The organism is Streptomyces sp. Je 1-369, assembly GCF_026810505.1.
Lineage (GTDB): Bacteria > Actinomycetota > Actinomycetes > Streptomycetales > Streptomycetaceae > Streptomyces.
This window is the reverse complement of sequence record NZ_CP101750.1, coordinates 7,895,966-8,008,198: the sequence shown is the minus strand read 5'-3', so window position 1 is coordinate 8,008,198 and position 112,233 is coordinate 7,895,966. Positions and strand designations below refer to the sequence as shown.

At 70.9% G+C, this 112,233-nt stretch carries 108 protein-coding genes, 1 tRNA gene, 4 pseudogenes and 1 riboswitch (2 of these 114 only partly in view); of the genes and pseudogenes, 50 read left to right on the top strand and 63 right to left on the bottom strand.

What is annotated here, in order from left to right:
- The 3 genes from NOO62_RS35545 to NOO62_RS35535 form a co-directional block, all read left to right on the top strand.
- Positions 1–37, top strand: the 3' end of a protein-coding gene (locus NOO62_RS35545; protein ID WP_268774903.1) for a sugar ABC transporter ATP-binding protein. It extends 1,478 nt beyond the left edge of the window; the window shows 37 of its 1,515 coding nt (coding positions 1,479–1,515); the start codon falls outside the window, past its left edge; it ends in the stop codon at positions 35–37.
- A 64-nt stretch (positions 38–101) separates the two neighbouring features.
- On the top strand, positions 102–1,064 hold the full coding sequence (locus NOO62_RS35540) for an ABC transporter permease (RefSeq protein WP_268774902.1): 963 nt from the start codon (positions 102–104) through the stop codon (positions 1,062–1,064).
- Complete coding sequence (locus tag NOO62_RS35535; RefSeq protein WP_268774901.1) at positions 1,061–2,089, top strand: ABC transporter permease; 1,029 nt, start codon at positions 1,061–1,063, stop codon at positions 2,087–2,089. The genes NOO62_RS35540 and NOO62_RS35535 overlap by 4 nt, the downstream gene beginning before the upstream one ends.
- Positions 2,090–2,104: 15 nt before the next feature.
- Here the strand turns inward: NOO62_RS35535 and glgC are convergent, their stop codons facing one another.
- From glgC to NOO62_RS35520, 3 genes are read right to left on the bottom strand one after another with little or no spacing between them, the layout of a single operon-like run.
- The gene (gene glgC, locus NOO62_RS35530) at positions 2,105–3,325 is read right to left on the bottom strand and encodes a glucose-1-phosphate adenylyltransferase (protein ID WP_268774900.1); all 1,221 of its coding nucleotides are present in this window, start codon (positions 3,323–3,325) and stop codon (positions 2,105–2,107) included.
- A 32-nt stretch (positions 3,326–3,357) separates the two neighbouring features.
- Entirely contained in the window at positions 3,358–4,524 is a 1,167-nt protein-coding gene (gene glgA / locus NOO62_RS35525; protein WP_268774899.1) for a glycogen synthase, read from the bottom strand.
- 47 nt (positions 4,525–4,571) lie between these two features.
- Entirely contained in the window at positions 4,572–5,354 is a 783-nt protein-coding gene (locus NOO62_RS35520) for a (2Fe-2S)-binding protein (protein WP_268774898.1), read from the bottom strand.
- A gap of 247 nt (positions 5,355–5,601) precedes the next feature.
- Here NOO62_RS35520 and NOO62_RS35515 point away from each other — a divergent pair, with 247 nt between their 5' ends.
- Complete coding sequence (locus NOO62_RS35515; protein ID WP_268774897.1) at positions 5,602–6,720, top strand: DMT family transporter; 1,119 nt, start codon at positions 5,602–5,604, stop codon at positions 6,718–6,720.
- An 88-nt stretch (positions 6,721–6,808) separates the two neighbouring features.
- On the opposite strand, the gene NOO62_RS35510 is transcribed toward NOO62_RS35515, so the two are convergent.
- From NOO62_RS35510 to panD, 4 genes are all read right to left on the bottom strand, one after another.
- Positions 6,809–8,128, bottom strand: a complete 1,320-nt coding sequence (locus NOO62_RS35510) for a transglycosylase family protein (RefSeq protein ID WP_268774896.1) — start codon at positions 8,126–8,128, stop codon at positions 6,809–6,811.
- Between the two features lie 133 nt (positions 8,129–8,261).
- Complete coding sequence (locus NOO62_RS35505) at positions 8,262–9,242, bottom strand: acetylxylan esterase (protein WP_268774895.1); 981 nt, start codon at positions 9,240–9,242, stop codon at positions 8,262–8,264.
- 638 nt (positions 9,243–9,880) lie between these two features.
- The gene (locus NOO62_RS35500) at positions 9,881–10,555 is read right to left on the bottom strand and encodes an aspartate/glutamate racemase family protein (protein ID WP_268774894.1); all 675 of its coding nucleotides are present in this window, start codon (positions 10,553–10,555) and stop codon (positions 9,881–9,883) included.
- The gene (gene panD, locus NOO62_RS35495) at positions 10,555–10,983 is read right to left on the bottom strand and encodes an aspartate 1-decarboxylase (protein WP_268774893.1); all 429 of its coding nucleotides are present in this window, start codon (positions 10,981–10,983) and stop codon (positions 10,555–10,557) included. Before panD ends, NOO62_RS35500 begins: the two co-directional genes overlap by 1 nt.
- 782 nt (positions 10,984–11,765) lie before the next feature.
- Here panD and NOO62_RS35490 point away from each other — a divergent pair.
- Positions 11,766–12,365: a hypothetical protein gene (locus NOO62_RS35490; RefSeq protein WP_268774892.1), complete on the top strand. Its 600-nt coding sequence runs from the start codon at positions 11,766–11,768 to the stop codon at positions 12,363–12,365.
- A 250-nt stretch (positions 12,366–12,615) separates the two neighbouring features.
- Here NOO62_RS35490 and NOO62_RS35485 read toward each other — a convergent pair whose 3' ends face one another.
- The 5 genes from NOO62_RS35485 to NOO62_RS35465 all read right to left on the bottom strand — a co-directional run bounded on the left by NOO62_RS35485 (position 12,616) and on the right by NOO62_RS35465 (position 16,694).
- Positions 12,616–13,482 carry an AraC family transcriptional regulator gene (locus tag NOO62_RS35485; RefSeq protein WP_268774891.1) on the bottom strand — a complete coding sequence of 289 codons (867 nt, stop codon included), beginning with the start codon at positions 13,480–13,482 and terminating at the stop codon, positions 12,616–12,618.
- A gap of 58 nt (positions 13,483–13,540) precedes the next feature.
- The gene (locus NOO62_RS35480; RefSeq protein ID WP_268774890.1) at positions 13,541–14,353 is read right to left on the bottom strand and encodes a phytanoyl-CoA dioxygenase family protein; all 813 of its coding nucleotides are present in this window, start codon (positions 14,351–14,353) and stop codon (positions 13,541–13,543) included.
- Between the two features lie 109 nt (positions 14,354–14,462).
- On the bottom strand, positions 14,463–14,597 hold the full coding sequence (locus tag NOO62_RS35475) for a hypothetical protein (protein WP_268774889.1): 135 nt from the start codon (positions 14,595–14,597) through the stop codon (positions 14,463–14,465).
- Entirely contained in the window at positions 14,567–14,812 is a 246-nt protein-coding gene (locus tag NOO62_RS35470; protein WP_268774888.1) for a hypothetical protein, read from the bottom strand. Before NOO62_RS35470 ends, NOO62_RS35475 begins: the two co-directional genes overlap by 31 nt.
- 487 nt (positions 14,813–15,299) lie before the next feature.
- A complete protein-coding gene (locus NOO62_RS35465) occupies positions 15,300–16,694 on the bottom strand; it encodes an MFS transporter (protein WP_268774887.1) in 1,395 nt (464 codons plus the stop codon).
- 705 nt (positions 16,695–17,399) lie between these two features.
- Between NOO62_RS35465 and NOO62_RS35460 the strand changes: the two genes are divergently transcribed.
- The 9 genes and pseudogenes from NOO62_RS35460 to NOO62_RS35420 all read left to right on the top strand — a co-directional run bounded on the left by NOO62_RS35460 (position 17,400) and on the right by NOO62_RS35420 (position 33,061).
- Complete coding sequence (locus tag NOO62_RS35460) at positions 17,400–18,503, top strand: DNA alkylation repair protein (protein WP_268774886.1); 1,104 nt, start codon at positions 17,400–17,402, stop codon at positions 18,501–18,503.
- A gap of 1,166 nt (positions 18,504–19,669) precedes the next feature.
- Positions 19,670–21,496, top strand: coding sequence for an endo-1,4-beta-xylanase (locus NOO62_RS35455; protein WP_268774885.1), 1,827 nt, complete (start codon positions 19,670–19,672; stop codon positions 21,494–21,496).
- A gap of 88 nt (positions 21,497–21,584) precedes the next feature.
- Positions 21,585–24,416 carry a glycoside hydrolase family 48 protein gene (locus NOO62_RS35450; RefSeq protein ID WP_268774884.1) on the top strand — a complete coding sequence of 944 codons (2,832 nt, stop codon included), beginning with the start codon at positions 21,585–21,587 and terminating at the stop codon, positions 24,414–24,416.
- A complete protein-coding gene (locus NOO62_RS35445) occupies positions 24,413–25,945 on the top strand; it encodes a GH12 family glycosyl hydrolase domain-containing protein (RefSeq protein WP_268774883.1) in 1,533 nt (510 codons plus the stop codon). Before NOO62_RS35450 ends, NOO62_RS35445 begins: the two co-directional genes overlap by 4 nt.
- A gap of 115 nt (positions 25,946–26,060) precedes the next feature.
- Positions 26,061–28,115 carry a glycoside hydrolase family 6 protein gene (locus tag NOO62_RS35440; protein ID WP_268775932.1) on the top strand — a complete coding sequence of 685 codons (2,055 nt, stop codon included), beginning with the start codon at positions 26,061–26,063 and terminating at the stop codon, positions 28,113–28,115.
- A gap of 72 nt (positions 28,116–28,187) precedes the next feature.
- Positions 28,188–28,289, top strand: a pseudogene (locus NOO62_RS35435) (substrate-binding domain-containing protein); the annotation flags it as partial.
- A 250-nt stretch (positions 28,290–28,539) separates the two neighbouring features.
- Positions 28,540–30,402, top strand: a complete 1,863-nt coding sequence (locus NOO62_RS35430) for a CASTOR/POLLUX-related putative ion channel (RefSeq protein WP_268774882.1) — start codon at positions 28,540–28,542, stop codon at positions 30,400–30,402.
- Between the two features lie 175 nt (positions 30,403–30,577).
- The gene (locus NOO62_RS35425) at positions 30,578–32,503 is read left to right on the top strand and encodes a flavin monoamine oxidase family protein (RefSeq protein ID WP_268774881.1); all 1,926 of its coding nucleotides are present in this window, start codon (positions 30,578–30,580) and stop codon (positions 32,501–32,503) included.
- A 399-nt stretch (positions 32,504–32,902) separates the two neighbouring features.
- Positions 32,903–33,061 carry a hypothetical protein gene (locus NOO62_RS35420; RefSeq protein WP_268774880.1) on the top strand — a complete coding sequence of 53 codons (159 nt, stop codon included), beginning with the start codon at positions 32,903–32,905 and terminating at the stop codon, positions 33,059–33,061.
- Positions 33,062–33,111: 50 nt separating this feature from the next.
- On the opposite strand, the gene NOO62_RS35415 is transcribed toward NOO62_RS35420, so the two are convergent.
- From NOO62_RS35415 to NOO62_RS35405, 3 genes are all read right to left on the bottom strand, one after another.
- Entirely contained in the window at positions 33,112–33,996 is an 885-nt protein-coding gene (locus NOO62_RS35415) for a glycosyltransferase family 2 protein (RefSeq protein ID WP_268774879.1), read from the bottom strand.
- A gap of 153 nt (positions 33,997–34,149) precedes the next feature.
- On the bottom strand, positions 34,150–36,081 hold the full coding sequence (locus NOO62_RS35410; RefSeq protein ID WP_268774878.1) for an SMI1/KNR4 family protein: 1,932 nt from the start codon (positions 36,079–36,081) through the stop codon (positions 34,150–34,152).
- Between the two features lie 70 nt (positions 36,082–36,151).
- Complete coding sequence (locus NOO62_RS35405) at positions 36,152–36,358, bottom strand: DUF6281 family protein (protein WP_268774877.1); 207 nt, start codon at positions 36,356–36,358, stop codon at positions 36,152–36,154.
- Positions 36,359–36,435: 77 nt separating this feature from the next.
- Between NOO62_RS35405 and NOO62_RS35400 the strand changes: the two genes are divergently transcribed.
- The gene (locus NOO62_RS35400; RefSeq protein WP_268774876.1) at positions 36,436–37,353 is read left to right on the top strand and encodes an MBL fold metallo-hydrolase; all 918 of its coding nucleotides are present in this window, start codon (positions 36,436–36,438) and stop codon (positions 37,351–37,353) included.
- A 289-nt stretch (positions 37,354–37,642) separates the two neighbouring features.
- Here NOO62_RS35400 and NOO62_RS35395 read toward each other — a convergent pair whose 3' ends face one another.
- Positions 37,643–38,554: a helix-turn-helix domain-containing protein gene (locus NOO62_RS35395; RefSeq protein WP_268774875.1), complete on the bottom strand. Its 912-nt coding sequence runs from the start codon at positions 38,552–38,554 to the stop codon at positions 37,643–37,645.
- A 187-nt stretch (positions 38,555–38,741) separates the two neighbouring features.
- Between NOO62_RS35395 and NOO62_RS35390 the strand changes: the two are divergent.
- From NOO62_RS35390 to NOO62_RS35365, 6 genes and pseudogenes are all read left to right on the top strand, one after another.
- Positions 38,742–38,930, top strand: a pseudogene (locus NOO62_RS35390) (helix-turn-helix domain-containing protein); the annotation flags it as partial.
- A gap of 387 nt (positions 38,931–39,317) precedes the next feature.
- A complete protein-coding gene (locus NOO62_RS35385) occupies positions 39,318–39,527 on the top strand; it encodes a hypothetical protein (RefSeq protein WP_268775987.1) in 210 nt (69 codons plus the stop codon).
- A gap of 52 nt (positions 39,528–39,579) precedes the next feature.
- Positions 39,580–40,284 (top strand): 3-oxoacyl-ACP reductase FabG, encoded by a 705-nt coding sequence (gene fabG / locus NOO62_RS35380; protein WP_268774874.1) that lies wholly within the window; start codon positions 39,580–39,582, stop codon positions 40,282–40,284.
- 115 nt (positions 40,285–40,399) lie between these two features.
- Positions 40,400–41,188: an SAM-dependent methyltransferase gene (locus NOO62_RS35375; protein ID WP_268775931.1), complete on the top strand. Its 789-nt coding sequence runs from the start codon at positions 40,400–40,402 to the stop codon at positions 41,186–41,188.
- A gap of 114 nt (positions 41,189–41,302) precedes the next feature.
- Entirely contained in the window at positions 41,303–42,187 is an 885-nt protein-coding gene (locus tag NOO62_RS35370) for a maleylpyruvate isomerase family mycothiol-dependent enzyme (RefSeq protein ID WP_268774873.1), read from the top strand.
- Between the two features lie 195 nt (positions 42,188–42,382).
- The gene (locus NOO62_RS35365) at positions 42,383–43,456 is read left to right on the top strand and encodes a nuclear transport factor 2 family protein (protein WP_268774872.1); all 1,074 of its coding nucleotides are present in this window, start codon (positions 42,383–42,385) and stop codon (positions 43,454–43,456) included.
- 48 nt (positions 43,457–43,504) lie between these two features.
- Here the strand turns inward: NOO62_RS35365 and NOO62_RS35360 are convergent, their stop codons facing one another.
- Positions 43,505–44,653: an RNA polymerase sigma factor gene (locus NOO62_RS35360; RefSeq protein WP_268774871.1), complete on the bottom strand. Its 1,149-nt coding sequence runs from the start codon at positions 44,651–44,653 to the stop codon at positions 43,505–43,507.
- 18 nt (positions 44,654–44,671) lie between these two features.
- Positions 44,672–45,079, bottom strand: coding sequence for a YciI family protein (locus NOO62_RS35355; RefSeq protein ID WP_268774870.1), 408 nt, complete (start codon positions 45,077–45,079; stop codon positions 44,672–44,674).
- A 435-nt stretch (positions 45,080–45,514) separates the two neighbouring features.
- Between NOO62_RS35355 and NOO62_RS35350 the strand changes: the two genes are divergently transcribed.
- The gene (locus NOO62_RS35350) at positions 45,515–45,997 is read left to right on the top strand and encodes an SPW repeat protein (RefSeq protein WP_268775930.1); all 483 of its coding nucleotides are present in this window, start codon (positions 45,515–45,517) and stop codon (positions 45,995–45,997) included.
- Positions 45,998–46,096: 99 nt separating this feature from the next.
- On the opposite strand, the gene NOO62_RS35345 is transcribed toward NOO62_RS35350, so the two are convergent.
- The 7 genes from NOO62_RS35345 to NOO62_RS35315 all read right to left on the bottom strand — a co-directional run bounded on the left by NOO62_RS35345 (position 46,097) and on the right by NOO62_RS35315 (position 53,859).
- A complete protein-coding gene (locus NOO62_RS35345; protein ID WP_268774869.1) occupies positions 46,097–47,122 on the bottom strand; it encodes a DNA topoisomerase IB in 1,026 nt (341 codons plus the stop codon).
- Between the two features lie 51 nt (positions 47,123–47,173).
- Complete coding sequence (locus NOO62_RS35340) at positions 47,174–47,530, bottom strand: DUF6479 family protein (protein WP_268774868.1); 357 nt, start codon at positions 47,528–47,530, stop codon at positions 47,174–47,176.
- Between the two features lie 57 nt (positions 47,531–47,587).
- On the bottom strand, positions 47,588–48,790 hold the full coding sequence (locus tag NOO62_RS35335) for a metallophosphoesterase (protein ID WP_268774867.1): 1,203 nt from the start codon (positions 48,788–48,790) through the stop codon (positions 47,588–47,590).
- A 108-nt stretch (positions 48,791–48,898) separates the two neighbouring features.
- Complete coding sequence (locus tag NOO62_RS35330) at positions 48,899–50,800, bottom strand: ABC transporter ATP-binding protein (RefSeq protein WP_268774866.1); 1,902 nt, start codon at positions 50,798–50,800, stop codon at positions 48,899–48,901.
- 106 nt (positions 50,801–50,906) lie between these two features.
- A complete protein-coding gene (locus NOO62_RS35325; RefSeq protein ID WP_268774865.1) occupies positions 50,907–51,764 on the bottom strand; it encodes a GNAT family N-acetyltransferase in 858 nt (285 codons plus the stop codon).
- Positions 51,765–51,836: 72 nt separating this feature from the next.
- On the bottom strand, positions 51,837–53,141 hold the full coding sequence (locus tag NOO62_RS35320; RefSeq protein WP_268774864.1) for a CynX/NimT family MFS transporter: 1,305 nt from the start codon (positions 53,139–53,141) through the stop codon (positions 51,837–51,839).
- A complete protein-coding gene (locus NOO62_RS35315) occupies positions 53,134–53,859 on the bottom strand; it encodes a FadR/GntR family transcriptional regulator (RefSeq protein ID WP_268774863.1) in 726 nt (241 codons plus the stop codon). Before NOO62_RS35315 ends, NOO62_RS35320 begins: the two co-directional genes overlap by 8 nt.
- Positions 53,860–54,109: 250 nt before the next feature.
- Here NOO62_RS35315 and NOO62_RS35310 point away from each other — a divergent pair, with 250 nt between their 5' ends.
- Entirely contained in the window at positions 54,110–55,000 is an 891-nt protein-coding gene (locus tag NOO62_RS35310; RefSeq protein WP_268774862.1) for a glycoside hydrolase family 19 protein, read from the top strand.
- An 80-nt stretch (positions 55,001–55,080) separates the two neighbouring features.
- Here the strand turns inward: NOO62_RS35310 and NOO62_RS35305 are convergent, their stop codons facing one another.
- On the bottom strand, positions 55,081–55,647 hold the full coding sequence (locus NOO62_RS35305; RefSeq protein ID WP_268774861.1) for a TetR/AcrR family transcriptional regulator: 567 nt from the start codon (positions 55,645–55,647) through the stop codon (positions 55,081–55,083).
- Between the two features lie 170 nt (positions 55,648–55,817).
- Here NOO62_RS35305 and NOO62_RS35300 point away from each other — a divergent pair, with 170 nt between their 5' ends.
- From NOO62_RS35300 to NOO62_RS35290, 3 genes are all read left to right on the top strand, one after another.
- Entirely contained in the window at positions 55,818–56,294 is a 477-nt protein-coding gene (locus NOO62_RS35300; RefSeq protein WP_268774860.1) for a nuclear transport factor 2 family protein, read from the top strand.
- A 125-nt stretch (positions 56,295–56,419) separates the two neighbouring features.
- Positions 56,420–56,836, top strand: coding sequence for a CBS domain-containing protein (locus NOO62_RS35295; RefSeq protein WP_268774859.1), 417 nt, complete (start codon positions 56,420–56,422; stop codon positions 56,834–56,836).
- A gap of 192 nt (positions 56,837–57,028) precedes the next feature.
- Positions 57,029–58,420 carry an NADP-dependent succinic semialdehyde dehydrogenase gene (locus tag NOO62_RS35290; protein ID WP_268774858.1) on the top strand — a complete coding sequence of 464 codons (1,392 nt, stop codon included), beginning with the start codon at positions 57,029–57,031 and terminating at the stop codon, positions 58,418–58,420.
- Positions 58,421–58,477: 57 nt separating this feature from the next.
- Here the strand turns inward: NOO62_RS35290 and NOO62_RS35285 are convergent, their stop codons facing one another.
- Positions 58,478–58,726, bottom strand: coding sequence for a DUF5133 domain-containing protein (locus tag NOO62_RS35285; RefSeq protein WP_268774857.1), 249 nt, complete (start codon positions 58,724–58,726; stop codon positions 58,478–58,480).
- Positions 58,727–58,862: 136 nt separating this feature from the next.
- Between NOO62_RS35285 and NOO62_RS35280 the strand changes: the two genes are divergently transcribed.
- From NOO62_RS35280 to NOO62_RS35265, 4 genes are all read left to right on the top strand, one after another.
- Positions 58,863–59,360: a DUF6328 family protein gene (locus NOO62_RS35280; protein ID WP_268774856.1), complete on the top strand. Its 498-nt coding sequence runs from the start codon at positions 58,863–58,865 to the stop codon at positions 59,358–59,360.
- Between the two features lie 213 nt (positions 59,361–59,573).
- Positions 59,574–60,290, top strand: a complete 717-nt coding sequence (locus NOO62_RS35275) for a HemK2/MTQ2 family protein methyltransferase (RefSeq protein ID WP_414930941.1) — start codon at positions 59,574–59,576, stop codon at positions 60,288–60,290.
- Positions 60,274–60,534 (top strand): CDGSH iron-sulfur domain-containing protein, encoded by a 261-nt coding sequence (locus tag NOO62_RS35270; protein WP_268774855.1) that lies wholly within the window; start codon positions 60,274–60,276, stop codon positions 60,532–60,534. Before NOO62_RS35275 ends, NOO62_RS35270 begins: the two co-directional genes overlap by 17 nt.
- Positions 60,531–61,601, top strand: a complete 1,071-nt coding sequence (locus tag NOO62_RS35265) for an iron-containing redox enzyme family protein (RefSeq protein ID WP_268774854.1) — start codon at positions 60,531–60,533, stop codon at positions 61,599–61,601. Before NOO62_RS35270 ends, NOO62_RS35265 begins: the two co-directional genes overlap by 4 nt.
- Positions 61,602–61,622: 21 nt before the next feature.
- Here the strand turns inward: NOO62_RS35265 and NOO62_RS35260 are convergent, their stop codons facing one another.
- The 4 genes from NOO62_RS35260 to NOO62_RS35245 all read right to left on the bottom strand — a co-directional run bounded on the left by NOO62_RS35260 (position 61,623) and on the right by NOO62_RS35245 (position 64,323).
- Positions 61,623–62,309, bottom strand: a complete 687-nt coding sequence (locus NOO62_RS35260) for a DUF6766 family protein (RefSeq protein ID WP_268774853.1) — start codon at positions 62,307–62,309, stop codon at positions 61,623–61,625.
- A gap of 103 nt (positions 62,310–62,412) precedes the next feature.
- Positions 62,413–62,817: a hypothetical protein gene (locus NOO62_RS35255; protein WP_268774852.1), complete on the bottom strand. Its 405-nt coding sequence runs from the start codon at positions 62,815–62,817 to the stop codon at positions 62,413–62,415.
- A 121-nt stretch (positions 62,818–62,938) separates the two neighbouring features.
- The gene (locus NOO62_RS35250; protein WP_268774851.1) at positions 62,939–63,361 is read right to left on the bottom strand and encodes a hypothetical protein; all 423 of its coding nucleotides are present in this window, start codon (positions 63,359–63,361) and stop codon (positions 62,939–62,941) included.
- On the bottom strand, positions 63,358–64,323 hold the full coding sequence (locus NOO62_RS35245) for an LLM class F420-dependent oxidoreductase (RefSeq protein ID WP_268774850.1): 966 nt from the start codon (positions 64,321–64,323) through the stop codon (positions 63,358–63,360). The genes NOO62_RS35250 and NOO62_RS35245 overlap by 4 nt, the downstream gene beginning before the upstream one ends.
- A gap of 136 nt (positions 64,324–64,459) precedes the next feature.
- On the opposite strand from NOO62_RS35245, the gene NOO62_RS35240 reads away from it, so the two are divergent.
- Both NOO62_RS35240 and NOO62_RS35235 read left to right on the top strand, forming a co-directional pair.
- Positions 64,460–65,596: a glutamate--cysteine ligase gene (locus tag NOO62_RS35240; RefSeq protein WP_268774849.1), complete on the top strand. Its 1,137-nt coding sequence runs from the start codon at positions 64,460–64,462 to the stop codon at positions 65,594–65,596.
- Positions 65,597–65,840: 244 nt separating this feature from the next.
- Positions 65,841–66,980, top strand: a complete 1,140-nt coding sequence (locus NOO62_RS35235) for an aminotransferase class V-fold PLP-dependent enzyme (protein ID WP_268774848.1) — start codon at positions 65,841–65,843, stop codon at positions 66,978–66,980.
- A 53-nt stretch (positions 66,981–67,033) separates the two neighbouring features.
- Here the strand turns inward: NOO62_RS35235 and NOO62_RS35230 are convergent, their stop codons facing one another.
- Genes NOO62_RS35230 through NOO62_RS35220 form a run of 3 tightly spaced genes read right to left on the bottom strand, consistent with a single transcriptional unit; the run spans position 67,034 to position 68,652 of the window.
- A complete protein-coding gene (locus tag NOO62_RS35230) occupies positions 67,034–67,585 on the bottom strand; it encodes a YciI family protein (RefSeq protein ID WP_268774847.1) in 552 nt (183 codons plus the stop codon).
- Positions 67,586–67,596: 11 nt separating this feature from the next.
- Positions 67,597–68,241 (bottom strand): GNAT family N-acetyltransferase, encoded by a 645-nt coding sequence (locus NOO62_RS35225; protein ID WP_268774846.1) that lies wholly within the window; start codon positions 68,239–68,241, stop codon positions 67,597–67,599.
- Positions 68,242–68,292: 51 nt separating this feature from the next.
- Positions 68,293–68,652 (bottom strand): hypothetical protein, encoded by a 360-nt coding sequence (locus NOO62_RS35220; protein ID WP_268774845.1) that lies wholly within the window; start codon positions 68,650–68,652, stop codon positions 68,293–68,295.
- 520 nt (positions 68,653–69,172) lie between these two features.
- On the opposite strand from NOO62_RS35220, the gene NOO62_RS35215 reads away from it, so the two are divergent.
- The 7 genes from NOO62_RS35215 to NOO62_RS35185 all read left to right on the top strand — a co-directional run bounded on the left by NOO62_RS35215 (position 69,173) and on the right by NOO62_RS35185 (position 75,228).
- Positions 69,173–70,543 carry an ATP-binding protein gene (locus tag NOO62_RS35215; protein WP_268774844.1) on the top strand — a complete coding sequence of 457 codons (1,371 nt, stop codon included), beginning with the start codon at positions 69,173–69,175 and terminating at the stop codon, positions 70,541–70,543.
- Positions 70,540–70,980 carry a roadblock/LC7 domain-containing protein gene (locus NOO62_RS35210; RefSeq protein WP_268774843.1) on the top strand — a complete coding sequence of 147 codons (441 nt, stop codon included), beginning with the start codon at positions 70,540–70,542 and terminating at the stop codon, positions 70,978–70,980. The genes NOO62_RS35215 and NOO62_RS35210 overlap by 4 nt, the downstream gene beginning before the upstream one ends.
- Complete coding sequence (locus NOO62_RS35205) at positions 70,977–71,333, top strand: DUF742 domain-containing protein (RefSeq protein ID WP_268774842.1); 357 nt, start codon at positions 70,977–70,979, stop codon at positions 71,331–71,333. Before NOO62_RS35210 ends, NOO62_RS35205 begins: the two co-directional genes overlap by 4 nt.
- Positions 71,311–71,922, top strand: coding sequence for a GTP-binding protein (locus NOO62_RS35200; protein ID WP_268774841.1), 612 nt, complete (start codon positions 71,311–71,313; stop codon positions 71,920–71,922). Before NOO62_RS35205 ends, NOO62_RS35200 begins: the two co-directional genes overlap by 23 nt.
- Positions 71,919–73,127, top strand: a complete 1,209-nt coding sequence (locus NOO62_RS35195) for a cytochrome P450 (RefSeq protein WP_268774840.1) — start codon at positions 71,919–71,921, stop codon at positions 73,125–73,127. The genes NOO62_RS35200 and NOO62_RS35195 overlap by 4 nt, the downstream gene beginning before the upstream one ends.
- A 13-nt stretch (positions 73,128–73,140) precedes the next feature.
- Positions 73,141–74,376, top strand: a complete 1,236-nt coding sequence (locus NOO62_RS35190) for a cytochrome P450 family protein (protein WP_268774839.1) — start codon at positions 73,141–73,143, stop codon at positions 74,374–74,376.
- Positions 74,377–74,595: 219 nt separating this feature from the next.
- Entirely contained in the window at positions 74,596–75,228 is a 633-nt protein-coding gene (locus NOO62_RS35185; RefSeq protein ID WP_268774838.1) for a hypothetical protein, read from the top strand.
- Here the strand turns inward: NOO62_RS35185 and NOO62_RS35180 are convergent.
- From NOO62_RS35180 to NOO62_RS35170, 3 genes are read right to left on the bottom strand one after another with little or no spacing between them, the layout of a single operon-like run.
- Positions 75,116–76,462 (bottom strand): MFS transporter, encoded by a 1,347-nt coding sequence (locus NOO62_RS35180; RefSeq protein ID WP_268774837.1) that lies wholly within the window; start codon positions 76,460–76,462, stop codon positions 75,116–75,118. The genes NOO62_RS35185 and NOO62_RS35180 overlap by 113 nt on opposite strands.
- Positions 76,459–78,477: a PEP/pyruvate-binding domain-containing protein gene (locus NOO62_RS35175; protein WP_268774836.1), complete on the bottom strand. Its 2,019-nt coding sequence runs from the start codon at positions 78,475–78,477 to the stop codon at positions 76,459–76,461. Before NOO62_RS35175 ends, NOO62_RS35180 begins: the two co-directional genes overlap by 4 nt.
- Positions 78,474–79,847, bottom strand: a complete 1,374-nt coding sequence (locus NOO62_RS35170) for an ATP-grasp domain-containing protein (RefSeq protein WP_268774835.1) — start codon at positions 79,845–79,847, stop codon at positions 78,474–78,476. Before NOO62_RS35170 ends, NOO62_RS35175 begins: the two co-directional genes overlap by 4 nt.
- Before the next feature lie 257 nt (positions 79,848–80,104).
- Here NOO62_RS35170 and NOO62_RS35165 point away from each other — a divergent pair, with 257 nt between their 5' ends.
- Entirely contained in the window at positions 80,105–81,175 is a 1,071-nt protein-coding gene (locus NOO62_RS35165; RefSeq protein WP_268774834.1) for a PAS domain-containing protein, read from the top strand.
- Here NOO62_RS35165 and NOO62_RS35160 read toward each other — a convergent pair.
- The gene (locus tag NOO62_RS35160) at positions 81,162–81,677 is read right to left on the bottom strand and encodes a lytic polysaccharide monooxygenase auxiliary activity family 9 protein (RefSeq protein WP_268774833.1); all 516 of its coding nucleotides are present in this window, start codon (positions 81,675–81,677) and stop codon (positions 81,162–81,164) included. The two genes, NOO62_RS35165 and NOO62_RS35160, sit on opposite strands and share 14 nt — an antisense overlap.
- A gap of 180 nt (positions 81,678–81,857) precedes the next feature.
- On the opposite strand from NOO62_RS35160, the gene NOO62_RS35155 reads away from it, so the two are divergent.
- The gene (locus NOO62_RS35155; RefSeq protein WP_268774832.1) at positions 81,858–82,229 is read left to right on the top strand and encodes a VOC family protein; all 372 of its coding nucleotides are present in this window, start codon (positions 81,858–81,860) and stop codon (positions 82,227–82,229) included.
- A 15-nt stretch (positions 82,230–82,244) separates the two neighbouring features.
- On the opposite strand, the gene NOO62_RS35150 is transcribed toward NOO62_RS35155, so the two are convergent.
- Together NOO62_RS35150 and NOO62_RS35145 are read right to left on the bottom strand one after the other, a co-directional pair.
- Positions 82,245–83,333 (bottom strand): endonuclease/exonuclease/phosphatase family protein, encoded by a 1,089-nt coding sequence (locus tag NOO62_RS35150; RefSeq protein WP_414930940.1) that lies wholly within the window; start codon positions 83,331–83,333, stop codon positions 82,245–82,247.
- 23 nt (positions 83,334–83,356) lie between these two features.
- Complete coding sequence (locus tag NOO62_RS35145) at positions 83,357–84,025, bottom strand: M15 family metallopeptidase (RefSeq protein ID WP_268774830.1); 669 nt, start codon at positions 84,023–84,025, stop codon at positions 83,357–83,359.
- Positions 84,026–84,111: 86 nt separating this feature from the next.
- Between NOO62_RS35145 and NOO62_RS35140 the strand changes: the two genes are divergently transcribed.
- The 3 genes and pseudogenes from NOO62_RS35140 to NOO62_RS35130 all read left to right on the top strand — a co-directional run.
- Entirely contained in the window at positions 84,112–84,810 is a 699-nt protein-coding gene (locus NOO62_RS35140) for a response regulator transcription factor (RefSeq protein ID WP_268774829.1), read from the top strand.
- A gap of 74 nt (positions 84,811–84,884) precedes the next feature.
- Complete coding sequence (locus tag NOO62_RS35135) at positions 84,885–85,097, top strand: hypothetical protein (protein ID WP_268775986.1); 213 nt, start codon at positions 84,885–84,887, stop codon at positions 85,095–85,097.
- Positions 85,055–85,165: pseudogene (locus NOO62_RS35130) on the top strand (methyltransferase); the annotation flags it as partial. The gene NOO62_RS35135 and the pseudogene NOO62_RS35130, both read left to right, overlap by 43 nt.
- 27 nt (positions 85,166–85,192) lie before the next feature.
- Here NOO62_RS35130 and NOO62_RS35125 read toward each other — a convergent pair.
- Together NOO62_RS35125 and NOO62_RS35120 are read right to left on the bottom strand one after the other, a co-directional pair.
- A complete protein-coding gene (locus NOO62_RS35125) occupies positions 85,193–85,741 on the bottom strand; it encodes an EF-hand domain-containing protein (protein WP_268774828.1) in 549 nt (182 codons plus the stop codon).
- A gap of 267 nt (positions 85,742–86,008) precedes the next feature.
- Positions 86,009–86,082, bottom strand: a tRNA-Pro gene (locus NOO62_RS35120).
- Positions 86,083–86,193: 111 nt separating this feature from the next.
- Between NOO62_RS35120 and NOO62_RS35115 the strand changes: the two genes are divergently transcribed.
- The 3 genes from NOO62_RS35115 (at position 86,194) to NOO62_RS35105 (ending at position 89,899) form a co-directional block, all read left to right on the top strand.
- A complete protein-coding gene (locus NOO62_RS35115; protein ID WP_268774827.1) occupies positions 86,194–86,808 on the top strand; it encodes a DUF309 domain-containing protein in 615 nt (204 codons plus the stop codon).
- Positions 86,809–86,896: 88 nt separating this feature from the next.
- Positions 86,897–88,999: an MDR family MFS transporter gene (locus NOO62_RS35110; RefSeq protein ID WP_414930939.1), complete on the top strand. Its 2,103-nt coding sequence runs from the start codon at positions 86,897–86,899 to the stop codon at positions 88,997–88,999.
- 30 nt (positions 89,000–89,029) lie between these two features.
- Complete coding sequence (locus tag NOO62_RS35105) at positions 89,030–89,899, top strand: alpha/beta fold hydrolase (RefSeq protein WP_268774826.1); 870 nt, start codon at positions 89,030–89,032, stop codon at positions 89,897–89,899.
- A 46-nt stretch (positions 89,900–89,945) separates the two neighbouring features.
- Here NOO62_RS35105 and NOO62_RS35100 read toward each other — a convergent pair whose 3' ends face one another.
- From NOO62_RS35100 to NOO62_RS35075, 7 genes and pseudogenes are all read right to left on the bottom strand, one after another.
- Complete coding sequence (locus NOO62_RS35100; RefSeq protein ID WP_268774825.1) at positions 89,946–91,466, bottom strand: long-chain-fatty-acid--CoA ligase; 1,521 nt, start codon at positions 91,464–91,466, stop codon at positions 89,946–89,948.
- 169 nt (positions 91,467–91,635) lie between these two features.
- Positions 91,636–92,823, bottom strand: coding sequence for a thiolase family protein (locus NOO62_RS35095; RefSeq protein WP_268774824.1), 1,188 nt, complete (start codon positions 92,821–92,823; stop codon positions 91,636–91,638).
- A 169-nt stretch (positions 92,824–92,992) separates the two neighbouring features.
- Positions 92,993–94,213 carry an NAD(P)/FAD-dependent oxidoreductase gene (locus NOO62_RS35090; RefSeq protein WP_268774823.1) on the bottom strand — a complete coding sequence of 407 codons (1,221 nt, stop codon included), beginning with the start codon at positions 94,211–94,213 and terminating at the stop codon, positions 92,993–92,995.
- Positions 94,210–94,476, bottom strand: a complete 267-nt coding sequence (locus NOO62_RS39360; RefSeq protein WP_414930938.1) for a hypothetical protein — start codon at positions 94,474–94,476, stop codon at positions 94,210–94,212. The genes NOO62_RS35090 and NOO62_RS39360 overlap by 4 nt, the downstream gene beginning before the upstream one ends.
- Positions 94,422–94,730 carry a hypothetical protein gene (locus NOO62_RS39355; RefSeq protein WP_414930937.1) on the bottom strand — a complete coding sequence of 103 codons (309 nt, stop codon included), beginning with the start codon at positions 94,728–94,730 and terminating at the stop codon, positions 94,422–94,424. Before NOO62_RS39355 ends, NOO62_RS39360 begins: the two co-directional genes overlap by 55 nt.
- Before the next feature lie 25 nt (positions 94,731–94,755).
- Positions 94,756–95,022 (bottom strand): annotated as a pseudogene (locus NOO62_RS39350) (hypothetical protein); the annotation flags it as partial.
- Positions 95,023–95,104: 82 nt separating this feature from the next.
- Entirely contained in the window at positions 95,105–95,563 is a 459-nt protein-coding gene (locus NOO62_RS35075; RefSeq protein WP_268774822.1) for a MarR family winged helix-turn-helix transcriptional regulator, read from the bottom strand.
- A 62-nt stretch (positions 95,564–95,625) separates the two neighbouring features.
- Here NOO62_RS35075 and NOO62_RS35070 point away from each other — a divergent pair, with 62 nt between their 5' ends.
- A complete protein-coding gene (locus tag NOO62_RS35070; protein WP_268774821.1) occupies positions 95,626–95,994 on the top strand; it encodes a VOC family protein in 369 nt (122 codons plus the stop codon).
- On the opposite strand, the gene NOO62_RS35065 is transcribed toward NOO62_RS35070, so the two are convergent.
- Both NOO62_RS35065 and NOO62_RS35060 read right to left on the bottom strand, forming a co-directional pair.
- Positions 95,972–97,522, bottom strand: a complete 1,551-nt coding sequence (locus NOO62_RS35065; protein WP_268774820.1) for an MFS transporter — start codon at positions 97,520–97,522, stop codon at positions 95,972–95,974. The two genes, NOO62_RS35070 and NOO62_RS35065, sit on opposite strands and share 23 nt — an antisense overlap.
- Positions 97,519–98,316, bottom strand: coding sequence for a GntR family transcriptional regulator (locus NOO62_RS35060; RefSeq protein ID WP_268774819.1), 798 nt, complete (start codon positions 98,314–98,316; stop codon positions 97,519–97,521). Before NOO62_RS35060 ends, NOO62_RS35065 begins: the two co-directional genes overlap by 4 nt.
- 452 nt (positions 98,317–98,768) lie before the next feature.
- On the opposite strand from NOO62_RS35060, the gene NOO62_RS35055 reads away from it, so the two are divergent.
- The gene (locus NOO62_RS35055; protein ID WP_414931036.1) at positions 98,769–100,184 is read left to right on the top strand and encodes an amidohydrolase family protein; all 1,416 of its coding nucleotides are present in this window, start codon (positions 98,769–98,771) and stop codon (positions 100,182–100,184) included.
- A gap of 78 nt (positions 100,185–100,262) precedes the next feature.
- Here NOO62_RS35055 and NOO62_RS35050 read toward each other — a convergent pair whose 3' ends face one another.
- From NOO62_RS35050 to NOO62_RS35020, 7 genes are all read right to left on the bottom strand, one after another.
- The gene (locus tag NOO62_RS35050) at positions 100,263–101,777 is read right to left on the bottom strand and encodes an FG-GAP and VCBS repeat-containing protein (RefSeq protein ID WP_268774817.1); all 1,515 of its coding nucleotides are present in this window, start codon (positions 101,775–101,777) and stop codon (positions 100,263–100,265) included.
- Positions 101,778–101,952: 175 nt separating this feature from the next.
- On the bottom strand, positions 101,953–102,261 hold the full coding sequence (locus tag NOO62_RS35045) for a DUF3253 domain-containing protein (protein WP_268774816.1): 309 nt from the start codon (positions 102,259–102,261) through the stop codon (positions 101,953–101,955).
- A gap of 27 nt (positions 102,262–102,288) precedes the next feature.
- Positions 102,289–102,843: a GNAT family N-acetyltransferase gene (locus NOO62_RS35040; protein ID WP_268774815.1), complete on the bottom strand. Its 555-nt coding sequence runs from the start codon at positions 102,841–102,843 to the stop codon at positions 102,289–102,291.
- A gap of 45 nt (positions 102,844–102,888) precedes the next feature.
- Positions 102,889–103,620 (bottom strand): SDR family NAD(P)-dependent oxidoreductase, encoded by a 732-nt coding sequence (locus NOO62_RS35035; RefSeq protein WP_268774814.1) that lies wholly within the window; start codon positions 103,618–103,620, stop codon positions 102,889–102,891.
- A gap of 99 nt (positions 103,621–103,719) precedes the next feature.
- Positions 103,720–104,013, bottom strand: a complete 294-nt coding sequence (locus NOO62_RS35030) for a hypothetical protein (protein ID WP_268774813.1) — start codon at positions 104,011–104,013, stop codon at positions 103,720–103,722.
- 44 nt (positions 104,014–104,057) lie between these two features.
- Positions 104,058–104,167: riboswitch (SAM riboswitch) on the bottom strand.
- Positions 104,168–104,189: 22 nt separating this feature from the next.
- The gene (locus NOO62_RS35025) at positions 104,190–105,548 is read right to left on the bottom strand and encodes a radical SAM protein (RefSeq protein ID WP_268774812.1); all 1,359 of its coding nucleotides are present in this window, start codon (positions 105,546–105,548) and stop codon (positions 104,190–104,192) included.
- 127 nt (positions 105,549–105,675) lie between these two features.
- Positions 105,676–106,671, bottom strand: a complete 996-nt coding sequence (locus NOO62_RS35020) for an XRE family transcriptional regulator (protein ID WP_268774811.1) — start codon at positions 106,669–106,671, stop codon at positions 105,676–105,678.
- A 290-nt stretch (positions 106,672–106,961) separates the two neighbouring features.
- Between NOO62_RS35020 and NOO62_RS35015 the strand changes: the two genes are divergently transcribed.
- Positions 106,962–107,357: a hypothetical protein gene (locus NOO62_RS35015; RefSeq protein ID WP_268774810.1), complete on the top strand. Its 396-nt coding sequence runs from the start codon at positions 106,962–106,964 to the stop codon at positions 107,355–107,357.
- On the opposite strand, the gene NOO62_RS35010 is transcribed toward NOO62_RS35015, so the two are convergent.
- The 5 genes in view from NOO62_RS35010 to NOO62_RS34990 are tightly spaced (at most 40 nt apart) and all read right to left on the bottom strand, a layout consistent with a single transcriptional unit that may run on beyond the window.
- Positions 107,326–108,363, bottom strand: a complete 1,038-nt coding sequence (locus NOO62_RS35010; RefSeq protein ID WP_268774809.1) for a Gfo/Idh/MocA family protein — start codon at positions 108,361–108,363, stop codon at positions 107,326–107,328. The two genes, NOO62_RS35015 and NOO62_RS35010, sit on opposite strands and share 32 nt — an antisense overlap.
- A complete protein-coding gene (locus tag NOO62_RS35005; RefSeq protein WP_268774808.1) occupies positions 108,360–109,424 on the bottom strand; it encodes a Gfo/Idh/MocA family protein in 1,065 nt (354 codons plus the stop codon). The genes NOO62_RS35010 and NOO62_RS35005 overlap by 4 nt, the downstream gene beginning before the upstream one ends.
- A 40-nt stretch (positions 109,425–109,464) precedes the next feature.
- Positions 109,465–110,328, bottom strand: coding sequence for a carbohydrate ABC transporter permease (locus tag NOO62_RS35000; protein WP_268774807.1), 864 nt, complete (start codon positions 110,326–110,328; stop codon positions 109,465–109,467).
- Positions 110,321–111,268, bottom strand: a complete 948-nt coding sequence (locus NOO62_RS34995; RefSeq protein ID WP_268774806.1) for a carbohydrate ABC transporter permease — start codon at positions 111,266–111,268, stop codon at positions 110,321–110,323. Before NOO62_RS34995 ends, NOO62_RS35000 begins: the two co-directional genes overlap by 8 nt.
- Positions 111,265–112,233 carry the 3' portion of an ABC transporter substrate-binding protein gene (locus NOO62_RS34990; RefSeq protein ID WP_268774805.1) on the bottom strand. 288 nt of this gene lie beyond the right edge of the window, so the window shows 969 of its 1,257 coding nt (coding positions 289–1,257); its start codon lies off the right edge, out of view; the stop codon is at positions 111,265–111,267. The genes NOO62_RS34995 and NOO62_RS34990 overlap by 4 nt, the downstream gene beginning before the upstream one ends.

Below are 112,233 nucleotides of genomic sequence, written 5' to 3'. Positions count from 1 at the left end.
CGCCATGGCGACGGACCCCGCGAAGTCCGGCGCATGACCCACCACGACCGGCGGACAGGCTCTCACAGCAGCGCACCGGCCCCGCACCCACGGAGCTCCCCATGACCGACCTCGCCCTCGGCCGCACGGCCGCCGACCGCGACCGCCTCCTGCGCCTCCTCCAGAACTACGGCGTCTACCTGGGCGTCGCCGTCCTCCTCCTCGTCAACATCGCCTTCACTCCGCACTTCCTGTCCGGCGAGAACTTCCGCACGCAGGCCGTGCAGGTCGCCCCCGTCCTCGTCGTGGCGCTCGGCATGGCCCTGGCCATCGGCAGCGAGGGCGTCGACCTCTCCGTCGGCTCGGTGATGGCGCTCTCCACCTCCCTCGTCTCGCTCTACCTCGGGTACGGGATGTGGGTCGCCCTGATCGTCGCGCTGCTCGGCGGCATGGTGGTCGGCCTGGCCAACGGGTCGCTCATCGCGTTCATCGGCGTCCAGCCCATCGTGGCGACGCTCGCCCTGATGGTCGCGGGCCGGGGCCTCGCCCTGGTCCTCCTCCCCCAGCTCAAGGACGTCCGCGACCCGACGATGGCGTCGCTCGGCTCCGGCGACCTGCTCGGCATCCCGTACCTGGTGCTCATCGCGACGGCCCTCGCACTGCTCGTCGCCTTCGTCGTGCGGCGCACCACGTTCGGCCGGCAGCTCCTCGCCATCGGCGACAGCCGCCCGGCCGCACTCCTCGCGGGCCTGCCGGTGCGCCGCGTGCTCATCACCGTGTACGTCGTCTGCGGCGCCCTCGCCGCGCTCGCCGGGGTCCTCGCGACCGCGCGCCTGAGCGCCAGCGACCCGACGTCGCTCGGCAACCTGATGGAACTCTCCGCGATCACCGCGGTGGTGGTCGGCGGCACCCCGCTGAGCGGCGGCCGCGTCCGCATCGGCGGCACCGTCGCGGGCGCGGTCCTGATCCAGCTGCTCACGGCCACGCTCATCAAGCACGACCTGCCGCCGTCATGGACGCAGATCGCCCAGGCCGTGGTGATCGTCCTCGCGGTCTGCGCGGCGCGCGAGAGGGGCAAGCGATGACCATCGACACGAAGAGTCCGGCGGATCCCGTGGACCACACCGCCCAGGAGGAACAGGCCGCGGGCCCCTCCCGCTCGGAGCGCCTGAGCGCCCTCGCGCAGCAGCACGGCGCGCTCGTCACCCTGATCGTCGCGGTGGCCGCCGCGTCGGTCGGCTTCGACACGTTCATGACGGCCGACAACATGGAGAACATGGCGGTGTCCTCCGCGTTCCTCGCGGTGGTCGCGCTCGGCATGACGTTCGTCATCGTGACCGGCGGCATCGACCTGTCGGTCGGCTCGCTGTTCGCACTCGGCGGGGTGCTCGCCGCCTGGGGCTCGCGGTACGGGACGGCCGTGGCGCTGCTGCTGCCCCTCGCGGTCTGCGGGCTCATCGGACTGGTCAACGGTCTCCTGATCGCCCGTGCGCGGCTCGCGCCGTTCATCGTGACGCTCGCGGCGATGCTGGCGGCCCGCGGCATCCTCCTGTCGGTGACGGACGAGGGGTCGAAGACGTACCTCGTCGACAAGGACTCCTTCTTCGCGACGCTCGGGCAGGGCAAGGTGCTCGGCGTCGGCGCCCCGGTCTGGATCACGGTCGCGCTGTTCGTCGCGGGCGCGGTCGTGCTGCGCCGCACCCGCTTCGGCCAGTACGTGTACGCGGTCGGCGGCAACGAGGACGCGGCGGCGCTGATGGGCGCCCCCGTGGCCCGTACGAAGATCGCCGTCTACACGGTGTCGGGGCTCTGCGCGGGACTCGCCGGGGCCCTCAACGCGGCCTGGCTGGTCTCCGGGGTGACGATCCTCGGCTCCGGCATGGAGCTGGAGGCGATCTCCGCGGTCGTCATCGGCGGCACGCTGCTCACCGGCGGCTTCGGGTTCATCAGTGGATCACTGGTCGGGGTGCTGCTCCTCAAGGTCATCCAGAACGTCATCAACCAGATCGGCTCGCTCGACTCGGCCTACCAGCAGGTGGTCAGCGGCGCGTTCCTGGCGGTCGTGGTGGTCGCGCAGACGTGGCTGGGGCGCAGGCGCCGGGTGCTGTGAACGTGGACCGGGAGTTCACATCGGTACGGTCTGGCCCTTGCCCAGGGCGATCACGCCGCCCTTGGACACCGTGTACAGCTCCTCGTCACGGTCCGGGTTGACGCCGATCGTCGCGCCCGGCGGTACGTCGACGTTCTTGTCGAGGACGGCGCCCCGCACGACCGCGCCGCGCCCGACCCGTACGTTGTCGTGCAGCACGGAGCCCTGGACGACCGCACTCTCCTCGACGGTCACGCCGGGCGAGAGGACGGAGCGGGTGACCTGGCCGCGGATGACGCAGCCGGGGCTGACGATGGACTCGCCCGCGATGCCGCCCGCGCAGAACTTGGCGGGCGGCAGGCCGTCGGAGTGGGTGTAGATGGGCCAGCGGCGGTTGTCCAGGTTGAAGACGGGGTGGTCGGAGATCAGGTCCATGTGGGCTTCGTAGTACGAGTCGAGGGTGCCGACGTCGCGCCAGTAGCCGTGGTCGCGCGGGGTCTCACCGGGGACGTGGTTGCCGTCGAAGTCGTACACCTGCGCCATGCCCCGCTCGGTGAGCAGCGGCAGGATCGAGCCGCCCATGTCGTGCGCCGACTGCTCGTCCTCGGCGTCCTGCTGGAGGGCGTCGACGAGGGTCTTGGTGGTGAAGAGGTAGTTGCCCATGGAGGCGTAGACCTCGTTGGGAGAGCCGGGTAAGCCCGGTGGGTCGGTGGGCTTCTCCAGGAAGCGCTCCACCTTCATCCCGTCCCGCGCGGGCGTGATGATGCCGAACGACGACGCGTCGGTACGCGGCACCCTGATCCCCGCCACGGTCACTGCGGCGCCGTTCTCGATGTGCTGCTTGAGCATGTGGCGCGGGTCCATGCGGTAGACGTGGTCGGCACCGAACACCGCTATGTAGTCGGGCTGTTCGTCGTGGACGAGGTTGAGGGACTGCAGGATGGCGTCGGCGCTCCCCAAGTACCAGTGCGGGCCGAGGCGCTGTTGCGCGGGCACCGGCGTCACGTAGTTGCCGAGCAGGCTCGACATGCGCCAGGTCGTCGATACGTGCCGGTCCAGCGAGTGCGACTTGTACTGCGTCAGGACGCAGATGCGCAGGATGTCCGCGTTGACGAGGTTGGAGAGCACGAAGTCGACGAGGCGGTAGGTGCCGCCGAACGTGACCGCTGGTTTGGCCCGGTCGGCGGTGAGCGGCATCAGCCGCTTCCCCTCCCCGCCGGCGAGCACGATTCCGAGCACCGAAGGTCCACCGCGCATGCGTGCCCCCTACTTGTCGGCTGTCTGTCCGGCTATCTGTCGGCGTGCAGGATCTCCTCGTACACCTCGACCGTGCGCCGGGCTACCGCGTCCCAGCCGAACTCCCTGAGGACACGGTGGCGCCCGGCCCTGCCCATGGCGCCGGACCGCTCCGGGTCGGTGGCCAGCCTGTTCATGAGCAGCCCGAGATCGTGCTCGAAGTCGTCGGGGCGGCTTTCGCGGTACGGCACGAGCAGCCCCGTCGTGCCGTCGCTCACGACTTCCGGGATGCCGCCGACCCCTGAAGCGACCACGGCGGTGCCGCACGCCATCGCCTCCAGGTTGACGATGCCGAGGGGTTCGTACACCGAAGGGCAGACGAACACCGCCGCATGCGTGAGGAGTTGGATGACCTGCGGGCGCGGCAGCATCTCCGGGATCCACTGGACGCCCGCCCGGGTCCGGCTCAGCTCCTCGAAGAGTATGCGGAACTCGCGGTCGATCTCCGGGGTGTCCGGGGCTCCGGCGCACAGGACGAGCTGCACGTCCCGGTCCAACTTCCTTGCGGCGCGCAGCAGATGGGGCACGCCCTTCTGCCGGGTGATGCGTCCGACGAACAGGACGTAGGGCCGGTCGAGGTCGATGCCGAGGCGCTCCAGGACGTCGGTGCCGGGGTCGGGCCGGTAGAGCTCGGCGTCGATGCCGTTGTGCACGAGGTGGACCTTGGCCGGGTCGATCGCCGGGTAGCAGGCGAGGATGTCCTCGCGCATCGCGCCGGACACCGCGATGACGGCGTCGGCGGCCTCGGCCGCGGTGCGCTCGGCCCAGCTGGACAGGGCGTACCCGCCGCCCAGTTGCTCGGCCTTCCAGGGGCGCAAGGGCTCCAGGGAGTGCGAGGTCATGACGTGCGGGACGTCGTGCAGCAGTTTGCCGAGGTGGCCGGCGAGGCTCGCGTACCAGGTGTGGGAGTGGAGCAGTTCGCGTCCGGCGAGCGACGCCGCCATGGAGAGGTCGACGGAGAAGGTGCGCAGCGCGTCGTTCGCTCCGTCGAGCGCGGGCCACGCCTGGTGCCGCATCAGCCCGTTGGAGGCGCCCTCCCCCCAGCAGTGCACGTCGAGGTCCGTGAGGGAGCGCAACTCCCGTGCGAGGAACTCGACATGGACGCCCGCTCCGCCGTAGACATCCGGTGGATACTCCCGGGTGAGCAGCCCCACTTTCACGTAGAACCCTCCGTCGTCCGCCCGATGTCGGCCGCGCCATCTCATGGTCACCCAGACGCGGCCCCGGGGGAAGACCGCTGCGGCGGCCGTTCGAAGCAGCAGTCCCCGCACAGTCCGCCGCCGGGGCAGCGGTAGTACAGGCAGCAGCTGCGGCGCCGGAAGGCCGGGCCGGTCAGGGTTCCGGTGCCGCGCAGGGTGCCGGTGCCGCGGAGGTCGGGGTGGTCGAAGAGTTCGCGGGCCAGTGCGAGGGCACGCTCCCCGACGTCCTGGCGCCCCGCCCGTCCGGCCCAGCCGTGCAGTTCGCGGGCCGCCCCCGCGAGCGCCGACCCGGCGTTGCCCCACAGCAGCCCGGCGGAGATCCGGTACCGGGCACGCAACGCGGCGGACAGCGGCTCCAGATGGCCGTGCTGCACGACGTCCCGTACGGTCGCCGCGTCGCCCGGCAGCGGGCGTACGTCCGTCAGCCACAGGTCGTCGGGCGAGGTGCCGTCCGCGTCCCAGTGCAGCAGCGCGGGGCCGAGGTCGGGCACCCGCCCGTACAGCGCGGCAGAGCCGAGCGCCACGGACCAGAGCCGGGCGGCGAGCCCCAGCTGGGCCACGGACACCGCGATGCGGTCCTCGGGGGCGCCGAGCCGGTCCGCCACCTTGCGGACGCGGAAACCGATCGGATCACCGGATTCCGGTGCCGCGGGCCGCTCCGTAGGCCTCGCCGCGGACCTCTCCGCGTACACCTCGGAGAACGGCGTCGCGCCGCCGCGCGGCGGGCCCGCGCGCAGAGCGAAGAATCCGCCGACGGAGCCGAGTTCTGCCAGGTTGATGAGGGTGGTCACGACAGAAGTACAGCAAGCGCGACCGCGCCGCCCGCCTCCGGGGTCCCCCTTGAGGTCACTCTCCGCGCCTAGGGGGTAACCCCTCCGGGGGAGGACACGGACAAGGTCGTACTCCATCGGTAGTAGGACGGATTGCCTGCTCAAGTACGACGACTTGGAGGCGTTCCGGCGTCATCGTTGTCATCATGGAAGCAGACCGTTCGCCAGACCGGGTCCACCGGACGCACCGCACCCCGCGGAGCACCTCATGAGTGCTTTGGCACTGTCCGTGCTGCTCTCCCTCGTCTCAGCCGTCGCGTACGCGGGCGGGGCGATCCTCCAGGAGCGCGTGGCGGCGACGACCCCCGGGCAGCGGTACGCACCGCTGCGCCGAGGTGCCTGGTGGGTCGCGATCGCACTCAACGGCCTCGGCGCCCTCCTGCACGTCGTGGCGCTGGCCTACGGCCCGCTGAGCCTGGTCCAGCCGCTGGGCGCGCTGACCATCGTCTTCGCCCTGCCCATGGCCGCCGTGTTCGTACGCCGCCGGGCCGGAGCCACCGCGTGGCGGGGCGCGCTCATGGCGACGGTGGGCCTCGCCGCGCTCCTCTCGCTCACCTCGTCGTCCGACTCCCAGACCCTCGCCGACGCGGAGCGCGTCGTGCTCGCCCTGGTCACGGGCGGCGGTGTGCTCGGCCTGATGGCGGCGGCGCACGCGGCGCACCGGCATCCGGTGATGCGCAGCGTGCTGCTCGCCTGCGCGGCGGGCGGGGCCTTCGGCATCGCCTCCGTCTTCACCAAGACGGTGGCGGTCGACCTGGACCGGAACATCGCGGTGGTCGAGCAGCTCCCCAGCCTCGCCGTGATCGCCGTGCTCGCGGCGGCCGGCGTGCTGCTCTCGCAGGCCTCGTACCGCGGTGCGGGCCTCGCCGCGCCGCTGTCGACGGTGACCGTCGTGAATCCGGTCGTCGCGGCGGCGGTCGGTCTGACCCTGTTCGGAGAATCCTTCCGCCACGGCGCCACGGGCACGGTTCTGGCGCTCGGCAGCGCGGTCGTGGCCGCGTGCGGCCTGATCCTCCTCACGACGGAGCGGATCGCGCGGGAGACGTCGACGTCCACGGTGACGGTGGCGCAGGGCGGCCCTTCGTCCGCCGAGGCGACGGGGGCGCCGTCGCGGGAGGAGCTGTCGCGGATGGAGCTGTCGCGGGAGGAACCGTCGCAGGGGGAACGATCAGCGGCGGAGGGACCGGAGCGGCGTTCCGCCTCGGACGGGCTGCCAGCGGTGCCTGCTCAGCAGCCCTCTCAGCCCTCTCAGCCTTCTCAGCCGGTGGTGGCCCACCGCAGGACGCGGCCGCGGTATCCGGGGCGGCACGAGCGCATGGTGTCCTGACGTGTAGGTGCGGGTTTTCGCAGCGCCGGCGCTCTGACGCGCCGGCGCTTCGTCGTTCCTACGGCGGTTCCGCGGACCAGCGCGCCTCTCAGATGCGCACGCCGCGGGCCCGCAGGTAGGCGAGCGGGTCGACGTCGGACCCGAAGCCGGGCCCCGTCCGCACCTCGAAGTGCAGATGCGGGCCCGTGCTGTTCCCGGTGGACCCGGAGCGGGCTATCCGCTGCCCGGCACCGACCTGCTGTCCCGCCTTCACCGAGAGCGCCGACAGGTGCCCGTACTGGCTGTACTTGCCGTCGGCGTGCCGGATGACCACCTGGTAGCCGTAGCTGCCGCCCCAGCCCGCCGAGACGACCCGGCCGGCGGCGACGGCCTTGACGGACGTGCCGGTGGGCACGGGGAAGTCGACGCCGGTGTGGTAGCCCTTGGACCAGGAGCCGCCCGCCGCGCGGTAGGGGGTGCTGGGCGAGGCTGCGACGGGGGCGGAGGCGCCGGACGAGGAGGTGCGGGGGGCGGCGTTCTTGGCCTGCGGGGACCGCTGTTTCTCGGCCTGCTTCTCGCGCTTCTTCTCAGCGGCTTGCTTCTCGGCGGCCTTTTTCTCTGCCGCTTTCCGCTCGGCGGCCTTCCGCTCGGCGGCCTTCCGCTCGGCAGCCCTCTTCTCGGGATCCGGTTTCGCGGGATCGGGCTTCGTGGGAGCGGGCTTCGTGGGAGCGGGCTTCGTGGGTGCCTTCTGCCGGCCATCGGTCCGCCCATGGACCGAAAGCCGCTGGCCTGGCGTGATCAGGTCGGGGTCGTCGCCGATGACACGCCGGTTGGCGTCGTACAGCTGCTGCCAGCCGCCCCGGACCCGGCGGTCGTCGGCGATGCCGGAGAGGGTGTCTCCGTGTATCACGGTGTACATCTCGGCCGTGCCCGCGGCGGACTGCGGGGTCACTTCGGGCTTGACGTCCTTGACGTCGCGCTTGGGCCGCTCGGGCTTGCCCGCGGCGGCCTTGCCGGGGCCACGGGCAGGAGTAACGCCGGGCGAACCGCCGCCGCGGGCGAGTCCGGCCTTCGACGAGCAGACCGGCCAGGCGCCGGGCCCCTGCGCGTCGAGGACCTTCTCGGCGACGGCGATCTGCTGGTCCTTGGAGGCGCGGTCGGCGCGCGGGGCGTAGGCCGTACCGCCGTACGCCTCCCAGGTGGACTGCTTGAACTGGAGGCCGCCGTAGTAGCCGTTGCCGGTGTTGATGCTCCAGTTGTTGCCGGACTCGCAGGCCGCGACCTTGCTCCACGTGTCGACGTCTGCGGCTCCGGCGGTACCCGCGACGGTCAGCGGGAGCGCCATGCCCGCGCTGCCCGCCGTGACGGTCAGCGACGCGCGGTTGATGCGGTTCGGCTGATACCGGCGGTGCCGGCCGCGTACGGCCATTGGATGCCCCCTCGGACACACGTCATCACGGATTGCGCACAGTGCGCTGCACAGCGGTCACACGACAAGCCCGCAAGCTAGCGGGTCGGTGTTTCCGTGACAAGAGCGTGCGAAGGAGCGGAGGTTGTGCGAATCAAACCCTCAAGTACTGCTGCAGCCACTCCAGTTGGACGCGTTGCTGGTAGGGGCCACCGCCCTCGTGATCGTTGAAGGCGTACACCTCCATGGAACGTTCCCTTCCCGCGTACGCGTTGAAGGCCGCGAAGACCGTCGAGGGCGGGCAGGTCATGTCCTGGAGGGCCGCGGAGAAGAGCGCGGGCGCGCGGCCGCGGGCGGCGAAGTGGACGCCGTCGAAGTACGACAGGGTCTGGAAGACCCGCTCCTGGCCGCCCCGGCGGGCCTTCAGATAGGCGCCGATCTCGCTGTACGGAGGGCGGTCCGTGAGGGTCGTCGCGCGCGGGAAGTCGCAGAGGAAGGGGACGTCGGGCGTGACGGCGGCGAGATCGGGCACGAGCCCGCCGACGGCGAGGGCGAGTCCGCCGCCCTGGCTGACGCCGAGCACGGCGACCCGCGTCTCGTCCACGAGCGGGTGGGACCGGGCGGCCTCGACTGCGCGTACGGCGTCGACGTACAGGCGTCGGTAGTAGTAGTCGTGCGGGTCCTCGATGCCGCGGGTCATGAAGCCGGGGTGCGCGGGCCCGCTGCCCACCGGGTCCGGGGTGTCGCCCTGCGCCCACCCGCCGCTGCCCTGCCCGCGCGTGTCCATCACGAAGTGCGCGAATCCGGCCGCGGCCCACAGCAGGTGCATATGGGGCAGCCCGCGTCCACCGCCGTACCCGATGTACTCGACGACCACGGGCAGCGGGTCGCCTCCCTCGGCCCCGGCGGGCAGGACCAGCCAGCCCTTGACGGGGTGCCCTCCGAACCCGGCGTAGGTGACGTCGAAGATCCGCACCCCGGTCAACGGCGACTCCACGACGTCGAACCGAGCGTCGAGTCCGTACTGCCGTGCCTCGAGCAACGTCTTCTCCCAGAAGGCGTCGAAGTCCTCGGGCTCGGGCAAATCGGGCCGGTAGCGGCGGAGTTCGTCGAGGGGCAGGTCGAAATGGGGCACGGGCGACTCCTTTTGAGGCAAGGCGGGGTCCTTTTGAGGCAAGGCTGGGCTCAGAAGGTCACGCTATGTCAGGGATCCCGCGGCCGACAGCGAGTTCGTCCGGTGCCCGCGGCTCCGACCACGGGCATACCGCGTACCGCGGCAGCCTTTCGGGCCCGGCCTGCCGCGCCGCATGACGACTTGTCCCGAGTGGGGCATGGGGCGTGGGCCGACTGGGCCCACGCCCCTTGAGCGCACCGACGGCAGCCTCAGCGCATGGGCCCGGGCTGCGGTTCGGGCGCCGGGTCGGGGCCCGGCTGCGGGATCGGCGACGGAGGCGGCGGATCCGGGCTGGGCCGCGGCTCCGGGCGCGGTACGGGATCCGGGTCCGGGAAGGGCCTCTCCGGCTCGGGCGGCGGCACGGGGTCAGGGAAGGGCCTGACAGGCCCCGGGGTCGGTGCGGGATCGGGGAACGGTTGAGTCATTGCACTCCTCCAGCAGTGGTACGCCAGCGGTTCCTCCCCGCGTACCCGACGCCCCCGCGCCCAAGCCTTCCACGGTTCCGGGCACCCTGCCCGCGACAGACACCCACCGCCGGGCCCTGCCGTCCGAGCCCACCCGGCCCGCCGTCGCGACCCGCACCGAGACCACCCCAGGCCTTACCCCCGCCCGCTCCCCGCGGCCAGCGCCGCCGCAGACGCGAGCCCCAGCCTGGGACTGGACAGCACCGGCACCCGCGCCCGCACCTCCGGAACCAGCGCCTCCGCCCCCGCCATGGAGGCTTGGGCCAGCACGATCACATCGGCATCGGCATCCCGCACCGCACGCACCGCCCGGGCCACACTCTCGGCATACCCGACGGCGTCCCCCGCCTCGAACCGTTCCCACGCCTCCTCGACCACCACGGCCCGCACGGAGACGTCCCGCCCGGCCCGCAGCGCCTCCTCCTCGATGAGCGCGGAGGTCGGTCCGACGGTGGACGCGACCGTGGCGATCACAACGACCCGGGAGCCGGCGGCGACGGCCGCGGCCGCCATGGGCCGGTCGACACGGACCACCGGAACCTCCAGATCCGCCCCTAGCGCCTCGGCCACGCCACCGATGGTGGAACACGTACACAGCACGGCCGCCACCCCATCACCACCCCCGGCAACGCGCACAAGGGCATCCCGCACCGCGGGGACGACGGCGTCCGCCCCTTCCCGCCGAGCCCGACCCAGCAGCCCCTCCACCACGTGATGACGAAGTTCGAGCCCTGGATGATCCGAGTCCCGCAGCCCGTCAAAAACGGGCACGTGCACGGGAGAGGTATGGAGAACCCCCAACGTGCCCATCAGACGGCGGCTGGACGGCTCTGCGGATTGCGCACCATGTCCGGGTCCCCCGGCACGGCCTCCGCGGGGTCGTCCCCGAGGGCGACCACGCGGTTGCCCTCGTCGACATGCACGACCCGCGGCCGCAGCGCCCGCGCCCCGGCGTCCTCGACCTGGGCGTAGCTGATGATGATCACCTTGTCGCCGGGATGCACGAGATGCGCGGCCGCACCGTTGATCCCGATGACACCACTCCCCCGCTCACCCTCGATGGTGTACGTCTCCAGCCGGGCACCGTTGGTGACATCGACGATGTGAACGAGCTCGCCGGGCAGAAGATCGGCGGCGTCGAGAAGATCCGCGTCGATGGTGACGGACCCTACGTAGTGCAGGTCGGCCTGGGTCACGGTGGCGCGGTGGATCTTGGACTTGAACATGGTACGCAGCATCGAGGTGCTCCTGGACCTAGGCTCCCTGCCTGCGTTTTTGCAGGTCAAGTGCGGTTTCCTTACTTTACAACGAGTCGCACGTCCGGGCAGCATTCCCCAGGAATTTCAGGACTCATGCTGACCACTTGCTGACTTTTCTGACGTGACGTCAGGAAATCAGAGAAGAGCTGCACCCGCCCCCGACCCCACCGCGACGACCACGCAAGCCTACGCAGCGCCCTCCGGACGGCGTCCGTGATCACCGTCACTCCGGCGACGTGGACGGTGGTCGGAAGTGAGGGCGGTCGAGCGAAGCCGGGCCGCCTCACAGCCATCGACCCGCCAGCCCGGGTCGCCCCATGCACCCAAAAGGAGAAACCCACGGTTCAACAGCCCCTGAGGGGCCGAAGCGGCGCGGGTTTTAGCAGCGATTCGCCGATTAGCGAAACCGGCGATTTTCATGACCATCGCTGTAGCTCGTCCGGTGACTTGCTCCGACCGAATTCCAAAGTTCTTGGCACTGCCCCCTGCCACCGCCAAGAAGAGCGCAACCCCATGCCGCGTTCAGGCTCAGGACTAAAAACTATCCCACCCCCCTGTATCACAGATAGGGAGCCAACGGTGGGGCATTGTTGAGGCAGCCAGAAATGTTGAATTGCAGCCAAAGTTTACCAATACAGTCGATTTAAAGACTTTTGATCAGCATTTGGGATGCCTGGCATGTTCCATCCCCCTACGTTGGAAATTGTCAGGCGGAGTATCTCTCCGCCTGAACAACCGAAGGAAGTAACACCATGCGCACCATGCGCACAGCCACTGCAAGGACCTTCCTGATTGCCACGATCGCCGTAGCCGGTCTTACCGTGACGCCCGCTCTCGCCTCCGCCCAGCCGGGGACGGGCAGCGCCCAGGCTCACAGCGCCGCCGGGGCACCCGGCAGTAACGGGGCCAACGGCGTTGGGTTCCTCGGTGGTATCGGTGGCCTCGGCGGCACCGGTGGCGCCGCGGGTGCCAATGGCAACGGAGGCAACGGCGGGCCGGGAGGCAACGCCAGCGGCGCCGCGAGCGTCGGCGGCCTGGGCGGCACGGGCGGAGCGGGCGGGGCCAACGGCAACGGCGGCATCGGCGGCTCCGGGGGCGAGGCCAAGCTCGGCGGCGCCGGTGGCCAGGGCGGCGTGGGCGGCGTCGGCAACGCCGGGGCCGGAATCAACGGCGGCAAGGGCGGCAACGGCGGTGCGGCCGTCGTCAGCGGCGGCCACACGGGCGGTACGGGCGGCGCCGGTGGCGCGGCCAGCCCGGTGTGCCCGGGTAAGCCCGGCGGCAACGGAACCGCCGCCACGATGTTCGCGAACGGCACCACCGGCGCAACAGGCGCCGCAGGCAAGACCACTCTCCCCTGCTGAACATCCCGGTGAGCGGGTCGCAGCGGCAAGAGGAGAAAACACCAGCCCGCGAACATCGCACTCCATCACTGCTGACTACTGTCAAACAGCCAACGGAGTGCCAAAGCCCGGAAAGCGCCCGGCTGCGATTTCTTAGCCGGGCGCTTTCCGTCACAGCGGTGATGCACTGACCGCTTGGGCTCGCCTTCGTTTGACGACAGGCGGGAACAATGACGCTCGCACACGTCTGCCCGTGGGAGTGCCGCTGTGTTCAGGAGCGCTCAGGCTCCATGGCCAGCCACAGTTCGACGTCGGCCTCGGTCTTCTCCGACGACAGGCCGACGCGCAGGATCTCGGGGCCGGTGCGGGTGCGGTACGGGTTCGACGGGAACCACTCGGTGAACACGTCGCGCCACAGTTCCTGGATGGCCTGTGGTGCCGGTCCGGAGGTGGCGAAGACCGCCCAGGTGCCGGCCGGGACGGCCAACGAGGTCGTGCCTTCAAGAGCGGCCGAGGAGGTGATCACGCCGTGGTAGTAGTCGAGGACAGTGCCTTCGGCACGGCTGGGGTCCACGCCGTCGCAGACCGCGACGATGCCGTGCGGCTCTTGGTCCGACACCTTCTCCAGGCGCTCCAGAGTCTGCGGATCTATTCCACGGACAAAGTCCATGATCGCCTGGTTCGGTCCCGCATGCACCAGCGGTATCTGGGTCTTGAGTCCGACGACGGTGAAGTCCGGCTTGTCCACGACGCGGTATCGCAGACTGCTGCTCCCCTCGATGGTGAGGCGGAAGGACATCCGGGACTGAGAAGTGAGTGCGGCGCCGGTACGCCGGGCCTCGCCCGGTCCGATGCCGTGCATGGCACGGAACGCCCGCGCGAATGCCTCGCCGGAGCCATAGCCATAACGCACGGCGATCTCCAGCAGCGTGGCGTGCCCCGCGAGTACTTCGGCGCCGGCGAGGGTGAGCCGGCGGCGTCGTATGTACTCCGGCAGCGGCATGCCCGCGAGCGCGGAGAACATCCGGCGCAGGTGATGCTCCGAGGTGGCCGCCACACGTGCCAACTCACCTACGTCGATGGTCTGATCCAACTGGCGCTCGATGTGCTCCATCGCCTGGTTCAGCCGCTCCAACATGCCCGTTCCCCTCCCCGTCTTTCACCACCGCCTTGCCTGTGATGGTCGTGAAACGCATCTATCGGGCGCTGTGGCCGGTGCCGTCTCCGTCCGGACCGGGGGTGGGCTGTCCCAGACCTCGCCGGATCGCGATCTCCACGGGAGAGTACGCGCCGTCGGGCCGTTCCAGTTCGTAGGGTGCGGCCGGCATCAGCGGCGGCTGGGCCATGAAGCGCGGCCGCACTCCGTGGTGTGATTGCGCCGCGTGTACCAGGAACGGGTGGCACAGGAAGACGTCGCCCGGGGACCCGGTGGCAAGGGCGAGTGGCCGGTGGTCGGAGGCCGCCACCAGGTCGGGGGCGAGGGTCAGTCCGCTCGCCCCGTCCTCCCCGTACTTCTCCAGCACCTTCGACACATCGAGATGCGAGCCGACCCGGATCCGGGTCGGGGCGTCCTGTTCACCGACCTCGCTGAACAGGAACAGCATCAGCAGCGCCCGGCCTTCGGAACGCAGATTCGTGAAGTACCAGCTCTCGCCTTCCGGCAGATAGCTCCCCTCAATGTGCCAGCCCGCGTCGCCCGGCTCCTCCTCGTGCGGGAAGCGCAGCGGGAACGTGCCCAGCGAGTAGCGCGGCTCCCAGCGCCCCTCGCCGACGAGCAGATCGTACGCGTGGTGCAGGGAAGGAGAGTTGGGTGCGGCTGCGAACGGCCCCTGCCCCGTGCCGGGCACCCAGTGCACGGGCTGCGTCCACGTCGACGGGTCGTCCGGGTCGCAGCCCGTCTCCCGCCACAGCAGCCGCGCACAGTCCGCGGCCACGCGCGGCGCGACAGCGCCCTCCAACTTCACGAAGCCGTCGCTGAGGAACCGGGATACCAAAGTCATGTCATCCATGCCCCCATCGTGCGGCGGCCCCTGCCCTGATCACCCGACATTCTCCGCACCGCCTTTGTCGGGTGATCACTCCACTGCGGCTGTGCGGCGCCCGCCGCCTGGCCACCGGTCAGGGCCGGCCTCTGATGTGGTGGGGGGGGAGTTCGTCGACGAAGTCCCCTATCAGGTGCCGCAGGGCGTCGGGCGCGTGGCCCTCGGTGAGCGGGAAGACGGTCAGGAGGAGGGCCAGCGCGGACAGCAGCATGCCGGTGAGGTCCAGGCGCTGGGCCTGCTCCCGGTGATCAGTCCCATGGCGATCGTCAGCGAGTAGCCGGCCGTGGCCCACTGGAGCGCGGCCGGTCCGGCGCCGAGGGACTTTTGGAGGGTGGGCAGGGCGGTGAGGACGATCGAGCTGTCGAGGATGTTCATGAGCTCGGCGACCAGGACCACCACGAGGGCAATCCTGGCGGCCAAGGTCATCTCGGCCGCCGCACCGGAGGGGGCGTGGGCCGAGGTCTCGGCCGGATGCTTCGCTCATGGTCGAGCGAAGGGAAAACCACGGTGGGAAGTCCTGGTTCAAAGAACCGGGGGGGGGCTTGCCATCAGCCGCAGAGGGGTCCGGGAGACACAGAAACCGGGGCAGACGGCAGAGCTGCCCCCCGGAAATCGGCAGAAAACCGCAGGGGAGGGTGACGCAACTCAGGCCGGCGCGACGTCCGCCCCCGGACACGTTCGACGACTTAGAACGTGGGAAACGCGGACGGCTACAGGGCCTGGGGGTACAAGCTCACCTCAAGATCGCGGAACGGGAAGTCCGACCTGCCACCGACGTCTCCGGCACAGGAACGTGTCGACGGTACGACACCCCGAGAGACCCGTGACCTCAGTTATTGCACCGACGCCACGTCGTGCGGCGGCCACCGGGCCCAGGTCCCGGCCGACGTCGCGGCCGGGACCTGGGGGTGACTTACCCGGCTTGGTGGTTGGCCTTCTTCGGCAGGCAGAACATCAGGGCCCACATCAGGGTGAGGAGGCCGCCGACCCACCACAGCACGGTGACGAACGCGTCACGGTTGACCGCACCGTCGGGAGAGCCGCCGGTGATGGCGAAGAACACCACGGCGGTGAGCGCTGTGCCCACCGCGATGCCCAAGTGAATGGCGGTGTTGAACAGGCCCGAGGCCGAGCCGGCGTCCTCGTGCGGGACTTTGGCCAGCGACAGGTCGGCGAGCGGGCCGGAGACCATGCCCAGGCCGAAGCCGATCAGCACCACCGGAGCGGTCATCGCCAGCAGGGTCAGGTCGGCCTGGTGGCTGCCGATCTGGAGCCCGTAGGTGACCGTCGCGGCGGTCGCGATGAGGGCTCCGGTCTGCGGCAGACGGCGGGCGAAACGCCCGGCGGTCCTCGCCGCGATGGTCGCGCCGCCCAGTTCTCCCACGGAGAGCAGCACGAAGGCCACGGCCGCCTCCAGCGGGCTCAGGCCCAGTCCGCGCTGCAGGTACAGCGTCCAGGTCATGAAGAACAGGCCACACAGCAGGCCGTGCAGCAGGTCCGCGGCCATGCCCCCGGAGAACTGCCTGCCCCGGAAGAGGGACAGGGTCACCAGCGGGCCGTTGCCCTGCCTGCGCCGCTGGTGGCGCAGGAAGACACCGAGGACAAGGACGCCGGCGGCAAGCATGGCGAAGCACCACAGCGGCCATCCGTAGGCCTGGCCCTCGGTGAGCGGGAAGAGGATCAGGACGATGGCCAGGCCGGACAGCAGCATGCCGATCAGGTCGAGCCGGTCGGCCTTGCGGATGGTCGACTCGGGGATGAACTTGCGTCCCAGGAGGAGTACGGCCAGCCCGACGGGCACGTTGACCAGGAAGATCGGCCGCCAGGACAGCCCGAACAGGTCGGCCTCGGTGAGTACGCCGCCCAGGACCGGGCCCAGGACGTTGGCGATGGCCATGACGGCCCCGTACAGGCCGAACGCCTTGCTGCGGTTCTGACCTTCGAAGGTTACGTGCATGGTCGCCAGGACCTGCGGGATCATCACGGCCACGCCGACGCCTTGGAGCAGGCGGGCGCCGATCAGCACGCCTGGGCCGGTGGCCAGACCGCACAGCAGAGAGGCGGCGGTGAACACGACGGTGCCAATGAGCAGGATCCTGCGCCGGCCGTAGATGTCACCGAGCCGTCCGCCGGTGATCAGCCCGACGGCGACGGGCAGGGAATAGGCGGTGGTCAGCCACTGCAATGCGACCGGTCCGGCGCCGGTCGACTCCTGGATCGCGGGCAGGGCGGTCAGGACGACCGACTGGTCGAGCATGTTCATCAGCTCGGCGGTCAGCAGCACCAGCAGGGCGATCCAGGCCCCCATGGCCATCTTCGAGGGTCCAGACGATGGGTGGGTCGAGGACTGGGTGGTGGTGTGCTCTGGCGCGTTGCCGAGCGCGGAGGAAGACAAAACGGGAACTCCTGATCCAAAGGAATCGGGGAGCCCTGCCGACAGCCGCACCGGGGCCGGAAAACACGGAACCCGGGGCAGACGGCAGAGCTGCACCCGGGAAGAAAACTGCGGGGATGGGTGACGAAACTCAGACCAGCGCGACGTCCGCCCCCGGACACGTGCGACAACACAGCACGCGGGGAACACGGACGACTACATGGCCTGGTTAATAAGACGTCACCCCAAGATCGACACAGAAGGAACAGGAAGTCCGGTCACTGCCACCGAAATCTCGGCGCAGGAACTCGAACACACTACAACACCCCCACGCCACGCCGCACACCAGAATGGACCCGCCCCTGCCTGGCCGCGACGCTCAGCCTCCACTTTCGGAAACGGTCCTCTGTCCGAGCCCGGCAGGCTGCGCGCAGAGGGGCGTCGTCGCAGCTCAGAGCGGTTGAGGCACCGGCCGGGTGTCAGTGGTCCGTGGCAGACTCGAAATCATGATGCCCCGGTCGAGATTCACACCCCTCCCGAACGAACAGGGAAAGCGCATCGAGCCCCTCCGCCCGCCCGCCGAGAGCCGTACGGGGCAAGCGGCCGGGGGCTTCGACATGACTGTGGGCGGGCGTTAAGATGGCCGGTTTCAAGGATGAACTGTCGCCGGGGCTCATCGGACGTCTCGCAGGTGACCTCGCGGGTGCCTCGGCCTCTTTCGACCGGACGGCGTTCGAGCAGCTCGCGGGCACCGGTATCGGTGACCTGGAGCTGAAGGCCCGTATCGACTGGATCGCCCGTGCTCTCGTGGCGACGATGCCGACGTCCCCCGAGGAAGCGGGCCGGGTGATCCGGGGTGCCCTCGACAGCGGGGGCCTCATGGGGTGGGCTTCCATGCCCGTCAACGCCTACCTCGCCTCGGCGCTGCTGGACCGGCCCGATGTCGCGCTGCCGCTGCTGGCCGCGCTCACTTCCCGCTACACCGCCGAGTTCGCCATCCGCCCGTTCACCGAAGCCCATTACGAGATCACGATGGACCAGCTCAGGGCGTGGACCACCGACCCGGACGAACACGTTCGGCGGCTCGTCTCGGAGGGCACCCGCCCACGGCTGCCCTGGGCGTCACAGCTCTCGCGGTTCGTCGCCGACCCCGCTCCCGCGCTGGCGCTCCTGGAGCCTCTCGTCAACGACGAGTCCCTCTACGTGCGCCGTTCCGTGGCGAACCACCTCAACGACATCAGCAAGGACCACCCCGACCTCGTCCTCGTCACCGCCCGGCGATGGCTTTGCGGCAGCACGCAGGGCGATTTCGTCGTACGCCACGGCCTGCGGACACTCGTCAAACGAGGGCACCCGCAGGCTCTCGCGGTTCTCGGGTTCGATCACCACGCTCCGATCGCGATCACGGACCTCGCCTGCTCGCCCTCCACCCTCTCCATCGGGGAGGCGACCACCGTCACCTTCACGCTGCACGCCACCGACGCGACGCGAGCGGCGATCGACTACATAGTCCACTACCAAGGGATTCGCGGCCCCAAAGCGGGCAAGGTGTTCAAACTGACCACCCGGGACCTCCCCGCAGGCCAGGCGGTCTCCTTCTCACGCCGGCACCGGTTCGCGAGCCTCTCGGTCCGCACGATCCACCCCGGCCCGCACCGCATCGAGGTCCAGGCCCACGGACGCGTCCTCGGCGCGACCGAGGTCCACATCACCGCCGCCGAAACATCGCAAGGCCCAGCCTGAGCCTGCTGAACAATGGGGTCGGGGGAGATAGCGAAGAGCTTCGCCATCGAGGCGACGCTGTTCTCCGGGCGGGCGAGCAAGTCGCGGACATCGCCGCGAGTGCGGATCTGTTCATAGAACTGATTCTTGAGGTCAGTGTGGCGTTGGGTAAGGGCGTTTCGGGGGACGTCGGCCTCGATGGCGAGGGCGACGACGGTCAGGGCTCCGTTGGAGCGCTCCGGGCAGCCGGTGAAGATGCGGTGGCTGGCTGCGAGGATGCGGTCGCGTTCATCAGAGGCGGGTGTCACGAGCCGGTCTCCTGGCGAAGGGTGATGCAGGTGCGCTCGTGTTCGGCTGCTGCGGACCGCAGGGTACTGCGGGTCGGTGAGGGGGCCAGGGGCATCGACGCCTTCGCGGGCCCACGGTGGCGTCGCGATGCCCAGTGGAACGGGGCTGATCGTGTCGAACGCCCAGAGACGGGTCAGGCAGCCCAGCTTCTTGGCCAAGGACTCGCGGGCGGCTCCGGGCGGCGTGGCGAGGCGCCGTGCGTAGTCGGCAAGGGATGCTTCCGGGCAGCGGGCGAGCGTGCTCGTTCCGGTCGCCTCCGGCCAGGTCGCGAAGTGGCGCCATTCCATGATTGCGGCGTAGAGCATCGGTGCGCACACCCGGGAGTGCCAGGCGGGCCTGCCGACCAGGAACACCGACGGCAAAGGTTGGTTGATCATCGCCCAGGCCACCAGGCGCAGTTCTTCGCGGGTGCGGAGCGGGAAACTGGCCCAGTCGATGCGTTTGCGCGTCGCACTCGGGTTGGCGACCAGCGGGTCCAGGGGCCAGAGCTGGTCACCATAGGCCGCGACCGGGCCGGCGTAGTCGGCGACCCGGACCGCAGGCGTGATCACAGGCGCGGTTGTCGTCCGGATGCGGTTGCGCTGGTCCTTGTCGGCGGAGGGCAGCCAGAGCCCGAGCTGTCGTCATTTTCGTCAGTCGCTCCGCAAGTTTCGACGCAACTCCTTGACAGGTACACCTCGCTACAGCACTTTGGGAGCGCTCCCACAACTTCAAGACTTGCACTATCTCCCACCAGAGTCGCGGGGAGGAGACGGAGCGCCGTGACCGGTTGGGCCCCCGTCGCAGGGCTTCGGTGACACCCGAGCATCCCCCTCCCGCATTCGGAGAGAGGAACCAGCATGACGCTGGCGCCCATAGCCCCCGCCCGAAGACGGGCGTCTCGGAGCGTCGCCGCCCTGATCGCCACCCTCGCCCTCGCGGCGGCCGCGATCGGGCTCACGCCTTCGCCGACGTCCGCGGCCGAGCCGCCGACGCTGCATCAGCTCGCCGACGCCAAGGGCAGGTACTTCGGCTCGGCGACCGACAACGGGGAACTGTCCGACGCCCCGTACACCCAGATCCTGGGTTCCCAGTTCGGGCCGATCACCCCCGGCAACTCCATGAAGTGGGACAGCACCGAGCGCGCCCAGGGGCAGTTCAGCTTCTCGGGCGGCGACCAGATCGTGGACTTCGCCCGGGCGCACGGCCAGAGCGTTCGCGGCCACACCCTGGTGTGGCACAGCCAGTTGCCCGGCTGGGTGGGGCAGCTGCCCGCCTCGCAGGTGCGCCCCGCCATGGAGAACCACATCGCCGAGGTCGCTGGCCACTACCGCGGCAAGGTGTTCGCCTGGGACGTCGTCAACGAGCCCTTCAACGAGGACGGCAGCTTCCGCAACTCGCCGTTCCACAACGCCATGGGCAAGGATTTCATCGCCCACGCCCTGCGCGCCGCCCGGGCCGCCGACCCCGACGCCAAGCTGTACATCAACGACTACAACGTCGAGGGGATCGGCGCGAAGAGCGACGCCCTCTACGCCCTCGCCCGCGACCTGAAGGCGGCAGGCGTGCCGCTCGACGGTGTCGGGCTGCAGGCGCATCTGGCGATCCAGTACGGATTCCCGAACCAGATGGAGCAGAACATCAGGCGCTTCGCCGACCTCGGCCTCGACGTGGCCATCACCGAGCTCGACGTGCGGATGCGGTTGCCGAAGGACTCGGCGAAGGAGGCCACCCAGGCCGACTACTACCGCCGGGTCACCGAGGTCTGCCTGGCCGTCACCCGGTGCGTCGGGATCACGGTCTGGGACTACACCGACAAGTACTCCTGGGTCCCCGGCGTCTTCGACGGCGAGGGCTCGGCCCTGCCGTGGGACGGCAACCTGCAGCCCAAGCCCGTCGTCATGGACGCGATCCGCAAGGCCCTCGGCGACACCGGTACGGTCGACACCCAGGCCCCGAGTGTGCCGTCGGGGCTGCGGGTGACCGGCACCACCTCGGCCTCCGCCTCCCTGACGTGGGACGCCGCCACCGACGACACGGGTGTCACGGGGTACGACGTCCACCGCGGCGGCACGAAGGTGGGGACGGTCTCCGGTACGTCTTTCACCGACAGCGGACTCGCCGCCTCCACCGCGTACGCCTACACGGTGCGGGCCCGCGACGCCGCCGGGAACGTCTCGGCGCAGTCCGCCCCGGTGAGCGCGACGACGCAGCCGGCGGGCACGGGCGACGGCGCCCTGAAGGTCCAGTACAAGAACAACGACCAGTCCGCCGGCGACAACTCGATCAAGTCCGGGCTGCAGCTGGTCAACACCGGTGACTCGGCCGTCGATCTCTCCGAGGTGACCGTCCGCTACTACTTCAGCAGCGGGTCCGGCGCCACGACGTACAGCACTTGGTGCGACTGGGCGGTGCTCGGCTGCGGGAAGCTCACGCACCGGGTCGTCGCGATGAGCAGCCCGAAGGCCGGCGCCGACCACTACCTGGAGGTGGGCTTCGCCGCCACGGCGGGCAGCCTCGCCCCGAGGGCCTCGAGCGGCGAGGCACAACTGCGGTTCAACAAGAGCGACTGGTCGAACTTCAGCGAGGCCGACGACTACAGCCGCGGTACGAACGCCTCCTTCGCGGATGCGCCGAAGATCACCGTTCACCTCGACGGCCGGACGGTCTACGGCACCACCCCCTGAACCGCGGTCCGGGCGGCCGGTCCCGCCCGCCCGGACCGTTCCGGCGGCACCACCACCACTCCCACCCGGACCCCCTCTTGGAGGACCTGTGTCCGCACACCCCGAAGTGCCCGAAAAGTCCGACAGATCCGCGTTACTCTCCCGGCGTTCCTTCGTCGGCGTAGCCGGCGGCGCGCTCGTCGCCCTCGGCGCCGGGCAGGCGTTCGCCCAGGCCGCCGAGGCCCCGGCCGGGTCCGCCGCACAAGCGGCCGCCGCCGCCGACGGCCCCTACACGGAGGCCTTCCTCACTCAGTACAACAAGATCAAGAGCCCGGACAGCGGCTACTTCAGCCCGGACGGCATCCCGTACCACTGCGCCGAGACCCTGATCGTCGAGGCTCCCGACCACGGCCACCAGACGACCTCCGAGGCGTTCAGCTTCTGGATCTGGCTGGAGGCGGCGTACGGCCGGGTCACCGGCGACTGGGCCCCGTTCAACAAGTCCTGGGAGGTCGCCGAGGCCTCGATCATCCCGCCGCACATCGACCAGCCCACCAACGACTCGTACACCCCCTCCAAGCCCGCCACCTACGCGCCCGAGCACCCGCAGGTCACCAGCTACCCGTCCGAGCTGAACTCCTCCGTCTCCGTCGGCTCCGACCCCATCGCCGCCGAACTCGCCTCCGCGTACGGGACGATGGACGTCTACGGCATGCACTGGCTGATGGACCTCGACAACGTCTACGGCTTCGGCAACAAGCCCGGCACCGGCGACGAGCTCGGCCCCGGCAAGATGGCGTCGTTCATCAACAGCTACCAGCGCGGCGCGCAGGAGTCGGTCTGGGAGACCATCCCGCAGCCCAGCACCGACCTCTTCAAGTACGGCGGCCCCAACGGCTACCTAGACCTCTTCGTCAAGGACTCCTCGTACGCGAAGCAGTGGAAGTACACCAACGCCCCCGACGCCGACGCGCGCGCCGTGCAGGCCGCGTACTGGGCGCTGACGTGGGCCACGGCGCAGGGCAAGGCGAGCCAGGTCTCCTCCTCCGTGGCCAAGGCCGCGAAGATGGGCGACTACCTGCGCTACTCGATGTTCGACAAGTACTTCAAGAAAATCGGCGACTGCACCAGCCCCACGGGCTGCCAGGCCGCCTCCGGCCGCGACGCGCAGCACTACCTGCTGTCCTGGTACTACGCCTGGGGCGGCTCCGCGGGCACCGGCGGCGGCTGGGCCTGGCGCATCGGCGACGGCATCGCCCACCAGGGCTACCAGAACCCCCTCGCCGCCTGGGCACTGTCCACCATCCCCGCCCTCACCCCCAAGTCACCGACTGCGAAAGGTGACTGGCAGAAGTCGCTCACCCGGCAGCTTGAGTTCCTGCGCTGGCTGCAGTCCTCCGAGGGCGGGCTCGCCGGCGGCTGCTCCAACAGCTGGGACGGCCAGTACGGCACCCCGCCGGCCGGCACACCGACCTTCTACGGCATGGCGTACGACTGGCAGCCCGTCTACCACGACCCGCCGAGCAACAACTGGTTCGGCTTCCAGGTCTGGTGCATGGAGCGCGTAGCCCAGTACTACTACGTCACCAACAACGCGACCGCCAAGGCAATCCTCGACAAGTGGGTGGCCTGGGCCTCCGCGGAGACCACCGTCGGCGCCGACGGCAGCTACCGCTTCCCCGCCACCCTGCGCTGGACCGGCGCCCCCGACACCTGGAGCGCCACGAACCCCGGTGCCAACACCGGCCTGCACGTATCGGTCGTCGACTACGGCGACGACGTCGGCGTGGGCGCGGCGCTGTCCATGACGCTGATCCATTACGCCGCGAAGTCCGGGGACGCCGACGCCGCCGGACTCGCCAAGTCCCTGCTCGATGCCATGGCCGAGCACGCCGACGCCAAGGGCATCGCCGTCCCCGAGACCCGCCGCGACTACGACCGCTTCGACGACCCGGTGTACTTCCCGGCGGGCTGGTCCGGCACCTCCCCGCAGGGCGTGAGGCTGGGCTCCGGCACGACCTTCATCGGGATGCGGCCGTGGCTCAAACAGGAGCCGGGCTGGTCGAAGGTGCAGACGTACCTCGACGGCGGCGCCCCGCCGGTCTTCACGTACCACCGCTTCTGGGCGCAGGCGGCGCTGGCGCTCTCCTTCGCCTCGTACGCCGAGCTCCTCGGCGACGAGGGCGGCCCCGGCGGCGGCGACACCACCGCGCCGACCGTCCCGACCGGCCTGAAGGTGACGGCGACGACGGGCACCAGCGTGTCGCTGAGCTGGACGGCGTCCACCGACGACACGGGCGTCGCGGCGTACGACGTCTACCGCGACGGCACTCCGGTCGGCACCCCTACGGCGACCACCTACACCGACACCGGGCTCTCCGCCTCCACCGCATACCACTACCGGGTCGCCGCCCGCGACGCCGCGGGCAACGCCTCCGCACTGTCCGCCGAGGTCACCGGCACCACCAAGGCCGGTGGCGGTACGGGCGGGGCCAAGGTCCAGTACAAGAGCACCGACTCCAATGCCACCGACAACGCCATCCGTATGTCCCTGAAGGTCGGCAATACCGGCGGCGGCGCGCTCAGCCTCTCCACGGTGACCATCCGCTACTACTTCACCGGCGACGGCGGCCCGTCCACGTACGGCACCTGGTGCGACTGGGCGATGCTCGGCGCCGCCAACATCACCCACCGGGTGGTCGCCATGAGCAGCCCGAAGACCGGCGCGGACCACTACCTGGAGGTCGGCTTCAGCGCCGGCGCGGGCAGCGTCGCCGCGGGCGGCGACTCCGGCGAGATACAGCTGCGCGTGCACAAGAGCAACTGGTCGAACTTCAACGAGGCCGACGACTACAGCCGCGGCACCAACGCGTCGTTCGCGGACGCCTCCAAGATCACCGCGTACGTCGGCGGCGGGCTCGTCTGGGGAACGGCGCCATGACGGGACGACACCTGCGCGGCGCCCTCGCCGCCACCGCCGCGGGCATCCTGCTCGCCGGGCTCGCGCTGTTCACCGGCGCGGGCCCGGCGGCGGCCGCGCCGGTCACCGACTGCACCCAGTGGGGCACCACCGAGATGCAGGGCGGCGCGTACACGTACCAGCAGAACGAGTGGAACTCCTCGGCCCGCCAGTGCGTCAGCGTGGACACCACGAACGGAGCCTGGAAGCTGACCGAGGCGAACTTCTCGCTCACCACGGCGGGGCCGCCCGCCACCTACCCGTCCAGTTACAAGGGCTGCCACTGGGGCGCGTGCACCGCGAACAGCGGCCTGCCGATCCGGGTGAGCGAGCTGGGCAGCGCCCGGTCGACGTTCGACACCGCGCAGGTCGCCTCCGGTGCCTGGAACGCCGCGTACGACCTGTGGTTCAACTCCGCGCCCACCACCGACGACCAGCCGGACGGCACCGAGTTGATGATCTGGATCAACCACCGCGGCGGCGTCCAGCCGATCGGCTCCCGTACGGCGACGATCAACTCGGACGGCCGGACGTGGGACGTGTGGACCGGTCCCGGCGCCTCCGGATGGAAGGTCATCTCGTACGTGTTGCAGGGCGGCGCCGCCGCGGTGACCGACCTCGACGTGAAGCGCCTCGTCGACGACGCCACCGCACGCGGCCAGATCAACCCCGCGCACTACCTGATCGACGCCGAGGCAGGCTTCGAGATCTGGCAGGGCGGCCAGGGACTCGGCGTGAACTCCTTCTCGTTCGACGCCGGCAAGGGCTCGGGCGGCGGGGACACCACGCCGCCGACCGCGCCCCGCAACCCGCGGTCCACCGGGGCGAGTTCGTCGTCCGCCTCGCTGGCCTGGGACCCCGCCACGGACGACGTCGGCGTCACGTCGTACGACGTCTACCGCGGCGGCACGCGCGTCGGCTCCACCGGCGGCACGACGTACACCGACACCGGGCTGACGGCGTCCACCGCGTACAGCTACACCGTGCGCGCCCGGGACGCGGCCGGGAATGTCTCGCCGCCCACCGGTCCGGTGAGCGTCACCACTGAGCCCGGCGGCGGGACCGGCACCGGCAATCTGAAGGTGCAGTACAAGACGAGCGATACGAGCGTCACGGACAACGCCATCGGGATGAACCTGAAGTTGGTCAACACCGGCAGCAGTACGCAGAGCCTCAAGGACGTCGAGATCCGCTACTGGTTCGACGACTCGGCCCCCTCGTACACCACATGGTGCGACTGGGCGCAGATCGGCTGCTCGACCCTCACCCACTCGGTGTCGACGAACGGCACGACCACCGGGGCCAACCGCTACCTGAAGGTCAACGTCACCGACGGCACACTCGCCGCGGGCGCCTCGACCGGCGACATCCAACTACGCCTGCACCGCAGCGACTGGTCGAACCTCAACGAGGCCGACGACTACAGCCACGGCACCGCCAGTACATACACCGACGCACCGAAGATCGGCGTCTACTCCGACGGCCAGCTCCTGTGGGGCACCGCGCCCTGATCAACCCCCGGACACCCTTATCCGAGAGGAACACCACGCAACGATGAACACCACTCTGCACCTCAGACGCAAGAGTCGCTTCAGGAGGCTCGCGGCGCTGCTGCCGACGCTCGCCATGGGCGCCGCGCTCAGCGTCGCGCTGCCCACCGCACCGGCCTCGGCGGCCGCGGCGGCCCGCGTCGACAACCCGTACGTGGGCGCCAAGCCGTACGTCAACCCCGACTGGTCCGCCAAGGCGAAGGCCGAGCCCGGCGGCTCCGTCATCGCCGACCAGCCCAGCTTCGTCTGGATGGACCGGATCGCCGCGATCACCGGCACCTCCAACGGCCGTGGCCTGCGCGCCCACCTCGACACCGCGCTGACGCAGGGCGCCACACTCTTCCAGGTCGTCATCTACGACCTGCCGGGCCGCGACTGCGCCGCGCTCGCCTCCAACGGCGAGCTGAAGGCGGAGGAACTCGGCCGGTACAAGTCGGAGTACATCGACCCGATCGCGGCGATCCTCGCCGACCCGAAGTACGCGGCACTGCGGATCTCCGCGCTGATCGAACCGGACTCGCTGCCCAACATGGTCACCAACGCGGGCAGCGCCGCCGGCGCCACGGAGGCCTGTCGGCACGTGAAGGAGCTGGGGTCGTACGAAAAGGGCGTCGGCTACGCGCTGAACAAGCTCGGCGACATCCCCAATGTCTACAACTACATCGACGCGGGACACCACGGCTGGCTCGGCTGGGACACCAACTTCGACCCGGCGGTGGACCAGTTCAAGAAGGCCGCCACCTCCGAGGGCGCGACGGTCGACGACGTCGCCGGCTTCATCGTCAACACCGCCAACTACGGCGCGCTGAAGGAGGCGAACTTCAAGGTCACCGATTCGGTGAACGGCACCACCGTGCGCCAGGCCAAGTGGGTCGACTGGAACTACTACGTCGACGAGCTGTCCTTCGCCCAGGCGCTGCGCGACCGCCTGGTCAGCCGCGGCGGCTTCGATCCCGGCCTCGGCATGCTCATCGACACCGCCCGCAACGGCTGGGGCGGCACCGCACGGCCCACAGGACCCGGCCCGCAGACCTCCGTCGATGCCTACGTCGACGGCGGCAGGGTGGACCGCCGCATCCACACCGGCAACTGGTGCAACCAGCAGGGAGCCGGAGTCGGCGAACGCCCGCGGACCGCGCCCGAGCCGGGCATCGACGCGTACGTGTGGGCCAAGCCCCCGGGCGAGTCGGACGGCAACAGCCAGCCCATCGACAACGACGAGGGCAAGGGCTTCGACCGGATGTGCGACCCGACCTACGAGGGCAACGCACGCAACGGCAACAATCCGACCGGTGCCATGGCCAACGCTCCGCTGGCCGGCCGCTGGTTCTCCGCACAGTTCCAGATGCTGCTGACCAACGCCTACCCGCCGCTGAACGGCGGCGGCGACCCGGGCCCCGACACCGAGGCGCCGAGTGTCCCGGCGGGCCTGAAGACGACGGGCGCCACCTCGTCGTCGGTGTCGCTGTCCTGGACCGCCTCGACGGACAACGTGGGCGTCGCGTCGTACGACGTGTACCGCGACGGGACCCTCGTCGGCTCCACCGGCGGCACGACGTACACCGACAGCTCTCTGACCGCCTCGACCACCTACCAGTACAAGGTGCGGGCGCGGGACGCCGCCGGGAACGCCTCGGCCCAGTCCGCGCAGGTCACCGGCACGACGACTTCGGGGGGTGGGCCGGGCACCGGCAATCTGAAGGTGCAGTACAAGACGAGCGATACGAGCGTCGCAGACAACGCCATCGGGATGAATCTGAAGTTGGTCAACACCGGCAGCAGTACGCAGAGCCTCAAGGACGTCGAGATCCGCTACTGGTTCGACGACTCGGCCCCCTCGTACACCACATGGTGCGACTGGGCGCAGATCGGCTGCTCGACCCTCACCCACTCGGTGTCGACGAACGGCACGACCACCGGGGCCAACCGCTACCTGAAGGTCAACGTCACCGACGGCACACTCGCCGCGGGCGCCTCGACCGGCGACATCCAACTGCGGCTGCACCGCAGCGACTGGTCGAACCTCAACGAGGCCGACGACTACAGCCACGGCACCGCCAGCGCATACACCGACGCACCGAAGATCGGCGTCTACTCCGACGGCCAGCTCCTGTGGGGCACCGCCCCATAACCCGCAAGGCCTGACGCACGTACGGCATGACGCGCCCCCGGTGCCCTTCCGCCCCGGGGGCGCGAGGGCGGCCAGGCCGGGCTGCGCGTACCGCGGGACCTGAGCGTGGTCGGCTTCGACGTCATGCCGGTCACGGTCCGGGCCGATCCCCCGCTGACGACGGTGCGTCAGCCGAGCCGGGCACGGATTCTCCGTGAACGATGGCGAGTAGCCGACTTGCCTGACGGCACGCTTCGCCCGCGTGGGGCGGATGGATGAACGAAGTGGTCTGACCGGGGGATCGTGCCCACGCCGAATGATCAAGCTGCATGCTGGGGCGCAAGCTGAGCTGAGCCCGGGTGGCGGAAGGGATGCGGGCCGGGGCCGAGGTCGAGGGCGAGGGGCGACGTTGCTTCAGCGGGTGCGGTACAGGTTCGACAATGTCATGGCGCGCGGGACACCGGCACTCATCGGCGTACTGGCCGTTGCCTGCGGTGCACTCGTGTTGCTCAACGGGGCGCTGCTGTTGCTGCTCGCTCCGGCGGGTGTGCTTTCGGAGAGTGGAGGGTCGTGGCTGTGGTCCGGTTTCCTGCGGGTCATCAGCCCAACGGTGATCACCAAGGACAGAGGGCCTGCTCCGTTCCTGACCGCTGCGACGCTGATGGCCTTCGGCGGGATCTTTCTGATGAGCACGCTGATCCCGGTGATCAGCGCGGGGCTCCAGAACCAGCTGGCCCGCTTGCGCCGCGGCCGTTCGGTCGTGGTCGAGAGCGGGCACACGGTCGTGCTGGGCTGGTCGCCCCATGTCCATAGCGTGCTCTCCGAGTTGGTGGAGGCCAACCGCAACCAGCGCCGTGCCTGCGTGACCATCCTCGCGGAGAAGGACCGTCCGGAGATGGAGGCCGCGATCCGGGAACGGGTGGGGCGTACCGCCACCACCAGGGTCGTGTGCCGCAGCGGTGACCCCACCGACCCGGTCGACATCGCGATCGTCAGTCCTTCGAGCGCACGCTCGATCATCGTGATCCCGCCGGAGGGCGAGGATCCTGATATCGCGGTCATCAAGTCGTTGCTGGCCGTGGACAGTTGTCGGGAATCTCGGGGGCGGGGCGGGGAGAGCGCACCGGTGATCGTGGCCAGCGTCCAGGAGGCGCAGAACCTGTCCGTGGCGCGACTGGCCGGTGGTGCCACCTGTCACGTCATCAGCGCTCAGGGGTTCATCTCCCGGTTGATGGTGCAGATGAGCCTCCAGTGCGGGCTGTCCGCGGTCTATACCGGCCTGTTGGACTTCGAAGGCGATGAGATCTATATGCAGCCGCAGCCCGAGCTGGTCGGACGGACCTTCGGTGAGACGCTGGCGGCCTACCGGACCTCGTGCGTGATCGGGTTGATGGACGCGTCCGGCCGCGTACGGCTCAACCCCCGCCACGACACAGTGCTCCGCGCGCAGGACCAGATCGTTGCCATCAGCGAGGACGACGACACCGTGCTGCTGTCCGAAACGGTGCCCGTCGTCGACGAGACGGCGATCGCGCCACCCGATGTCCCCGAGCGTCCGGGCCGCCGGGTACTGATGGTGGGCTGGAGTCGGCACGCGCCCGACGTCGTCCGCCAGCTCCGGACGCAGCTGCCTGCCGGGTCCCGGGTGGACGTGATCGCCGATACAGACCTCACCGGCGCCGAGAGAATGCTGGCGAGCGAGGACGACGGTGTCCCGGAGGTGTCCTTTCGCCAGGCCGACACCACCCGCCGGGACGTGCTGGAGTCGGCCGATCTCGGGGCCTACGACCACGTCATGGTCATCTGCCCGAATGAGCGGGACCCCCGCGGCTCCGACGCCCGCACCCTCACCACCCTGCTGAAGCTGCGCGATCTGGCCGCCCGGCACTCCTACGACTTCTCCCTGGCCACGGAGATCGCCGACGACCGCAACCGCGCTCTGGTCCGGGCGGCGAAGGCGGACGACTTCATCGTGAGCAGCGAGCTGGTCAGCCTGTGCCTTGCCCAGCTCTCCGAGAACCCCCAGCTGAGTCAGATCTTCGACGAGCTGTTCGGACCGCAGGGCGTCCAGATCAGCCTGCGCCCCGCGGTCGGCTATGTACGGGCCGGGGCGGACACCGACTTCTACACGGTGACCGCCGCGGCTGCCCGGTGCGGTGAGATCGCCATCGGCCACCGCATCCACGACCGGGCCCAACTGCCGCCCGACTACGGGGTCCTGATCAACCCCGACAAGGCGGATCGCGTCAGCTACACCGAGTACGACCAGATCATCATCCTGTCGGCAGGCACACACGGCGAACCCTGAGCGCGGCCAGGCAGTCCCGCGCCGCGTCGGCCGCCCGGGAGAAGTGCGTGTGCCCGGCCCGGGAGAAGGGCGCGTATCCGGCCCGGGAGAAGTGCGTGTGTCCGACCGGGTGATGCGTGCTCTCCGGCGTGGTGTCCCGGGCAGGGACAACACGTTGCCGGGCGACGCTGTGACCATGAACGCACAGCCCTCCAGACGCTCCGTCATGGCCGCGGCCGGCAGCACCACCGTGACGGCCGGCCTCGTCGCGTCCGCCCCGCAGGCGGCCGCCGCGTCCACTCACGCGTCCACTCTCGCACCCCCGGCCGCGCCCAACGCGCCGCCCCAGGGCGCCGACCGGCAGACCTGCCTGGCAGTCGCCCGGGCCATCCTCGTCCTCGACGACGACAACCGGCCCCTCACCCCCGCGTACACCGACATCCTGCTCGGCAAGGGCCTGCCCCGTGGGGGCGTGAGCAGGAGGGTCCTGGTCGTCGGGGCCGGGCCGGCCGGTCTCGTGGCAGCCCACCTGCTGCGCGAGGCAGGGCATGACGTCACCGTGCTCGAAGCCAACGCCAATCGGGTCGGCGGGCGCATCAAGACCTTCCGTACCGGCGGCCATGAGAACGCCGAGCAGCCGTTCGCCGACCCCGCGCAGTACGCGGAGGCGGGAGCGATGCGGATCCCCGACAGCCACCCTCTGGTCACCGGGCTGATGGAATCGCTCGGCCTCGAACGCCGCCGCTTCCACCTCGTCGACGTCGACGCCTCGGGGAAACCCGCGAACCGCACCTGGATCCACGTCAACGGCATCCGGGCCCGCCGCGCCGACTACCAGGCCAGGCCCCGGCGGATCAACCGTTCCTTCGGTGTCCCCGCGCGGCACGAGAACACCCCGGCGGCCGACCTGCTGCGCTCCGCACTGGCACCGGCCAGGGCGCTGGTCGAGGACAAGCGCGGCCGCGAACTCGTCGAGGGCTGGGCTAGCGTGCTCCAGAAGTACGGGCACTGGTCGATGTACCGCTACCTCAAGGAACGGGCCGGACTCGACGAGAACACCATCGATTTGATCGGCACCGTCCAGAACCTCACCTCACGCCTGCATCTCTCCTTCCTGCACAGCTTCCTCTCCGCGGCCCTGATCAGCCCGAGCACCGCCTTCTACGAGCTGTCCGGAGGCACCGCCACTCTCGTCGACGCCCTCTACGAGCGGGTGCGTGACCTCGTGCACCTGGACCGGCGCGCCGTGCGGATCGAACACCGGCCCGGCGGTGGCGTCACCGTGCACACCGTCTCCGAGAGCCGCACGAGCCCGCCCGTGACGGAGAAGTTCACCGGCGACGAAGCGATCATCACCGTGCCGTTCTCCGGGCTGCGCCACGTCACCTTCACCCCCGCCTTCTCCTACCGGAAACGGCGTGCCATCACCGAACTCCACTACGACGCGGCCACCAAGGTGCTTCTGGAGTTCTCACGCCGCTGGTGGGAGTTCAGCGAGCAGGACTGGAAACGCGAACTCGACGCCGTACGGCCCGGTCTGTACGCGGCGTACCGGGCCGGGAAAGCGCCCACGGACGGCTCGTTGCTCGGCGCCCACCCCTCCGTCCCCGACGGTCAGGTCCCCGAGCGCCAGCGCATCCACTACGCGGCGCACCGCGCCCCCCAGCGGAACCAGCCCGAAGCGGCGCGGGTGATCGGCGGCGGCTCGGTCACCGACAATCCCAATCGTTTCATGTACGGACCCTCACACCCTGTTCCCGGCAGTCCGGGGGGAGTTCTGCTCGCTTCCTACAGCTGGTCCGACGACGCTTTGAAGTGGGACGCGTACGACGACGAGGAGCGGTACCCGTTGGCGCTCACCGGTGTTCAGGAGGTATACGGCCAGCGCATCGAAATCTTCTACACGGGTAAGGGCCGCACCCAGTCATGGATGCGCGACCCCTACGCCTACGGGGAGGCTTCCGTCATGCTTCCCGGCCAGCACACCGAACTCTTCCCCGACATCCCCGCTTCCGAAGGTCCCTTGCACTTCGCGGGCTGCCACACCTCCCTGAAGCCCGCATGGATCGAAGGAGCCCTCGAATCCGCGATCCGCACGGCACTGGAAGTCCACACCGGCTGAGATGCCTGCCGCCGCGGCCTGCCGAGCCCCTGCGTGCTTGAACGCGCACGAGCCCTGTCGAATCGGCTCATGAGGGCGCATGGTGACGACTTACCGGCCGTCCGCCGACTGGAGCCGCATCGCCGACTACGCGGCTCCAGCCCGTGCCCACCAGAGCGGGCGAGGCTACTCCCGCAGGTCTCGCGACGCCGATGGCGGGCATCGCGCGAGGTCCGACCGAGGGTGCCTCGATCCTCGATCCCCTCGCGCTCCGGTGCGCCGCCGCACGAGCGGCGGCGGCCGGTCGCGTCCAGCCTCCCACCGTGAACACGGCTTGTCCGCAGGCCTGGCATATTCGTCGGCGCCGACGGGCCCACGGACGCGACCCCGGACATCGAGCGGACCCCGGAGCAGGAGGCGGTGGCCTGGTTCTGGGGGAACGACGAGGACGGCACCTACGAGGACGCCCAGAGCCGGGCCTGGCTCGGCGTCCGCTTCCCGTGGGACGCCGAGGACGGACTCGTCCTCGGTGACAGGATCGCCGACCACGTCCACACGTCCACGCTGCGCAAGCTCTGAGGAGGCTCCGCGAGGTGAGCCCGGCCCAGGCCGGCGACCGGGCGCGGCCCTCAGATCACCGGGGGTCGGCCGAGGCGCGTCATACGGAGGACCGTCCTCCAGCGCATCGGCTTCCGCCGTCCGCACGGCGTGCGCAGGCCCTCGACGAAGCCCGCAGCCCACGCCCTCAGCCCGGCCGCCGAACGGGTCCGGGCGAGCGTGAGCAGGATCCACACGCCCAGGTACACCGGCACGAGCAGGGCGGGCAGGTGGCGGCGGGCCAGCCAGACCCGGTTGCGGGCCGTCATCCGGTAGTAGACCGCGTGCCGGGCCGGGGAGGTCTTGGGGTGCTGCAGCAACAGTTCCGGTTCGTAGCGGATCTCCCATCCGTCGTCCAGGGCTCGCCAGGCGAGGTCGGTCTCCTCGTGGGTGAAGAAGAACTCCGCGGGCCAGTCGCCGATCCGGTCCAGCATCGGCATCGCGAAGGCGTGTCCGCCGCCGAGGAACGCGGTCACCGGGCCGCTCCGCATGGGGTCCTTCGCGCGCAGGCGCGGGATGTGGCGGCGGGCGGTCTCACCGTGTTCGTCGGCGATGCGGAAGCCGACGATTCCCAACCTCGGATCGGCGGCGAACAGGCCGCCGATCCGACGGAAGACGTCGTCCTGGACCAGGAGCCCGTCGTCGTCCAGCTCGACCACGACGTCGATGTCCCCGAACTCACGGAGCCTGGCGATACCGGTGTTGCGGCCGCCGGGGCAGCCCAGGTTCTCCTCGTTCTCCAGGACCGTCACCTCGCCGGGCAGGCCGGGGAAGTCCGGCAGCGGCGAGCCGTTGCCCACGATCACGATGCGCGCGGGCGGCACGTCCTGCTTGGCCACCGAGGCGAGCAGGTCGTCGACCTCGCGCGGTCGATTTCCCATCGTCACGACGACGATCCCCAGGCGCGGCAGCTCCACAGTGAGGACTCCCCCTCGACGGCAATGGTGGAGTGAGCCTAGCCAAGGTTCTTCACCACACCATCGAACGCGTCCACGGGCCTGGAGCGATCGGTAACGAACCTCCCCTTCGCGGTCCCGTCCTGCCAGGTGGTGCAGGACCAAGTCCTCGCCTCATGACTCCGCGGGTCCCCAAGCCATGCTGATCACTGCATAGGTCTCCCCGTCTCCGGGCGGTCGCGTCCATGAGCGGGTGGTGAACGTGTGCAGCCGCCCGTTCGTGAGCGCGTGGCGGGGCAGGTGGGCACCGAACTCGCCGTGCACGGCCTCCAGCAGTGCCCGTTCCACCTCGGCCCCCTCTCCCAGGGGAGCACCCTCCGAGGCGAAGAACCGGTCCGGGTCCAGCGCCTGCGGTATCTGTCCGGTTCGGTGCGTCTCTCCGTCGGCGTACGTGAAGGCGTACTCCTCGATACCGTCCTGCGCTACGGAGAGGTGGAAGAACGGCTCCCCGCGCCAGGTCCGCAGACCGCTCCACACGACCACCGCCCGGGTCCCCTCGCTGGCGGCCGCGGCTGGGGAGACGAACCGTTGCGGAGCGAAGGGCGCGGGGTCGTGATCGAAGGCGAAGCTCCAGCCGGGGCCGCCGCGGCCGACCGCCACGAGGGCCTTGTCGTCGTAGGACGAGAACTCACGCTTGCCGCTGTTCCGTCGGTGGCGCGCGTCGTGGGACGTCATGGGAAGGTCCAGCGTCGTGTCCTCCCCGTCCGTGTCCCCGTCCGCGAGACGACGGGGCAGGTCCGCGGGCTCGACGCCTTCGACCAGGACGAATCGGTAGGGCGTGCGGTCGGCGTGGCCTTCCGGGTCCGCGAGCCACGCCAGGCCGCCCGGGTCGAGGGCGACCGGTGGGCTCGATGCTTCTCCGAGCTGACCGCCCTTGGGGACGGAGAGCAGTTCCGCGCCCCGCTCCGGCGTCAGCAGAGGGCCGAGCAGCGGGTCCGCCACCCACCCCACGGGCGCCAGGTGGTCGGGTCCCAGCGGCTGCCAGAGCGGCAAGGCATCCATCAGCGTCCGCCAGGCCCCGTCGGTGTCGCCCCACCGCGCCAGCTCCCGGGCCCGTTCGACCGCTTCCCCGTACGGCCCTTCCGCCACATACCGGTACGTGCCGTTCCGCGCCTGCTCCAGCGTCGAGTAGGCCAACGCGACGACTTCTTCGGCGGCTCCCCGCAGGTGGAACATCAGCGTGGAGTCGTCCCTGTACGAGTTCGCCGCTTGCTCGGCGACCAGGGCCGGCAACAGCTCGGGGGCGTACCGCGGGTCGGTCACCAGGCCCTCGAAGTACACCATGTAGGTCCGCCCGAGCAGTCGGCGTATCTGGTCACCCAGCCCGGCGGCCCGCGGCCTGCCGTACTCCTTCGCCTCGTCCAGCGCCTTCTCGGCCCGTTCCCAGTCGCCGCGCAGCGCGTCCAGCAGGGCCTGTTCCACCAAGGCGTCCAGCTCTCGCGTCGTGTCGTTGACGAAATCCGGCTCTCCCTCGGCCGAGGCCGACCGCAGACTGTGGAACTCCCTGTGCATGTCCCGCATGAACTCGCCGAAGTTCGCGAACCGTTCGGGCGGCGCGGCCCGCCAGCCCGCCCAGGTGTACACGGCCCACTCGCCGTCCTCGTCCACGTCCTCGGGGTCCAACAGGACGTACGTGGCATCGGACTCGACGTCGAGTTGCAGCCCGCGCCGCCAGATCTCCGCGTCCCTTCGCTCGTCGGGTCCGGAGTCTTCGTCCAGATACTCCTCGAACATGTCCGCGAGCCCGGACTCGTCGTTGTGCCAGCGCGCTTCCGCGGTCCCGGCCAACAGCGTGACGAAGCCGCCCGCATGCTGCCACCCGTCGCTGACCGCGAGGAACTCCCGGTACGACGGGGGCATCCGTATGCCGAGGCGCTGCTCCATGGCCACGATCCGCTCCTCGGAAGCGGGCGGGAACCCCAGCCACCGGTCACGCCGGGCGGCTGCCTCCTCCGCGGTCCACGTCTCGTCCTCGAGCGCGGAGTCCGACCACTCCCCGCTCCACCTGCGCAGGAACGGCTGCCAGTCGAACGCTGTCGTCTTCATGTCCTCGATGCTGCCACCAGCCACTGACAATGCCCTGTCGCTCCAGCAGGTTCGGGGCCCGCGGTGGCCCTCAGCGCGCGTCCAGCAGGTCCTTGACCTCGGAAGGGAGGCCTTCACCCGACCTGACGGCGAACAGTTCGGCTTCGTCGGCGGTGTCGCCCACGGCGACCGCCACGTCTTCCGCCAGCCCTTCGACCCTGTACGCCGTCGACTTCACGGGCACTTCGTCACTCGCGCGGTGCGTCCGGCTGAGGGGGACCCTGACGAAACGCAGCATGTGCGCGATACCACATCCGGCGGACTGCTCGGGTCGGTCAGAATGCGGCCATGACTCTCCCTACACAGCTCACCGCGGTGCCCGGCACCGACAGCCTTTATCTGTGGAATCCCGACCGCGCGGGCCACTGGGGGTACGCGAACTGCATATGGGTCATCTCCGGCTCCGACGCGGCCGTGATCGATACCCCGTACGACGGGCCGACGACCGAGGCCATGATTGCCGCGGCCCGTCCCCGGCTCGGCAGCCGTACCGTGCGGACGGTCGTCAATACGCACGCGAATGGTGACCACACCTTCGGCAACTACCTTTTCCCCGGTGCGGAAATCATCGCCACCCACGCGGGGCGGGAACATCTTCATCACGAGCCGACCCCGCAGCAAATGCACGCGCTGGTGCACGAGTCGCCCACGGATGTGCCGCTGGGCCGGTACTTGCGTGAGCATTTCGGCGTGTTCGAGTTCTCCTCGGCCCGCCTGTCCCCGCCCACCCGGACGTTCTCGGGCCGCCACACGTTCACCGTGGGGGACACGGAGGTGGAGCTGCACGAGGTGGGTCCCGCGCATCACGTCGGCGATCTGGTGGCCCGTATCGGGGACGTGGTGTGCACCGGAGACGTCTTCTTCCACGGTGACCATCCGTCGCACTGGGTGGGGCCGTTGCAGAACGTCATCGATGCCTGCGAGCTTGTCCTCGGCTTCGATCCACGGGTCGTCATACCGGGCCACGGGCGGCCGACGGACCAGGCGGGGCTCGAGGAACACCTGGTCTATCTCCGTACCGTGCAGCGCGAGGTGCGTCTGCGGTTCGAGGCCGGCTTGACGGCCGAGAAGGCTATGGAGGATTTGTCCCGGCGCGATTTCTATACGGAGTTGGGGCTGCCCGAGCGCCTGATGATCCTGATCTCGGTGGAGTACAGCCATCTCGACGGCCGCACCACTGCGCCGACCATTCTCGAACTGGCGGGCCAAGCGGCCGCCTGGTCGTACCGGTAGCGCTTTCCACAGCGGTCGCCGTAGCCGTAGTCACGTCTCGGCGGAGCGGTGTCGCCCGCACGGCAGTGCGGGCGACACCCGATGGAGCACGACCGGGGGAGGCCGTCTCCGCTGCCCGAGCGCTCGCCCCCCGTGGGATATCCGGCGCTGCAGGTGGGTAAAGCAAACTGCATAAGCGGACGCGGCGCAACGTATTTGCGTCTGGAACCGGTGCCTGATTCCACTGGCCGGAATTACCGTTCCCTTGTTCCACGCAGCGGAATGCAAATCGCCTCCCGCGGCGCTGCCGCTATTCCGGCAAGGCACCGCTGAGAGTCGCGGTTCCGCTCGTGCCGGGGCCCGGTTTGAAGACGAGCACGAAGAACCGGGCGCCGGGAGACCCCAGAGGCATGGCGGCGCACATGGTGACGTCTCCCTCCTGGGAGCGCGCGTGGTCGTCGCAGCAGCGGCTCACGTGGTCGGCTTCGTGGCCGGAGTCGGACCAGGGGTAACGCATCCGGCGGGTGTCGCCGTTGGGGTGCACGTAGGCCACGTGGTTGGTCCGGTAGATGGGGCCGGACACCGGGTCGGCGCTGACCTCCTCGTCGAGCCGCTGCAGGTCGTCGTTCTCCGGATGCAGGGCCACGGCGTTGCGCAGCTGAGCGGTGAGGGGCACCGCCCAGTCCGTTTCCCAGTTCACCAGGTGGTGCTCGCGCGCCGCTTCACTGAGCAGCATGTACCGCATCAGGTTGCGGTCGGGGATGGCGGGTTCGGCATGCGGGGCGTGCGGGAACATGCGGACGAACTCGGCGTTGTAGGCGACGACGTTCCACGCGACGTCGTTGACGTAACTCGCGTTGCCCACGACGCTGCACACGGCCTCCGCCCACATGGCGGGCACGGTCGATCCGGCCAGCGGGTCCTGCGGATGGGGTGGTTCGTGCCCCAGCGAGTAGACGTAGAGAGCTATGCGCTCGCGTTCTTCCAATCGCAGGACACTGGCGACCCTGTCGAGGAAGTCGTCCGCGGGCGCGTTCATCTCGCCTCGTTCGAGCTGGGCGTACGTGCGTTCCGATACGTAGAGGAGCTGGGCGACCTGCGCCTGGGACAGGCCCGGAGCACGGCGTCCGCGACCGTGACGTGGGGGCCAGCCCAACTCGGTGGGGTCCAGCTGTTTCCGTTTCCACTGCAGCAGTTCGCGCAGGGCTGCCTTATTGTCCATCTTTCGCCCTTTCGCGGAGGGGCGCGAGATGCGCGACGCCATATACCGGAAGTTGATTTTCCTGAAGTTCCCGCCACGTAAAAAGACGTTCCTGGCGGTTACCGGGGACCGGCCATGACAATGGCCGCTCGGATCCGGCCGCGCTGCGGGAGGCGCGGCGGTCCTCGACCGCGAGGGGGAGTTCGCGATGCTGCACAGTGCTGCCGTCACGCCACCGGAGGGGGCGGGCGGGGCCGTGGGGCGCACGCTCGCCGTTCTGCGGGCGTTGCGCCAGGCGGGACCCGGGGCACACCCCCTGGCGGCCATAGCCCTGCGGGCCGGATTGCCGCCGGCGACGACGCACCGCTATCTGCAGGCGCTGCTCGGCGAGGGCGCTGTCGTACGACAAGGCCCGCGCGGCCACTACGCCTTTGTAGAAACTCCGCATTTGCTCTCCGACTTCCCCTCCGAATTTTCTGACGAGACGCCAACTGGGCTTAGTCTGCCTACAGTTCGTACTGAGTTGATCACACTACAGTCGCGGACCGGTCAAATTGCGCTGGCGTACGCGGCGCTTCTCCTGGGAAGACCACAACGCGTGTACGCGGAGAAAGCTCTCGGCGCGCACGTCGATCAGCTGAGTGCCGCCCCCAGGTCGTCGCTCCGGGCTCTGTGGCGCGCGCCGTTGGAGGCCGATGCGTCCGGGTGGGTCATTCAGGCCTGCCTGGGGGACTCCACCGCGGCTCGACCGCCGCTCCGCCGGATCCGCGAGGACGGATTTGCCGTGGGACCCTCTTCCCTCGCAGGCTGGGACATCGTCGCGGCGCCGGTCTGGCGGGGCTCGACCGTGTCGGGCGCCGTCAGCCTTCTGGTCTCCCATCAGCACGCACGCAGCACCGTGGTGCGGGACCGGTTCGTCGCCGCGGTGCTGGACACGGCCAGTGTCATCAGCCATCAGCTGACACGCGGCGTGGCCGCAGTACCTCCGTGTTGACCGACCACTCCCCCGGCCCTCGCTTCCCAGGGGCCAGGAAAGGATCACCTTCGTGTCCCGTTCCGTTCTCATAACCGGTGGCAGTCGTGGCATCGGCCTGGCCGCCGCCCGGGCCTTCCAGGCGGCGGGCGACCGCGTCGCCGTGACGTACCGCACCGCGGAGCCGCCCGCGGACCTCCTCGCGATCCCCTGCGACGTCACGGACACCGCGCAGGTCGACGCGGCCTTCAAGAAGGCGGAGGAGGAGCACGGGCCCGTCGAGGTCCTGGTGTGCTGCGCCGGCATCACCAAGGACCAGCTGCTCATGCGGATGAGCGAGGACGACTTCACCTCGGTCCTCGACACCAATCTCACCGGGGCCTTCCGCGCGGTCAAGCGTGCCAGCAGGGCCATGCTGCGGGCCAAGTCCGGGCGCGTGGTGCTCGTCTCCTCCGCCGTGGCCCTGCGCGGCGAGGCCGGACAGGCCAACTACGCGGCCTCCAAGGCCGGACTCGTCGGCTTCACCCGCTCCATGGCCCGCGAGCTCGGGTCGCGCAACATCACGTTCAACGTGGTCGCCCCCGGACTCACCCGCACCCAGATGTCCGACGACCTCTCCGAGGAGCAGATCGAACGCCTCGTCGGCTACATACCCCTGGGGCGGCTCGGCCGGCCCGAGGAGATCGCGGCCACGATCACCTTCCTCACGTCCCCCGAGGCCGGCTACATCACCGGGGCCGTCATCCCCGTCGACGGTGGGGCGGGTATGGGGCACTGATGCCGTGAGGCCACAATGGCCACACGGTTCATCGTCGCCACGGTGGCGGCGCTGCCGGGACAGCGCGTGGCTGCGGAGAGGGGAAGACGTGAGCGGGGAACTGCATCCGTCGGACATGTCGGACAGGCTGAATACGGGGGTCGCACAGAACGCGCGGGTGTGGAACTACTGGATCGGCGGCAAGGACCACTACGAAGTCGACCAGCAGGTCGGCGAGCAGGTCGCCACGATGTTCCCGGTGATCCGGGACGTGGCCCGCGCGGACCGCGAGTTCCTCGGCCGCGCGGTGCGGTTCCTGACCGCCGAGTGCGGGGTGCGGCAGTTCCTTGACATCGGCACGGGGTTGCCGACCCTGGACAACACGCACGAGATCGCCCAGCGGATCGCGCCCGACTCCCGGATCGTCTACGTCGACAACGACCCGATCGTGCTGGTCCACGCCCGCAGCCTGCTGGTCGGCACGGAGCAAGGTGCCACCGACTACATCGACGCCGACGTCCACCAGCCCGACGCCGTCATAGAGGGTGCGTCGGCGACCCTGGACTTCGAGCAGCCCGTCGCGGTCATGATGCTGGGCATCCTCAACTTCATCCTCGACACGGAACAGGCGCAGGACATCGTGCGCCGGATCATGGCCCCGCTCCCCTCCGGCAGCTACCTCGCCATGACCCATCCGACCACCGACACGGATCTCGGCGGTGAGGGCAACGTAGAGGCAATGAGCTTCTGGAACGAGAACGCGACCCCGCCGATCACCGCGCGCAGCCGTGCGGAGGTCGGCGCGTTCTTCGAGGGGCTGGACCTTCTCCCTCCCGGCCTCGTGTCGTGCTCGCGGTGGCGGGCGGACTCGGCATCGGCCGCGCCGGTCTTCCCGCAGTTCGGCGCGGTGGCCCGCAAGCGTTGAGCTCCTGGGCCGCCCCGCGTGCGAGTCAACCGTCACGGGATCGACGGAATCAGGACATTGAACAGGCGCACACCGGGATTGATCGACCCGGTGTTCGGTTGGCAGGCTTGGGGGATGGAGTCTCAGTTCGCCGACGTGCCGGGCCGTTCCTGGCTCGGCTCCCCCATCGACGCCCGCCCTCTCTTCGCCGCCGAGCACACCGCGCTGATGGGCGTGCTGCGCGGTCTGACGCCCGGTGAGTGGGAGAAGGAGGCGGTGCCCGGGTGGAGCGTGCGCGATGTCGTCGCTCATCTTCTGGGGGACTTCTACGGACGCCTCGGTCGGGACCGCGACGGGCACCGGGGCGGGCCCGCCTTCGCGCCCGGTGAGACCCTCGAGGCGTTCATCCACCGCATCAACCAGGAATGGGTCGACTCCCTTTCCCGCGTGAGTCCGGCCGCGCTCACCGACACGGTCGGCCTGATCGGCCGTCAGGTGGCCCGGTACTTCGGGGGCGTCGACCTCGACTCGCCCTCCCTTGGCGTGTCCTGGGCCGGTGTCGACCCCGCGCCGATGTGGCTGGACAGCGCCCGCGACCTCACCGAGTTCTGGACCCACCGTCAGCAGATCCGGCACGCCGTCGGCCGGGGAACCGACCCCGATCCGCAACTTATGACCGCGGTCCTGGACACGTTCATGCGGGCACTGCCCCACACCCTGCGCGACGTCGCCGCGCCGGTCGGCACGCAGATCCGGGTCGAGATCAAGGGCCCGGCCGGCGGCACCTGGACCGCGACCGCCGTGGAGGACCGCTGGTCCCTCGCCGCACCGGACGCCGCCCGTCCCGTCGCGCCCGTCCGTTCTGCCCCGCCCGCCGCACTCGTCCGTCTGGACGCGGAGACCGCCTGGCGGCTGTGCACCCGGGGCATCGGCCCGGACACCGCCCTCGCGCGTGCCCGCACCGACGGCGACCGCGAACTCGCAGCCGCCGTCTGCCGGATCGTGTCGATCATCCACTGACCGTCCCAGGGGAAGCCGTCACGATCGGCGCGGACGACAGCGTGGACGAGGTCTTCGAGACCATGACCCGGCACCAGGCGCGGCGCCTCCCGGTCCCGGCACAACTACCCCCTGGCCAGAGCCCGTTGCAAAGCGAAAGCTAACGTGGCGTTCCGTTACGAACGTAAGCTTCCGCTGCGATCAACGGGGAACTCCATGCTCACGTACCGCACGAACCGCACCGCCGTCCTCATGGCCGCGGGCGCGGCTGTGCTCGCGCTCACCGCCAGTGCCTGCTCGTCCGACGGGGACGGCGGGGACGCCGGGGACGGCGGCAAGTCCGGGGGCGGCGACGGGAAGACCGCGGCCGACCGCGCGCCCAAGGGCGTCGTCACCGAGGCCGGGGCGAAGGAGATCGTCGACAACTACGTGAAGGTCAACAACCGGGCCAACGCGAAGCGCGACAGCCACATCCTGTCCGCCGTCGAGGGCGGCGGCCTCTTCGAGACGAGCGCCAACGGCTACGAGCAGGACAAGCTGCGGTCCGCGGAGGACAGGGCGGACGGCCGCAAGCCTTTCGACTATGTGAACCGCGAGTACGTGATCCCGTCCGCGAAGAGCGGCGTGACCTGGTTCGCGATGCGCGCCGACACCAAGGGGCAGGACGGCACGTCGCCCAGGACCAGCCGGGCCACCGTCGTCTTCGACAAGGTGAACGGTGACTGGAAGGCCGTCTGGAGCGGCTGGACCACGAAGAAGGACCCCAAGACGCCCGCCCTCGCCAAGGACGCCGACGGCTTCGCGATCCCGGTCACCGATACCGGCAGGAAGCAGGGCATACTCGCCCCCGACCAGATGGACGATGCGCTGGTCGCGCTCTACGCGACCGACGAGAAGCTGGGCAACAAGGTCGGCGCGAGCGAGACCGCGAAGTGGATGACCCAGTTCCCACTGGAGCAGAACAAGATGCTCAACCCGGGCGGCAAGTCCGAGTTCAAGGCGGGCAAGACGGACCACAAGACGGTCTACGCGCTGAAGACGGAGAAGGGCGGCACGCTGACCTTCTTCAACGCCGACGTCCAGGAGTACATGCACACCACGGACCCGGCCGCGCTCATCACCCCGTCCCCGCAGATCGCCTTCCTCGTCGGAAGCAAGAAGGACGAGAGGCTGTTCCTCGTGGACTACCTGCACCAGGGAGAGGCCTACATCCCGGCCGAAGGCACGGTCTCGATGGTCTCGGACAGCTGGGACATGATCAAGGCGGAGGGCCCGCGACGCGGCCTGTAGTCCCGGTCCCGGACCCAGCTCCCCGTCCGGCTACGGCGCGTACGGGTCCTAGGACACGCCCCGGCGCCCGTTGAGCCGTGCGGCCCGGCGCGTCAGATGCGCGCGCTCCGCGAGGTTCGTGGCCTTCTGGGCCGCGTCCGCGTAGAGCCGCGCCGCGACCGCCAGGTCGCCGTCGCGTTCGTGGAGGTACGCCGCCGCGGCGGTGTGGCGGGGCAGGGAGGCGTCCAGCTCGGCCAGTGCCGCGAGGCCCGCGCGCGGGCCGTCCGCCTCGCCGACCGCCACCGCCCGGTTCAGGCGGACGACCGGGCTGTCGGTCAGGCCCGTCAGTTCGTCGTACCACTCGACGATCTGCACCCAGTCCGTCTCCGCCGCGGTCGGCGCGTCCGCGTGCAGGGCCGCGATGGCGGCCTGGGCCTGGAACTCGCCGAGGCGGTCGCGGGAGAGGGCCGTCTGAAGGATGCCGATGCCCTCGGCGATCGCCTTGGTGTCCCACCGGCCGCGGTCCTGCTCGGCGAGCGGCACCAGGCTGCCGTCGGACGTGGTCCGGGCGGCGCGCCGGGCATGGTGGAGCAGCATGAGGGCGAGCAGCCCCGCCACCTCGGGGTGGTCGATCGCGGCCGCGAGCTGCCGGGCGAGCCGGATGGCCTCGGCGGCGAGGTCGACGTCGCCGGAATAGCCCTCGTTGAAGACGAGGTAGAGGACACGGAGGACGGTGGCCACGTCGCCGGGGCGGTCGAGGCGGACGCCCGACACCGTGCGCTTGGCCCGGCTGATGCGCTGCGCCATGGTCGCCTCTGGCACGAGGTAGGCCTGGGCGATCTGGCGGGTGGTGAGCCCGCCGACGGCGCGCAGGGTGAGCGCGACGGCGGACGACGGCGTCAGTGACGGGTGGGCGCAGAGGAAGTAGAGCTGGAGTGTGTCGTCCGTGGCGGGTGCGGGGCCGGGCGCGGGCTCGTCGTCGACCAGGTCCTCGCGCCTGCGGCGGGACGCGTCCGCCCGGGCCGCGTCCAGGAACCGGCGCCACGCGACGGTCACCAGCCAGCCCTTGGGGTCGCGCGGCGGGTCGGACGGCCAGACGCGGACCGCCTCGACCAGCGCGTCCTGTACGGCGTCCTCGGCCGCCGCGAAGTCGGCTCCGCGGCGGACGAGGATTCCGAGGACGCTCGGGGTGAGGCTTCGCAGGAGTGCCTCGTTCACTTCCGACGTCACCTCACGTCACTCCGTGATGGTGGGCGGCTCGGCGAGGAACGGGCGCAGCTCCAGCCACTCGTGGATCGGCTTGCCGCCCGCGCCGGGGGCGGCGGACAGCTCCCCGGCCAGCTCCACGGCGCGCTCGTACGTGTCGACGTCGATCACCATCCAGCCGGCGATGAGGTCCTTGGTCTCGGCGAACGGGCCGTCGGTGACCGGCGGGCGCCCCTCGCCGTCGTACCGGACCCAGGTCCCTTCGGGGGCGAGTGCCTGGCCGTCGACGAACTCGCCGGTTCCTTCGAGCCGGGCGGCGAAGTCCTGCATGTACTTGATGTGGGCCGAGATCTCCTCCGGCGTCCACTGCTCCATGGGTACGTCGTTGGCTGCCGCGGGGGCTCCGCGGTAGTGCTTGAGAAGCAGGTACTTGGCCATGGTGTTCTCCTCGGTGCTCGTGCGGCCCATTGTGGTCGCTCGTGGTCGCTTGCACGGCTGGGACGGAGCAAGCCGCGGGTTCTCGACATCACCGGACGTCGCCGTCGGAAATTTCTTCGGCCGCCGCGCGTGACGCGTCGGGCGCCCGTGGCCCTGGGGGGCCGAGTCCTGAGGCGCGACAGGGGTTCGCGGCGTATTCTGATGGGGCGAGAACGCATGGTTCCGCCGCCGACCGCGGTGGCAGAGCCCCGCCTTGCGGCCCGTCTGTCTTGACCGGGCCCGTCTCTCTTCGGAGAGCCCACCACGCCGGCCCCTTCCACCCAGCTGGAGGTGGACGCAGTGACAACGTCCCCCAGGTCCTCGTCCGGAATGCCGTCCGGAGCCCCGTCGTCGATGTCGGGAGCCCACACCCCCGTGTCCGGGGCACCGTCCTCCATGGACACGCATCCCGACATCGTCGACATGCGCGCACGTCACGAGAGTGCCGAGCGCGCGGCAAGCACACCCAAGGTGCAGGCCATCGACGCACTGGCCTTCCTCACCGGTCTCTATCTGGCCGCGTCTCCATGGATCGCGGGATTCAACCAGTTCACGCGGCTCTCGATCGTCAACCTGATCGTCGGCATCGCGTACGCGCTCCTGATGAGCGGCGGCTTCGGCCGGGCCTACGAGCGCTCCCACGGGATGGCGTGGGCCGCGTGCGCGCTGGGCATCTGGACGATCGTCGCGCCCTGGGCGATCGCGGGTGACGCCACCACCAGGACGACCGTGGTGAGCAACGTCATCACCGGTGCCGTGGCCGCCCTCCTCGCCCTGGCCGCCAGTGCGGCCGCTCGGGCGGGAGACAAGTCGCAGGCGTCGCACGGAAGGAACAGCGCACAAACCAGGAGGGACATGAGCCGCGCCGGTCATGACTGACCGGGCGACTCCCTCCGAACCCGCATGACCGTGACCGCGCCCCGTGGCACACCTGCCACGGGGCGCGGTCACGGTCACGGTCGCAGTCGCGCGGTCCGGTCAGCTCAGCAGCCGCAACACCGCCTCCTCCACGGCCCCCTGGGTCGCCGGACGGCCGAACGCGGCGCCGTCGCCCAGCCGGTCGAGGACGTCGGCGATCGTGCGGCCCTCTTCGAAGAGCTCGATGACGCGCGGGTTGATGTACGAGGCCCGACAGACGGCGGGTGTGTTGTTGAGGTACTCGCTGACCTCGCGGACCGCCCGGGCGACGGCACGTTTGCGGGCCGCCCGGGACTCGTCGGCGACCTGCGCGGACACGGCGAGGGCGACCGCCGCGAGGACGGTGCCGTGCCAGACGCGGAAGTCCTTCGCGGTGATGTCGGTGCCCGCGCGGGTCTGGAGGTAGTCGTTGAGTTCGGCGGCCTGCAGCTCGTGCCAGGCCCCGCCCCGCCAGTACGTGAACAGGCGGGGGTCCGCGGTGTCGCGGCGCAGCAGGGCGCGCAGGACCTTGCAGGCGGGCGGGTCGACGAGCGCGCGCGTCAGCGTCTTGGAGTACTTCGCCGGGAACGTGACGCTGACCTCGCCGCGGCGGCAGGAGACGTGCTCCTTCAGCAGGGTCGTCAGGCCGTAGGTGCCGTTGTCCCGCCGGTAGGACTCGTTGCCGATGCGGAAGAAGCCGAGGTCCAGCAGGCGGGCGGCGCAGGCCTGCACGCGTTCACGGCTGAGGCCGCGGCCCGCGAGGTCCTCCGCCACTTGGGCGCGTACGGCGGGGAGTGCGGCGGCGACCTCGAGGACGTGCTCGTGCTTCGACGCCTCCTGCTGCTCACGGAACCGTGGGTGGTACAGGTACTGGCGTCTGCCCGCGGCGTCGGTGCCGACGGCCTGGAGGTGTCCGTTGGGCCAGGGGCAGATCCAGACGTCCCGCCAGGCGGGCGGGACGACGAGCCCGCGCAGGCGCTCTTTCTCCGCGGGGTCGGTGACGGGGCGCCCCGAGGCATCCGTATAGCGGAACCCGCGTCCTGACCGGACGCGGGTGATCCCGGGGTCGTCGATGTGGCTCGTTCTCAGTCGCCGTTTCTCACCCATGTCTCAGGAGTGCCCCCAGAAGAGCGTCAGCTCACCGGCCACGGTCCGGACTCAGCTGCCGAGGCCGCCGCTGCCGAAGCTGCCGCCGCTGCCCTTCCTGTGGTCGTCCGGGTCCTGCGAGTCGCTGGGGTGTGTGCTGGACCTGCCGTATCCGTTGTGGAGCTCGTGCGGCAGGAGGCGGTGGCCGTCGTGCGGCATCTCGTCCGGCTCGCGGTACTCCCGCTCCTCCCGCGCCGGTCCGTCGTACGGCCGTTTCGGCTGCTCCTCGGGGCTCGGCGTCCAGGTCTCGCGCGACTGGGCGCGCCGGCCCCAGAAGAAGGCGGCCAGGAGCACGCCGACCACGACGATGCCGGCGACCCACATCAGCAGGGCCGCGGTATGGCTGATGGCCAGTTCCATTGGTTCCATACAGGAGGTGTACCCGCCCAGCTCGAAAAGTAGCTCGAATCGCCCTTTTCGCGGCTTTTACCCGGCCGGGGTGGTGGTGCGCATGCGGTGGGCGAGGCGTGCCGTGCGGGTGGCGACGTCCACCGTGTACGCCTCTACGGTCATCGCGCGCTCGGAGACCTTCAGGACCATGAAGCCGTGGTCGGAGAAGTTCTGCCAGGCCGAGGGGTGGCCGAAGTGGGCCTTGCCGTCGCCCGCCTTGCCCGCGGCGCCGCACACGATCTGGCGGGTGCCGCCGGTGCGTGCGGTGGGCTCCAGGATCTGCAGCGTGTGGTCGTGCCCGGAGAGGATCAGGTCGGCGCGTCCGCACACCACCTCCTCGTACAGCTCCTTGAGGTGGATGCCGCTGGTGTAGTTGCCGATCACGAACCCGTCGTACGATCCGGCGCTGCCGTGCTTGCCGTTGTTGAGGTAAGGGTGGTGGCCGAGCACGATCTTCCAGCGGGCCCGCGACGCCTTGAGCGCGCCGTCCAGCCAGGCGCGCTGCTCGCGCATGTAGGGGCCGTTCCACCAGTAGTGCGGGTCCATTTGTGCGACGTACGACGAGACGGGGTTGCTGTCGATGGCGAAGAACTCCACCACCGGGTCGCTGCCGTCGGGGGCCTGCGCGGGCAGGGCGACGTTGTAGTAGCGGCTCGGCATGTACCAGCGGCGGGAGCCCTGGGCGTAGGCGACCTCGCGGTCACCGCGGGACGGGTCGCCGCCGCTGCCGGGGATCAGGCCTGAGCAGTCGTGGTTGCCGAGGACCATCAGCCACGGCATGTCCAGGCCGGAGTTGGGGTCCTCGAACTTGCTGCGGAACTCCGAGTCGTCGGCGGACTCGGGGCCGTTCTCGTAGATGTTGTCGCCGAGGCCGACCGCGAGGCCGACGCCCTCGGCGCGGCACACCTCGCGGGCCGCGGCGGCCACCGCGTGCTGCGCCTCCTCGCCGGTACCGGCGTCGCCGGTGAGGAGTACCGCGTACTCGCCGGAGCGGTTCGGTCCGCCCGGCAGGGGGAACTTGCCGGTGCGGGCGGCGGCCGCGGCGGGCTGAGCGCCGCCCTGGAGGACGGTCAGCGCCGCCGCCCCCGCCACGACGCCGCCGAGCACGGTCCGGCGCCGGGGTGCCCGCATCTCCCGGACCCGCTCCCCCACCGGCCCTTCGGCCAGGGCGGGTTCGGCCCGCAGCCACTGGTCCTCGGTCAGGTCCGCGCTCGGCGGTATCAGCTCGTCATCGCACATGGAGGGTTTCTCTCACGGGGAGGCGGGCTGATGGTGGGGAACCGATGAACTCCTGGTGGACGAATGGACACGGGTGATCGTTTGCGGGCCCCCGGCACTTCTCGTCCCTCAGGCAGCCTCCACCACGTCCGACGGGTCCACCGTCCCCGTGCCCTTGGCGAACTGCGTCCGGTACAGCTCCGCGTACCGTCCGTCCAGGGCCAGGAGCTCGTCGTGCGTGCCGCGTTCGATGATCTGTCCGGCCTCGACGACGAGGATCTGGTCGGCGGACCGCACCGTGGACAGGCGGTGGGCGATCACCACGGCGGTACGGCCTTCGAGGGCCTCCGCGAGGGCTTCCTGGACCGCGGCCTCCGAGGTGTTGTCGAGGTGCGCCGTCGCCTCGTCGAGGATGACGACCCGCTGCCCGGCGAGGAGGAGCCGCGCGATGGTCATCCGCTGGCGTTCGCCGCCGGAGAGGCGGTATCCGCGCTCACCGACGACCGTGTCCAGGCCGTCGGGCAGGGAGCGTACGAGGTCTTCGAGGCGGGACCTGCGCAGTACGTCCCACAGCTCGTCCTCGCTCGCGCCGGGCCTGGCGAGGAGCAGGTTGTCGCGGACGGACTCGTGGAAGAGGTGGCCGTCCTGCGTGACCATGCCCAGCGTGGCCCGCATGGACTCGGCGGACAGGTCCCGGACGTCGACGCCGCCGATCCGCACGGTGCCCTCGTCGGTGTCGTACAGGCGCGGCAGGAGCTGGGCGATGGTCGATTTGCCCGCGCCGGAGGAGCCGACGAGTGCGACGGTCTGGCCGGGTTCGGCGCGGAAGGAGAGGCCGTGCAGGACTTCGTCGCCGCCGCGGGTGTCGAGCGAGGCGACCTCTTCGAGGGAGGCGAGGGAGACCTTGTCGGCGGCGGGGTAGCCGAACCGGACGTCGTCGAACTCGATGGCGACCGGGCCCTCGGGCACCGGCACCGCGTCCTTCTTCTCCTCGATGAGGGGCTTCAGGTCGAGCACCTCGAAGACCCGCTCGAAGCTGACGAGCGCGCTCATCACCTCGACCCGCGCGCCGGCCAGCGAGGTCAGGGGCGCGTAGAGCCGGGTGAGCAGCAGGGCGAGCGAGACGACGGCGCCCGGCTTGAGCGACCCTTCCAGCGCGAAGTACCCGCCGAGGCCGTAGACGAGCGCCAGCGCGAGCGCCGACACCAGGGTGAGGGCGGTGATGAACGCGGACTGCGCCATGGCGGTGCGTACGCCGATGTCCCGCACCCGGTGGGCCCGGGCGGCGAACTCCGCCGACTCGTCACCGGGCCGCCCGAAGAGCTTGATGAGGGTGGCGCCGGGCGCCGAGAAACGCTCCGTCATGCGGGTGCCCATGGCGGCGTTGTGGTGCGCCGCTTCGCGCTGGAGCCTGGCCATCCGGGTGCCCATGCGGCGCGCGGGCAGGACGAAGATGGGCAGCAGCACCAGGGCGAGCAGGGTGATCTGCCAGGAGAGCGTCAGCATGACGACGAGGGTCAGGAGCAGCGTCACCACGTTCCCGACGACGCCGGACAGGGTGTTGCTGAACGCCCGCTGCGCGCCGACGACGTCGTTGTTGAGGCGGCTGACCAGCGCGCCCGTGCGGGTGCGGGTGAAGAAGGCGACGGGCATGCGCTGTACGTGGTTGAAGACGGCGGTGCGCAGATCGAGGATGAGCCCCTCGCCGAGGTTCGCCGAAAGCCACCGGCTCAGCAGTCCGAGACCGGCCTCGGCAAGCGCGATTCCGGCGATGAGCAAGGCGTAGCGCACCACCGTCGAGGATTCGGAGCCCGATACGATGGCGGTCACAACGTTGCCCGCAAGTACGGGTGTTGCCACGGCGAGCAGTGCGGTGAGAACGCTCAGCAGCACGAACTGCCAGATGCGTCGTCGGTGGGGCCGCGCGAAGGTGCCGATGCGGCGCAAGGTGGCCCGGGCGAACGGGCGGCGGTCCTGCTGGGCGTTCATGACGCTGTACATCTGCGTCCACGCGGTCGTTTCCATGCTCATACGTGAAGGTTAGAACCTCAACTAAACTTGAGGTCAACCTCCTGGAGCCCCGAAGCGGTGTTCGCACGCACCCTCGGACCCGCCGCCCGTCCCCCCCGAGTAGCGGCTAGCCCAGTTCCAGCGACGTGACGCCGAAGACCCGTTCCTCCGCGTACTCCCTGATAGGACCCGTATACATGCGGGCCGTGGCGAAGGTCGGCTTCATGTCGCGGGCCTCCGCGAGCGCCACGGCCTCCGGGTTGGACTCGGGTACGTCCATGGCGACGGGGGCGCCGTCCGCCTCGGCGGCCAGCGCGTCGAGGAGTGCTTCGGCATTGGCGCGGGTGTCCGCGAACAGCGGCCCTACGCGGCGGGCGTCGCGGCCCTGGCGGAGCACTCCGTACCCGGTCAGGCGGCCGTCGACGATGCGGGCGAGGGCGCGGTGGCCCGGGGTGGCGAGCCAGGACTCGAGGAAGCGGAGCCGGTCGGCGGGCAGGCAGGCGCTGTCGTACGCCATGAGGGCCCGCAGACCCGCGGCCTCGACGGAGCGTACGTGCCGGTCGGGCACGTCGGCCACGGGCAGCGGGCCGATGTAGCGCAGGGTTCCGTGCCGCCGCTCGAAGCCGGAGCGGCGGTAGTTGTCCTGCTGGTCGGGGACGCCGTCCAGGCCCACGGTTCTGCCCCCGGCGTGTGCGAGCCCCGCCCGCCAGGTGGCGAGGCCCAGGCCGCGGCCCCGCTGGTCGGGGCGGACCAGGTAGTGGCCGAGGAAGGCATAGTCGTCCGCGTAGTTGACGACGGAGATCGCGGAGACGGGTTCGCCGTCCAGACGCCCCAGGAAGAACCCTTCGGGGTCCTGCGCGTGGAAAGAGGGGGCGTCGGCGAGGCCGGGGTTCCAGCCCTCGTCCGCCGCCCACCCCGTCACCACGCGCCAGTCGTCGGGCGTCGCCCGTGAGATCACGAGCTGCCCGGGGGCCGAATCCGTCATCGCTGCACCCTTCTCGATCCGACGCGGTGGGCCGTGGAGAACCGCACCGGGTGCATCCTGCCCGAGCGGACGTCAGCCGATGCCCGCCACATGACGGTCGCGCGCGGCGCCTAGTCCGGCCACGACCTGCGGGACCAGCAGGACGAGGAGCAGGACGAGCGGCACGGTCCAGCTGTGCGAGACGTCGTGGACGGCGCCGAGGAGGGTGGGCCCGGTGGCGGCGAGGATGTAGCCGAAGCACTGGGACATGCTGGAGAGCTGCGCCGCGTGCCGTGCGTCGGGCGCCCGCTGCACGATGAACAACAGCGCCAGGCTGATGGCCGCGCCCTGGCCGAGGCCGAGCAGCGTCATCCAGAGGTAGGCGCCGCCGACCGGAGCGGCGAGCAGACCGGCGTAACCGAGGGCACAGAGGACGGCGCCCAGCGCGGCGAGCGGGCCCGAGCGCAGCCTGCCGCCGACGATCACCGGCGCGAGGAAGGAGCCCACGATGCCGAGCAGCGAGGAGAAGGAGAGCATCCAGCCCGCGTCGCCCGGCGCCATTCCGGCGTCCTGGAACACGGTCGGCAGCCAGGCGGCGGCCGCGTAGTAGTTGAGGGACTGCAGGCCCATGTACGCGGTGACCTGCCAGGCGAGCGGGGAGCGCCACAGACCGCGCACGGGATGGGCGGCCTGGCGTGCCGCCGCGGCGCCGACCTGGGTGCGCGAGCGGAGCTGCGGCAGCCACACGAGCAGCGCGACGACCGCCAGGGCACCCCAACAGGCCAGCGTGGTACGCCAGTTCATGCCGCTGGCCTGCTGTACGGGCAGCGTGACTCCGGCCGCGAGCGCGGCGCCGCCGAACAGCGACATCGAGTAAAGGCCCGTCATCAGGCCCGCCTTCGCGGGGAAGTCGCGCTTGATGAGGCCCGGCAGCAGGACGTTGGCGACGGCTATGCCGGCGCCGATGACGACGGTGCCCGCGAACAGCGCGACGACCGAGTCGAGCAGGCGCAATGCCGTGCCCGCGCAGATCAGGACCATGGTGCCGAACAGCGAGCGCTCCATGCCGAAGCGGCGGCCGAGGCGGGGCGCGACGGGCGCGAGCAGGCCGAAGCAGAGCAGGGGCAGCGCGGTGAGCAGGCTGGTCGCGGCGGCCGACATGCCGCTGTCGTCGCGGATGGTGTCGGCGAGCGGGGAGACGGCGACGAGGGCGGGGCGCAGGTTGAGGGCGAGCAGGACGACGCCGAGGGCGAGGTAGAGCGCGTGGCGTCCGGCCGCGGTGGGCGGCGTGGTGGGGGCGGGGGCAGGGCCCGGCGGCGCCTCGGTGGTGCGTTGAGGTGCGGCCTCCGTGGCGGTGTCCGGTGCGGCCTCGGCGGGCGCCGGTGCTGCCTCACTCATGATGTGCTGCTCCTGATTCGTTCTTGTGGGGGTGTTCGCGCAGGGCGGCCATGCCTTCGTTGAGGTGGGCGAGCACCGCGGCCTCCGCGGCCTCGGCGTCCCGTGCCTCGATGGCGTCGACGATCGCCTGGTGACCTTCGCGCTGGTGGCGCACCGAGTCCGGGACGGGGGCGCCGATGACGGACTGGACCGTGGAGCGCAGGGCGTCGCTGAGGTGCCCGTACAGCTCGGCGAGGACGCTGTTGTGCGCCGCGTCGGCGACCGTGCGGTGGAAGGCCATGTCCGCGTCGATGAACGCGGCGGTGTTCCCGCTTTCCCAGGCCAGGCCTCGCTCCACGAGCGCGGCGCGCAGCGTGACGAGGTCCTCGTCGGTGCGGCGCTCCGCTGCGTACCGGGCGGCGTCGCGCTCCAGGGAGGCGCGGACCTCGTACGCCTCCAGGACGCCGGCGCGGCGCAGCCTGCGCTGCACGGCCGCGCCGAAGTCGCTGTCCGCCCGCACGTAGGTGCCGTCGCCCTGGCGAGGCTCCAGCATGCCGGTGTGGACGAGGGCGCGCACGGCTTCCCGCACGGTGTTGCGGCCCACGGCGAGCTGCTCGACGAGGAGCGGCTCGGCCGGGATCTTCTCGCCGACCTTCCACTCTCCGTCGGCGATGAGGCTCTCCATCTGGGCGATGACGAGGTCGACGAGGTTGGTCCGGGCGGCGCTGCGCAGCGGCATCGGTCGGCCCCTTCTGGTGAATGAGTGCGGACATGGGAACATCCCATGTTTCACGTTCACAGACATCGGAACATCCCATGTTTCTGCCTGTCAAACGGCGCGCGTGAGGGTTTACCCGACGGCGCGCGTGAAGGTTTTACCTGCCGAGTTTGGTCTAGACCTTGACAGGTCCAGACCATTTTCGCTTGAGTCACGACACCCCATCGGCGGCGCGGCCCCCGCAAACCCCGCCGCTACAAGGAGAGTTGGCATGATCAGACGCCTCACCAGCTTCGCCGCCGCGCTCGCCGCGCTCGGCGCGATGATCGTCCTGGGCCCGGCCGCGACCTCGGCGTCCGCCGCCGAGTGCGCCGCGCCCTGGAGCTCCTCGTCCGTCTACACCGGCGGCAAGGCCGCCTCGTACAACGGGCACAACTGGACCGCCAAGTGGTGGACCCAGAACGAGACCCCGGGCCGTTCCGACGTCTGGGCCGACCAGGGCACCTGCGGCGGCGGCACGGACCCGGGCAACCCCGACCCGTCGGGCTTCGTCGTCAGCGAGTCCCAGTTCAACCAGATGTTCCCGAGCCGGAATTCGTTCTACACATACAAGGGCCTGACCGACGCCCTGAAGTCCTACCCGGCCTTCGCGAAAACCGGCAGCGACACCGTGAAGCGTCAGGAGGCGGCGGCGTTCCTCGCCAACGTCAGCCACGAGACGGGCGGCCTGAAGTACATCGTGGAGCAGAACCAGAACAACTACCCGCACTACTGCGACAAGACCCAGCCCTACGGCTGTCCGGCGGGGCAGGCCGCCTACTACGGCCGCGGCCCGATCCAGCTCAGCTGGAACTTCAACTACAAGGCCGCGGGCGACGCGCTCGGCATCGACCTGCTCAACAACCCCTACCTGGTCGAGCAGAACCCGGCCATCGCCTGGCAGACGGGCCTCTGGTACTGGAACACGCAGAGCGGCCCCGGCACCATGACCCCGCACAACGCCATGGTCAACGGCGCCGGGTTCGGTGAGACCATCCGCGCCATCAACGGCACCCTGGAGTGCAACGGCGGCAACCCCAACCAGGTCCAGAGCCGCATCGACCGCTACAAGTCCTTCACCCAGATCCTCGGCACCACGCCGGGCGCCAACCTGAGCTGCTGACCCCCTCCCGGCGCGGCGCCCCCTCCGGTGCCGCGCGCCCCACGCCGGGCGGGCGCAACCCTCCGCGCCCGCCCGGCACCTCACTCCCTGGACGCGGCCAGCAACCGCGCCGCCCCGTGCCGGGCCTGGCGCGCCGGTTCGGGTGAGCCGGAGATCGCGGCGGCCGTCATGGCCCCCTCCGCGAGCAGGACGAGGGGGCCGACGACCGGCTCCGACACTCCCGCGTCCGCCGCCAGTCCGGCCACGTACTCCCGGAACGCGGCCTTGTGCGCGCGGACGACCGCGACGACGCCGGGGTCCACGGCGCCGAGTTCGCCGAAGGAGTTGACGAAGGCGCAGCCCCGGAAGCCGGGCTCGTCGAACCACGTGTACAGCCAGTCGTAGACCGCGAGGACGCGCTCCTCGCCGCCGTCCGTCCCGTGCACCTCGTCGACGTATGCCGCCAGCCGTCCCCGCCAGCGCCCGTCCCGGCGCTCCAGGCAGGCCCGGACCAGCTCCGACTTGCTCGGGAACAGGTGGTAGAGCCGCTTGAGCGAGACGCCCGACGCGGTGCGGACCTGGTCCATGCCGACCGCCTGGATGCCGCGCTCGTAGAACAGCCCCTCGGCGGCGTCGAGCAGGCGGGTCTCCGCTTCCGTGTGTTCCATGGGGGCTTCCCGCCTGGTCGAGAACGTGCGTTCTCCCACGGTACTACGAGCCCGCTCCGCTTCCGTCGAGCCCGGCAGCGTCGCGTCGTTGCGCGAGAACGCTCGTTCTCCTATCGTGACGCTCCTGTACGGAGAACGCCCGTTCTCCTCGTCGCCGCAAGGAGCGAGCCATGACCGCCGACGCCGTCCGACCGCCCGTACCGCCCTTCACCCGGGAGGCCGCCGTCCAGAAGGTCCGCCTCGCCGAGGACGGCTGGAACAGCCGCGATCCCCGCAAGGTGGCCCTCGCCTACAGCGAGGACTCGCGCTGGCGCAACCGCGCGGAGTTCGTCACCGGACGCGAGGCCATCGTCGGCTTCCTGTCCCGCAAATGGGACCGCGAGCTCGACTACCGGCTCATCAAGGAACTGTGGGCGCACGACGGCCACCGCATCGCCGTGCGCTTCGCCTACGAGTGGCACGACGACTCGGGCCACTGGTATCGCTCGTACGGCAACGAGAACTGGGAGTTCGACGCGAACGGCCTGATGCACACCCGCCACGCCTGCATCAACGACGTACCGATCCGGGACAGCGACCGCCTGTACCACTGGCCGCTCGGCCGCCGCCCCGACGACCACCCGGGCCTCACCGACCTCGGCCTGTAGGCCGTCCGCCCGGCGGAATCCCGCGTGTTTCCCCCGCGCACACTGGGCACCCGGTCGGCGACAGCGGCCCGGCCCCGCGAACGGCCGCGCGGCCGGGCCCTCCGCCCCACGGCAAGGAGGCCCACATGACCACCGCACGCGACATCATGACCCCCGGCGCGGAGTGCGCCGGAGCCGAGGAGACCGTCCTGCAAGCGGCCGCCAAACTGACCGAACTCGACGTCGGCGCGCTGCCCATCTGCGGGACCGACAACCGGCTCAAGGGCGTCCTCACCGACCGCGACATCGTCGTCAAGGTCCTCGGGCAGCGCAAGGACCCCTCGAAGGTGCTCGTGGGCGAGCTCGCGCAGGGCGAGGCCGTGACCATCGGCGCGGACGACAGTGTCGACGAGGTCTTCGCGACGCTGACCGCGCACAAGGTGCGGCGGCTGCCCGTGATCGACGGCCGCGCGCTGGTGGGCATGGTCGCGCTCGCCGACGCCGCCCGCGCACTGAGCGACCCCAAGGCGGGCCAGCTCCTGGAGGCCCTCTCCACGGACTGACCGTCCGGCCTCACGGACTGACCGTCCGGCCGACTCCCGCATGCCCCCGCACTGATGTCGGCCTACGGTGGGGATCCCGGGGACGCATCGCGTGGACCCGGCTCTCGCCGTAGGCCCACCCATAAGCCCCACCACAAGTCCCACCACCAGTCCCCCCGCATTCCCCCCCCCGCATTCCCGAGGAGGAGCCGCATGCCCATCGCCACGGTCGACCCGGCCACCGGCGAGACCCTCGAAACCTTCGAGGCTCTGTCCGGCGACGAGATCGAACGCCGTCTGGCGAAAGCCGAATCGGCCTACGCCCGACACCGCGTCAGCGACTTCGCCGAGCGCGCACGCCTGCTCAACCGCGCCGCCGACCTCCTGGAGGAGGACACGGCGGACATCGCCCGCACCATGACGACCGAGATGGGCAAGCCGGTGAAGGCCGCGAAGGCCGAGGCCGCGAAGTGCGTCAAGGCCATGCGCTGGTACGCGGAGCACGCCGAGGACCTGCTCGCGGACGAGCACCCCGCGCAGCGGGACGTGAGCGACTCGGGCGCCTCCCGGGCCATCGTGCGCTACCGCCCGCTCGGCGTCGTCCTGGCCGTGATGCCGTGGAACTTCCCGCTCTGGCAGGTCGTACGCTTCGCCGCTCCGGCGCTCATGGCGGGCAACGTCGCCCTGCTCAAGCACGCCTCGAACGTGCCGAGGACCGCGCTCTACCTCCAGGACCTGTTCAAGCGCGCCGGTTATCCGGAGGGCTGTTTCCAGACGCTGCTCATCGGCTCGGGCGCCGTCGAGGACATCCTGCGCGACCGGCGGGTGGCCGCGGCGACCCTCACCGGCAGCGAGCCCGCGGGGCGCTCGGTGGCGTCGGTCGCGGGCGACGAGATCAAGAAGACCGTTCTGGAACTGGGCGGCAGCGATCCGTACCTGGTGCTGCCGAGCGCCGACGTCGAGCGGGCGGCGGCGACGGCGGTCACCGCCCGGGTGCAGAACAACGGCCAGTCCTGCATCGCCGCGAAACGCTTCATCGTGCACACCGACGTCTACGACGCCTTCCGGGAACGGTTCGTCGCCGGGATGCGGGAGCTGGCCGTCGGCGACCCGATGGACGAGGACACCGATGTGGGTCCGCTCGCGACCGAGCAGGGCCGCGACGACCTGGAGGAACTCGTCGAGGACGCGCTGGGCAGGGGCGCCACGGCGTTGTGCGGCGGGCAGCGGCCCAAGGAGCAGGAACGGGGCTGGTACTACTCCCCCACCGTCCTCGCCGACGTCACCCCGCAGATGCGGATCCACCGCGAGGAGGCGTTCGGTCCGGTGGCCACGCTGTACCGCGTCGCGGATCTGGACGAGGCCGTGAAGCTGGCCAACGACACGCCGTTCGGGCTGAGTTCCAACGTGTGGACCCAGGACGACGCCGACATCGAGCGGTGCGTACGGGACCTGGAGGCGGGCGGTGTGTTCTTCAACGGCATGACCGCCTCTCACCCCGGGCTGCCCTTCGGCGGCGTCAAGCGTTCCGGATACGGCCGCGAGCTGAGCGGCCACGGCATCCGCGAGTTCTGCAACGCGACGACGGTCTGGCACGGCGCGTAGAGGCGTACACGCCGTTGCGGAATGACGGTCCCGGGCCCCCGCGAGGGCCCGGGATACTCATGCCGACAAGAGCGAGTCGTCCGCCGACAGGAGCGAGTCGTCCATGGTCCTTGCACCCGGCAGCCGGTGCCCGGCCGCCACGACCGCGGCGTCGATGTCGCTCGTGCCGGTGGCCAGGCACAGGCTGTAGGCGACGTCCTCGTACGCCTGGCGGCTCTCCGCACTGCCCTGGTCGGCACGGAGCAGCGCCAGGGTCTTGTAGCGCTCCAGCAGGTCTTCCAGGACGACGGGGTGCGCCAGCAGCATGGAGAGCCTCCATCGGGTCGGTTGCAACGTGCGTTCTGCGTCCCGTCTGCCCGCCCGCGCACACTCGAATCACCACTCTCATCACAAGATGCACTTCCGTTTGTAGTCCCCGCGGTTCGTCGGCAGACTCACTGATGTGGACACGTCGAACAGCAAGGCCACGGACAACGACCGCCGCGAGACCGAGAGCGAGCGCGCCGACCGCCGGTGGGCCGAGCTGATCCAGGAAGTGCGGGTCGCGCAGACCGGCGTGCAGATCCTGTTCGGCTTCCTCCTGACGGTCGTCTTCACGCCCCGGTTCGCGCAGCTCGGCGACGCCGACCGGATGATCTACGTGGTGACGGTGATCCTCGGCTCGACGGCGACGGGCGCCCTCATCGGTCCTGTGTCGTTCCACCGCATCGTCGCGGGGCGCAGGATCAAGCCGCACGCCGTGGTGTGGGCGTCACGGCTGACACTCGCCGGACTGATCCTCCTGCTCGGCACCCTGACGGCGGCGCTGCTGCTCGTGCTGCGGGTCGCGACCGACAACACGGTGGTGCCGTGGCTGGTGGCCGGTGTCGTCGCCTGGTACCTGCTGTGCTGGTTCGTGCTGCCCGCGTGGGCGCGGCACAAGCACACGTCCGTGGACTGAACCGGGTCCGTGCGGATCAGGTGTGGATCACGGCGCCCGGGGCACTCAGTGTCAGAACCGAAGCAGGCAGCAAATCCGTAACGTTCATGTCAAGTCACCATAAGTCATGCTCTGGCTCACTTTGAGTCATCTTTCAGGTGGTGGCCGATGGTGAACGGGCGGACTGTGGGAGGAGGAGCCTCTAGTGGAGTTTCCGCCGACGGGAGATGCCACATGACCACGCACACGCGGACACCCATGCCCACCTCGGCACGCACGGGACGCGCGGCCCGGCCGACCCGCCGACCCCGGCTCATCACTCTGCCCGGCGTGTACGCGCCGCAGTACGACACCGAACTGCTGATCCGCAACCTGCGCCGCGAGCGCATCGGCGCGGGCACGTCCGTACTGGACCTGGGCACCGGCTCCGGCGCGCTCGCCGTCGCGGCGGCGCGGCAGGGAGCCGACGTGACCGCACTCGACATCTCCCGGCGCGCGGTCCTGACCGCCCGCGTCAACGCACGACTCTCCCGGCAGTCGGTCACCGTCCGCCGCGGCGACATGACCCGCGGGGTGCCGGCGGGCCCGTACGACTACGTGATCAGCAACCCGCCCTACGTACCCTCCGCGCTGCTCCCGCGGCGCGGCGCGGCGCGCGCGTGGGACGCCGGGCCCGCGGGCCGTGCGGTCGTGGACCGTGTCTGCGACGCGGCTCCCGGCGCGCTGCGCCCCGGCGGTGTCCTGCTGATGGTGCACTCCGCGCTGAGCGGCGTGGACGCCACGCTCGAACGGCTCGCGGACCGGGGCATGAAGCCGGTGGTCGCCGACCGGGAGTCGGTCCCGTTCGGTCCTGTGATGCGCTCGCGCGAGTCGTGGCTGCGCCACCGCAACCTGCTGCAGGACGGCGAGACCTGCGAGGAGTTGGTGGTGATCCGTGCCGAACTCCCCTGAACGCCCGCGCCGCGTCACGGTCGACCGCGACGGGCCGCTCCTGGTGGAGGGCCCTGTGGAGGTGGTCGGCGACGACGGAACCGTCTCCGTCTCCGCACGCTTCACCGTGGCGATCTGCACCTGCCGCCGCAGCCGTACGTACCCGTGGTGCGACACGAGCCACCGACGGCGGGTGAAACAGCACGAGGACAAGCCCGCCACGTCGGACACGTCCGACACCGAGAACCCGGAGGCATCTTCATGACGGCCCCCGCGCAGACGCGCACCACGGAGGCAGACCCCGCCGCTCGCGAATCGCGCCGCCACAGCCCCGCGCTGCCCTCCCCCCGCGGCGACCTGTCCCGCGCGGTCATCGCCGCACTCAGGGACGGCACCCCCGTGCCCGGGCCGAAGGACGCGCAGCACGCCGACGCCTACGGGGACGACCTCCAGCTCGCCCTCTACGTCCTCTACGAACTGCACTACCAGGGGTTCGCCGAGGTCGCCGACGACAGGGAGTGGGACCCGGCCCTGCTGACCCTGCGCCACGTCCTGGAACGCCGCTTCCTGGACGCCCTGCACGCCGACGTGCCGCCGAGCGACGACGCCGAAGGGGCGCTGGCCGCGCTGCTCGTGGAGCCCGTCGGGCACGACGACGCGAGCGTCAGCCACCACCTTCAGCGCGACGGCGAGACGTGGCAGCTCAGGGAGTACGCGGTGCTGCGCTCCCTGTACCACCTCAAGGAGGCCGACCCGCACGCCTGGGTCATCCCGCGGCTGCACGGCCGGGCGAAGGCGGCGATGGTGGCCATCGAGTACGACGAGTTCGGCGCGGGCCGTGCCGAGGACATCCACGCCCGGCTCTTCGCCGACCTCCTGTCCGACCTCGGCCTCGACACGTCCTACGGCCACTACGTGGACGCCGCTCCCGCCGACGTCCTCGCCACCGTGAACCTGATGTCCCTGTTCGGCCTGCACCGCGCCCACCGCGGGGCGCTGGTCGGGCACTTCGCCTGGGTCGAGGTGACGTCGTCGCCCGGTTCGCGGCGGCTGGCCGCGGCGCTGCGCAGGACCGGCGCGGGTCCTGCGGCGCGGCGCTTCTACGACGAGCACGTGGAGGCGGACGCCGTGCACGAGCAGCTGGTCCGGCGGGACGTCGTCGGCGGTCTCCTCGCCGCCGAGCCCGGCCTGGAGGCGGACGTCGCCTTCGGCGTCCGTGCGACGGGGTTCCTGGAGGACCGCCTCGGCGCACGACTGCTCGAGGCGTGGCGGCAGGGGCGCAGCGCCCTGCTCGTCCCGCTCTCCGACGCGCCCGGCGCCGCAACAGACTGAGAAGAAGCCCGTGGTGGTACGTCAGCCGCCCTCGACGCCGGTCGCGGTGTGCGGCGAGCCGACCGGCTTCGACTCCGGGGAGCCGCGCTGGCGCAGATAGACGGAGAAGGCGGCCATGCAGCCCACGGCGAGGAGCTCGGACTGCCAGTTCTGCAGGGTGCGGCTCCAGAAGTCGGCGGCGCCGAGGTACTGGAACCAGCTGACGGGCGCCTGGAGTTCGCGCAGGTGCTGTTCGTTGTACGCGGCGGTGCCGGTGACGGACTGGGCCAGCCAGGAGAGCAGGAACAGGGTGCACATGAGGGTGCCGAGGGACCGGGAATACCAGGCCTGACGCACGCCCCCGACCGCTGCCCAGCGCGGCGAGTCGGGCTTCGCGTGCGCGCCGACCTTCTGGTCCTCGTCGGACTCCGTGCCCGCCTTGTGGAGCTCCTTGGACTCGGGGGACCCGCGCTGGAGGAGCCACACGGTGCCGAAGATGTACAGGAAGAACTGCAGGTACTCGGACTGCCAGTTCTCCATCACGTCCACGGCGAAGTCGGACGACAGCAGATAGCCGCCGAAGCTCATCGGGGCGAGGTCCTCCGCGACGAGCTGGTTGTTGAAGTCGGCGTGCCCTGCGACCGCCTGCCCGGCGAGGGACAGCAGGAAGCCCACGCCGAAGGCGAGGGTGAGGCTGTTGTCCCGTACGAAACGCAGGAACCCCGTCACCGCTGGATCAGTCCCCTCACCGCTGGATCAGTCCGAGCACCGTGCAGTAGGCCAGCCCCGCGGCGACCATCACCAGATACACCGTGAACATCGTCCGCACCGGTCAACTCCCCTTGATCTGGCACTGGTACGGCTTCTCGGGGCGTGGGGTGCAGCCTGCGGCCGTGATCCTCCAGCCGTCCGGGAAGGACGAGAGGAAGAGGGTGTCGCGGTCGGTCACGACGCGGGCCTGGCGCCCGTACACGTCGACGTGCCGCACCCTTGTCGACAGCGGGACCCGCGCGTCCGGCAGGGCCTTCGCGCAGGGCTGTTCGGCGGAGTGTTCCAGTTCCTCGAGAGTGCCGGGGGCGAGCGCCGCGCACCCGCGTGCGGCGTCCGGGGCGCGGAGGCCGGCCTCGAAGCGGGCGGCGGCGCGGGCCGCGGCGTCCTCGCGTGCGTCGACGCCTCCGCAGCCGGCGAGGGCGCAGCCCAGCAGTGTCACGGCGACGACCGGCCTTGTTGCGCGCACCAGTGCGGTACTCCTTCGCGGTCCCGTCGGGATACGGGCCCTCCGACCATGCCGCACCCCGTCGCGCCGTACGGAAGGTCCCGATCCGACACGCGGACGTACACCTGATCGGGGCAACCGCTCAGGCGTCCCCGGGCGGCGCCCCCTCGTCGGGGCCGGTCAGGCGCAGCCGCACCTCGACCTCCTGGTCCCCGGACACCGTGCCCGCGTCCGTCACGACGAAGGCCGAGGCGAGCGCCGCGCGCAGCCGGGACACCGCGACCGGTCCGCCCTGCAAGTCCGCGGCGACCGTGCCCGCGAGGAGCACGCCCGGCACGGAGCCCGGGCTGTGGTCGGCGAGGAAACCGCCGGTCCAGACCTCCGGGGTGGCCTCCCCTGTCCGGCCCGGCGCGTCGGCGCCGCGGTCGGTGGGGAAGTGTTCGCGCAGTACGTTGAACACGGTGTCGGCGTCGGCCGGGGAGCACTCGCCGAGGACCACCTGCACGAGGTCCGCGGACGGGGGGTGCGGGGACTCGGGGTGCTCGCCGGCCGCCCGGCGCGTCACAGCTCCCGCAGGGCGGGCAGGAGCTTCTTCTCCGCCCAGTCGATGAAGGGGCGCTGCTGGTCGCCGCCCACCTGGACGAGGGCGATCTCCGTGAAGCCCGCTTCGGCGAAGGGGCGTACGGCCTCGACGAAGTCGTCGACGTTGTCGCCGCAGGGGACCTGCTTCGCCATGTCCTCCTTGGTGACGAACTGCGTGGCGCCGGAGAACCCCGAGGGTCCCGGCAGCTCGGAGTTGACGGGCCAGCCACCGACCGACCAGCGGAACTGGTCGTGGGCGCGGGCGATCGCCGCGTCCTTGTCGGTGTCGTAGCAGACGGGCAGCTGCCCCACGCGGGGCTTGCCGCGACCTCCGTGCTTGTCGAAGGACTCGATCAGCTCGGCCTTGGGCTCGGTCGCGATGACGAGGTCGGCGTGGCGTCCGGCGAGCGAGCAGGACCGTTCGCCGGAGACGGCGATGCCGATGGGCGGCAGCTCGTCGGGCACGTCCCACAGCTTGGCGTTGGCCACGTCGAAGTGGGTGCCTTCATGGTTCACGTTGTCGCCGGTGAAGAGCGCGCGGATGATCTCGACGGCCTCTTCGAGCATCTCGATGCGGACGCGGGCGGAGGGCCAGCCCGCGCCGACGATGTGCTCGTTGAGGTTCTCGCCCGAGCCGAGCCCCAGCCGGAAGCGGCCCTCGGAGAGCAGCTGCATCGTCGCGGCCTTCTGCGCCACGACAGCGGGGTGGTAGCGGACCGTCGGGCAGGTCACGTACGTCATGAGGGGGATGCGCGACGTCGCCTGCGCGGCCGCGCCGAGCACGCTCCACGCGTACGGGGAGTGCCCCTGCTCCTCCAGCCACGGGAAATAGTGGTCGGAGGTGACGGAGAAGTCGAAGCCTGCCCGCTCCGCGGCGACGAGGTCGTCGACGAGTGCGCGCGGACCGGCCTGCTCGGTCATCATTGTGTAGCCGATTTGCACCATAAGTGATCGGTTTGCCGAAGAGCCCTCGCTGAAACCTCCGGCGGCCCGTAGCTCCACCGTACGGCTGTGGACCCGGTCCGGGGGTACAGGGGACAGCGAGACATTGCGATGTGACATGGAAGAGAGGCGGTCTCCTTTGCGCACTGTAGGAGTGGAGGAGGAACTCCTCCTGGTCGACCGTGAGAGCGGCGAGCCTCGCGCCCTGTCCTCGGCCGTCCTGGCCCGGGCGGCCAGGGACACGGAGGAGAGCTCCGGCGCCGAGAAGCAGGCCGACGACTACCGCGAGCCCGAGGAGGAGACCTTCGAGAGGGAACTGCACGGGCAGCAGCTCGAATTCGCCACGCAGCCACGGTCGAACATGGCCGACCTCGCGGAGGAAGTGGCCCGCTGGCGCGCGGACGCGGCACGGCACGCCGGAGACGTGGGCGGGGCGGTGGCCGCGCTCGCGACGTCGCCGCTGCCCGTGAGCCCGGCGGTGACCACGGGCGACCGCTTCCAGTGGATGGAGGCGCAGTTCGGCCTGACGACACAGGAGCAGCTGACGTGCGGCTGTCACGTCCATGTGTCGGTCGGCTCGGACGAGGAGGGCGTGGCGGTCATCGACCGCATCAGGTCCTGGCTGCCGGTCCTGGTCGCGCTGAGCGCCAACTCGCCTTTCTGGCAGGGCAACGACAGCTTGTACAGCAGCTACCGCAGCAGGGTGTGGGGCCGCTGGCCGATGGCGGGCCCCACCGAGATCTTCGGCTCCGCGGCACGGTACGAGGAGCAGGTCGCGGAGATGACCGCGACCGGCGTCCTGCGCGACCGGGGCATGGTCTACTTCGACGCCCGGCTCTCCCACCGCTACCCCACGGTCGAGATCCGCGTGTCGGACGTCTGCCTGGAGGCCTCGTCGACCGTCCTGATCGCCACGCTGGCGCGGGCCCTGGTCGAGACGGCCGCCCGTGACTGGCGCGCCGGCCGCCCACCGCTCCCCCACGGCGTCGCCTCCCTGCGCCTCGCCGCGTGGCGGGCGGCCCGCTCCGGCCTGGACGACACCCTGCTCCACCCGGTCACGATGCGTCCCGCCCCCAGCGACGAGGTGGTCCACGCCCTCCTCGACCACGTCCACGACGCCCTGGAGGACACGGGCGACCTCGACCTGGCCCGCGGAACCGCGGAGGACCTCCTGAAGCACGGGAACGGCGCCCGCGTGCAGCGGGACCTGCTGGAGCGGACGGGCAGTCTGCGGGAGGTGGTGAAGGAGTGCGTGCGCCGCACGAGCCCGGTGTGACCGCGCCGCACGGCTGACGTTCGCGGACCGTCCACTCTCGTCGGCGGCCCGACGACGATCACGTCGGGCCGTGACGAGGGGAGGGCGCGGTGCGGGCGGGTGGTGCGGGCTGTGGCAGCTGGTGGCGTGGGGCGGGATCGGATGGGGCCTGTACGCGGGAACGAGCTGAGACCATCAACGGCATGGTCCCTACACGTTTTCGCATAGTCGTCCCCGTCGGCCGCGCCCGCACCCCGGAGGCACGGTGACCGCGCCCGCCGCCTTCCCCGGCGGCACCGAACTGTTCCGGCTCGGCGCCGAGGTCGCCCATCTCAACCACGGGTCGTTCGGCGCCGTGCCGGTCCCCGTCGCCCAAGTCCACCGGCGCATCGCGGAGGAGGCGGCCGCCGATCCCGACCGCTTCTTCCTCGGCGTCCCCGACCGGCTCGCCGACGCCCGCGGCCGTATCGCGGCCCGGCTCGGCACCGATCCCGAGGGCGCCGCCCTCGTCACCAACGCCACCGAGGCCGCGGGACTCGCCCTGGACGCCCTGCGGTTGACGCCCGACGACGAGGTGCTGGTCACCGACCACGGCTACGGCACCGTCGTCGCGGCCGCGGCCCGCCGGGCCCGTGTCGTCACCGTCCCCCTCGACCCGGCGCTCCCCGACGAGGAGGCCGTGCGCAAGGCCGTGCTCGCGGGCCTCACCCCGCGCACCCGCGTCGCCCTCCTCGACCACATCAGCTCGCCCACCGCCCGGTTCATCGCCACGCCCGCGCTCCTCGCCGACCTGGCCGAGCGCGGGGTGACCACCGTGGTGGACGGCGCCCACGCCCCGGGCATGCTCGCCGACCCGCTCGCCGGTGCGCCCGATTTCTGGTTCGGGAACCTGCACAAGTGGGGGTACGCGCCGCCGGGCAGCGCGCTGCTCACGGTGGCTCCCGCGCACCGGGACCGGGTGCCCGCGCCCGTGCCCTCCTGGGAGGACGGCCGCGGCTTCCCCCGCTCCGTCGAGTACCGGGCCACCGCCGACTACACGGGCCTGCTCGCCGCGCCCGAGGGCCTCGACCTGATCGCCTCCCTCGGACCCGACCGCGTACGTGCCCACAACAGCGCCCTCGCTGCGTACGGCGCCGAGCTCCTCGCCGGGCTGCCGGGGCTGACGCCGCTTCCCGCCGACGAGCGGCTGGCCATGCGGTCGCTGCGGCTGCCGCCCGGTCTGGCCCGCACTCCGGACGAGGCGGCGTCCCTGCGCGAGGAGATCGCCGCCCGCCTGGGCTTCCGCGTCCTGATCTGGCCGTGGCCGGGTGGCGGTGGCATCCGCGTCTGCGGGCAGATCTACAACACGCCGACCGAGTACGAACGTCTCGTGACGGCGCTGCGGCCCCTGCTCGACGGCCGCTGAATCGCCAGGTCGGCCGAGTCGGCCGATCCGCTGTCGTCACCGACGCGGGCTCCTCAGCGTCGTCCGCCGAACTCCCAGTCGTGGACCTCGATGTCGGCGTACGGGTCCGGGGACAGCACGGCGCGTGCGGTCTCCGGGTCCGGGGCCCGGAGCAGCGCCGCCGTGCCGAGCCAGGCCGTGCCGTCGTCGGAGAGGAGCGGCCCGTACGCGATGAGCTCGTCCCGGTCGTGGGGCGGTTCGGGGAGGTCGGCGGGGTACTGCGGGCCGAGGCCCAGGACCAGGTATCGGTTGCCGCCGCTACGGCCGCCGGGGAAGTCCCACATGGTGCGGCCCAGCATGTTGCGCCAGCGACGCAGGAGGACGTCCCGGTACACGCCGGCCTGGTGGTTGGGCTCGTCGTGGGCGAACGCACGGGCGGCGGCGGGGTCCGGCAGGTCGACGATGTGGACGCTGCCGGAGGCCGTCTCGCCGTCGTCGGCGAAGGTCGGGCCGCGGGCGATCAGCTCAGCGGCATACCGGTCCATGTACGACCAGTGCGCCTCCCCCAGTTCCTCGCGCAGCGTCATCGAGCCCGGCCTGTCGCGGTGGTAGCAGAAGAACTCCATGGCCGGTGCCCTCAGCCCGCGTCGGGCGATGTGCGGCAGACACCGGTGAGGGGCGCCTCAACGGTCCAGCCGAGCGACTCGTACAGGCCGCGTCCCTCGACCGTCGCGCCGAGCATCCCGTTGCGGGCGCCCGTCTCGGCCGACGCGTTCGCCAGGGCGTTCATGACGGTGCGTCCGAGGCCCTTGCGGCGGTGCGCCGTCGCGGTCTCTATCTGGTCGAAGACGACGGTCTCGGCACCGGGCGGGCCCGCGGCCTGGCCGTGGGCGGCGAAGGAGCCGTCCGGAGCCAGGACGAGGGCTCGCATCACGCCGCCCCGGCTCCAGGTGCGCAGCGCGTAGCCGGTCAGGAGGTCCGTCGCGGCGGTGCGCAGGGGCGTCGACATCAGGAAGCAGGGGTCGTCGAACGCCCACTCCGGTGTGAGACAGGGGGCGATGGTTTCCGGGACCGTGAACACCTTGAGCCAGGTGCCGGGAGCCGTGGTCTTCTCGGCGACTCCGCGGATGACGGCCTCGTCGGTGGCGGTCAGGACGTGGCGGGTCACGTGGTGGGCCAGGCCTACGTCGAACGTGTATCCCCAGGGCTCCTCCACCGCGGGTGCGGCCCCGCGCGAGACGACCCAGCCGTCGACCCAGGCCCGGACCATCGCCGTATCCACACGACCTCCACATGTAATAGGTGCTGCCGGTGGCAGCGCATTACGCGCAGCCTACTCCCCCTCTTCGTGCTCCTCGTTCTCGAAGTGCAGTGCGATCGACCGCAGTACGTCCGCGGAGGTCACGTCCGTGCGTCCCTCGTCGTGGACTTCGGCGAGCTGTGCGAAGGAGAGGGCGAAGGCGGACGTGATCTGTTCGATCACGGGGCCCAGCTCCTGGCCCACCACCGCCGCCACCTCGATCGGGGTCGCTTCGGTGGGGATCTCGATGGGCGGCAGCATCTCCTCGAGCATGGCGCCCACCGCACCGCTGTTGTCGATCTCGCCGTCCGGGTTCTCGCGTGCCTGTCGGCGCATCTCAAGCGCCTCGGTCAGGATGCCGACGACTCGTTGCATGATCTCGCGCTGCTCCATGCCGGGAAGCCTAGACGCTGTGGATCACGGATGGCCGACGCGCGACCACGAATGCTTCCGCGGGTCCCTTGGTCATCTGGACCTCGGACGATGGACACGACAAGATATCGTTGCCAAGCGGAAGCCAACTGGCTGTTTTCATCAGTCATTTGGCTGAAAACGTATGCCATGGGAAACCCGCCGCAACCGAGCGAAGCCAGGAAGTATTTGATGAGTACGGTGATTCAGGTCGGGCCCCCGATCCGGCTTCGGTCTCGATACGCCCACCGGCTCGGCTCCCCGGTGCCGCCCTCTGCCCGGCAGGCCCCGAGGGCCGCCCGTCAACCAGCGCGGCCCCTTCCGTAGTTGGCACGAGCCCTCCCCCCCACCCCCACCCGGCTACCCTCCGGCGCAGGACCGTCGGCGTGTCCGCGCGGCCGTCGGGCGGGTCGGGCGCGCCCCGGCCGGTCGCGTGCGCCGGGTGGTGTCCCGGCCCGGCGGCTCCTGACCGCCTCACCCCCTTTGACACCTTGAGGACGTGATGACAGACCTCATACAGGCCACCTCCGTGGTGCCCTCCGTGCTGGCCTTGGCCGCCGGCGGCGCGGCCTGGCGGTTCTGGGACCAGTACCGAGGCGAACGCGCCGAGAACGGCCGCCTCCTCGCGCAGGCCGAGGAGATCGCCAGACGACAGCACGCCACCGAGCACGTCCTGGCGCAGCTCGCCGGCGGCGTCATCCCCAGGCTGGGAGCCGAGGCGGAACGTCTCGGCACCGGTCACGGTGTCGACATCGAACTGCCCGAGGCGCTGGTGAACACCTCGCTGGCGCAGCGGCTCACCGAGCTGGCCGACTCGGCGGCGCACACGGTGCGCAAGGTGCAGTACGACGCGCAGACCAGCACGAGTTCCCAGATCACCGAGGCGCGGGAGGGCGCGAAGAGCGAGGCGGCCCGTGCGCGCCAGAGCGCCGAGGAGTCCAGCCGCGCGGCGGTGCGCGCCGTGTCGTCCGCGATGGTGGGCATGGCATCGAAGCTCAGCCAGCGGGTGAGTCAGGGCGTGCGGCGGCACGAGGGCGACGAGGCGTACGAGACGCTCGTCGGCATCGACCACCCCACGCAGCAGATGCTGCTTGTCGCGCAGAACTACGTGGTGCTCTCCGGCGGCAAGCTGTCGCGCCGCTGGCCGGCCACGCCGATGACCGATGTGGTGCGGGCCGCGATGGGCAGCATCGAGGAGTTCGAGCGGGTCGAGCACCAGGAGCTCGGAGTCACGGTGACCAGCCGTGCGGTCGGGCCCGTCGTGCACGCGCTGGCGGTGCTCCTGGACAACGCGGTGCGCTACTCCCCTTCGTCGGCCAAGGTGCACGTCGCCTTCCAGGAGGGGCACCACGGGGTGTCGGTCATCGTCGACGACGCCGGGCTGCGCATGAACGAGGAGCAGTTGACGTGGGCCAGGGAGATCCTCACGGGTGTCCGGCGCGACGACATCAACCAGCTCGGCGCGCACCCGCAGACCGGTCTGCGGGCGGCCGCCGCCCTCGCCGACGCCTACGGATTCCGTATCGACCTGGAGGCACCGAACCCCTTCGGTGGCACGCGTGTGTACATGTTCATCCCCAAGAGCCTGTTGACCACGTCCGCCCCGCCCGCGGCCCGTCCCGCACCCGTCGCCGAACCGGCCCCCGCGCCCACGACCCCGCCGGCGGCCGCGCCTGTGGAGCCGACGGCGAAGCGCACCACCGCCAGTGGCCTGGCCGTCCGGTCGCGCAGGACTCCTGCCACGAGCCCACGTCTCGCGTCGTCCGACGGCGGGGCGACGGCGCCGGGCCGCCCCTCCATCGCCGCGGCCTGGGCGAAGGGGACGCGCAGCGCGCGCACCGAAGACCCGACCACCTCGCACGAAGGAGCATGACCGTGACCACCGGCAACGAACTTGGCTGGCTGCTGGACCGCGCCCTGGGGTCCGTCGAAGGCGTCCGGCACGCGGTGCTGATGAGCTCCGACGGTCTGCTGCACTCCCGGACGGCCGGGATCGGGCAGGACGAGGCGGAGAAGTTCGCCGCGATCACCGCGGCCGTCCGTGCCGCCGCCCTCGCGTACGACGAGGAGACCGGCGGCGGGGGCACCCGGCAGGCGCTGATCGAGCTCACCAACCACGTGGGCCTGATCACCCAGGCGGGCGGCAATACGATGCTGTCGGTGCAGACCAGCGGCCCCGACGCCGACATCGGCCTGATCACTCATCACATGCTGGAGCTGGCCCAGCGGGTGGGTCACGAGATGAAGGTCGCGCCGCGGCAGCCTTCCGAGCCCGGCCTGCCGACGACGCTCGGCCTGCCGACGACGTGAGCGGGCCGCGGCGGGACCCGGACCTGGTCAGGCCCTACGTCCGTACCGACGGGCGGGTCCGTGCCGATCCGGAGGTGCGTCTGGAGACCGTGGTGCTCGCCGCGAGCGGCTCGCGCGAGGGCCTGGGCGCGGACGCCCGGCGGGTGATGGGCCTCTTCACGCACTCCATGGGCGGGGGCCTGGCGGTCGCGGACATCGCGGCCGCCCTGGAGTTCCCCCCTTCCACGGTCCGCATCCTCGTCTCCTCCCTCATCGACGAGGGCCTGTTGGCCCGCCCTGTCGCCGCGGACGAGGACCAACCACAAACCGATCTGCTCCAGGAGGTACTGCGTGGTCTCCGCGCCCTCGTCTGACGGCCTCATCTATGTGCCACCCGGCGTGACCCGGTCCGCGAAGATCGTGATCTCCGGGAGCTTCGCCGTCGGCAAGACGACGTTCGTGGGCAGCGTCTCCCAGATCCCGCCGCTGCGCATGGAGGAGCGGATCACCCAGGCCAGCGAAGGGGTGGACGATCTGGCGCGCACCCCGCGGAAGACGACCACGACGGTCGGCATGGACTTCGGGCGGCTGCACCTCAGCGACGCCCTGGTGCTCTACCTGTTCGGCACGCCCGGGCAGGGGCGTTTCCGTCCCATGTGGGCGGGGCTGACCGAGGGGGCGCTCGGCGCGCTGGTCCTGGTCGACACCCGCAATCTGGAGGCCTCCTTCGAGATCCTCGCCCTGCACGAGGAGCAGGGCACGCCGTACGCGGTGGCGATCAACCTGTTCGAAGGGGCGCCGCGTTACGACCTGGACGAGATCCGGCAGGCCCTCGACCTGGACCCGCGCACGCCGCTGACGACGTGTGACGCGCGGGACAGCACGTCCAGCGTCCTGGCCCTGATCACCCTCTGCGAGTACCTGACCGAGTTGCACGCACCCGTTTTGGAGCCACGCCCGTGACCACCCCGACCACGATCGATGTGGCGCCTGAGCGCCGGATCGCCCTGCACGAGGCCGAGTTCGCGGCCGATCCGCACGCCGCGTACGCGCGGATGCGGGCCGAGTTCGGGCCGTTCGTGCCGGTGGACCTCGTCCCCGGCGTCCCCGCGACCCTCGTCATCGGCTACGCGCAGGCCCGCCGGATCCTCAACGATCCGCTGCGGTTCCCCGCCGATCCGCGGATGTGGGAGCAGTCGGTCCCCGAGGCCTGCCCGGTCCGACCGATGATGGAGCACCGCCCCAACGCACTTCGCTCGTCGGGTCCCGCGCACACCCGCTACCGGTCGGCGAACAGTGCCGCGATCAACGGCGTCGACCAGCACGAGCTGCGTACCGTGGTCGAGCAGGTCGCCGACGCGACGATCGCGGAGTTCCGGGACGCCGAGGGCGCCGACCTGCTGACCCAGTACGCCTGGCCGATCGCCTTCCGCGTCCTGAGCGCCCTGCTCGGCTGCCCGGACGAGATGGGGCGCCGCATCGCCGACGGCATGGCGAAGATCTTCGAGGGCGTGGACGCCGCGAGCGGCAACCAGATCCTCTCCCAGGCGGTCGCCGACCTGGTGGACCTGCGCCACCGGCAGCCCGGCGACGACATCACGTCCCGGCTCCTCGCGCACGAGGCGGCGCTCGACGACATCGAGATGGCCCACCAGCTCGTCACGTTGTACGGCGCCGGGATCGAGCCCCTGACCAACCTGATCGCCAACACCGTCCTGAAAGTCCTCACGGACGACCAGTTCTCCGGAGACCTGCACGCGGGCGGCTCCTCCGTCCGCGAGGCGCTCGACACGGTGCTCTACACCGACCCGCCGCTGGCGAACTACTGCATCAGCTATCCGCCGCACCCCGTCGACGTGGACGGGTTCCTGCTGCCCGCGCACCAGCCGGTCGTCATCTCGATGGCCGCCTGCAACAACGATCCCGCTCTCGGGGACCAGCACACCGCGAGCAACCGCGCGCACCTGTCCTGGAGCACCGGGCCGCACGCCTGCCCGGCGCGCCCGCACGCCTACCTCATCGCCGAGACGGCCATCACGCACCTGCTCGACGCGCTGCCCGAGATGGACCTCGCCACCGCCCCCGAGAACCTGGTCCGGCGCCCCGGACCCTTCCACCGGGCGCTGGCCGCACTGCCCGTCACGTTCCCCACCGCCTCATCCGTCTGAAGGGACCACCACCATGGCCGTGCCCACGCAGCCGATCGTCCTCGACCCCACCGGAGCCCGCGCCCACGACGAGCACCGCGCGTTGCGGGCACACGGCCAGGCGGTCCGTGTCGACATCCTGGGCGTGACCGCCTGGTCCGTCGCCGACCCGACGCTCCTCAAGGAGCTCCTGACCAGTCCGAGCGTCTCCAAGGACGCGCGCGCCCACTGGCCGGAGTACAGCGAAACGATCCAGCGGTGGCCGCTCGCCCTGTGGGTGGCGGTGGAGAACATGTTCACCGCCTACGGAGCCGACCACCGGCGCCTGCGGCGCATGGTCGCGCCCGCCTTCAGCGCCCGCCGCATCACCGCGCTGAAAGAGAACATAGACGACGTCGTGACCGGCATACTCGACCGTCTCGACGCGCTGCCGCCCGGCGAGACCGTCGACCTGCGCGAGCAGCTCGCCTACCCGCTTCCCATAGCGGTCATCAGCCGGCTCATGGGCGTACCGGCCGAGCAGCAGGACGCCTTCCGCCACGTCGTCGACGGCGTCTTCGACACCACCCTGACCGCGGCGCAGTCCGAGGCCAACACCAAGGCCCTGTACGAGGCGCTGCACCTGCTCATCGCCGCCAAGCGCGCCGAGCCCGGCGACGACATGACCTCCCTGCTGATCACCTCGCGCGACGAGGACGAGGCGGGCGGCCTGTCGGAGGACGAACTGCGTGACACGCTGCTGCTGATGATCAGCGCCGGGTACGAGACGACGGTCAACGTCATAGACCAGGCGATCACGCAGCTGCTCACCCACCCCGACCAGCTCGCGCTGCTGCGGTCGGGCGAGGTCGACTGGAGCGAGGCCGTCGAGGAGACCCTGCGCTTCGAACCGGCGGTCAGGCACCTGCCCCTGCGGTTCGCGGTGACCGACATATCCCTGCCCGACGGGCAGACCATCCCCCAGGGCGAGGCGATACTCGCGTCCTACGCCGCCGCCAACCGTCACCCCGACTGGCACGGTGCGAGCGCGGACGACTTCGACGTCACGCGCACGGTCAAGGAGCACCTCGCCTTCGGCCACGGCGTCCACTTCTGTCTGGGCGCGCCGCTCGCCAGGCTTGAGGTCAGCACGGCCCTGAGCCTGCTCTTCGACCGCTTCCCGCAGCTCGAACTCGCCGTACCCGTAGGCGAGTTGAAGCCGCTCGGTTCATTGCTCAGCAACGGACACCAGTCGCTTCCCGTCCGGCTCAAGTCCGCGAGCGGTCGGTGAGCACAGGGTCGTCGTGACGGTCCGGAGCCACGAGGCCGTCGCCGACTGTCTGTCCGGCATGCGCTCGTGCGAAGACCACCGCGAGCAGCGTCACTCCCACGTAGGCGGCGAACCACTGCCAGGAGCCCCGCGGGAGTGACACGTGGGGTGCGGGGGTAGTGCGTGGTGGACCGGTGCGGCTACGGGAGGACCGGTGCGGCTAGGAAAGGGCGACGACGCATGAACAGTTCCGTCTCCAAGGGCTCGGCGTGGGCGATCCTCGCGCTGAGCGCGGCCTTGGTCTCGACCGCGCTCGGCCCCACGGCGAGCGCGGCGGCACCGCACGGCACGGGCGACGGCACGGCCACGGCGACCACCTCACGCCAACGGGCCTGCCCCATCGTCTACTTCGACCTGGGCGAGACGCTCGTCCACACCGCCGACGACGGCAGCACCGGCTATCAGCCCGGCGCGGCCGCCTATCTGCGTGCCCTGCGCGCACGTGGCATCCCGGTCGGCCTGATCACCAACGTGCCGTCGTCGTGGGGCTCGACCGACGCCGAGCGGGCCGCCCGGCTGCGGCAGGAGGTCGACTCCACGTGGCGCGGCTCCACGCCCTTCGCCTGGCGGGACTTCGGCGACCGCGTCCTCACCCCGCGCACCGAGGCGGAGCGCAAACCGGCCCCCGCCCTCTGGCAACGGGCGAAGGCCGGCTCCGGCCACTGCCGGGTCGTCTATCAGGCGGAGACCGCCGAGGAGATCAACGTGGCCTCCTCGCTCGGCTTCGTTCCGTACCAGGTCGGCCGCCCGCACCGACCGGCGTTCCTGCCGGTGGGTCTGGTGGAGCTGCTGGGCCGACGGGCTCCCGCCTGACCATGCCGCTGCGCAGCAGCAGTTGGAAGACCCCGAGGAGTACCGCCGTGGCGATGGCGCTGTGCCACAGCAGGGCATCCAGGCGTCCGGCGGCGAGGTAGGCGCCCGCGGCGATCGCGGCCAGGGCGCACACCGCGCGGTCCACGATGCTCTCGACGGAGAGCAGCGTGGCGCGCGGGGCGTCCGCGGGCACCGCGTCGTTCACCAGCTTGCGCTGGATCGGGTACGCGAAGCCCGTCGCGGCGGCGAACACGCAGAGCAGCACGACGACGGCCCACGGTCCGCCGAGTGTCATGGCCGCCAGGCTGCCCGCGAGTGCGAGGCTGAGGATCGAGACCCAGGCGACCGGTGGCAGTCGGCGGCTCAGCCACTGCGGGCGGGCCGATGCCACCGCTTCCGCCACGGTCATCGCGGCCATCACGCCGCCGTGCGAGGCTTCCGCGATGCCGTGGTCGAGCAGGATCGGCTGGAAGAGGTTGACCTGGCAGATCCGCGAGAGCGTGAAGATCGCCACGCCCTGCACCATCACCAGGGCCAGCCACCGCGAGGAGGCGACGCAGCGCAGCGCGGTGCCCGCGTCCCGCAGGAACGCGCCGCCTCGCCGTCCCGCGTCCCCCTTCTGCGTACGGCCGTCCGCGCCCGCGATGCGGGGCAGCGCGACGGCGCAGACGACGGAGCCCGCCGCGCTCGCGGCGCTGAGCACGTACGGGGTGGGGTGCGCCACGGCCATCAGGGGACCGACCAGCGGCCAGCACACGACCTTCGCCACGAGGCCGAGCGCACGGGCGGTGCCCTCCGCCTTCAGGTAGTGGTCGTCGCACTTCTCGGCGCGCAGTCCGTCGTACAGGTAGGCGCTGGCGGCTCCTGAGGTGAGGGAGCGGCCCGCGGCGATGGCCAGGAAGTGGACGAGGAAGCCGGTGTACGAGGCGCTGACCACCGGCGCCAGGTTCGCCGCCGTCATGACGACGGCTCCGGCGCGCAGACAGTTGCGGGTGCCGATCCGGTCGGCGATGAGCCCGGTGGGGATCTCGAACAGGCAGAAGGCGACGTAGTAGATGCTCTGGATGCCGAAGATCTGCCCGTCGGAGAGCCCGGCCGCCTTCTGGTAGGCGTAGAACACCGGCATCCACCACAGCAGGTTGAACAGCAGCTGGAAGCCGTAGTTGAGGCGGATGATGCGGCGGGCCGTGTCGGTGAGGCCGGTGACCGCCGGTTTCTTCGAGGCCGCCCTCACAGCGCGTACGGGCGGATCTGGACCAGCCGGAAGTCGCCCCGGTCGGTCATCAGCCACTCGATGTCCAGCGGCCTGTCCACGTCGTCCGCGCTGAAGTGCGACTGCAGGAGCCGCCCGGTCAGCGACAGGTCGGCGAGCCTGGCGCGGGTGGTGGCGGAGAGCCCGTCGCCCCAGGAGCCGAGGGCAACGGTGCGGCCGCCGCCCTCCACGGTGTTGTACAGGTACTGCTGCGGCAGCACGGAGCCCTCGACGACCTGCTCCGGGGAGCCGGGGGAACAGTTCAGATAGACGTTGCGGAAGTCCTCGCGGCGGGTCGGGTTGCAGGTCACCAGGACGCCGCCGAGCGAGGCGGGGACGTACTCCTGGATGATGACGCCCATGTACGTGTCGTCCAGCGAGATGCCGACCTGGTGACGCAGGCGCACGCTGCGCGGTGAGAGCAGCGAGGCCCACACCTGGCGTACGGCGTCCAGGAGTTCACCGGTGCCGTGGACGGTCGTGACGGAGTCGTAGACACCGGCCGCGGAGAAGCCCGGCAGATCCTCGGCGTTGGACGAGGAACGCACCACGAGGCGGCCGCCGGAGTCGGCGGGGAACGCCTGGCTGATCTGCCGGGTGACCGACTCGGGGACGGGTGTCTGCCGGATGAGGTGCTGGAGTTGCAGGCAGAGCGAGTCCAGGACGTCGGTGGCGTCGAGTTCGAGCGCCATCTTGAGCTTGCCGATGCCCTGTTGCAGGACGGTGGACGAGGCGAGGAAGTGCTGCTGGAGCGCGAAGGGCAGCGCGACGCCGTTCGGAGCGCTGACCGCGGCGGCCACGAACTCGGCCGCCGCGGCGCGCAGTTCGCCGGGGGTGGGCGCGCCCGTGTGGAAGGCGCCCAGGCCGAGGCGGGCCGCGAGGTGTCCGTGGAGGTCCTCGCGCGGGGGTCGCGGCCGGCCGTAGAACGCGGTCAGGTCGGCGGTGCGGCTGTCGAGGACGTGGTGGAGCTCGCCGAGGTTGGCGGCCTTGGTGCCGTAGCGGTCGCGGTCGGTGCTGCGCAGCCGGTGCAGGGCGAGGACGGGCGCGTCTTCGAGGAGGGGCGGTTCGAGGCGGATGCGCTGCTGGTGCCAGGCGGGTGCCTGCAAGTCCGGTGCGTGGTCGAGGCGTTCGAGGGCTATCTCGTCCTCGCGGACCCGGTAGCGGATCCACGCGCCGTCCAGGCCGTCCTTCTCGACGAGCTGTTCCAGGTCGCGCACGATCGCGTTGGGGATGCCCCACCCGGAGGCGAGGACGTTGGTGTGGGAGAGCGGGGTGATCGGCGCGGTGTTGAGGAATCCGGCCACCCGGGGCACGTCGTCGGGCAGACAGGGCATGGCCACGATGTCCGACCAGCCGAGTGCGCCCGCCGCCTCGGTGTACGCGTCGTGCGTGCGGAAGTACCGCAGCCGTCCGGTGGCGTCGCCGGGGTTGAGCGGGGTGCGGGCGCGGGAGCCGAAGAGTTCGTGACTGAGGATGCGCGGCACGCTCTGCTCGCTGATCGCCGCGAGCGCCTCCTCCTGCCCGTGGTTGGCGGGCTTCAGGAGCAGGGGCAGCCTGCCGTCGACCCGGGTGCGCACGAACTCGTAGAAGGAGGAGAGCAGTTCGCCCTGCATGGTGTCGGCTTCGGTCGTCTCCAGGACGAGGAAGGTGCGTTCGCGGCCCTCGGTGTCCTCGTCGGTGTGCAGGGAGAGCACGCCGAGCAGGAAGCGGCGGTCCGGGTCCATGTAGACGGAGGCGTTGAACGCGTCGAGGTCCGCGTCGAGCGCGGTGAGGTCCATGCCGAGGATGCGGGTGGCGATGTAGTTGACGTGGAAGGGATGCGCTGCGGTGTCGAGGAGGTGCCAGGTGTTCTCGGCACGGTCGACGACGACTTTGAGGTACGGGTGCCCCGCCAGGACCCCGGAGAGGGTGCGGAAGAGCGGCAGGGAGAGGTTCTCGCCGACGACCGTGCGGTCCGTGGCCGGTTCGGCGGGGCCGGTGAGCAGTTGGGCGGTCACGCCGGGACCTCCTCGGGACGGGCGGCGGGCAGCACCTGGGGAAGGGCGTCGACCAGGGCCTCGAAGTCGCGGAGCACGGTCCGCGGGGTGGTGGCGGAGAGCAGACAGAGAGCAGCCATGGTGTTGGCGCCCGCGGCCGGGTCGTACACCGGCACGACGCTGCCGTCGGCGAGGGAGCTCTCCGGGACCACCGACAGCTCACTCCCCCGGCTCAGGGACACGTCCGCGGACACGGAAGGGAAGTCCCAGACCTTCCGACCGCGCCAGGCCTCCCCTTCTCCGTCGACGGCGAGGACGACGAGGGAGCCCGCCGCGCCGCGCGCCCGCTCCGGGGTGAGGGCCTGCTCGGGCCACTCGACGGGGCGTCCGACGACGTGGTCGACGAGCATGCCGACGAGGTCGAGGCCGAAGACCTCCTCGATCTGCGGCACGGTCATCGCGCCGCCGAACCGTGCGGCGGTCTCGATCAGCCACATGCGGCCGTCGGCGCCGAGCTTGATCTCCGTGTGCGTCCCGCAGTCGCGCAGGCCGAGCGCGTCGACCGCGCGCCGGGCCAGGTCCACGATCCGGTCCTGGGCGTCCTGGGCGAGGAGGGCGGGGGTGATGCTCGCGCGTTCGGTGAACGGCTCGACGGTCGGCATGCGGCCGCTGATGCAGACCGGGTGGAAGGTGCCGTCCGCGACGACGCCCTCGACACTCACGTAGTCGCCCCAGCCGGGCTCGTCGAACCAGTCCGACGCGGTGCCGGTGACGATCTGCTCGACGACGAAGTCCGCGTCCGCCTCGGCGACATGCAGTTCGGCGAAGCCCAACTGGGCCGACTCGGCCATCACTTCGCGGGAGCGGGACCAGGCGGCCGGGACCTCGCGCGGGTCGCGGATGATCCGGTGCGCGGTGGACCCCGCACTCCAGGCCGCCTTGAGGAGCAGCGGCCCCGGCAGCTCGCGGGCCGCCGCGTGCAGGTCGGCCTCGGTGCTGACGGGACGGAACTCGGGCTGCGGCAGGCCGTGTTGCTGCCAGGTGCGCCGCATGAGCCGCTTGTCGCGGGCGAGCGCGGCGGCGCCGCCGGCCCCCGCCAGACCGAGCGCCTCGCAGGCCTCGGCGACGGCCACGACCGCGTACTCGGAGAAGGTGAGCACCGCGTCCGCGCCGACGGCCTCGGCCCGCTCGACGATGAGGGACACCAGGTCGGAGCGGTGCGCGTCGTCGGGTGTGACGACCGACGCGCACAGTCTCCGGGCGGGCCCCGCCACGGCGGGAGGCAGAGCGCTGAGCGCCAGCAGGTGCACTTCCGCCCTCGCGGCCGTCCGGGAGAGGACGTGGCCGAGCGGCGGACCACCCTTGGCATGCACTAACAGCACCTTGCTCACGGAAGTTCGTCTCCATTCGTCGCGTTGATACAGGTCTCTGAGTGGCGGGGCGTGTTCACCCGCTCACTCAAGGGGACCAAACCCGGGATGTCCGCGACGCCCCAGTGGGCGCCGGGGACTCAGGCAAATGCCTGAGAGCCCGCGCCATGACCCGGTTGCGGTACTTCGGCCGAGAAGGGGGCATGCGCGAGCCGGGGGCGGGATAGCCAGTGCCGTGTGACTGAGCGTCAGCCAGTCGTATACGGACGGAGACCGCTGTGGACGATTCCACTTTCAAGGCACTGAGCAGGACCGGGACCCCCGGCAGATACGCGGCCTTCGCAGACCTCGTGGACCTCGCCCCCGCCGCCGCGTTCATACGGGACAGCGACGGCCGCTACCTGTGGGCCAACCACGCCTACGCGCACCTCTACGGCACGGTCCCGGAGCAGGTGATCGGCAAGTACATCGAGGACCTCGACGAGCCCGCGGAGGCCGACCAGTTCCGCGCCCTCGACCAGGAGATCCTCAGCCGGGGCACACCGGTGCGCCACACCCTCGCCTACCGGCGCCGGGACGGCAGCGCGGGCCGGGCGGTGGGTCACCGCTTCCCCGTCCGGGAGAACGCGCGGACCTGCGTCGCCGGGATCTACGTGGACGTCACCGACCACCTGCGCGCCACGGTCCAGTGGCAGGAGGCCGAGGAGAATCTGCAAGCCCTGCGCGACCACAGCGGTCTGCCCTGCGCGCTGCTCTCGGCGAACGGGCGGGTGGTCGAGGCGAGCGCGGCGGCGGCCGAACTGTTCCAGGTCAGCCCGCACGACTTGGTGGGCCGCCGCGCGCACACGCTGCTCGCACCCGAGCCCGGCCTCGACCTCGACCGGCTGCACCGCCGCTGGAACGGCCTGATATCCCGCCGCACGCGACGGGTGGAGACGTCCGCGGTACTCGTGGACGCGCACGGTATGCAGCGCCGGGCGCAGCTCCACCTCACGACGATCGGGCACTCGGCGGGGCGGGCGCGGCACGTGTGGGCCGTGGTCACGCATCAGAGCCTCGCCCACGAGGCGCATCCCGCACTGACCGCCGCGCAGATCCGCATCCTGTCGCTGCTCGCGGAGGGCAGCAGCAACGGCGACATCGCCACGTCGCTGCACCTCTCGCGGCAGACGGTCGACTACCACCTCAGCCGTCTGCGTGACCTCTTGGGCGCGGGCGACCCGCCCCTCCCTGGTCGCCCGCGCCTACGTCCTGGGCATCCTGGCGCCCCGCGCGTGGCCGCCGCGCTCGGCGACGGCGGCGCATCCGCTCAGCACGGTCTGACCTACTGGGCCCTCAGCGAATGTTGACGTCGATGCACGCGTAGAAGGCGTTGGACGTGTCGCCGATGTTCCACACCGCGAGAACCTTGTGCCTGCCGGTGAAGTTGCCGAGGTTGACCTGGTGCGAGACGGTCGTCGGCGGCTGCTGGTTGTGGCCGTCGACGGTCGCGACCTTCGTACCGTCGACGAAGTACTCGTAGTTCGCCGTGCGGTGCCGCGCGGTGAACGTCCAGGTGAAGGTCTGCGTCCTGCTGACGTCGCTGACCTTCCAGCCCTTGGCGTCGTTGTCCAGCTCGGCGAACCGCGCGTTGCCGCCGCTGCAGCTGCGCAGGCCCTTGGGGCCCTCGACGCTCTGCGGCTCGTACTTGATGTCGCCACAGGCCACGGTCCGGGCGGCGCACTGCGCCTGCCGGCTCGCCGGCGCGTTCACGTATCCGTGCGCGCTGGCGGAGCCGGTCGGCAGTGTGAGAGCGAGAACGGGCGCCATGCCGGCACCGATCGCTGCGGCGATCTTCCGCTTCTTGTCCATGCGTACTCCTTCACGGGCAGGGCTTCAGGGGGGTGTGCGACGTGAAGTGCGGGGTGGAGCGAGGGATTCACGGCAGCCGATTAGTCCAGACCATAGACTTCGGCTGGACACGGTCAAGGTTGGATTCCGGCCACACCGCGAAGTGCCGCCCGCTCGCGGGCCGATGGCAGAGTGAGCCGCATGATCGGACACCTGTACACCGTTGTCATCGACTGCCCCGACCCTGACGAACTCGCCGGTTTCTACGAGAAGCTGCTGTCGCTCACACGGCAGCCGGACACCGGCGACTACGTTGTGCTCCAGAACGCGGCGGGCAGCCCGGTGGTCGCGTTCCAACGGGTGGAGGACTATCGCGCGCCGCGGTGGACGGATGCCACGCGTCCTGCGCACATGCACATCGACGTGATGGTCACGAACCTCGATACGGCCGAGGCCCAGGTACTCGCCCTCGGTGCGACGCTGCTGGATGGTTCGGACAAGCCGGTCGGGTACCGCGTCTACGAGGATCCCGTCGGCCATCCCTTCTGCCTGATCACTCCCGAGGGGGCCTGATCCGGCTCCGCCGGGTCACCAGCTGATCGCGGCCGCCACCGGCAAGTGGTCGCTGCCCGTCTCCGGGAGCTGCCACGCGCTCTTCGCCTCCACCCCGCGGACCAGAATCTGGTCGATCCGCGCCACGGGGAACCTCGCGGGCCAGCTGAACCCGAAGCCGTTCCCCGCCTCGTCATGGGCGGAGTGCAGCTGCGAGGTGATGCCGCCGAGGGCGCGGTCGTCCACGGTTCCGTTCAGGTCGCCGAGCAGCACCACCCGCTCGTTCCGCTCGGCGGCGAGGGCGTGGGCGAGTGCCTGGGCGTTCCTGTTCCGCGTGGCCGTACCGAAGCCTCCGTCCGAGGTCACCCGTACGGAGCCGAGATGAGCTACATACACGGCGACGGGACCCTTGCCCGTCGCCACCGTGGTGCGCAGCGCCCTGTTGCCGGTCAGTTTGGCCGACGGCGGCTTGCTGTCGCCGAGAGGGCCGACGTCCTGCTCGGTGTCGACCGGCCGCGTGTGGGAGAGCGGCGACCGGCTCCACAGCCCGACCGTGCCCTGCACGGTGTGGTGCGGGTACGCCTTCGCCAGCTCCTTCTCGTACGTCCCCCTGGCCTCCTCACTGATCTCCTCCAGCGCCAGCACGTCCGCTCCGGAGGCTGCCAGGGCGCGGGCGGTACCGACCGGGTCGGCGTTCTCGGCGGCGACGTTGTGACTGACCACGATGAGGTCACCGCCCGGCTGGGACCTGTCTCCGAGCAGCCCGCCGAAGAGGCTCAGCCACGCCGTGACCGGCAGGAGCAGCGCGATCGCCGCGGAGGCGGAGCGGCGCCACAGCGCGATGACGAGCAGCACGGGTACGCCCAGACCGAACCACGGCAGGAACGTCTCCAGCAGGCTGCCGACGCCACCCCGGTCGGTGATCCGCTCGTGCAGCAGCATGAGCAGGCCCAGCGCGAGCGCGAGTGCCGCGGTCACCAGGCCGCGCTTCCACGGTCCCCGGCGGCGGAGGGAACGTATCGACGGGTGGCTGACGCGGGGACGCCGAGTCCCCCGCGTATCCGCCGCACGATCACCCTGCGCGCGGACATCTCGCACCTTCTCCGCCACGTCCACCCGCGTCATCGTCCGTCCTCGTTCGCCGTTGCTCACTGCTGCCGCATCCTCGGGTCGTGCGTGGGGTCGGCGTACATCCGCGGGCAGCCGCGGTCCGCCGCGTCCGTGCGCAGCTCGTAGTGCCAGGGCTCGTTGCGGTAGATCTGGCACAGCCCGTACGCGGCACCGTGCCCGGACAGCCACGTCGTCGCGTCGGCTCCCCCGATGTCGACCGCGTCCCCCGCCACATGCGGGGACGTCTCCGCGGTGGCCACCCAACGGGCGGCCTCGCTTTCGGACCCGTATTCCGCGACCGCTTCGCGGAGGAGCTGATTCTGGTATTCCGTGGAACGCCACCCGCTGTTGACGCGGAATTCGACGCCGCTGTTTGTGGCAGCGGCGGTGGCTGCCTCGCGGAGCGCCGCGCGCAAATCCGTATCGAGTCCGGCCACGGCCGGACTCGAGTCGTCGAATACGGTCACGTCATGCGGTACAACACCGTCCGACTCCCCCGCCGGTGCAGTGCGTTCGCCTTCCGGCGCCGCGGAAGACGCGGTGAAGGACGACCGGGACGACCCGGACGACGACGTCGGCGCCGGACGGACGAGGACTGCCGCGGCGATCACCGCGATGACGCCGACCATCAGCCCGACAACGATCAGCCCTCGACCCCCGCGGCGCGTCGTCCGTGCTCTCCGTGCGGATGCTGGAATTCGAGTCATGCCGCCAGTGAAAGCAATGCGCTGTTGCCGACACGTATGCGGTTTTCGATACGTCGACGATATGCGTCGACTCGTACGCTGAGCACATGCGTGTGCTGATCGTCGAAGACGAGCCCTATCTCGCGGAGGCCATCCGGGACGGCCTGCGCCTGGAGGCGATCGCGGCCGACATCGCGGGCGACGGCGACACCGCTCTGGAACTGCTCGACTGCAACGGTTACGACATCGCGGTCCTCGACAGGGACATCCCCGGCCCGTCCGGCGACGAGATCGCCCGCCGCATCGTCGCGTCCGGCAGCGGCATGCCGATCCTCATGCTCACCGCGGCCGACCGTCTCGACGACAAGGCCTCCGGATTCGAGCTGGGAGCCGACGACTACCTCACGAAACCGTTCGAGCTCCGTGAACTCGCGCTCAGGCTCAGGGCCCTCGATCGCAGACGGGCCCACAGCAGGCCTCCCGTACGGGAGATCGCCGGTCTGCGCCTCGACCCGTTCCGCAGGGAGGTGTACAGGGACGACCGCTTCATCGCCCTGACCAGGAAGCAGTTCGCCGTACTGGAAGTGCTCATCGCATCGGAAGGCGGTGTCGTCAGCGCCGAGGAGCTCCTCGAACGCGCGTGGGACGAGAACGCGGACCCGTTCACCAATGCCGTACGCATCACCGTCTCGGCGCTGCGCAAGCGGCTCGGCGAACCGTGGGTCATCGCCACCGTGCCGGGCGTCGGCTACCGCATCGCTACGGTGCGGCCCGAGCTCGGCGGCGAGGGAAGCACCCGTGCTTAGGGAGCCGGGCCTGAGCGTGCGCCTCAAACTCACCCTCAGCTACACCGGCTTTTCTGCTGCTGGCGAGCGGGCTGATGCTGATCGCCGGATGGTTCTTCCTGACGCGAGTGGAACACGTGGGGCTCCGCTTCGACCCCGGCTACGAGATCCCCGTCGCGCGTGAGTTCGCCCCGGTGGCGGCCGTCACGATGCTCTTCATGCCGGTGTTCGGCCTCGGCGGCGGGTGGATCCTCGCCGACCGCTTCGAGGACCGGACGGCCTGTTCGTGTGCAGCGCCCAGATCCTGACGGCCTGGCGCCCGGCCCTCCCCATCGCCCACACCCCCGCGCACTTCACGCCGTACGACCGCTCGTAGCCCCCTCAGCAGCCCCTTAGCAGCCCCTCAGTGGAGCCGCCCGAAGAGATGGTTGGCCGGCGCGTCGGGATTCTCCCCGTAGAAGAACTCGGACGCGGCCCGGTGGTACTCGGCCCGCGACAGCGCTCCGGAGCCGTCGAGGTCGAGCGCGTTGAACACCTCGGCGCACTCGTCGTCACCGGCCCGCCCCGTGCTGCCGAAGATGTGCGTGAACTCGATCAGACTGATCGCGCCGTCACCGTCACTGTCGGCCAGGTCGAAGAAGTGGTCGGCGACCGGAGCGAGCTCTTCGGGGTAGCGGGCACGGTCGACGAACATGGCGACGAAGGCCTGTGTCATCTCCGCCGATGTCACCCTGTCGTCCTTGTCGGTGTCGACGGGAGCGATGACGGTCTCCCAGAACCGACGCATGGTCTCGTACATCTGCTGTGCCTGAGGCGAGTCGGGGCCGATGCCCCTGGCCCGGACGTAGCGTTCGCTCATCAGGACGACGTCCTGCCGCGTGATCGCACCGTCGCCATCGACGTCCGCGGCACGGAACCAGCGCTCGTACTTCCGTTTGCGCAGCTCATTCATAGGCGCAACGTAAGGTCGCGGCAGCCCTTCGGCCAGACCCATTCCCGGTCACCCCGAGCCCGCCCGCACAGCCGCCCAAGCGTCACAGGATGCCCAGGCGGCACCGCCGAAGCTCGGGCACCGCTCGCCCGGTCACGAGCTCGTCCGCGACGAACCGTACGTCAACGCCATGAGGTCACCTGCTGCAAGCGGCGCGACTCCCGGATCCGCTCCCGAACACGAAGAAGGGGCCATCCGAAGATGACCCCTACCTGCGACTCTTACGAGTCGGGACGACAGGATTTGAACCTGCGACCCCTTGACCCCCAGTCAAGTGCGCTACCAAGCTGCGCCACGTCCCGGTGTGTTCGTCGCGGTGTGTGTTCCGCGTGATCACAGGTAGAACTCTACCCCACGTCGAAGGGTGCTCCGTCCTGCGGTGACTGCCGTCAGGGACGCGCGACAATCGGCGTATGAGCTCTGCACCTGGACCGTACGACAGTGGCCGTGAGCGCGACCGTGACGAGGAAGGACGGGCCCGTAATCAGCGGCCCCGCGACGGGCTCGGGCGGCCCCTGCCCCATGGGGCCGAGGGCGTGCCGCGGCAGCCGGAGGGGGTCGTGCGGTCGCCGGAGGAGTCCGTGGGCGAGGCGCAGGCGTTGTTGGACGCCGGGCAGCCCTTTCACGCGCACGAGGTGTTCGAGGACGCGTGGAAGTCGGGGCCCGAAGGTGAGCGGGGCCTCTGGCAGGGGTTGGCGCAGCTTGCCGTCGGGCTGACGCACTCGGCGCGCGGCAATACCAAGGGTGGGGCGCGGTTGCTGTTGCGCGGGGCCGGGGCGGTTGCTGACTGGAGCGCGCGGAACGGGCGGGAGCGGCCGTACGGGATCGGCGTCGCCGCGTTGGTGGCGTGGGCGGAGGCGTTGGCCGAGGTCCTGGAGCGTGAGGGGGTGGCCGTGGACGCGGCGGCCCATGCGCCTCGGCTGCGACCGGTAAGGCCGGACAGTGCGGGGGCCGACAGTGCGGAGGCCGACAATGCAAGGGCCGACGATGCGGGGGCCGACAGTGCGGGGTCGGACCGTAGGGAGTGAGCCGGCCTCGGGCGCCTCGGGTGCCGGCCGTCACCGAACCGGCCTCACCCCACATGCACACCCCCCGCCCCGGTGTGAGGCTGGCCGTGTGACCACCACCGATCAGTCGGCCGTGCCCGCGTCCAGCCCCGGTTCCGCCGAAGCGCAGGCGCCGCCCGTTCTGGATCGGCGGCGGCGCAACGTCGTCTTCGTGACGATCATGCTGGGGATGCTGCTCGCCGCCCTCGATCAGACCATCGTCGGTACCGCGCTGCCGACGATCGTGTCGGATCTGGGCGGGGCGGAGCACATGTCGTGGGTCGTCACGTCGTATCTGCTCGCGGAGACCGTCGCCACGGTGCTCGTCGGTAAGTTCGGTGACCTGTTCGGGCGAAAGGTCGTCTTTCAGGTTTCGGCGGTCATCTTCATCACCGGGTCTTTCCTGTGCGGCCTGTCGACGAACATGACGCTGCTGATCGCCTGGCGTGCGATGCAGGGCATCGGCGCGGGCGGCCTGATGGTGACGTCCATGGCGCTGATCGCCGACGTCATCCCGTTGCGCGAGCGCGGCAAGTACCAAGGTGCCATCGGTGCCGTCTTCGGCGTGTCCACCGTGATCGGGCCGTTGTTGGGTGGGCTGTTCACTGATCATCTGAGCTGGCGGTGGGCGTTTTACGTCAATGTGCCCATCGCGATCGTCGTGGTGCTCGCGGCCGCCCGGACCATTCCCGTCGTGAAGTCGGCGGTGCGGCCCGTCATCGACTATCTCGGCATCGCGCTCGTCGCCGTGGGCGCGAGCGCGCTGATCCTCGCGACGAGTTGGGGCGGCAACCAGTACGCGTGGGGGTCGCCGACGATCATCGGGCTCTTCGTCGGCGGTCTCGTCGCGCTGGCGCTGTTCTGCGTCGTCGAGACGAGGGCCGCCGAACCCATGCTGCCGATGCGGCTGTTCGGCAATCCGGTCTTCACCGTCTGCTCGATCCTCAGCTTCATCGTGGGCTTCGCGATGCTCGGCGCGATGACGTTCCTGCCGACCTATCTGCAGTACGTCGACGGGGACTCCGCCACCATCTCGGGCGTGCGGACACTGCCCATGGTGATCGGGCTGCTCATCGCCTCCATCTTCAGCGGCAACGTCGTCAGCAAGACCGGGACGTATCGGATCTTCCCCATCGTCGGGGCGCTCGTGATGGCGCTCGGGCTGTATCTGCTGTCGCTGATGGGGAGCGCCACCAGTACGTGGCTGGAGTCGCTGTACATGTTCGTGCTCGGCACCGGCATCGGGCTGTGCATGCAGGTCCTGACGATCGCCGTGCAGAACACCGTCGCGTACGCGGATCTGGGCACGGCGACGTCCGGCGTCACGTTCTTCCGCACGCTGGGCAGCTCGTTCGGCACGGCGGTGTTCGGCACGATCTACGCCAACACGCTGACGCCGAACCTCAAGGACGGGGTCGCCGCGGCCTCGCGGGCGAGCGGTGGTGATCCGGTCGCCATCGGCAAGGCCGCACAGAGTCCGGAGGGACTGCATGAACTGCCCGCTGCCGCCGCCGCGCCCGTCGTGAAGGCTTACGCGGACAGTCTGCACACCGTCTTCCTGTGGACTGTCCCGGTCGCGCTCCTCGGGTTCCTGGTGGCGCTGTTCCTCAAGCAGGTCGAGCTGCGCGACAGCGCGCGCATGGGCGCGCCCGACATGGGCGAGGGCTTCGCGCAGCCTTCGAGCGGGGACCCCGGGCACGTACTGGAGCGGAGCGTCGCCGCCATCATCCGCGACGTCGGCATGACCACCGCGCGCGGGATCATCAGGGACTCCGACACGCGGCTCGACATCGCGGGCGCCTGGGCCGTCATGCAGGTGTCGCTGTTCACGCGGATGGTCGGGCACGCGAGCCTGGGGCTGATCGCCGCCCGGCGCAGGATTCCACCGGAGGTTCTGGTGCCCGTCTTCGACCGCATGGTCGAGGAGGGGTATCTGACGCGTACCGGTACGTACTTCTCGCACACGTCCGCCGGGGCGCGCGAGGCGGAGGTGATCTCCAAGGCGTGGGCGTCCTGGCTGGGCGAGGAGATCCGGAAGGACATCGGCCGGCCCGCGGACAAGGAGCTCGCCGCGGCGGTCGACGTGATCGCCAAGCGGTTGCTCGCGGAGGACCTGGATCAGGGGCTCTCACCGGAGACGGCGGGCGCCACCACGGTTGCCGGCCGCCGATGAGTTTGCCGGGCGGGGGCGGTCTGCACGGGTATGGAGACACACACACTCGAGACCGTTGGCGCCGACCTCGTTCATGACGTGCGAGGGCCGTTGCCGAGCAGCGACGGACGCCCGCCGTTGTTCATGATCGGGCAGCCCATGGACGCCACCGGCTTTCGCGCGCTCGCCGCGCGCTTCCCCGAGCGGACCGTGGTCACCTATGACCCGCGCGGGCTCGGTCGCAGCACCCGTAAGGACGGGCGGGTCGATCACACTCCGCAGACCCAGGCCGATGACGTGCACGCCGTCATCGAGGCGCTCGGGGCCGGGCCGGTCGAGATGTTCGCCAGCAGTGGCGGAGCGGTCACCGCGCTCGCGGTCGTGGCGCGGTATCCCGCCGACGTGACCACTCTGGTCGCGCACGAGCCGCCGCTCCTCACCCTCACTCCGGACGGCCCGGCGGCCGTGCGGGCCCGGGCCGGGGTCCGGGACGCGTACGAGAAGCGGGGGTGGGGGGCCGGGATGGCCGCCTTCGTGGCCATGACCTCGTGGGAGGGGGAGTTCACCGACGCGTACTTCGCACAGCCGGAGCCCGATCCCGCCACGTTCGGGATGCCCGCGGAGGACGACGGTTCGCGTGACGATCCGCTGCTGTCCGACCGGTCATGGGCCGTCAGCGGCTACCGGCCGGATGCCGACGCGATCGCCGCCGCACCGACCCGCGTCGTGATCGCCGTGGGCGAGGAGTCCGAGAACGTGCTGACCGGACGCACGTCCCTGGCGGCCGCCGAGCTGCTCGGGCTGCGGGTGACCGTGTTCCCGAGTCACCACGGCGGCTTCCTCGACGGAGAGTTCGGATATCCGGGGAAGCCGGACGAGTTCGCGCTGCGACTGCGGCAGGTTCTCGACGGCGCCTCGTAGGTGATCGACGTACGCACCACCGCGTCGCGCTCCCACAGGGGGATTCCTACGCGCTGTAGTGGGCCCGCAGTTCCCGCTTGAGGACCTTCATGCTCGGGCCGAGCGGGAGTTCGTCGGTGAACTCGACCAGGCGCGGGTACTTGTGGCGGCCCAGGTGCTCCTTGGACCACTCGATGATCGTCTCCGCCAGCGCGGGCGTCGCCGCATCGGCGGCCGCGACGACGACCGCGCAGATCTCCTCGCCGTGCACCGGGTCGGGCAGGCCGATCACGGCGGCCTGCCCGACGGACGGGTGGCGCATCAGGACCTCTTCGACCTCGCGCGGGTAGACGTTGAAGCCGCCGCGGATGATGACGTCCTTCTTGCGGTCGACGATGGCGAGGAAGCCGTCTGCGTCCTTGGTGCCGAGGTCGCCGCTGCGGAACCAGCCGTCGACCAGGGCCTCGGCGGTCGCCTCGGGGCGGCCGAGGTAGCCGGAGAAGACGTTGTGGCCGCGGATGACGACCTCGCCGAGTTCGCCGGTGGGCAGCAGTTCGACGCGGTCGTCGACGTCGGCGCGGGCGATCTCCACGTCGACGCCCCAGAGGGGGTGGCCGATGGTGCCGGGGCGGGTGCCGAAGTCGGGCTGGTTGACGGACGCGGTCGGGGACGTCTCGGAGAGCCCGTACCCCTCGTACACGGGCGTGCCGAAGGCCTTCTCGAAGCGTTCGAGTACGGCGACGGGGAGCGAGGCGCCGCCGGAGATGCAGATCCGCAGCTCGGGCAGTTTCTCCGCGGCCTCGGCGGCGGCCACCAGGCCCACGTACATGGTGGGGACGCCGTGGAAGGTGTTGACGTTCTCCTCGACCATCAGCTCGATGGCCCGCGCGGCGTCGAAGCGCGGCAGCAGGACGAGGGTGGCGCCCGCCCGCCACGTCGAGTTCATGGAGACGGTCTGGCCGAAGGCGTGGAAGAGGGGGAGCGCGCCGAGTGCGGTGTCGTCGGGGCGTATGTCGTTGGCGTCGAAGGCGTTGACGGTCGCGTTCATCACCAGGTTGAAGTGGCTGAGCACGGCTCCCTTGGGGACGCCCGTGGTACCGCTGGTGTAGAAGACGACGGCGGGGTCGTCGGCGTCGCGCGTGGCGTAGGTGGTGAGGGGTTCGGTGGCGCCCGCCAAGGCCTCCAGCTCGCCGTCGCCGCCGAGTCGCACCATGCGTACGTCGGTCGCTTCGGCGGCCGCCGCGCCGGTCGCCGCCTGGGCGGGATGGCAGAGGAGCAGGGTGGCGCCGCTGTCCCGCAGGACGTGCTCGACCTCCTCGGCGGAGAGCAGCAGGTGGACGGGGACGACGACGCCGCCCGCGGCGAGGATGGCGTAGTACGCCTTGGGGAACTCGGCGGTGTTCGGTGCCATGAGCGCCACGCGGTCCCCGGGCCGCACGCCGAGCTTCGCGAGCGCGGCACCCTGGGCGCGGGCCTCGCGCCACAACTCCCTGAAGGTGAGGCGCAGTTCACCCTCGACGAGTGCGGTGCGGTCCGGGTGGCGGCGGGCGGGCTCGGCGAGGATCGCGGCGAGGGAGAGCGTGGCCATGAGGGTGGAGGCTCCGTTTCCGAGGGGCTTGCGAAGTGCGGCTTCCGGTTACCGGCTGCGGCTGCCGGTAACCAGCCTTCGGCTTCCGGTTTGCGGCTTGCGGCTTGCGGCTTGCGGCTGTGGGGGCCGTTCTCTACGGCGGCGCACGGCGCCGCCGTCAGGCGGGCTCTCAGTCGCGCTCGACCAGGAGCGCGCTGCCCTGCCCGACACCGACGCACATCGTGGCGAGGCCGCGCGTGGCGCCCGTGCGGCGCATCCGGTGCAGCAGGGTGGTGAGGATGCGGGCGCCGGAGCAGCCGAGCGGGTGGCCCAGGGCGATGGCTCCGCCGGACGGGTTGACGAGCTCGGGGTCGATGCCGAGGGCATCGACGCAGGCGAGCGCCTGGGCGGCGAACGCCTCGTTGAACTCGGCCTCCTGAAGGTCGTCGACGCGCCAGCCGACGCGGGCGAGCACCTTCTGCGTGGCGGGTACGGGTCCGATACCCATGACGTCCGGGTGGACGCCCGCCGATGCCCCGGCCGCGTACCGCCCGAGGGATTCGAGGCCGAGGTCGTTCAGGGCCTCCTCGCTGACGATCAGGAGTCCGGCCGCGCCGTCGTTCATCGGCGACGCGTTGCCCGCGGTGACGGTGCCGTCCTTGCGGAAGACGGGGCGCAGGCCGCTGAGCTTCTCGTACGAGGTGTCCTCGCGCACGCACTCGTCCGTGTCGACGACGACGCCGTCCGGCCGGGTGACGGGGAGGAGTTCGTCGTCGAAGTGGCCGCTCTTGCGGGCGGCCGCCGCGTGCTGGTGGCTGCGGAGCGCGAAGGCGTCCTGGCGTTCGCGCGAGACGCCGTACCGCCCCGCGACCTCCTCGGCGGTCTCGCCCATCGCGAGGACGCCGTGCAGGTCCTTCATCCTCGGGTTCGTGAGGCGCCAGCCGAGGCGGGTGTCGGCGGTCTCCATGCGGTGCGGCAGCGCCTCGTCGGGGCGGGGCAGCACGAAGGGGGCGCGGCTCATCGATTCGGAGCCGCCCGCGAGGACGATGTCCGCGTCGCCCGCGGCGACGGTGCGCGCGGCGGTGGTGACGGCTTCGAGGCCGGAGGCGCAGAGCCGGTTGACGGTGGCGCCGGGCACGGATTCGGGGAGCCCAGCGAGGAGGGCTGCCATCCTCGCGACGTTGCGGTTGTCCTCCCCCGCCTGGTTGGCGGCGCCCCAGTAGATGTCGTCGATCCGGGCGGGATCGAGCTGGGGGATGTCGGCGAGGAGTCCCTTCACGACGGCCGCCGCGAGGTCGTCGGGGCGTACGGAGGAGAGGGCGCCGCGGAGTTTCCCGATGGGGGTGCGGCGGGCGGCGGCGAAGTGGACGGTGCGCACGATACGGCTCCGGATCGTTCTGCGGGTCACGCTGCTTCGGTTGTGCGGGTTGCTCAGCGCGCAGGCGTACGTAAATTAGCGCTGCTAGTTTTGGAGTCTATGCGGGGTGTGGGGCTCAGGGGAAGAGCCCCTTATGCCTCACCGTCCCGCCCCAGCTCGCTGACGAGCGTCAGGCCGGCGCGATCCGGACCGCGCCGCCCCTGACGTCCACCCGGCCCGTCCAGCACCCGGAGACCTGGAAGGGCCGGTTCGGGACGGCCGGGCGGCGTGAGCGTGTGCGGTGCAGGGTCCTGCCGTCCTGCGTGATCACCAGCGTCGGACGTGCGACGAACTCGGTCGTGCGGAGCGTGAACACGCCGGTCGGTTCGTCCGGTGTGAGGCGGTTCGGGGCGATCCAGGCGAGCGGCGCGGCGACCCGGAGCCGCACCGACGCCGAGGGCCAGTCGCCGTCGGCGAGGTAGCGCCGCACGGCCTCCGCCGCCAGGGTTCCCTCGCGCGTCACCGCGCGTGCCGGTTCGGCGGCGTGCAGCACGTTGCCGACCGCGAAGACGCCGCGCCCGTCGGTCCGGAAGGCGCCGTCGACGGCGGGGCCGCGCGTGCCGGGGTCCAGCAACAGGCCCGCGCGCCGCGCGAGTTCGTGGTCCGGGACGAAGTCGCCGGTGAAGACGACGGTGTCGCAGGCGACGTGTGCCGTCCTGCCGTCCCGGTGCCGGAGCCCGACCCCGGAGAGCCGGCCGCGGCCGAGGAGTTCCACCACGGTGGCGTCGGTGAGCAGCGGCACGCCGTGCCGCAGCCGCGCGTCGAGGGCGCGGGCAGGTCGTGCCTGGTGGCGCGGGTGCTCGGTGACCAGTGCGGCGACGGCCACCCCGGCCCGTCGCAGGGTGTCAAGGGCGGTGAAGCTCACCGGTTCCGCGCCGACCACGACGGCGCGCGTCCCGATCCGCTGCCGGTGGAGGTCGGCGGCCTGCTGGAGTTCGCCCGTGGTGTACACACCGGCGGGCCGGGTGCCGGGGACCAGGCGGGCGGCGCGGGACCGTTCGCGGGCGCCAGTGGCGAGGACGACCGCGCGGGCGGTGATGCGCTCCAGGCCCCGGGGGCTCGAGGTGTCGACGGTGAGCGGCGCCGCCCACGCCGTCACGCTGACGCCGGTCCGCAGGACGGCTCCGGTGCCGACGGCCGCCGCCACGCACCGCTCCGCGTACTGCGGGCCCGTCATCCCGAGGCGTCCGAAACCGCCGTGCAGACAGTGCCGCGGAATGCCGCCCGCCTGCCGCTCCCGGTCCACCACCTCGACCTCGCCGACGCCCGACGCGGCGAGCCCGGCCGCCGTGGCGAGACCCGCGGGCCCCGCGCCGACGACCAGGACGTCGACGATGCGCTCGCGCCTCATCCGGTACCCATTTCCGCACCCCGTTCGTAGAGTTCCCGCACCTCGGCACCGCGGTAGAAGCCCTGGCAGCGCCCGCCCCGTGGCCGTGTGCGCCGCCGCAGGCCGTCCCGCGAGCCGGGCGGGACCGTGGCCGCGAGGGCGTCGCGGATCTCACCGCGCGTCACGCGCTCGCAGTGGCGGACGATGTCGCCGTACGCCGGGTCGGCCACTATGAGGTCGGCGCGCTGGTAGGGGCGCGGGAAGGCCTCGCCGAGGTTCGGCATACGGACCGGCTACGGATCGCGGGGTTCGGAGAGGTCCAGGCCCGCGCCTCGGGCAGCAGGATGTGCCGTACGAGGTCACGGGCGAACTTGTCGTACACGATGAGCTGCCCCCTGCGCGGGGTGACAGTGAAGGCCTCATGGCCGAGCAGCCGGTCGACGGTGTCGGCGTGCAGCCCGGCGGCGTTGACGAGGTGATGGGTGCGCAGGGTGCCGCGGCTCGTCGTCACCAGGTGAGTCTTCCCCACTGAACGCATTTCGCTCACGCGGCGGTTGAGGAGCATGAACGCTCCCGTCGAGGCAGTAACTGCTCCGGCCCCCGAGGCGCCGGGCGACGCAGCTGACCGGACCGGAGTCGCCGCGGCACGGGCGCGCACCGGTCCGCGCGAGCAGGAACGCCCCGGTCCCGTACGTGCACTTGGCGCCGCCCGGCGTGGCGCCCGTCCCGATCACACCACGCTCCGGGCAGGCCACCAGGGCCTTGGTCCCGGAGGTGCCCTGAACCACGGCGAGCACGGGCCGTCGCGCCGGATCCCGCTCACGAGTGATCACCGCGGCAGCGTGCTACAGCGGCCGGGAGGGCGTCAAGGCACGGAAATGACAAGGGCGGTGCGCCCCGGGGCCCGGATCGCTATGCGCCGTCGCCTCCGTCACGCAGGGAACGGATCATGCTCCGCAGGCTCCGGAACGCCGCTTCCTGCTCGGCCGCGGTCATCCCCGCCAGCATTCCGACCTCGACGGAGCGGACCGCCACGGTCGCCTTCTCCAGGCTCTCCCGACCGCTCCGCGTGAGCCGCGCGGGCAGCGCCTTGCCGACGGGCGCCTCCGCGGGCCTGGTCACGTAGCCATCCCGCTCCAGGGCCTGGAGCAGCACGTTCATCGTCTGCCGGGTCACGAACGCGCCACGCGCGAGCTCGGAGTTCGACAGCCCGGGCCGTTGAGCCAGCAGTTCGAGGCAGGAGTAGTGCGTCACGCTCATCCCGAGCGGACGCAGCACTTCCTCCATGGCCGCGCGGAGGGCGCTCGAAGCCTCCTTCAGCAGGTAGCCCAATGACTTGTCCAGGTCGACGCCGGCACCCTTTTGACTCATGTCAGGATTCTGACATACCTTTCCCGTGTCAGTAATCTGACACGAAGAGAAGGAGCTTCACCATGCCCGTCACCGGTCCCGACTTCATCTCGCTCCAGGCGCGCGACCTCGCGGCCTCCCAGGCTTTCTACGAGCAGTACCTCGGCGTCGTCCGCTCGCAGGCCGGGCCTCCGCACGCCGTCGTCTTCGAGACGGAGCCGATCGCGTTCGCACTCCGCGAGATCGTTCCCGGCACCGATCTCTCATCCGTCGCCCAGCCCGGCATCGGTGCCGCGATCTGGCTCCACGCCACCGGCGTCCAGGCCATTCACGACGCCCTCGTCGCCGACGGTCACACCATCGTGTCCGCGCCGGTCGACGGCCCCTTCGGCCGGACGTTCACCTTCGCCGACCCGGACGGCTATCACGTCACGCTTCACGACCGCGCCTGACCGGGTACCACGCGACGACCAGCGCGCCGACCGTCACCACCAGCACGGCCAGCACCCGCATGGCGGTGTCGAGGGCGGTGGTGAAGTCGGCGACGACTGCGTGCCGCAGATCGGCGGAGGCCAACTCATGTCCCGCCAACTCCTGTGCCGCCAGCGCCTGTTCCGCCGCCGGGACGGTCGTCGGCGCGTCGGGGCCGTGCAGCGGGGCCGGGAGGCCCGCGGTGAACACCTGGGTCACCACGCTGCCGCTGACCGCAACGCCCAGCGCGCTGCCCAGCTCCCGCGCCAGGCTCTGCAGCCCCGAGCCGACTCCGGCCCGGTGCGCGGGCAGCGCGGACATCATGCCGTGCGACAACAGCGGCGTCGCCAGGCCGCATCCGGCCGCGCTGAGCGTCGCCCCGAGCGCGTACAGGGGGTACGGCGTGCTCGGGCCGACCAGCGACACCGTGCCCAGACCGGCCGCCAGCACCGCGAGCCCCGACCCGAGTGTCAGCCGGGGGCCGACGCGCCGCTCCAGCGCCACCGCGCAGCGCGGCGCGAGCAGCAGCGCCCCCGCCATCGGGAGCAGCCGCACCCCCGCCCCGAGCGGCGAGTACCCCTTGGCGTACTGCAAGTACTGCCCGTTGACGTAGAACAGGCCGAACATCCCCAGGAACACCAGCGCCATGCCGACCGCGCCCGCCCGCACCACGGGCACGGCGAACAGCCGGGGGTCCAGCATCGGGTGCTCGTGCCGCAGCTCACGGACCGCCCAGGCCGCGAGCAGCACCACCGCCGCCGCGAACCCGGCCAGCACCCGCGCGCTGCCCCACCCGGCCTCGGGGCCGGACACGATGCCCGACAGGAGTGAGAGGAAGCCGGCCGTCAGCAGGCCCGCCGACACCACGGAGAGCGGGCGGTCGTGCCGCGGGGGCGCAGGGGAGAACGCCAGCACCAGGACGAGCGCCACCACGGACAGCGGCACCACGCACCAGAACAGCGCGCGCCACGAGCCGAGTTGCAACGCCGCGCCGCCGCCGACGTTGCCCAGCACGGCCGCCAGGCCCGTCATCGACGCCCACACCGCGACCAGCCGTGGCCGACGGTGGCTCGGCGCGCCGCCCACCATCAGGGCCAGCGTCGTCGGCAGCACCGCGGCGGCTCCCACACCGCTGACGACCCGGCCCGCGATCACCGTGCCGACGCCCGGCGCCACGGCGCACAGCACGCAGCCCGCGGTGAACAGGCCCATGCCGGCCGACAGCACCCGTTTGCGGCCCAACCGGTCGGCGAGTGCGCCGCCCGGGATGAGCAGGCAGGCGAAGAACACCACGTAGCCGTCGACCACCCACATCACCGACTCCGCCGACGGGTGCGGCGTGCTGCGCGACAGCGCGGGGACGGCGAGGTTCACGGCGGAGACCATGCCGACGACCAGGGTGACGCACAGGCACATCACTGCGACGGTCAACGGGCCGGGGACGGAGCCGGGGGCGGGGGCGGGGGCGGGAAGAGAGCCGGAGCCGGGGCCGCGTGTCTCGGACGTCATCGTGCGCCGCCTCCCGTCCGGACCAGCTCGGCCCGGAAGGCCAGTCGGTCGCCTCGGATGCGCAGGAACTCCAGGTCCACCGGACGCCCGTCGGGCAGCCTCGTCAGGCGTTCGACGGTGAACAGCGCCGAGCCTGCCGGGATGTCGAGCAGCGCGCACGTGTGCGGGTCGCCGCCGACCGCGTGCATGGTGACGCTCGCGGAACCGAGCCGGCCGCCGACGGACTGCTCGATGAGTCCGAACAGGTCCCGTCCCGCCAGGTCGGCCGTGAGCAGCGGCTCGCCGATGTCCGCGGCCAGGTAGGTCAGGTCGAGGGAGAGCGGTACGCCGTCCAGCAGCCGCAGGCGTTCGATGTGGACCACCCGTCCGCCGTCGGGGACGTTCAGCCTGCGCGCCACTTCGCCGGGCGGGCGCACCAGGTCGGCGACCCGCACCTGGTTGACCACCTCGCCGTGCGTGCCCAACGCTTCGGCGAGGCCGGTCAGCTGCTCCAGGGTGTGTTCGTAGGGCCTCCGTACGATCACCGTGCCGACGCCCTGGCGCCGCTCGACCACACCTTCGCCGCGCAGCACGCCCAGCGCCTCGCGAACGGTGTTGCGTGAGACCTCGAAGTCGGCGATCAGGGTCCGCTCGTCCGGCAGCATGCCCGACGCGAACGCCCCGGAGGCGATCTGACGGCGCAACACCTCGGCGACCTGCCGGGCCCGGTCCGCGCGGGTCCGCTGCGGGTTCTGCGGCATCGGCCGTATCGGCGGTGCCTGTTCGGTGGGCGGGGGGTTCACGGGGCCTGACATCCGTCGAAACTAGGGCGCCAACATTTCCGTGACGTTACGCCACCTGCCCTGACCTGCGATGACGGGCGTGGCCTGCGGTGGGCGGAGAGCGCGGACCCGTTACGCCACCTCCTCCGCCACCTCGGCCGCCGCCTCGGCCGCCGTCCCGAACCCCTCCTTCCCTTTCCGTTTGCCGAAACCCTTGTTCCGCCTGACGGACTCGCTTAAGGTCAGCCGCCCCGGCCCGGCCGCCCCGTGCGGCCGGGCTTTCCCTGTGCGAAACGCCGAAGGAGCGTGCGGTGGAGAACGAGTACGCGGACGAGGGCCGCGACATCGGAGTCGGCGGCGATGACAATGACGGTGCCAGTGCCGGTGCCGGTGCCGGTGCCAGGTCACGCGGCGTAGGACGTCGCGGTTTCGTCGTCGGGGCCGGGCTGGCGGGCACCGGCGGCCTTCTCGGTGCGACCGGCGCGATGCCTGCTGCCGCCGCCGAACGCGACCGGCACGACGGGCACGACAGCCACGGCACCTTCGGCCCCGACGACTTCCGCGCCCGGCAACTGCTGCTCGTACCCGACGTCGTCCTCCTCCCCGAAGGGCCCGTCAAGGACCGCGCGGTGCTCGTCCAGGACGGCACCTTCCGTGCCGTCGGACCGGTCCGCAAGCTCACCGACGCGCACCGCGACGCCAAGAAGGTGCGCCTCAAGGGCCACTTGCTCATGCCCGGCTTCGTGGACGCCCACCACCATCTGACGCAGAGCTTCGGCAAGGCCCAGGCGTTCGGGCAGCCTTCGGAGATCTTCAAGACCGTCTGGGAGCCACTGGAACACGCCCTGGACGAGGAGACCGCGCACCTCTCGGCGAAGCTCGCCGCCCTGGAGGCGCTGCGCGGCGGGTTCACCACCGCCGCCGACGCGGGCACCCGCGCGCCCGTCGACGTGGGCGTCATCGCCGAGGCCGCCGAGGAGGCCGGGCTGCGCTGCGTGCTGTCGAAGGTCGTCTCCAACGGCAAGGGAGGAGAGGAGCATCTGGAGCGGTTCCGGAGCTCACGGCTGATCCATCCCTCGCTGGCGATACCCGTCCCCGAGGACGCCACCGCGGACGTGCTGAAGAAGACCGCCGAGCTGTGCGCGGACGCCGACGCGGTCTTCCAGGTCCACGTCAACGAGCACCTGGCCTCCGTGGAGCGCTCCCTCAAGAGCGTGGGGCGGCGCCCGTTGTCGTACCTGCACCACATCGGCGCCCTCAACGCGCACACCCTCGGCTCCCACGCCACCCTGCTCACCCCCGACGAGATGCGCATGCTCGCCGACACCGGCGCCGCGGTCAGCTACAACCCGGTGGCCAGCGCCTGGAAGGGCAATGCCGTCGCGCACGCCCTGATGTGGCACGCCATGGGCATCCGCTTCGGCACCGGCACCGACGGCACCCGCGGCAACGGCTTCCGCCTGGTCGACGCAGCGGAGAGCGCCCAGCGGCTGTCCTACGGCCTGATGTCCGGCGACTCCGCGTGCGGCGTCGGCCGCGTGTGGCTCACCCACGCCACCTCGCTGAGCGCCGACGCCGTCGGACTCGGCAAGGTGACGGGCGAGATCGCCGTCGGCAAGGCGGCCGACTTCCTGCTCGTCGACCTCCGGGTGCCCGAGCTCACTCCGTCGTACGACCTGTCGTGGGAGCTGGTACGGATGGCCGACCGCGACCAGATCAGCGCGGTCTTCGTGGACGGCAGGCTGCGGCTGTGGCAGGGCTGGCCCACCGAATGGGACGGGCGTGCCCTGGTCCGCAAGGCCGCCGAGACGGGGCCCGAGGTCGTGCGGCGTGCCCGGATCCAGCGGGTGGACCCGGACCCGGACCGCACCGCACGCCGCCCGGGACGAGCACGCTCCTGAGAGCCTGTGTCATAACCCCGGCCGGGGTTATGACACAGGCTCTGAGCGACGACGCGGGGCCCGCAACCAGGGTCCCCCTCAGGGGATCACCGTTCCGGTGCCGTTGTCCCCGCTCAGGTTCAGGCCGAACAGCGCCTTCGGCGCCGGTGCCCCGATGTCCGTCGGGTTCTGCGCGGACGACTGCGACGCCGTCAGGCCTGCCGCGGCGCCGCGCAGCAGCCACACCGCTCCGCCGTTCTTGACGGCACCCAGGTCCTCGCCCGGCGCACCCGCGACGAGGTCCGCCCTGCCGTCACCGGTCACGTCGAGCAGCCGTACCGAACCGCCGAACACGTCGCCGGACTCCGCGGCACCCGGAACCCCCGCCGTGTCCTGGTGGAACGCCTGCGCGTCCTTGCCGGTGAGCCCGTCCTCGCCGCCCTTCAGCAGCACCACGGCGCCCGCCTTCGCCTTCGCGCCGATCGCCTCGCCGGGGACGCCGACGGCCAGGTCGGGGTATCCGTCGCCGTTCGCGTCACCCGTGCCGAGGCGGCCGCCGAACTGGTCGCCCTTCTCGCTCGCCCCGGGCACGCCCGCGGTGTCCTGCGTGATCGTCTGCGTACGGGACTGGCCGGGTCCTGACGACGAGCCGTAGTAGATCTTGACGGTTCCGGGGTCCTCCTCGGTGCCCTCGGTGTCGCCGTTCGGGAAGACCCGGGTGGCAAGGTCGGCGTTGCCGTCCCGGTCGAAGTCGGCGACGGCCGTGCTCGACGACGAGGCGAGGCGCTGCGGGACGGTGGACAGGCCCGTCCTGGTGCCGAGCCACAGCTTGCCGCCCTCGGCATGGTTCTCGTAGACGTAGAACGTCGCCAGGTCCTCGATGCCGTCGCCGTTGAAGTCGCCCGCGGCGGTCGAGTTGATGAAGTTGTCCGTGCTGTACACCTTCACCTGCTGCTCGCGGGCGGGGGCGCCGTCACGCCGGAAGGGGCCGTGGAGCACGTCGTGGTAGTCGCGGTCCTCGCCGTTCCCCATGAACAGGTCCGCGTGCCCGTCGCCGTCGAAATCGCCCGCGGTGATGTCCTCACCGACCTGCGCGTTCGCGGGTGCGGGGAGGCGCACGGCGTCCTGGCCCGAGATGCCGGTCTTCCGGCCCCACAGGACGGTCACCGATCCGCCGACGTTGTTCTCCGGCCGGTACTCGCGGCTCACCACCGCTAGATCGGTCAGGCCGTCGCCGTCCAGGTCGCGGGAGACCATCGCGTAGCCGAATCCCTGGTTGTCGCCGGGGGTGCCGGGCACACCGGGGCTGTTCTGGTCGATGACCGTGGTGCGGGCGGGGTCGAGGCCGTGCGCGGATCCGTACCTGATGGTGATGTAACCCGCCCAGGTGTGGCCGCCGACGGTCGCGCCGGGCGCGGCCACGGCGACGTCCTGGTGGCCGTCGCCGTCGAAGTCCTCCCGTACGGTGGCGGCGGCGTCCTTCGCGGACACGGGCCTCGCGGATGCGGTGCCCGCGAGGACCGGCACGCCGAGCGAACCGATCAGGGCCGCGGCCACGGCGGTCGAAGTGGCTCTCGAAGTGGCTGTCGACAGGGCGGGTCGGCGGATGCCCACGGTTCCTCCTTGGGTGCGCACGGGGTCGAACACGTGCACGCGGACGTGACTCACCTCGGAGACACGCGGAAACAGCCGATGGTTGTGCCCGACAGCCCGACAGCCCGACGGCCGGACAGCCCGAGAGCCCGACGGTCAGATGGCCGACGGCCCGGCACAGCGGGTGAACGGAGTCCTACCGGGTCCGGCGGATGCGGATCGGGCCGCGGGCGTCCGCCGGGTCGACCGGCTCACCGCCCTGCGTGATCTCCACCTTGCCGGCCTCGACCAGCTTCCGGGCCGCGCGGCGGGCGGGCTCCATCAGTGCGCGCCAACCGTCGTCGTCCCCTTCGTGGACCGCCCGTGCGGCGTCCGAGGGGCAGATCGTGGCGTCCGGGGCACGGCGGTCCAGCAACTCCAGGATGGTCTGCTCCAGGCGCCGCTCGGTCTTGCGCTGCGTCTCCCGCTCCGTGTCCCGCTTTGTGTCCCGCTCGCTCCGCGTCACCACACCAGTCTCGCACCTCGGCCCGTTCTACAAGGGACGGTCGTTGAGGATCTTCTGGAAGAGCCGGTGGTCGCGCCAGGCGCCGTTGATGAAGAGGAAGGACGGTGCGACTCCGTACTCCGCGAAGCCGCACTTCCTCAGCACGCGCTGCGACGCCGTGTTGTGCATCAGGGTGCCTGCCTCGACGCGGTGCAGGCCGAGTTGGGTGTCCGCCGTCGCGCAGGCGTGCCGTGCGGCGGCGGAGGCGAGGCCGCGGCCCACGTGCTCGGCGTCGATCCAGTAGCCGAGGTTTCCGCTGCGGGCCGGGCCGAGCACGATGTTCGAGACGGCCGCGTGGCCGACGATCTCGGCGCCGCTCACCAGGACCCAGTGCGCGGACCGGCCCGCCTGTCCGTCCGCCAGCTGTACGCGGACCCGCTCGGCCTGCCCCTCCGCGGTGTAGAAGGCGGCGGGACGGTCCGGGTCCCAGGGGCCGAGGTGGTCGCGGTTGCGCCGGTAGGCGCGGGCGAGTGCCTCCGCGTCGTCGAGCGCGACGGGCCGGATGAGGACGCCTGGCGCGAGGTCGACCGCTCCACTGATCATGTGCCAATCCTACGAGCGGTCGACCGAGGTTCCGAAGACAGGCCCTCAGCGTCCGCCCGCGACCCGCAGCACGGTGCCGGTGGCGTACGAGGCCTCGTCGGAGAGCAGCCAGGCGACGGCCGCGGCGATCTCGGAGGGTTGCCCGGAGCGCCCGAGGGGGATGCCCGCGGCGAGCTTCGCGGGGCGCTCGGGGTCGGCGTGGAACTCGGTCCAGATGACGCCGGGGGCGACGGCGTTGACCCGGATGCCGTCCCCGGCGACCTCCTTGGACAGGCCGACCGTCATCGTGTCGACGGCGCCCTTGGCGGCGGCGTAGTGGACGTACTCGCCGGGGGCACCGAGCGTCGCCGCGGCGGACGAGACGTTCACGATGGCGCCGCCGCCGTTGGCCTGCATGTCCCGCACCGCGCGCCGGGCGCAGAGCAGATAGCCGAGTACGTTCACTTCGAGCGCCCTGCGCATGCCCTCGGCGTCGGCGTCGGCGAGGGGCCCGACGGGGCCGCTCACCCCGGCGTTGTTGACCAGGCCGGTGACCGGGCCGAGCTGGGCGGCGGTGTCGAAGAGGCGGTCGACGTCGGACTCGTCGGCGGTGTCGACCTCGACGGTGATGCAGCGGCGACCTGCGGCGCGGACCGCGTCGGCGGCCTCATCGGCGGCGGCCGCGTTGGAGCGGTAGCCGATGACGACGTCGTGGCCCTCCTCGGCGAGACGGGCGCTGACAGCGGCGCCGATACCGCGGCTGCCGCCGGTGACGACGGTGACGGGGTGGTGCTGCACGGGGACCTCCGGCTGTGGGTGGCTGACTGTCGCGCCGCCCGGACGCGGGGACCGCCCGCGCCCGGATCACGCCGTCATCCTACGAACCGGTGATCTTGGTCAGCGGCGAGGGGCTTCGTGGCCCGTCCCGGCCGCCACGCCGACCAGCGTGGCGCCCGCCGTGTCGCTCCGCAGCCTCAGCACGTTGCGGTGGGGGTGCCACTGGGCGAGGCCCTTGTGGTCGCGCAGCAGGCGGCGCAGGTGCCGCGGGTCGCGCGTCCACAGGGCCTCGGGGACGCCCCGGGTCGGGCCGAGCACGTGCAGCGCGATGCGGCCGTCGTCCGCGACGTCGTACGAGGACAGGAGCACGTCGACCGAGGTGTCACGGGTGTCGTGCGCGGGAGAATGCGTCATGGGGTGCCTCCGGAGTCGTGGACCCCGGGTCTCGCCGGCCCGGTGATCCGCCGTTCCCCGTGCGCGTCGCACGGGGCGGGTCGTCACCCGGGGCACCCGCGACGGAGCGGGGTGCCGTCCAGCGAGCCGGGGCTTGACACTGGAACTCGTGACCCGCCCCGACCGTAACACTTCCCCTAGTGGGAGGTCGCGGGAGTAATCGCGTCCTCCGGAGCGGCCTTCTCCGCGGGCAGGCTGTCCATGAAGGAGCTGACCGAGAAGACCGCGTTGCCGGGGCCCGCGGGGCCGTAGCCGGGGGGCGAGCTGAGGCCGTTGGCCTCCATCGTCGCGCGGTAGGCCTCAAGGAGCCGCACGTGGTACTCCAGCGGCGCGCCCTGCGGGTTCGCCTTGCCGAGCGGCGTCGTGGGCTCCGGGCACCAGGTGGTGAAGCGGGGCGTGATGCCGCGCGACATGAAGTACTGCAGGCCCTCCACGGTGGAGTCGATGGCCTCGTCGACCGTCTTGAAGCCGAACGGCTCGGCCATCTCGACGCCCGCGACGAAGTTCGGGATCACGTTGCGCGGCCCGAACACCTCCGCGGAGTCCAGGATGCGGCGGTGCCACTCGTCGCGGCCGACGTAGCGCTCCTTGCCGGGGCAGTACCGCTCGAACAGGTACGGGTCCCAGACCTCGTAGTTCGGGTGGTAGATCCGCACTCCGTAGTCGTGGAAGCGCTGCACGTCCTCCTTGGGCAGCGCCTGGGCGACGACCTTGCCGATCCAGCGGCCCGGGAAGCGCTCCTCGATGGCCTTCGCGTACTGCCCGTAGAAGTCGGCCTCGTCCTTGCCCTGGAGCTGCGTGGTGATGGCGCCGCCGGTCAGCGTGTACGCGGTGGACGACTTGTTCGTGTCGTACTTGTCGATGATGGCGAGGGCTTCGAGGACCTCGTCCATCGGCTTCACGCCGGTGTAGGGACGACCCGCAGCCTTCTGCTGGCGCCAGTTGTGGTTGATGTCGCAGTACTGGCACTCCTCCTTGGCGCCGAAGTACTGGCAGACCCGGAAGACCGTCAGGTAGATGAGGTAGCCCCACTGGATGGTGGGCGCCACCTCCATCACCGACTTGCCGTTCTCCAGCGTGTGCCGGTAGTAGTCCGGCATCGGGGGCAGGCCGACGTCGGAGATCCGCGCCCCGTCCAGGTACAGGCCGAGCACGCCGTTGTCGTCGGCGGCGACCCGGTAGGGCGAGGACGGGTTCACGCGCACCGAGACGACGGTGCGGCGCAGGTCGTACGGGCCGCCGGTGAGGACGATCTCCTCCGGCGGGCGGCGCAGGGCGGCGGCGCCGAGTTCGGGGAGCGTCCCGTGGTCGAAGGAGAAGATGAAGTACGACTTCGGCTTGACCTCCCCGCCCTCGTTGTCGCTGAGCGCCGACTCGTCGAAGGCGATGCCGCCACGCAGCAGATCCTCCTTGATCACGGCTTCCCGCGGCACGTGCGGGAACCGCTCCATGAGTGACTCGATGAGCTGGGTACGGCTCTCGCTGCGGCTTGGCATGGGCCGGGCACCTCGGATCCTGTTCGGTCGATCTGTCCAGTCCACGCTAATACCCGCCCGATCCGTTCCGGATCCGACTCCGGTCTCAGTGCGTCTGTGCCGGAGGTCTATGCTGCGGCGCCCCCCGTCAAGGCGGCGGGATCACTTCGATCCCGAACTCCTGGTCGGCGGCGCCGGAGCAGCGGCCCTGGACGACCTCCGTACCGGCTTCGACGTCCTGGTCGCGCAGGCTCAGACACCGGCCGGTGCTGACGGGACGGAGGCGGAAGTGCTTCGCGACCGCCGGGCCGAAGGAGCTGACGCGGAACTGCTGGGCCCGGTTGCCGTCGGCACAGTCCTCACGGGGTTCGAGCAGATCGCGGCCCGGCCCCTTCGACAGGACCGTCAGGCAGCCGATGCCGTACTTCGGGTGATGCCACTGGATCTGTACGACGTCCTTGCCCACGGGTTCGAGGAACACGCGGGGCCGGGCCGCCTTCGTACAGGGGTGCTGGGCGGCGACGGCGGTCTTGTAGCGGCCGGTGCGGTCCTTTCCTTCGGTGACGCAGAACTCCGGGCTTCTGGCGGGGTGAATCCGCGCCCAGCTGCCCACGGCCGGAATCCGCACGCCGGTCACCGGCATCGCGGACGGGGTGACCGGCGGCGCGGAAGCGTCGTCGAAGAGGCTGCCGGCGCCGAGCGTGCCGAAGATCCCGAGGCCCGCCCCGACGACGAGACCGGCGGTCCTGCGCCACCACGGCACCCGTACCGGCGGCGGGGCGACGGCATCCCCGCTGTCGCCGTCGTCACGGTCACCGCTCGGCGCGCGGTCGTCGGTGGCGAGTCGGCGACGGGCCCCGAGCCACTGGAGTACGTCGTCGTCGCCGAGGCCGCACGCCCGGGTGAAGGCCTCGACGAACCGTTCCCGGGGCAGGGTGATCCGGCCGAGGGTCGTCGCGATCGTGCTGGCGGGCAGGGTGTCGCCGTGTGCGGTCGCCTTGCTCTCCAGCTGACGGTAGGTCAGTCCCGACCAGGTCCGCAGCGCGCGGAGTGCCACGGCGAACTCGGCCGGGGTACCGGCGCTCGCGGGCTGCGGCGCCCCGGCCGACCGCTCTGCCAGGGACCCTTCGTCCCGGCTCGTCACGGCACCAGTCCCGTTCGGACGTGTTCGGAACGCGCCGCGTACGGGTCCGAACACGTCCGAACGCCGTACGGCCTTGTCGGCGCGGTGGGCAGCGTGCAGCGTTGCCCTCGTTCCACTCCGAGCGTCGGCTCCCCCATCACCACACGCCGACCCGCCACTCGCCGCCCCCTCAGACGTATGAGCCCAGTCGGCGTCAACTTACGCATGGCTGCTTCCGGGCGGCAGGTTCACATCAAGTCATTGTTCGTCCGGCAACGACGTTCGTCCGACAACGATCCCCAAGGAGCATCATGCGTACTCGCACATGGTTCGCCGGTCTCGCGGCGGGAGCCGCCTTGCTGGCAGGCGGTTCGGTCACGACAGCACAGGCGGCCCCCTCCGTCGACACCGGCGGCGGGGAACCGCCCAACTGGACCCCCAGTGGGACCCAGAGCTGTTCCTCTCACTCCCATCGCGACGTCGACCCCGGCGGCGGGCAGACGGTCAGCACACAGACCCTGCGCCGCAGCGGCCCCCACAACACCTGTGGCAGCAATCAGGTCCACAGCACGGCGGTCGACTATCACTGCTACACCTTCAACGAGTCCAACAACGGCTGGACCTATGTGACGGTGCGCGCCACGGGCGCCCAGGGCTGGGTGTACGACGGGAACCTCACGAACGGCGGCAGCAACGAGCCGTGCTGATCCTGACCGGGACTCCACTGCGGGCCGACGCGTAGCCGGCCTCCACCACGCGCAGAGTGCGCAGGCCGCCCTCGCCGTCCGCGACGGTCATCGCGCCTTCGGCCGCGCCGTACAGGAAGGTGCGCAGCATCAGCTCGTCCAGGTCGGCGCCGAAGGGCACCTCGGTGCCGTGCCCCCTGCGCTCGCTGAAGCCGTGCACCTTCTGGTCGAAGGCATCCATCTCCAGGGTGGCCCGCTCCCCCACGACGGTGAGTTCGAGGCCGCCCCAGGAGTGGTGGGAGCGGGGGTGCGACCAGCTGCAGTCGATGGTGGCGACGGCGCCGTTGGAGTACGTCACGCTGACCAGGCCGCTGGTCTCGGCGGCGACCTCGTCGGCGTACAGGAGGTTGTTGGTCTGCGCGTACACCTCGACCGGCCCGGCGTCCTCGAAGAGGTCGTCGAGCAGGTCGGCGATGTGCACGGTGTGGTCCATGAGGGCGCCGCCGCCGGAGAGCGCGGGCTCGGCGAACCAGCGGCGGGCGCGGGTCGGCATGCCGCCGTTGTTCGCGCCGGACACGGTGAGGACCCGGCCCGCGTCGCCCGCCGCGACGGCGGCCTTCACGGCCGCGTAGGCCGGGCTGAACCGGACCGGGTAGGCGACCGCGAGCCGCACGCCCGCGGCCCGGCAGGCGGCGACCATCGCCTCGCCGTCCTCGACCGTGGCGGCGAGCGGCTTCTCGCACAGGACGGGCACGCCGTGCGCGGCGGCGCGTTCGACGAGGGGCCGGTGCCGGGCGTTCTCGGAGCAGACGATCACCGCGTCGGGGCCCCAGGCGAAGGCTTCGTCGTACGTGTCGGCGTACGGGACTCGCGCCGCGTCGGCGACCGCGCGGCCCCGTACCTCGCCGGGCGCCGCGAGGTCCGTGTCGGGGTCGCTGCCGAGGACGTCGATGCCGGGCATGCGGGAGAGCAGGCGCAGGTAGGTCGCCGCGTGGACGTGGGCGAACGACAGGACGGCGACCTTCATCGCATGGCCTCCTCGGTGTCGGTGACGGCATGCGTCGAACGGCTCTCGGTCAGCTCGACGACGCGGCCGGTGCGGCTGGACTCCACGGCGGCCTCGGCGATCCGCACGGCCTCTATGCCGTCGCGGGTGCTCACCCTCGGTTCGGGCCCGCCGTCCTGCCAGGTCGCGGCGAACTCTCGGAGTTCGGTGAGGAAGGGGCTCTCGGTCATGGGGCTGGTGGGGATGCCTTCGTTGGCGGCGCGCACGCCTTGGGCGGTGATGCGGAAGCCGGGTACGGCGGTGGAGTCGTGGTGCAGGAGGCCGTCGGCTCCCGCGACGCGGAACGTCGTACGGAACGGCTGGTCGGGCAGGCCCCACAGGCCGTTGATGTGGCTGACGGCGCCCGATGCGTGGGTGAGGACGGCCGACGCGGTGACGACCTCGGGCGGAGTGCCGGTGGCGTGTTCGACGCCGCGGGTCCTCGCGTGCACGCGGACGACGTCGCCCGCGAGCCACCGGGCGATGTCGATGTCGTGCACCATCAGGTCCATGATGACGCCGCCGGACTTGGCGGGGTCGCCGAACCAGGGCGCCCACTGGGGCCTCGCGCCGCCGCGCGTGAAGCGCAGCACGGCGAGTTCGCCGAGGTCGCCGCGGGCCACGGCCTGCCGCAGGGCTGCGTACGCGGGGAAGTAGCGCACCACGTGGGCGGGGTGGAGGCGGACGCCCGCCGCGTCGGCGGCGGCCCCGATCTCCTCGGCGTCGCGGACGGTGAGGGCGAGGGGCTTCTCGCAGACGACGTGGCGGCCCGCGGCTACGGCGGCGAGGGCCAGGTCCTTGTGGGTGGGGGTGGGGGTGCAGATGTCGACGGCGCTCGCTTCGGCCAGAAGGGTGTCGAGGTGGTCGACGGCCCGGACGTCGTGCCCGCGCTCGGCGTACTCGGACGCGAGTTTGTCCGCGGAGCCGTCGACGGTGTACACGCTCACCCGGGCGCCCAGTGCCAGCCAGCCGGGCAGATGGGCGCGGGCGATGCCGCCGGCGCCGAGCAGGCCGATGTGAAGCGATCGCAGGGGGCCTCGCATGGGGGGATGCTGCCTTTCCGTTGAGGACAGGACGGGGGGATCAGTTCTTGGAGCCGGAGAGGGCGACGCTCTGGACGAAGTGCCGTTGGAGGAAGAGGTAGACGACGAGCATCGGCAGACTCGCGATCAGCGAACCGGCCATCATCACCGGGTAGTTGGTCTCGTACTGGCCCTCCAGGGAGGTCAGCCCCGCGCTGATCGGCATCTTCTCCGGGTCGGTGTTGACGATCAGCGGCCACAGCAGGTCGTTCCAGGACCACATGGCGGTGATGACGGCGAGGGCGGCCAGCGCGGGCCGGATCAGCGGCAGCATGATCGACCAGAAGATGCGGAAGGAGCCCGCGCCGTCGATGCGCGCGGCCTCCTCCAGCTCCCTGGGCAGCGTGAGGAAGAACTGGCGGAGCATGAACGTGCCGAAGGCGCTGAACATGCCGGGCAGGAAGAGCGCGGGCGCGGAGTTGAGCAGCCCGAGGGACTGGATGATGTCGTACTGCGGCAGGACGAGCAGGGAACTCGGCACCATCAGGACGGACAGGAAGAGCGCGAACAAAACGTTGCGGCCCCGGAACTGCATGCGCGCGAACGCGTAGGCGGCGAGCGAGCAGAACACGAGCTGGCCGACGGTGCGCCCGACGGTGTTGAGCAGGCTGTTGGTGAGCATTTCGCGGAACGGCAGCGCGGTGAAGACCTCTTCGAAACTGTCCCAGTTCCAGTCCTTTGGCAGGAACGTGGGCGGCACCTGTGAGGTTTCCGCGAGGGTCTTGAGCGCGGTGAGCAGCTGCCACAGGAACGGGAAGACCATCACGAGGGCACCGAAGGAGAGCACGGCGTGGGTGGCGACGGACCCGGAATTGAAGCGTTTCCGAGTGGTCGGGGTGGCATGCGTGCCGGACGTGTCAGGCATAGTGCACCCACCTCTTCTGGATACGGAACTGGAGATACGTCAGGGCCGCGATGACCAGCATCAGCAGGAAGGCGAGTGCGGCGGCGGCGCCCTGCGCGTTCTCGATGAACGCCCATTTGTAGAAGAGGCCGACGATGGACTGCGTATCGCCGATCGCGGGGTTCTTCTCGGCCATCATGATGTAGATGAGGTCGAAGGTCTGCAGGGAATTGATCATGCAGATGACGGAGGCGAAGAAGATGGTCGGGCTGAGCAGCGGGAGCGTGATGGTGAGGAACCGGCGCAGCGGCCCCGCGCCGTCGAGTTCCGCGGCTTCGTAGTAGTCCTGCGGTATGCCTTTGACGCCCGCCATGAAGATGACGAGGTAGTAGCCGGTGGTGGACCAGACCATCACCGTGCCGATCGCGTAGACGGCGGTGGACGGGTCGGAGACCCAGTAGTTCCGGTCGACGCCGAACCAGCTCAGGATTTCGTTGATGAGCCCGAAGTCACCGTTGTAGAGCCAGTTCCAGACGAGTCCGACGGCGACGGGCAGCGTCACGAACGGGATGAAGTACAGGGCGCGGTATACGGATACGCCGCGCAGTCCGCGTCGGTTCAGGAGCGACGCGACGACGATGGCGACGGGCAGTGCCAGCAGCCCGATGACGCAGTAGATGAGTGTGTTGCCGAGGGCCTGCCAGACGGTGACGTCCTTGATGACGCGTATGTAGTTGTCGGTGCCTATGAAGGTGTGGCCGCCGAACGCGCCGAATTCGGTGAAGCTGAAGTACAGGGTCTGAAGGAGCGGCCAGAAGTAGAAGACGGCGAAGCCCAGGCCGAGCGGTGCGATGAACCAGTAGGCGGACCGCTGGTTGCGGGGACCGGGGCGCGCGCCGGAGGCGGAGGTCCGGCTGCGCGCGGCCGCCTTCGCGGCGGCCGTCGCGGGGAAGATGCTCATGAGTCGCGTTCCTCCTTCAGGGCCCGGTCCATCTGCTCGCCCAGCGTGCGGGCGGCGCTCTCGATGCCACCCTTGCCGCTGAACGCGGCGCCGAGCAGCGGGTATTGGAGGTTCTCCCAGACGGCGGTGTTCTTGGAGCTCGGATAGGGAACCGCGTACTCCTGCATTTCGAGGAAGTGCTCGAGGTCGAATTCGGGCATCGACTTGAGCCAGGCGTCCTGCGTCCCCTCGTACGAGGAGATGGTGACGCCTGCCCTGGCCTGGATCTCGGCGGCCTCACGGCCCGCCATGAAGTGCACGAATTTCCAGGCGGCCGCTTTCTTGTCGCTCTTGGCGGAGACGACGTTCGCGAGGCCGTGGATGATGGTGGCCCTGCGCTTGCCCTTGGGCAGGACGGCGATGCCGCCGTGGTCCTTGAGTGCGGGCACGGCGTACATCTGTCCAGCCATCGCGGAGAGGTCGTAGTTCATGGCGACCTTCTCCGACCAGTAGCGCACGCGCCCGACGGACTCGACCATCGCGCTCTGCGGGGGTGACCAGCCCCGGTCGATCATGTCGGTCAGGAAGCGCATGCCGTCGATGGACCGTTCGTCGCCGAAGCCCGAGCGGCCGTTCTCCAGGACGTGGCCGTCGGCCCCGCAGATGGCCGGGTAGATCTTGATCTGCCGGTCCATCTCGGCGGCGAAGCCGTGCACCCGCCGGCTCGGGTCGGTGAGTTCGGCGGCGGCGTCGCGCACGTCGTCCCAGGTCCAGCTCGCGTCCGGGTACGTGATGCCCGCCTTGTCGAAGAGCTGCTTGTTGTACCAGAGGCCGATGGTGTCGAAGTCCTTCGGCAGCCCGTACTGCGTGCCTTGGTAGGAGTAGAGCTTCACCAGGGCTTTCGGGTGGCGGTCCACGGGGGTGGCGTCGGCCTTGATGTGCCCGGAGAGCGGTTCGAGGACGCCGTTGGCCGCGTACAGCTGGAA

Excerpts from the sequence above, each read along its gene's own strand:
- NOO62_RS35540 (WP_268774902.1), top strand. The coding sequence starts at position 102 with ATGACCGACCTCGCCCTCGGCCGCACGGCCGCCGACCGCGACCGCCTC.
- NOO62_RS35535 (WP_268774901.1), top strand. The coding sequence starts at position 1,061 with ATGACCATCGACACGAAGAGTCCGGCGGATCCCGTGGACCACACCGCC.
- glgC (WP_268774900.1), bottom strand. The coding sequence starts at position 3,325 with ATGCGCGGTGGACCTTCGGTGCTCGGAATCGTGCTCGCCGGCGGGGAG.
- NOO62_RS35515 (WP_268774897.1), top strand. The coding sequence starts at position 5,602 with ATGAGTGCTTTGGCACTGTCCGTGCTGCTCTCCCTCGTCTCAGCCGTC.
- NOO62_RS35510 (WP_268774896.1), bottom strand. The coding sequence starts at position 8,128 with ATGGCCGTACGCGGCCGGCACCGCCGGTATCAGCCGAACCGCATCAAC.
- NOO62_RS35500 (WP_268774894.1), bottom strand. The coding sequence starts at position 10,555 with ATGGGCACGTTGGGGGTTCTCCATACCTCTCCCGTGCACGTGCCCGTT.
- panD (WP_268774893.1), bottom strand. The coding sequence starts at position 10,983 with ATGCTGCGTACCATGTTCAAGTCCAAGATCCACCGCGCCACCGTGACC.
- NOO62_RS35490 (WP_268774892.1), top strand. The coding sequence starts at position 11,766 with ATGCGCACAGCCACTGCAAGGACCTTCCTGATTGCCACGATCGCCGTA.
- NOO62_RS35485 (WP_268774891.1), bottom strand. The coding sequence starts at position 13,482 with ATGTTGGAGCGGCTGAACCAGGCGATGGAGCACATCGAGCGCCAGTTG.
- NOO62_RS35480 (WP_268774890.1), bottom strand. The coding sequence starts at position 14,353 with ATGGATGACATGACTTTGGTATCCCGGTTCCTCAGCGACGGCTTCGTG.
- NOO62_RS35475 (WP_268774889.1), bottom strand. The coding sequence starts at position 14,597 with ATGCTGCTGTCCGCGCTGGCCCTCCTCCTGACCGTCTTCCCGCTCACC.
- NOO62_RS35470 (WP_268774888.1), bottom strand. The coding sequence starts at position 14,812 with ATGACCTTGGCCGCCAGGATTGCCCTCGTGGTGGTCCTGGTCGCCGAG.
- NOO62_RS35465 (WP_268774887.1), bottom strand. The coding sequence starts at position 16,694 with ATGGGGGCCTGGATCGCCCTGCTGGTGCTGCTGACCGCCGAGCTGATG.
- NOO62_RS35460 (WP_268774886.1), top strand. The coding sequence starts at position 17,400 with ATGGCCGGTTTCAAGGATGAACTGTCGCCGGGGCTCATCGGACGTCTC.
- NOO62_RS35455 (WP_268774885.1), top strand. The coding sequence starts at position 19,670 with ATGACGCTGGCGCCCATAGCCCCCGCCCGAAGACGGGCGTCTCGGAGC.
- NOO62_RS35445 (WP_268774883.1), top strand. The coding sequence starts at position 24,413 with ATGACGGGACGACACCTGCGCGGCGCCCTCGCCGCCACCGCCGCGGGC.
- NOO62_RS35440 (WP_268775932.1), top strand. The coding sequence starts at position 26,061 with ATGGGCGCCGCGCTCAGCGTCGCGCTGCCCACCGCACCGGCCTCGGCG.
- NOO62_RS35430 (WP_268774882.1), top strand. The coding sequence starts at position 28,540 with ATGGCGCGCGGGACACCGGCACTCATCGGCGTACTGGCCGTTGCCTGC.
- NOO62_RS35425 (WP_268774881.1), top strand. The coding sequence starts at position 30,578 with ATGAACGCACAGCCCTCCAGACGCTCCGTCATGGCCGCGGCCGGCAGC.
- NOO62_RS35410 (WP_268774878.1), bottom strand. The coding sequence starts at position 36,081 with ATGAAGACGACAGCGTTCGACTGGCAGCCGTTCCTGCGCAGGTGGAGC.
- NOO62_RS35405 (WP_268774877.1), bottom strand. The coding sequence starts at position 36,358 with ATGCTGCGTTTCGTCAGGGTCCCCCTCAGCCGGACGCACCGCGCGAGT.
- NOO62_RS35395 (WP_268774875.1), bottom strand. The coding sequence starts at position 38,554 with ATGGACAATAAGGCAGCCCTGCGCGAACTGCTGCAGTGGAAACGGAAA.
- NOO62_RS35375 (WP_268775931.1), top strand. The coding sequence starts at position 40,400 with ATGTCGGACAGGCTGAATACGGGGGTCGCACAGAACGCGCGGGTGTGG.
- NOO62_RS35370 (WP_268774873.1), top strand. The coding sequence starts at position 41,303 with ATGGAGTCTCAGTTCGCCGACGTGCCGGGCCGTTCCTGGCTCGGCTCC.
- NOO62_RS35365 (WP_268774872.1), top strand. The coding sequence starts at position 42,383 with ATGCTCACGTACCGCACGAACCGCACCGCCGTCCTCATGGCCGCGGGC.
- NOO62_RS35355 (WP_268774870.1), bottom strand. The coding sequence starts at position 45,079 with ATGGCCAAGTACCTGCTTCTCAAGCACTACCGCGGAGCCCCCGCGGCA.
- NOO62_RS35350 (WP_268775930.1), top strand. The coding sequence starts at position 45,515 with ATGGACACGCATCCCGACATCGTCGACATGCGCGCACGTCACGAGAGT.
- NOO62_RS35345 (WP_268774869.1), bottom strand. The coding sequence starts at position 47,122 with ATGGGTGAGAAACGGCGACTGAGAACGAGCCACATCGACGACCCCGGG.
- NOO62_RS35340 (WP_268774868.1), bottom strand. The coding sequence starts at position 47,530 with ATGGAACCAATGGAACTGGCCATCAGCCATACCGCGGCCCTGCTGATG.
- NOO62_RS35335 (WP_268774867.1), bottom strand. The coding sequence starts at position 48,790 with ATGTGCGATGACGAGCTGATACCGCCGAGCGCGGACCTGACCGAGGAC.
- NOO62_RS35330 (WP_268774866.1), bottom strand. The coding sequence starts at position 50,800 with ATGAGCATGGAAACGACCGCGTGGACGCAGATGTACAGCGTCATGAAC.
- NOO62_RS35325 (WP_268774865.1), bottom strand. The coding sequence starts at position 51,764 with ATGACGGATTCGGCCCCCGGGCAGCTCGTGATCTCACGGGCGACGCCC.
- NOO62_RS35320 (WP_268774864.1), bottom strand. The coding sequence starts at position 53,141 with ATGAGTGAGGCAGCACCGGCGCCCGCCGAGGCCGCACCGGACACCGCC.
- NOO62_RS35315 (WP_268774863.1), bottom strand. The coding sequence starts at position 53,859 with ATGCCGCTGCGCAGCGCCGCCCGGACCAACCTCGTCGACCTCGTCATC.
- NOO62_RS35310 (WP_268774862.1), top strand. The coding sequence starts at position 54,110 with ATGATCAGACGCCTCACCAGCTTCGCCGCCGCGCTCGCCGCGCTCGGC.
- NOO62_RS35305 (WP_268774861.1), bottom strand. The coding sequence starts at position 55,647 with ATGGAACACACGGAAGCGGAGACCCGCCTGCTCGACGCCGCCGAGGGG.
- NOO62_RS35300 (WP_268774860.1), top strand. The coding sequence starts at position 55,818 with ATGACCGCCGACGCCGTCCGACCGCCCGTACCGCCCTTCACCCGGGAG.
- NOO62_RS35295 (WP_268774859.1), top strand. The coding sequence starts at position 56,420 with ATGACCACCGCACGCGACATCATGACCCCCGGCGCGGAGTGCGCCGGA.
- NOO62_RS35290 (WP_268774858.1), top strand. The coding sequence starts at position 57,029 with ATGCCCATCGCCACGGTCGACCCGGCCACCGGCGAGACCCTCGAAACC.
- NOO62_RS35285 (WP_268774857.1), bottom strand. The coding sequence starts at position 58,726 with ATGCTGCTGGCGCACCCCGTCGTCCTGGAAGACCTGCTGGAGCGCTAC.
- NOO62_RS35275 (WP_414930941.1), top strand. The coding sequence starts at position 59,574 with ATGACCACGCACACGCGGACACCCATGCCCACCTCGGCACGCACGGGA.
- NOO62_RS35265 (WP_268774854.1), top strand. The coding sequence starts at position 60,531 with ATGACGGCCCCCGCGCAGACGCGCACCACGGAGGCAGACCCCGCCGCT.
- NOO62_RS35245 (WP_268774850.1), bottom strand. The coding sequence starts at position 64,323 with ATGGTGCAAATCGGCTACACAATGATGACCGAGCAGGCCGGTCCGCGC.
- NOO62_RS35230 (WP_268774847.1), bottom strand. The coding sequence starts at position 67,585 with ATGGAGTTCTTCTGCTACCACCGCGACAGGCCGGGCTCGATGACGCTG.
- NOO62_RS35220 (WP_268774845.1), bottom strand. The coding sequence starts at position 68,652 with ATGGAGCAGCGCGAGATCATGCAACGAGTCGTCGGCATCCTGACCGAG.
- NOO62_RS35215 (WP_268774844.1), top strand. The coding sequence starts at position 69,173 with ATGACAGACCTCATACAGGCCACCTCCGTGGTGCCCTCCGTGCTGGCC.
- NOO62_RS35210 (WP_268774843.1), top strand. The coding sequence starts at position 70,540 with ATGACCGTGACCACCGGCAACGAACTTGGCTGGCTGCTGGACCGCGCC.
- NOO62_RS35190 (WP_268774839.1), top strand. The coding sequence starts at position 73,141 with ATGGCCGTGCCCACGCAGCCGATCGTCCTCGACCCCACCGGAGCCCGC.
- NOO62_RS35185 (WP_268774838.1), top strand. The coding sequence starts at position 74,596 with ATGAACAGTTCCGTCTCCAAGGGCTCGGCGTGGGCGATCCTCGCGCTG.
- NOO62_RS35160 (WP_268774833.1), bottom strand. The coding sequence starts at position 81,677 with ATGGACAAGAAGCGGAAGATCGCCGCAGCGATCGGTGCCGGCATGGCG.
- NOO62_RS35155 (WP_268774832.1), top strand. The coding sequence starts at position 81,858 with ATGATCGGACACCTGTACACCGTTGTCATCGACTGCCCCGACCCTGAC.
- NOO62_RS35150 (WP_414930940.1), bottom strand. The coding sequence starts at position 83,333 with ATGACGCGGGTGGACGTGGCGGAGAAGGTGCGAGATGTCCGCGCGCAG.
- NOO62_RS35145 (WP_268774830.1), bottom strand. The coding sequence starts at position 84,025 with ATGACTCGAATTCCAGCATCCGCACGGAGAGCACGGACGACGCGCCGC.
- NOO62_RS35140 (WP_268774829.1), top strand. The coding sequence starts at position 84,112 with ATGCGTGTGCTGATCGTCGAAGACGAGCCCTATCTCGCGGAGGCCATC.
- NOO62_RS35135 (WP_268775986.1), top strand. The coding sequence starts at position 84,885 with ATGCTGATCGCCGGATGGTTCTTCCTGACGCGAGTGGAACACGTGGGG.
- NOO62_RS35125 (WP_268774828.1), bottom strand. The coding sequence starts at position 85,741 with ATGAATGAGCTGCGCAAACGGAAGTACGAGCGCTGGTTCCGTGCCGCG.
- NOO62_RS35115 (WP_268774827.1), top strand. The coding sequence starts at position 86,194 with ATGAGCTCTGCACCTGGACCGTACGACAGTGGCCGTGAGCGCGACCGT.
- NOO62_RS35105 (WP_268774826.1), top strand. The coding sequence starts at position 89,030 with ATGGAGACACACACACTCGAGACCGTTGGCGCCGACCTCGTTCATGAC.
- NOO62_RS35100 (WP_268774825.1), bottom strand. The coding sequence starts at position 91,466 with ATGGCCACGCTCTCCCTCGCCGCGATCCTCGCCGAGCCCGCCCGCCGC.
- NOO62_RS35090 (WP_268774823.1), bottom strand. The coding sequence starts at position 94,213 with ATGAGGCGCGAGCGCATCGTCGACGTCCTGGTCGTCGGCGCGGGGCCC.
- NOO62_RS39360 (WP_414930938.1), bottom strand. The coding sequence starts at position 94,476 with ATGCCGAACCTCGGCGAGGCCTTCCCGCGCCCCTACCAGCGCGCCGAC.
- NOO62_RS39355 (WP_414930937.1), bottom strand. The coding sequence starts at position 94,730 with ATGCGTTCAGTGGGGAAGACTCACCTGGTGACGACGAGCCGCGGCACC.
- NOO62_RS35075 (WP_268774822.1), bottom strand. The coding sequence starts at position 95,563 with ATGAGTCAAAAGGGTGCCGGCGTCGACCTGGACAAGTCATTGGGCTAC.
- NOO62_RS35070 (WP_268774821.1), top strand. The coding sequence starts at position 95,626 with ATGCCCGTCACCGGTCCCGACTTCATCTCGCTCCAGGCGCGCGACCTC.
- NOO62_RS35065 (WP_268774820.1), bottom strand. The coding sequence starts at position 97,522 with ATGACGTCCGAGACACGCGGCCCCGGCTCCGGCTCTCTTCCCGCCCCC.
- NOO62_RS35060 (WP_268774819.1), bottom strand. The coding sequence starts at position 98,316 with ATGTCAGGCCCCGTGAACCCCCCGCCCACCGAACAGGCACCGCCGATA.
- NOO62_RS35055 (WP_414931036.1), top strand. The coding sequence starts at position 98,769 with ATGCCTGCTGCCGCCGCCGAACGCGACCGGCACGACGGGCACGACAGC.
- NOO62_RS35040 (WP_268774815.1), bottom strand. The coding sequence starts at position 102,843 with ATGATCAGTGGAGCGGTCGACCTCGCGCCAGGCGTCCTCATCCGGCCC.
- NOO62_RS35030 (WP_268774813.1), bottom strand. The coding sequence starts at position 104,013 with ATGACGCATTCTCCCGCGCACGACACCCGTGACACCTCGGTCGACGTG.
- NOO62_RS35025 (WP_268774812.1), bottom strand. The coding sequence starts at position 105,548 with ATGCCAAGCCGCAGCGAGAGCCGTACCCAGCTCATCGAGTCACTCATG.
- NOO62_RS35015 (WP_268774810.1), top strand. The coding sequence starts at position 106,962 with ATGCGTACTCGCACATGGTTCGCCGGTCTCGCGGCGGGAGCCGCCTTG.
- NOO62_RS35010 (WP_268774809.1), bottom strand. The coding sequence starts at position 108,363 with ATGAAGGTCGCCGTCCTGTCGTTCGCCCACGTCCACGCGGCGACCTAC.
- NOO62_RS35005 (WP_268774808.1), bottom strand. The coding sequence starts at position 109,424 with ATGCGAGGCCCCCTGCGATCGCTTCACATCGGCCTGCTCGGCGCCGGC.
- NOO62_RS35000 (WP_268774807.1), bottom strand. The coding sequence starts at position 110,328 with ATGCCTGACACGTCCGGCACGCATGCCACCCCGACCACTCGGAAACGC.
- NOO62_RS34995 (WP_268774806.1), bottom strand. The coding sequence starts at position 111,268 with ATGAGCATCTTCCCCGCGACGGCCGCCGCGAAGGCGGCCGCGCGCAGC.